This is a genomic window from Burkholderia sp. WP9 (genome assembly GCF_900104795.1).
Taxonomy (GTDB): Bacteria; Pseudomonadota; Gammaproteobacteria; order Burkholderiales; family Burkholderiaceae; genus Paraburkholderia.
The window spans coordinates 2,349,354-2,462,894 of sequence record NZ_FNTG01000002.1 but is presented as its reverse complement, the minus strand read 5'-3'; the positions used below and the strand labels follow the sequence as shown (position 1 = coordinate 2,462,894).

Genomic DNA, 113,541 nt, shown 5'->3' with positions numbered 1-113,541 from the left:
CCCTCGTACTCGTCCCACATTGAAGCCGTGTAGATGACGCCTTCGGGCGCGACCCACATGGAACGCGCGGTGTTACCCACGTGGGCGGCGAGGGTGCCATAGGTGTTCGCCAGCCAGTCCGTGGTGTTTTCCGACTGACAGGTCGGCGCAACCGAGGCGATCACTGCGGCGAGGATCACAGCATGAATCCGCCTTTGCTCGACCATGACCGATGCTCTCCAGAGGTAGTGATCATTCACGTGAATGGTCGGCCAGCGAGATTCCAGATTCGTGATCGGTGGCTTACGTATGAACATATGCAACTCTTTGCGCCTTTGCAAGCCATACCGGGACTTTGCATAGGGAGACGAATTGCTATCTTGAACGAAGCTGGGCTTCCTTCCTGTTGGCCGCTTGCTGTCTCATGCATGGGGCATTCATTCGTATTGCGCGTAAGGCCGCGATTGGCAGCAGGCGACCCACAGGGGCCGACCGTCCTATGTTGCTCCGGAGCGCGCATCCAGGTTCACAAACGGTCTTTCACGACCGCACTGATGACACGCTAACGAAGCCGCCGAGGGGTGCGTGTTGACCGCTAGCGTGATCCGCTTCCTGCGTCGTGCAACGACGAAGCTCCAGCCGCCCCGAACCGTGTCTCGGCGTAAGGTTCGATGCGCGCTGCCGATACCGGCTTGCCAATGAAATATCCCTGCACGGCATCGCAACCGAGCTCTTTGACGAGGGCGAATTGCGTTTCGGTCTCGATGCCTTCCGCGACCGTTCTCATGCCCAGCGCGCGCGCGAGCGCCACCATCGCTTCGACCATCGCGCGTGCCTGGTGACTGGTCTCCTTAACAGTGAGCTCTTGCACGAACGACTTGTCGATCTTGATGCGATCGACAGGCAGCCGTGTGAGGTATGCGAGGCTGGAGTAGCCGGTGCCAAAATCGTCGAGCGAGACAGTCACGCCGAGCCTTCGTACAGCTGAAAGCGCGCGCGAGGCGGCGGCGAAGTCGCTCATGACGACAGTCTCTGTCACCTCGATGTCGAGTGCGGAAGTGCATACACCGGCTGCCTTGGCCGCCTCCGAAACCAGTGCGGCGAGATCGCAGTTCTGGATCGTCGTGGCCGAGAGATTGACTGCGACCTTGAACGGCACGCGGTTCGCCGCCTGCCATTTTGCCGCCTGGCGGTACGCAAGGCGAATCAGCCAGTCGCCCGTCGCCTCGTAGGCCGGCGATTCAAGCAGCACGTCGAGGAAGTCGGCCGGCGTGAGCAGCCCCAGTTGCGGATGGTTCCATCGCAGAAGCGCCTCGGCTCCGTAGACGCGGCCAGTATGCAGGTCCAGTTGTGGCTGGTAGTGCAGTTCGAACTGACGCGTGGCGCTCGCGCTCTGCAGATCCGCGCGTAGCCGCCGGCGATGCGAGAGGCGCTGCGCATCCTCCTTGCCAAACGACCACACATGCGAACCGCCCGCGCGCTTCGCGTGATACATCGCGATGTCCGCATTACGCAGCAGCTCGCCCGCACTTGAGGCCGAGACGGGGTAGCGCGCCACGCCGATGCTCGCGCCCACCGAGGCCCGCACCCACGGCGTTTGAATTGGCTCGCGCATGCGTACTGTGACGTCGCGCGCGACGCGCGCGGCCTCGCCCTCGGGGGCGTCGACGAGGAAAATTACGAATTCGTCACCGCCGATGCGCGAGACATGGGCGCCATGGGTAAACATGTCGGAAAGACTCTCGCCGATGGCACGCAGCACTTCATCGCCCGCCGCGTGGCCAAACGAGTCGTTGATATCCTTGAAGCGGTCAAGGTCGATGAAGAGCAGATCGACGGAAGCGGCCGCGCCTTCGTCGACGAGCCTGTTCAGGCGCAGCAGCAGTTCCCGGCGGTTGATGAGGCCGGTCAGTTCATCATGCGTGGCCTGGCGCGACAAACGTTCGGAGATTGCGCGCGCTTCGGTGACATCGCGAACCAGCACGACGATACCTTCGTCGCATGGGAACGCCCGCACTTCAAACCAGGTACCTAGCGGCGCGTAGAAGTCGGTCGCGGTGCTGGGCATACCGGTCTCGGCCGCCTGCCGATAGGCTGCTTCGTAGCTCGACCCGATGAGGTCGGGGTATTCGGCCCAGATCTCGCGATCCAGCAGGTCCTCGGACCGACGCTTCAGCAGCCGCGCAGCGGTCCGGTTGATGTTCCGAAACTTCCACTCCCGGTCGAGCGCCATGACGCCGTCCGTGATGTGATCGAGTATCTGAAAACTTTCCACTTCCTTGCCCCTCCCTTGATCGACCGGTGCAATGATCCCGATATGTCTGCGATCACTAACAGTGCGTATCGTAGGAGGAAATTGGCATTTTTGGGAACCGAAAGATTTTCTGCACTGGCGCCCGCGGTAGCTGCTCGGCGCGGTCAGCTCCCGTGTGCCGTTCTGGGTAAGACCGCTTCCAGCAGGGGACCGGATGCGTCAATGTCCGAACTCCGGAGCCATCGAATGACGCTTGATGGCCGGCAACGAAAGATCGGGCAGCCCGAAGAAGCAGCGCACTGATAAAATCGTGCGGCAAAGCAACTTTGTATCCCAACATGCCTGATCCTACTATCACGCCAGCCGCCGGATCATCTGCTACCGATTCGCCCGCGATACGGCAGTACCTCCCCCGCGTCAGATAAGCATTCTCGCGACGGCCTGCGCCCATCAATTTCCTGTCCGCCCGCTGTCGACCCATTGTCGACGTTGGCCTGCTTGACCATTGTCTGGCGGATAACGAAGCAGACCTGCCGCTCGCGTGCGGGCTTCGTTGGATGAGCGAGCGGCAGCAACTGCCCGAGACGGAATGGACATGAAGCGATCAAGCGGTCGCAGCCGCTGAATTCACCGGAATTGCAGTTAGTCCAGCGGGTCTTAGCTTCGTCGATGTAGCGCGCATTAAGTCTGCGACTGTAGTCCACAAAAAGCAGCCAATTCCGTCCCGCCGAATCAATGATTTTTTCAACACGAGGCTCCCTACCTGTAACCGGCGCCGCCTACCGAACGAACTAGCTTTACCCGCCAACTAATGTTCGTCGATACTGCCTATGCCAACCCACTTTTCGTGCACCATGTGTGGCCGTTGCTGCCATGATCTGCGGCTGCCTCTCGCCGTCCACGAGGCGCTCGACTGGATTGCGCGCGGTGGTGAGGTGCAACTGTTCTGCGACGCGATCGTCTGGCCTCAGGAGCCGCAACAAACCGACCTGCTCGCCCAACACCGAAAACGCCGCTCATTTGCCGCGCATAGCGGAACGCTGCCAGTACGTGTATCGGTGACACTGGTGGCCGCGTTCGCCGGACCGTGCCCAAATCTCCGCCCAGATATGTCTTGCGGCGCCTACGATCGGCGCCCGCGTGTGTGCCGCATCTATCCTGCCGAGGTCAACCCGTTCGTGAAACTCGACCCGGCCGCGAAGGCCTGTCCTGCCGACGCCTGGTCTGTCGCGGGTCCCGTGCTCATGCACGCGGGTCAGATCGCAAGTGCTGACACGGCAGCCCTCATCGCGCAGTCGCATGAAGCCGACGAGCGCGACCGTGTCGCCAAGACGCATCTGTGTGCGCTGCTCGGGTACGATACCGCCGCTCTCGCAAACGAAGGTTTCGCGGTCTACGCGCCGTCACGCGATCGCCTCGGAGCGGCGCTGCGAGCGGCGCGAGATTCAGGTGCGCAGATCGAAGATCTCCAGCCGCGTTCGTCGCACCCCTGGCACATCATCACGAATCGCTCGACGTCACTCGCGACGTTGCAATCGATCGGCGCCAACGCTCGACAGGCTGAAAATCGATTTCGCGCGGCAGACGCACCGACATATCTGGGTTTCTTTAACGAGGACGTTAGCGATAGCGACTGACAGAATTCATCGCACTCGTCCGGCCCGCTCCAACACTAACCTGCTCGTGCTTGAGAGCGGATTACCATAACGGTCGCTTTCTGGAGTCAGAATATGCTGCCCCGCCTTCTCACTGCCATTATTGCGAGCGCTGCGGCGCTGCTCCCCTCGCATGCGCTCGCCGACGCACTGCGTCCGGTCGTCGTTGAACTATTCACCTCCGAGGGCTGCTCCTCCTGCCCACCGGCGGATCGGTTGCTTTCCGAGTTGAGCGACACGCGCACCGACGTTCTGCCTCTGGCGTTTCATGTCACATACTGGAATCGGCTCGGCTGGAAAGACCCGTTTTCATTCGACGGCGCCGATGCGCGCCAGGCCCGGTACGCCCAACGGTTTCGTGGCTTCGAGTACACGCCCGAAATGGTTGTCGATGGCAAAGCCGAGTTAGTCGGATCCGATCGCAGTGCAGCCGGCACGGCTATCGAGCACGCCAAGTCCGATGGGGTGACGGCCGCGACTGTCCGCGCCACACGTTCCAACGGTGGCGTTTCGGTATCCATTGGCCGTGGCCTCGGACGCGCGCATGTGCTGCTGATTGGCTACGACGCTCGTCACGTCACGGCGATCGGCCGCGGCGAGAACGCGGGCCGTACGCTCACTGAATCGAACGTCGTGCGCAGCATCGTGGACATAGGTCAGTGGTCCGGCGCGGCGGTAACGTTGCGTGCCGATGCCGTCGCCGGCGAACATCAGGTCGTACTCCTCGAGGCCGACGACGATGCGATTGTAGGCGCCGCGAGCGTTATAAATACAGGCGAAGCCCCCGCTCGATGAGTGGCGGGTGTTGTTTCGACAATCAATTCGCCGTGGCTTGCATCTTTTTTGATCAGCAGGCTGGAGAATGCGAACGGTTTGCGGATTCATGATGCGGGAGCGCGCAGGCACATCTGTTCTGGATCCGACTCTACGGCATTTCCAACTTACAGTAGAAGCCTCGCGCTTTGACCCAAGGTTTCGTTTGCGCTCGACAGATGGATGACAGCTTCTCGCTCTGCACGCTGTCAAATCCAATCCCATGTCGAACCGGGCACGCAAGCCACATCGATCGAATAGCGTCGGGCAGAAAGCGACCCACAAGGGACAGTGCCCGATCTCCAAAGCAGCCGTTCAAACAGGACGTCCCGGGTTCGCTAGCGAAACGCTAGCCGGATTCCCAAAGCAACAATGACACAACGCATGTGCGGTCGGTGGTCACGCTGGTCGTCTAACTAATCGATCGCGATCGCGGCGGTTCACACCACGGCGCGCGCCCGCTCGGAGAATTAGATAACCGTATTCGGCGCTTCTGTTGAGCGCGTTAGCTTAGCTTCCAGCGTTGCTTTCACGTCAGACCATTCGGTATCAATCATGCTAAACCGCACCGAATTCCGCTTGCGACCGTCAGGCATGATCCGCTCATAGCGAACGATACCTTCTTGCTTTGCGCCGATGCGCAATATCGCCGCTCTCGACTTCTCGTTGAGCTCATCGGTTGTGAACTGCACACGCACGCATTGCATTACCTCAAACGCATATTTCAATAAGAGGTATTTTGCCTCAGTGTTTGCCGCCGTTCGTTGGACAGACTTGCTCAGCCAAGTATGGCCGATTTCGAGCTTCCTATTGCCCCTGTCGATCTTCCAAAAGCGCGTGCTGCCAACGATGCGGCCGCTGTCACGAGCGATAATAACGAACGGGATGACGTGCCCTTCGTTAAGCCCCCGCAACGCTGTAGCGATGTATGAATCGATAGTCGACGGTCCCGGCACCACAGTCACTTTCAAATTCCATAACTCGCCGTCTGCCGCAGCGTCGATAAGCCGAGGCGCGTCTTGGAGTTGAAGGACGCGAAGATCAATGGTCTTACCAACGAAAGTCAGCCGAGGTGCGTTGTTCATAACCATGAGTGAAGTGAATTGACTATCCGCTGCAATCTGCTGCCTGCTCGACGATGTCAAAATGCAAGTTTGTGATGGAGCAGCGGCGAGAAACAAGATTGTCGGCGATCGGAAGCGTGCCGTCGAGCAGCCGTCGGTGGCCGACCTTTGCCTGACGCGGTGGGATCGACGTAAAAATCACGTGCTGAGTGATCCTGGAAGAGCATTTAGCATGTTCAAAGGGGAGGACGGTCTAACTCTATCCATCGTCGCACGGAAGGTCTCTCCCATTGATACGCTGCGTAGTCCACTAGTTTTGCCGGTACCTGATCGCCATTCAGGATGAGGCGATTTAGCATCAACGACAGATCGGTGTCGGCAATGCACCACTTTCCAAAGAGATTGGTCGCGTTTCCGGAGAGCAAGGTTTCGGCTGCAGAGAACAATTTCTGGACCGCTACCTGAGCCGAGGGCGTAAGCGGTGCGCCTAGCACCCCGTAGAAGACTACCTCCGTGGAACGTTCCCGCCTGATGGGCATCAGATCGCTACGAAGCCAGGCTTGTACCTGGCGCGCTCTCGCGCGCAGATATTTGTCTTGCGGGTATACAAATGTTTCGGGAAATGCTTCGTCAAGGTATTCGGTAATTGCCGACGACTCGGACAAGGTGAAGTCTTCGTGCACCAGCGTCGGCACGCGCTGCGTCAACGACTTTGCGGCATAGCTCGCGTCATGATTCGCTCCTCTTCCGAGATCCACAGTCGCAAGGTCGAACGGCAACCTCTTTTCGTGAAGAGCCACAAAAACGGACATGGCGTACGGGCTCGCATACTGAGTATCGGCGTAGAGCCGAAGATTTCCTTCAGGCAAAGTGCTCTCCCCGGGGGTTATGTTGGCCAACCTTGGTGATTGTTGACGATCTCCAGCACCTTGTCGACCGTCCGGCTGTGGCCGCGCCCTGCCTGACAGCGATCGGCGGCACGCGCCCCTGAAGGGACATTCGCGGTTTCCGATAGCAGCCATTCAGCACTGAGACTGCAACGAATTTTCAATCTACTTCCGTCATGGTAACGTGGATAAACGTCACCGTTTGCCCAAGGGAAGAGCACAATGATTTCGCATGTTTTTGTCGGCGTTAGCAACTTTGACCGTGCGTTTAAATTCTATTCGACCATCATGAATGAGCTGGGGCATAAACTGAAGTTTTGTGAGGCTGATAAAGCATGGGCCGGCTGGATGGCTGAAGGAATGCCTCGTCCGCTTTTCCTTATTGGCAGGCCATACGACGGCAACGCTGCAGGACGCGGAAATGGTCAAATGGTAGCGTTGCTCGCACCTGATCGCCGATCAGTCGACAACACATACGGTAGCGCGCTCGCGAACGAGGGTTCTTGCGAAGGCCGACCCGGATTGAGAGCTCACTACCACCCCGACTATTACGGCGCGTACTTCCGGGATCCAGAGGGAAATAAGATTTGCGTCTGCTGTCACGATCCCGCACCACAGTAAGTCCCGCGCGCTTCTTCAATACGGCCCTTATGGCGGTATGGCGACCGTCTCTTCCTGGCCGAGGCCGTGTAAAAACGTGCAGAACGCCCGGTTGGTGAAGTCCTGTCGGGATCACGATTGCGTTGGACCGAGACGCAAGCGGATGACGTGATCGAGCTTTGCTCAATGAACAACGTTGGCGCGCGAGTTCACGCGCCTGCCAGCTTCATTGCGCGCATCGTCTTTGCGAACCCGAGAATCCTGATGACTCGCTTGAGGTTGTATGCCAGCACATGCAAACTCATTTCGGCCGCGACATGGCCCAAACGGCGTGTCTGGAAGTGGGTCGAACCCATCCAGTGCTTGAGCGTGCCGAACACATGTTCGACCGTTCGGCGTCGTATCGTCATGGCGTCGAGCTGGCGATCCAGCCTTGACTGCATTTTCTCAAGTACCGCTTCGTGCTCCCATCGTCGGATACGCCGGTAATCAGCTGGTGTGCACTGGCTTTTCATCGGGCACTTCGGGCAAGCGCTACTCCAGTAGGTACGCAGGGTCATCGGATTTTCGCGCTCGACCGAACTGAATCGGTAAATCGCCCGTTGGCCCGCCGGACACAGGTACTGGTCGTCTCTGGCGATGTAGATGAAGTCGGCCCGGTCGAATCGTCCATCAGCCTTTGCACTGGAGGTTTGCATTTTCGGCACCAGCGCCGCGATACCGGCGTCATCGCACGCCTTGATCTCCGGGGCACTGAAGTACCCACGATCGGCTAGCGCCTTGATCGTCTTCTTGCCCATGGCATCGCGGGCGGCCTTGGCCATCGGGCTCAACTGCGTCCGGTCGTTACCGATGTTCGTCACTTCATGGGCCACGATGAGGTGATGCTTCGTGTCGACAGCCACCTGAACGTTGTAGCCGACCACACCTGTGCCCTTGGCTTGCGACATCATCGAGCGTGAGTCGGGATCAGTGAGCGAGACCTGCTTTCCCGGTAAATCATTCAACAGTTCTGCGGCATGATCCAGATCGCGCATCTGTTCGCGCAGCGTTTCAATCTTTTCCCGTAGCCGTTCGGTTTTTGCTTCTACCTCGGCCGGTTGTGTGCGGTCGGCGGTCTCCAGTGCATCCAGATAGCGCTGAATGCTTTGCTCGATTTGTTCCTGACGCTTCGCAATCTTGTTGGGTGTGAAGTTGTTATCGCGGCTGTTGACTGCCTTGAACTTGCTGCCGTCGATGGCCACGACTGCTTGCGTGAAGAGTTTCAGGTCACGGCATATCACCACGAAGCGCCGGCATACATTGCGAATCCCCGGACCATTGCTGCGCCTGAACTCGGCAATCGTCTTGAAGTCTGGCGCGAGGCGACCAGTCAGCCACATCAGTTCGACATTGCGTTGACACTCCCGCTCCAGACGTCGGCTCGATTGCACGCGATTGAGATAGCCGTAGATGTAGATTTTGAGCAGCACGGCCGGATGGTAAGACGGTCGGCCTGTGATCGCGGGCGTGGCCCCGTCAAATCCCAAGGAGGTCAGTTGGAGTTCGTCTACAAATGCGTCGACTATCCGGACGGGATTGTCTTCGGCGATGAAGTCTTCGAGACATTCCGGCAGCAGCGTTGCCTGATTGCGGTTCGCACCTTCGACGAATCGACCCATCTCCGCCTCTCGCGCTAAAAGGTTGATTCAGTGTAGGTGATTGGCCGGGTTTTGACACGGCCTCGGCCGAGGCCGGTTTGACATAGCCCACTCAATCGCGGATCGCAGCTGTTATTTGAAAGGCTTAACCCAACCATGACCGGTAATTCGACTTTCCTCGAGCAATCGTGTCGGTCGGCAATGATGCGGGCGCAATCTCACTCGAAAACGGCTTCCGTCCGATACAGGCACCCACTCATTTCGTTCACGATCATCAGTGCGAGATTCGATAAACGATGCTCGGTGCATCTCCCGGCACATCGTCAAGACTTCCGAATTGCGTTAACCCAGCCTTCTCCAAAACGTTCCGAGAAGCGACATGGTTGCTTCGGACCAGGGCGAAGATCTCCTGCAGACCCAAAGCTTGAAACCCGAAGTTTATTGCCGTAGTTGCCAGCTCAGTCGCAAGCCCCTGACCCCACGCTTCGACCGCAAGTCGATAGCCCAGATTCACTTTTTTTCCTGACCGAACGATCTATATGTAAGTCCGCCGAAGCCGACAACCTCGTTCGGGCAGTTCAATATGCTAATCGCCCACATACCGAAGCCGCTATCGAGCCAATGATTTAGCCAACGAGCCATTGTTGCCTCGGCGTCAGCACGCGAAGGTATCGGTCCAGCTGGATTGAACGCGTTTGTGCGCGGATCGCCATAGATGCGGTACAGCGCGTCTATATCAAGGCCGATTGGCCGACGCAGAATTATTCTCGGCGTACGGATGTTCTCCATTGCAAAGACCTCCGGCACGTGAGTCATACGTTGTTAAGCGCCGTGCCTAGCGTCAGACAACGTCGGGCGACGATAGTAGCAGAAGGAAAATTTGAATACTCGAGTCAACCAAAAAACGGATATCTCTCGATGTTCTTAGGCATAACGGATTGTCGCCAATCGAGCTTGCGACGTCCAATGTCCCTTCGTGGCCGAGGCCGTGTAAAAACGTGCAGAACGCCCGGTTGGTGAAGTCCTGTCGGGATCACGATTGCGTTGGACCGAGACGCAAGCGGATGACGTGATCGAGCTTTGCTCAATGAACAACGTTGGCGCGCGAGTTCACGCGCCTGCCAGCTTCATTGCGCGCATCGTCTTTGCGAACCCGAGAATCCTGATGACTCGCTTGAGGTTGTATGCCAGCACATGCAAACTCATTTCGGCCGCGACATGGCCCAAACGGCGTGTCTGGAAGTGGGTCGAACCCATCCAGTGCTTGAGCGTGCCGAACACATGTTCGACCGTTCGGCGTCGTATCGTCATGGCGTCGAGCTGGCGATCCAGCCTTGACTGCATTTTCTCAAGTACCGCTTCGTGCTCCCATCGTCGGATACGCCGGTAATCAGCTGGTGTGCACTGGCTTTTCATCGGGCACTTCGGGCAAGCGCTACTCCAGTAGGTACGCAGGGTCATCGGATTTTCGCGCTCGACCGAACTGAATCGGTAAATCGCCCGTTGGCCCGCCGGACACAGGTACTGGTCGTCTCTGGCGATGTAGATGAAGTCGGCCCGGTCGAATCGTCCATCAGCCTTTGCACTGGAGGTTTGCATTTTCGGCACCAGCGCCGCGATACCGGCGTCATCGCACGCCTTGATCTCCGGGGCACTGAAGTACCCACGATCGGCTAGCGCCTTGATCGTCTTCTTGCCCATGGCATCGCGGGCGGCCTTGGCCATCGGGCTCAACTGCGTCCGGTCGTTACCGATGTTCGTCACTTCATGGGCCACGATGAGGTGATGCTTCGTGTCGACAGCCACCTGAACGTTGTAGCCGACCACACCTGTGCCCTTGGCTTGCGACATCATCGAGCGTGAGTCGGGATCAGTGAGCGAGACCTGCTTTCCCGGTAAATCATTCAACAGTTCTGCGGCATGATCCAGATCGCGCATCTGTTCGCGCAGCGTTTCAATCTTTTCCCGTAGCCGTTCGGTTTTTGCTTCTACCTCGGCCGGTTGTGTGCGGTCGGCGGTCTCCAGTGCATCCAGATAGCGCTGAATGCTTTGCTCGATTTGTTCCTGACGCTTCGCAATCTTGTTGGGTGTGAAGTTGTTATCGCGGCTGTTGACTGCCTTGAACTTGCTGCCGTCGATGGCCACGACTGCTTGCGTGAAGAGTTTCAGGTCACGGCATATCACCACGAAGCGCCGGCATACATTGCGAATCCCCGGACCATTGCTGCGCCTGAACTCGGCAATCGTCTTGAAGTCTGGCGCGAGGCGACCAGTCAGCCACATCAGTTCGACATTGCGTTGACACTCCCGCTCCAGACGTCGGCTCGATTGCACGCGATTGAGATAGCCGTAGATGTAGATTTTGAGCAGCACGGCCGGATGGTAAGACGGTCGGCCTGTGATCGCGGGCGTGGCCCCGTCAAATCCCAAGGAGGTCAGTTGGAGTTCGTCTACAAATGCGTCGACTATCCGGACGGGATTGTCTTCGGCGATGAAGTCTTCGAGACATTCCGGCAGCAGCGTTGCCTGATTGCGGTTCGCACCTTCGACGAATCGACCCATCTCCGCCTCTCGCGCTAAAAGGTTGATTCAGTGTAGGTGATTGGCCGGGTTTTGACACGGCCTCGGCCGATCCCGGAAGCCTAGCTAATGTGCGATCCGTGCGCTGGTGATTGCATGCAGCCGGAAAGTTGTTTCAGTATGCCGGGGGTGGGATGGGCCTTGCTTTGATAAACTTTTTTCAAATCCTGGGTGAAACCATCCCAAGCAAATTACAGATTGAGAGCTTAGCAATGCCCATAAGCGTTTTACGGATGTATGCCGCCCGAGCGGCAATATGCCTTTCGGGTTTGGTAACAATGCAACCTACATTGGCCGATAGCGGCTCCTCATACGACGAGTGTTTGCTTGTCGGGTTGCGCGACGCCCGTAGTCAAGTTGCCTCGAACTACATTCAACGGTCATGCTACGCGCTGTATAGAAATAGCAAGATGCTGCTCCCGCGTGAGCGGGCATATCACGAATGCATCCTTCAAAATATGCCTGGAGCGAGAGAGCAGTTCGCGATTATGAGGATCAATGCGGTATGCACGCGGCGAGGGGGGCTTTAAGAAGGTTGGCCGACGGTGGAAGCCGGATCGCCAATTCCCGCGGCTAAGCGCAGCTCCGAAGATTGTCGACAATGGACGCGGTCTCGTCGAGTGTCCCTTCATGGCCGACAATCTCCGCGCGCGGTCGCCGCCACATCGATCCTCACTTCCGGAAAACAAGCCGCGTCCAGGAGACTCCCATGCTCCTGTTTGTTTGCTGGACTGAGTCACTGCAAACATTGAGCAGAAGTTGCAGGGTATGGGCTTCGGCAAGCCTGATCGTGTCCGCAGCGGAGACGTCAAACATGCGCCGCCCCGTAGAGACCGGCCCGTGGCGCAACGACATGATGACGAGGCCGCCTTCGTCCAACAGATCAGAGAGGGTGTCCATCCCTCGGCGACGCTGGGCTTCGTCGAGGTGCATCCATACTGCAGTAACCATGACAACAGTGAACGTGTGCGCCCGCTCCCGGACAAGGCGGAGTTCTGGAAGGCTGTCGTCGAGCCAGACGACGCTGGAAGCCGGATAGAAGTTGATCGCAGCAGCCCGCAGTTCGTCGACGGGCTCAACCGCTACCACCGAGTGCCCCATCGATGCCAATGCGGCAGCGTCGCGGCCCATGCCGGCCCCCACGTCGAGGATGCGCGAAGGTGCCGTCGGTATCAGGTGCAGAACCGGTTGGTGGAGGTCTCGGAACGAAATCTTGCGCCAATCGTTAGCCAAGGCCCCAGCATACTCGGCATAACCTTCGGTTCCCGGAACGTCGATCGACATCGATGAATATTGGATGGTCAGATCGGCCGATTGTCGACGATTCAGGCGGAGGTGTCGACTGACCGTTATTGGCGGCAGATTCAACCGGTCGACGACCGTTCTACAAATCGGACGTTGGATTCATATCGACTCAACTCAATTCCGATGCGAACGGTCCAGACCGAGCAGCGGCTTGCAACCTCGCACGGCAAACGCGACGTCTAATCTAACGTCTCGCCGATAACAGCTCGATGCGCTTGCGCTGCAGGAACCGGCGCACGGCCGGATCGCGCTCGAGTCCGATCGCGAGATCGTACGCGTCGAGCGCTTCGGCCGTCGCGCCGGCACGCGCGAGCAGATCCGCACGCGCGGCCCAGTACGGCTGGTAGTCGGCCAGCCGCGGATCGTCCGCATACGGGGCGAGCGCGTCGAGCGCCGCCTGCGGGCCGTCCCGTTCCGCCAGCGCGAGCGCGCGGTTCACCGCGACCACGGGCGACGGTGCAATCGCGAGCAGCGCATCGTAGAGCTGCACGATTTCGTCCCAGTTCGGGCGATGCGTCCGGCAGCGGTAGACGTGCGCCGACTGCAGAGCGGCCTCGAGTTGAAAGCGTCCGATCGCGTTGAATGCGCTCGCGCGCCGCAGCAGTGCGTTGGCTGCGTCGATCATCGGCGCATCCCATGTCGCCGGATCCTGGGCCGACAGTGGTACGTAGTCGCCGGCCGCATCGCGTCGCGCATCGCGCCGCGCCTGCGCATAAAGCATCAGCGAGAGCAGACCGAGTGTCTCTGGCTCCTCGGGCAGCAGTTCGACGAGCAGGTGTGCGAGAAACAGCGCCTCGCCGGCGAGGTCGCGCCGCTCGGTATCGACGCCGACGGGATCGGTCCACCCTTGCGCATACGCCGCATAGACCGCTTCGAGCACCGCAGCGACCCGGCCGGGCAACTCCTCGCGCTCGGGTACGCTGAACGGAATGCCCGCGTCGCGGATCTTGTTCTTCGCCCGCACGAGGCGCTTGCTCATCGCGGCGGGCGACATCAGGAACGCGGACGCAATCGTCTTTGCTTCGAGCCCCAGCACCACCTGCAACATTAGCGGCGTGCGAATCGCGGCCTCGAGCGCAGGGTGCGTGCACGCGAACAGCAGCGCAAGCCGCCGGTCGGGCAACATGCCTGCTTCACGCTCGTCGATCTCGTCGGCGAGGATCGCGAGCTGATTCACCACTTCGTCGCCGACACGGCGATGACGCGCGCCATCGAGCGCCCGGCGGCGCGCAACCGTCATCAACCACGCTTCGGGATTCGCTGGGCAGCCGCGCTCCGGCCAGCCCGCGAGCGCGGTCGCGAACGCGTCGGCCAGCGCGTCCTCGGCCGCCGCGACGTCGCGCGTGCGCATCGCCAACAGCGCGACCAGCTTGCCGTAACTGCGGCGGGCGACCGCCTCGGCAATCGCACGCGCGGCGGCGCCAGCATCAGGGCCGCCGCCGGACGGACTCATGCAGCAGATGGCGCGTCGTACGGGGCAGTCCAGACCGGGCGCACTTCCATGAGGCCGTGCGCCGCGCCGGGACAACGCGATGCCCACGCGATCGCCGCGTCCAGGTTGGGCACGTCGATCAGATAGTAGCCGGCGAGCTGCTCCTTCGAATCGGAATACGGTCCGTCAAGCACCTGCGGCTTGCCGTCGACGAACCGCACCGTGGTGGCCGTCCTCGTGTGCTGCAGCCGGTTGGCGCCCACCAGCACCTCCGCTTTTTTCAACGATTCGGTGTACGCCTGATAGGCGGCAACCCCTTGCTGCCGCTCGCTGTCGGTCATCTGGTTCCAGCGGTTTTCTTCCGAATAGATCATCAATAGGTATTGCATATGAGCCTCCGTCATGGGGTTAGGCGGATGAATTACATCGAGCCGCCATCACAATGACGCGCGGGCCGCATGCCGACGGACAGGCGGCATCGAAAAAATCACGGACAACGCGCCCGCCATCCCCTCCGCGCGGCTGTCGATTGCACCGCACCATTGCAGACCGCATTCGCGAGCGCTCAGGTACGTTTAGCCAGATAGGCATCGACTAACTCGACCAGTCGTTTTCGCCCAAAGCTCCCGTCGTGTCCAGCGTGGACCACTTGCACGGGCAATTCACGCAAGCGCTTCATCGTGCGCACGTAAGTCGGAATATCAGCGCCACCTATCTCATCCAGCAGCGGGCCATCGTAGATCGCATCGCCCGAGAACAGAGTGCCGGATGCCGCTTCCCATAGGCCGATACTGCCCGGTGAGTGACCGGGCAGATGAAGGACTTCAAAATGCCGGTTGCCGAGATCGACAATGCTCCCTTCCTTGACGATTTCCGTGACCGTTGCCGCCCGCACGCGATAATCGGACATCGAATAATCAGCGCTCGGAAGGGCCGTGATCAGATCACCGTCGAACGGATAACCTGCTTTGCGATACCGGCGAATTGCTTCGTCGCCCAATACCGATGCCAGAAGAGTGCCTGGCTCGCGCGGCGAGCGCAGGTTCTCTGCCTCCAATTCGTGAACCAGCGTGTGTTCAAACTCGTGATGCCCGCCGACATGATCCGAATGCGTATGCGTCGCAACGGCGGTTACGTCCTTCTGCAGCAGGTGCCTGGCGGCATCCTGCAGACTGACGATACCCATCCCTGTGTCGATCATCAGGTCCCGGTCGCGCCCGCGCACATGCCAGATATTGCAGCGCATCAGCGGCACGACGTGCGGTTCCCAAAGTAGCGTGATTTCGTCACTGACGCGCTTGAGTTCAAACCATCGATCGGCAATCGGTAATGTAGTCATGCGGGGTCGCTCACGAGTAAGAGTTGGTACTTTGACACACTTCGCATAGTGTTTCGAGAGCGTTGAGACTGGCATCGTCGGCTTGGTGCGCGGAGCATAACAACCGCTTGCCGGACACCGTGTCGTGGCCGGCCGTCATCGACCCCGAGCGTTCAATTGCTCCCACGCGACCTGTGTGGCCGCCTTTGAAGCTGGAGCGGTCGGTCCCACCTCAAAGTTGATTGATCAAAACCCGTCGACCAGATTCAAACGATCCATCCCGTTGCGTTAGACCATCTGTCCTCTAAGGCGTGAGCACTTCAACCATTGCTATATGCCTGCCAGGAATGACTGTTATCGACGGTGCCTGCCTTCTTCGAAAAAACGCTGACCTTCATCATTTGCTCACCGTCAACCAGCAGGAGCAAAACGATGAGCAACTTCCAAACCTACACGATCGATAACGCACCGGCCGCTTCGAAGGCCAGCCTCGAAGACACGAAGCGCGCCTTTGGCTTCGTCCCCAACCTTCAGGCGCATATGGCGGAAGCGCCCGCGCTGCTGGCCGGTTACTCGGCGCTGTGGGACCTGTTCTCGAAAAGCACGCTGACGCCGCACGAACAGCAGGTCGTCTACCTCACATCGAACTTCGAGAACAACTGCCACTACTGCATGGCCGGTCACAGCACGCTGGCGAAGATGATCAAGATGGACGCGGGCGTGATCGCAGCGCTGCGCGCCGGAACGCCGCTGCCGGATGCAAAGCTCGAAGCGCTGCATCGCTTCACGACGCTTGTAGTGCGTGAGCGCGGCTTCGTCCCTGACGCAGATGTCGACGCATTCCTGGCCGCCGGCTACACCCGTCAAAACGTCCTTGAAGTCATTCTCGGCGTGGCAACCAAAGTGATGAGCAACTACACGAACCACATCGTCCACACCGAACTCGACGGCTTCATGGCCGGTAACGAGTGGACCAAACCGGTCGCTGCCTAAGCCGTCTCGGGGAGCCCCTCGCGGCCCCCGTCTAGCGCCATACCGAAGTTCACCCAGGAGCAGCCATGTCCACGTTCGACCGCTATAAAGACGCTTACCCCAACGCCAAACTGACCCGTACGCCGGACGGCGTGCTCGAAGTGCGTTTCCATACCGACGGCGCGAAGCTCGTCTTCAATGGCCATACGCATGAACAGTTCACCGACATGTTCCACCAGGTCGGCGAAGACCCGGATAACCGCGTGGTCATCCTGACAGGTAGCGGCGACGCATTTATGGACGCGATCTCGCCGGAAGGTTTTGATTTCTTTACGCCGCGTGGCTATGACAAGATCTTCCGCGAAGGTCGCAAGATCCTGATGAATATCCTGGACATCGAAGTCCCGATGATCGCCGCGCTGAACGGCCCGGTCCTGCTGCATTCGGAATACGTCCTGTTGTGCGATATCGTGGTGGCGACACCCGAGACGGTGTTCCAGGACATGCCTCATGCCGCCTTTGGCATCGCTCCCAACGATGGTATCCATCTACTCTGGCCGGAAATGATCGGCAGCATTCGCGGCCGGTACTTCGTGCTCACGCAGCAAAAACTCGCTGCTGCGGAAGCGAAGTCGCTGGGCGTAGTCAACGAGATCGTGCCTGCGGATCAACTGCTGGATCGCGCGCATGCCATCGCCGCGACTATCGCAAAGCAGCCCCCGCTCACCACCAAATACACCCGCATCGGCCTGACCCAGCGGCTGCGTCGCGTGATCGACGAAGGCATCGGCTACGGCCTGGCGCTCGAAGGTATCACTGCGGCCGAAGTGGCGCGCATTGCGGCAGCGCAGAACGTAGCCTGAAGCCACCGGCTCGTTGGTTCCTCAATTCCTCTATTTCTCTCGACGGAGAACACTCATGTCACTGCAGGACAAACTCGACGCATTCAGGGCCGACTTCAAGGCGGGCAAGCCGCCGTTCAACGCACCGCCGGCGATTCATCCGGTGATGGAACGCGCCACGGCAGAACTGATTGCGAGCGGGCAGGCTGCCCGAGCCATTAAGGCCGGCGACCGCGCTCCGCATTTCAACCTGAAAGATCAGGATGGCAACGACGTGTCTTCCGCAGCGCTGCTCGTGAAGGGGCCACTGGTCGTGACGTTCTATCGCGGCGTCTGGTGCCCGTACTGCAATATCGAATTGCAGGCGATCAACGAAGTGCTGCCGCAGATTCAGACATATGGCGCGAACGTCGTGGCGATCTCACCGCAGACGCCGGTCAATAGCCGCAAGTCGGTGCGCACCAACGAACTGGGTTTTCCGGTGCTGAGCGACGTGAACGGTCAGACGGGAGCCGACTTCGGGCTGCGTTTCACGCTGCCCGACTATCTGGTCGAGCTTTACAGGAACCTGAAGAACGATCTGCCGACGTTCAACAACGATCCCAGTTGGACCTTGCCGATGCCGGCGCGCTATGTCATCGGACAGGACGGCATCGTGCTGTATTCCGAGGTCAATCCGAACTACACGCGTCGTCCCGACCCATCGCATATGTTCCCGGTTCTGGAAAAAGCAACCGCCAACGCCTGAGCCTTACCGCTCAGCGCTAAAGGCTAAACGGTCACTACGCCGCGCCGGAGAACCCGCCGCGGCTTTTCGATTCCTTCCTGTTCTTAAAGGACATTTGATGACACAGCGTACTTTTCTCATTACCGGCGCGACCAAAGGCATCGGTCTCGCGCTGACAGAGCGCCTGATTGGCGACGGCCACCGTGTCGTTGGTCTCGCGCGTGAAGCAAGCGATTTTCCGGGTGAACTGGTCCGTGTCGATCTCGCCGATCGTGACGCAACCGCCGCCGTGCTCCAGGATCTGGTGCGCCGGCATTCGTTTGACGGCGTGGTGAACAATGTTGCGCTGGTCAGGCCACAACGTCTGGGTGAAGTCGCGCTCGACGATCTCGACGACGTCCTCGCGCTGAACCTCCATCCGGCGGTCCAGACCGTTCAGGCGTTGCTTCCCGGTATGCGGGCCCGGGGCTGGGGACGGGTCGTGAACATTTCCAGCCTGACGATTCTCGGCATGACGCAGCGCACTGCCTATGCAGCGGCGAAAGCGGCGCTGGTGAGTTTTGCACGTTCCTGGGCGCTGGAACTAGCCGACACGGGCATTACGGTGAATGCCGTCGCGCCCGGTCCGACCGAGACCGAGCTGTTCCGCGCGAACAACCCACCGGGAAGCGAGGGCGAGCAGCGCTATCTGTCGGCAGTGCCCATGGGCCGCTTCGGCAAGCCCGGTGAAATTGCCGGGACGATCGCGTTTCTGCTCTCTGACGTAGCCGCCTTCATGACCGGTCAGACGCTGTACGTCGACGGCGGCGCGTCGATTGGCAAGCTAGGGTTCTGAGGGCGTACCGGCATTGCCGGCAGACGCGACGCCCAGTACCTCCTCCACGAAAGCGACGAAGGCGCGCGCCTTCGCACTCACCAGGCGTCCGGCAGGGAATACCGCCCAAAGGTCGATCAGGGGCAATTCCCAGTCGGTCAGCACCGCTTTGACCGTACCATCGGCAAGTTCCGGAGAAAACATCCATTCCGATGCGATTGCGAGACCCATGCCGCCGAGCACCGTCGTGCGGATGCCCTCGGCGGCGCTGACACTGACGCGTCCTGACACGACCACTGCTACTTCCTTGCCGTGCTGGCTGAACGCCCAGGATTCGCCCCCGCCGCGCAACGAATAAACCACGGCTTGGTGCTGGCTCAAATCCGCGGGCGATTTCGGCACGCCTGCTTCGGCGAAGTAGCCGGGCGTGCCGACGACCAGCCTCCGGCTCCGCCCAATGCGACGCGCGGTCATGGCCGAATCGTCGAGCGAGCCCATGCGCAATGCAACGTCCACGCCTTTTTCGAGCAGGTCGATGGTGCGGTCGTCCAGCACGATATCAATCTGCAGATTCGGGTGGCGGTTCATAAAGGTCTTGAGCGCCGGCAGGATGTGCAGGCGTGCAAAGGTCACCGCGGCGCTGATGCGTAGCACGCCCGACAGTCCGGTAGACGTGTCGCGCACCACCTGTTCAGCAAGATCCACTTCTTCGATTGCGCGCCGCGCGTGCTCGTAGAACCGCTGACCGGCATCGGTGGGTGTCAGGCCGCGTGTGGAGCGCAGCAGGAGTCGCACGCCGAGCCGCTCTTCGAGTTGCGCGATCGACTTGGAGACGGCCGGCTGCCCAAGCCTAAGCCGTTTTGCGGCCGCCGAGAATGAACCTGCCTCCACGACACTGACATAAGTTTCCATTGCTGCCATCCGGTCCATGTGGCTGCTTTTCCTTGAAGGATCGTGAAGTCCGTATAGTGGCTAAGATGTTTTCAGTCGGAAGTCTATCGCGCCAAACCCGGTCGATGAAATTGCCGTTGCCGATCGGTCTCTGTCAACGCAATCCGCAGGAACAACTCGGCCCCGCGGCAGGGCGATCCTGGGGCGGGGCCGGTTACGATGCTCGCTCCCGCCTTGGATAACCGGCGCTGCACTATGGAAGGAATAATCGGTGTAACCGCGCGCATCGCCGCCATAGAACGTCGAGCGGTCGTAATGGTTCAATGGCGCCCCGACGCGCAGTCGCTCCGGCAGATCCGGATTGGAGATAAACAGGCGCCCGAACGCGACGAGATCGGCGTCGCCTGCTTCAATGATGCGCTGCGCGCTATCCGCAGTAAAGCCACCCGCCGCGATGAGTGTGCCTTTGAAGACGCGACGCAAGTCTCTAGCCGAGGCCGACGCGGCGACGTCATCGTTACCGCGCACTCTCGGCTCGACCGCATGCGGATACGCGAGCCCATAGGCATCCAGACGACGCGCGACATAGCCGAACGTGGCATGCGGATCGCTATCGGACATCGTGCCGTACGAGCTTCCGGGCGAAAGACGCACCGCGATGTGGCCAGCGTCCCAAACCGAACCGATGGCATCGAGCACCTCGAACAGGAAGCCCGCGCGGTTTCGCAAGCGCCGCAATGCGACGCAATTCTTCGATCACGCCGGGAATTTCTTCGAGCGTGAGAGCGCGCGGAACGAACTTTGCGCGGCATTTGACATCCGGTGAAGTGCGGCCGGAGTGCTAACCGCTATTCCCGCAAGGAATGACCAATGACTCTCGACGACGCGTCCTTTCGACTAATCCGCCCAGGAGGCGTGTAGCCGGAATCGGCAGCATGTGCCGCGACGCCGAAAGCGAAATAGCCGATACAAAGGACCGATGCGATCGTCTTCTTCATTCCAGACTCCAATTGTGTTGACTGTTTCGCGGATTGAATTGCAACAGAGCAATTACCCGCGATTTAGCATAGAGAAGGTTGGCGCCGGGCTCTATACGATTTCCGATGAAACACTTTCAAGAGGCACTGATGCCTCGCTGAAAAAATCGTCAGTGTCGCCTCACTGACCGATACTTAGGTATAGGTTTGGCGAGCTGATCGATCATTGCTTTACCAATATCCCGGAGCGGCGCGTGCATGCGAAAGGATCTGGCGCATTTGGTACGCTGAAGATTACGCATGACATCTCCCGCTTCACGAAGGCAAACGTATTTCCACCACTCAGCGGCGCTCGTTTTCCATCTTGTCTCGACCGCACATGAATATCCCATAGGACTGCCGCCCGGCACTCATGGCCCGTTTCTGTTTTCGTTTTTGTCTTTGGTTTCGGTTCTCGATTGTTGACGATTTTGGTCGGAGGCTCGAACGGCCGAGATATGGTCGGTGACAGTCGCACACAACAACAAGGCTCATTCGCCTTAGCCCAAAAGTTCGACGATCATCACATCCGTATCGTCATGCGCTATCAGATCTAGCTTCGTCTCATCCCGGACGGCTGCGCCGTCGCGCGCAGCGAGCTGGATAGATCCCACATCGAGCCGCCCGTGATCCGCAACAAGATACGCTGAGCCGGGCATCGGCAACTCGTGCTTTATTGTCATGCCTTCGCGCAGCGTCGCCATACGCACGCGTGCGTCGGCATTGATGGGCAGCGCGCCCGCGCGGACATCATCCTCATTGCCGCTTGCCAGCGTGATAAAGCAGCCTTCACGACATTCGCGCGAACAGACGCGCGTCGCCCAACGCGGCGTACCGCCCGTCGTGCGCGGACGCAGCCAGATCTGGAGTAGCCGCGCGGACACATGTTCCTCATTGCGCTCGGCGTGATGGATCGCCGCGCCCGCGCTTATGACCTGCACAGAATCGGCGACCAGCCGGGCGCAATTGCCCGCGTCGTCTTCTTGCGTGATGGCGCCCGAGCGCACCCAGGTCACGATCTCGACGTCCCGGTGCACATGCAGGCCGAAACCCGAGCGCGGTGCGAATTCATCGTCGTTCCACAGGTAAAGCGGACCCAGTGGCGGATGATCGGCGCGCCCGCTCACGCCCACGCCGAAATGCAGCCGCGCGTCGAGCCAGTCGCGCCTGATCGCGCCGAGCGAATGAAAAGGACGATGTTCGATCATGATCAACCTCCGTTCGGGCGCATGGGGCGCGTAGAACCGCATCCATGCGCCGGGCCACGCTTAGATCTGCTGCTGACCGCCATCGACGAACAGTTCGATGCCGTTGACGAAGCTCGCGTCATCCGAGGCGAGGAACAGTGCGGCGCTTGCGATTTCGTTCGGTTCGCCCAGACGTCCCATCGGGATCTGCGCCGCCAGGTAATCGGCGAGACCCTGGCGCTGGGCGGCGTCGTCGCCGGCCAGGTCGAGCAGGCCCGGCGTGCGGGTCGCGCCCGGGCTGATCGTGTTCACGCGGATCTGGCGGTCCTTGAGGTCGAGGATCCAGTTGCGTGCGAACGAGCGCACCGCAGCCTTCGAAGCCGAGTACACGCTGAACGCCGCCGTGCCCGCGCTACCCGCCGTCGAACCCGTGAGAATCACCGACGCGCCCTTGGCCAGCAGCGGCAGCGCCTTTTGCACCGTGAACAGCACGCCCTTCACGTTGCGGTTGAAGGTGTCGTCGAAGTGTTCTTCGGTGATGTTGCCGAACGGCAGCATCGAGCCGCCACCGGCGTTGGCGAACAGCACGTCCAGTCGGCCCTGTTCTTCCTTGATCTGCGCGTACAGCGCGTCGAGTTCGTTCAGTTTCGTGGAGTCGACACGCACGCCGCTCGCCTGGCCGCCCGCTTCGCGGATGCTTTTCACGGCGGCGTCGAGTTCGGCCTGACGGCGGCCCGTGAGGTAGACGTGCGCGCCTTCGGCGGCGAAGCGCTGCGCGGTGGCGAGGCCGATGCCGCTGGTTGCGCCGGTGACGAGTGCGATCTTGTGGTCGAGTTTGCGTGCCATGGTCTTGCTCCTTTCGGTTCGTTCAGTGGAAGTGGGTGTTGGCTGGTTCGGTGTTGCGTGCTGCGACGTGAGGAGAATATCGACGGTCGGGTATTTTCGAAATAGAATTGATTGCAATCTAACGTTGCATAAATGCAAAGATGAGGGGAAATGGCGAGGCTGCCGGATTTCGAGGGACTCGCGATGTTCGCGAAGGTCGCTGAGGAGGGATCGTTCGCGGCTGCGGCCCGCGCGGTGGGGGTGTCGGTGGCGACGGTTTCGCGCGGCGTGGCCCGCCTCGAAGATCGTCTGGGCGCGCGGCTCTTTAACCGCACGTCGCGGCAGCTGTCGCTGACCGAGTTCGGCAGGACGATCTGCGAGAAGGCTGGCGATATCTATCGTCAGGCCGAGGAGGCGGAAAGCGCGGCGCGTGAGATGTCGGTGCAGCCGCGCGGGTTGGTGCGCCTGGCCGTGCCGATGTCGTTCGGGCTGCGCTGGGTCGCGCCGCTGCTGCCGGGCTTCTTCCGCGCGTACCCGGAAGTGTCGATCGACCTGCATCTATCGGATGCATCGGTCGATCTGGTCGCCGATGGCTTCGACGCCGCGTTGCGTATTGCCGCGTTGCCCGATTCGTCGCTGGTGGCGCGGCGGCTGTGCGCGGTGACGCAATACGTGGTGGCGTCGCCCGAATATCTGGCGCGCGAAGGACGGCCCGCGCATCCGCGCGAGCTGGTGGATCGGCCATGTCTCTCGTACGCGTATCGCGCGCGCAGCGATGTCTGGCGCTTCACGAACGACGCGGGCGAGGAGGAGCCGGTGATGCCCGTCGGCCCGCTGCGCGTGACGAATTCCGATGCGTTGTTGCCCACGCTGCTCGACGGCCTGGCGATTGCCGAACTGCCTGAATTCATCGCCGGCGAGTATCTGGCCGATGGCCGACTCGAAGCGATCCTCACCGACTGGTCGCTGACCAGAGGCGGCCTTTACTTCGTCACGCCGTCGGCGCGTGCGCGGCCCGCGAAGGTGGCGGCGCTGTCCGATTACTTTGCCGAGCATCTTTCCGATCCAACGTGGCGATGGCCTAAGCAATCAACTTGACGAATAAGCGACGACTTATCATTGCATTTGAACAACGGCGATCGCCCAAACTCCATCATCGCCGCCGCCCGTACCGGACACCATCTCAAAAACCGTACAGGTACTGTACCGGACACCATCGCTAGAATGCTCCCATCTCCTTTCGTCCGACAGCGGAGCATTTCATGTCTTATCTCAGTCTCAGTGCGCTGCCCGCCGGCATCCTGTTCGCGCTCGTCACCACGATCACGCCCGGTCCGAACAACACCATGTTGCTGGCCTCCGGAGTCAACTTCGGGTTTCGCCGCACGCTGCCGCATCTGTCCGGCATCAGCGCCGGCGTCGTGCTGTTGATGCTGTCGGTCGGCATCGGTCTGGGCGAAGCCTTCGTCCACTTTCCCGTGCTGTACACCGTGCTCGAAGTTGCGAGTGTCGCTTACCTGCTCTACCTCGCGTGGAAGATCGGCACCTCGGGTGAGTTGAAGGTGAAGAAAGGCGAGCGCCGGCCCATGAAGTTCTACGAAGCCATCGCCTTCCAGTGGGTCAATCCGAAGGCATGGATGATGGTGCTGACCGCCGCCACGACGATCCACCTCAGCGAGAGCTACAGCATGAACGCCATCGCCATGGCGGTGATCTTCTACGTGATCGGCTTTCCGTGCATCTGCCTGTGGGCAGGTTTCGGCACCGCCATGCGGCAGGTGCTATCGGACCCGAAGCGGCTGCGTATCTTCAATGTGGCCATGGCGCTGCTGCTGGTGCTGTCGCTGTATCCGATCGCGCTGAAGCTGCTCGGCCAGAGCGCGTGAACCCGACCGCTATAACGCGCCCTGCCCGACCCGCTCGATGAAGCGCCACAACGCGTCGTCAGTTGAATATGGCGCGTTGAAGCGGAACCAGGCGCTCGGGGCATCGTCGGGACGAAAGTAGGAGCCCGGCGCAAGCCAGATGCCGTGTGAAAGCGCGGCCGTCGCCACTTCGCCGGCCCGCTCCGCGTCGACCGGCAAGCGCGCCCACAGGAACAGCCCCGCGCGCGGCCGGTGAAACAGCTCCAGACCGAGCGAATCGAGCCGCTCCTCAACGGTCGCATGCGCGAGCTTGAGACGCTCGTTGACGGCTTCCACGTGACGCGCGTAGCGCCCCTCCAGCAACACCTTGTCGACGATCCGCTCGATCGCCTCCGACGACGTCAAACCCACCGCCATCTTCGTACGCGCCAGTTCACGCAGTACGGCGCGTTCGGCGACCACATAGCCGCAGCGCAGCCCCGGCGTCACGGTCTTCGAAAAGCCGCCAACGTACAGCACGCGCTGCAAGCCTTCCATGGCCGCGAAAAGCGGCGCGCCGGATGGCGCGAGTTCGCGGCTCACGTCGTCTTCGATCACCCACATGCGCTGACGCTCGGCAATCTGCAGCAAGCGGAACGCAGCCGACATGCCGAAGGTCGCGCCGGTCGGATTCTGCAGCGTGGTATTGACGAAGATCGCCTTCGGCTTGTGCTGCGCGACCAGCGCTTCGAGCACGTCCGTATCGACGCCCGCCGGCGTGCGCGGCACGCCATGCACTTCGAGGCCCGCCAGCTTGAGAATCTGCAGCAGATTGCAATAGCCGGGATCTTCGACGATCACGGCGTCGCCCGCGCGCAGCAAGGTGCGTACGATCAGATCCAGCGCCTGGGTCGCGCCTTGCGTAAGCAGGACATTGGCGACATCCACGGGCAAGCCGCGCCGGTCGAGTTGCTCGGCGATCCGTTCGCGCAACGGCGCGAATCCATACGGATGCCCGTAGTCGCCAAGGCGCGCCGCCGGCACCCGGCTCACCGCCCGCAGCGCGTGCTGCAAACCGGTTTCGTTGATCCACTCGTTCGGCAGCCAGCCGCCACCCGCCTTGATCGGCACGGAATGGTCGGCGAACACGTCGGACAGGAGCCAGGTTGCGGTGAGGCTCGGCGGCTGCCAGTCGGTGGCGGCAACCCGCGTGGATTGAGAGCGCGCCGCCACGCGATAGCCAGAACCGCGGCGCGCGACCACGAGCCCCATCGAAACGAGCCGGTTGTACGCCTCCGTGACCGTGAAGGTGCTCAGGTCGTGGCTTTGCGCCAGTTGGCGCACCGACGGCAGCAGCGCGCCGGCGCGCAGCGACTGCGCCTCGATGGCGCGCGCGAAGCCTTGCACCACCTGCTCGACGAGCGTGGGAGCGGCGCGCCGGTCGCGCTCGAGTTCTAGTTCGATCATGGTCAGGACGAAAAACGGGCCGCGGCGGGCGGCTGAACGGGCGAATGACGGAGCCCGACCCCCGGTCCGGCGCGCATCGACACAGTTAGTGCGAATCCACCAACACAGTTAGCGCCACACTGCGTCAACTGTTTATGCCGCCATTAAACCGCGAACGCTACAGTTTTGCTACGCCCCAAAGGAAGTCTCCCTGGGGATCCACTTTCGAGGAAACACACATGACTTCGCGCCCCGTCATCGACGATCTGTCGTCTTTCTGGATGCCCTTTACCGCCAACCGCCAGTTCAAGGCCGCGCCGCGCCTGCTGGAATCGGCCAAGGGCATGTATTACCGCAGCTCGGATGGGCGTGAAGTGCTCGACGGTTGCGCGGGTCTGTGGTGCGTGAATGCCGGCCACGGCCGCGAGGAAATCATCGCTGCGATTACCCAGCAGCTCTCCAAACTGGATTTCGCGCCGACTTTCCAGATGGGCCACCCGCTCGCCTTCGAAGCGGCCACGAAAGTTGCCGAACTGATGCCGGAAGGTCTGGATCGCATCTTCTTCACGAACTCGGGTTCGGAATCGGTCGACACCGCGCTGAAAATCGCGCTGGCTTACCACCGGTCGCGCGGCGAAGGCCAGCGTACCCGCCTGATCGGTCGCGAGCGCGGTTATCACGGCGTGGGCTTTGGCGGCATCTCGGTCGGCGGCATCGCCACGAACCGCAAGACCTTCTCGGGCGCGCTGCTGCCCGCAGTCGATCACCTGCCGCACACGCATAACCTCGAACAGAACGCGTTCTCGAAAGGCCAGCCGGCCTGGGGCGCGCATCTCGCCGAAGAACTGGAGCGCATCGTCACGCTGCACGATGCATCCACGATCGCCGCCGTGATCGTCGAACCGGTGGCCGGCTCGACGGGCGTGCTGATTCCCCCGCAAGGCTATCTGCAAAAGCTGCGCGAGATCTGCACGAAGCACGGCATCCTGCTGATTTTCGACGAAGTGATTACCGGTTTCGGCCGCGTCGGCAAGGCCACGGCGAGCGAATACTTCGGCGTCACGCCAGACCTGATCACGATGGCGAAGGCGATCAACAATGCTGCGATCCCGATGGGCGCGGTGGCCGCAAGCCGCACGATCCACGACACGATCGTGAACAGCGGCGCGCAAGGCGCGATCGAACTGTTCCACGGCTATACGTATTCGGCTCACCCGGCCGCCACGGCAGCCGCGATTGCCACGCTCGACCTGTATCGCAGCGAGAGTCTGTTCGAACGCGCCGCGACGCTCGCGCCGACGTTCGAAGCCGCCGCCCACTCGCTGCGCGGCGCGAAGCATGTGAAGGACGTGCGCAACCTCGGCCTGATCGCCGGCGTGGAACTCGAATCGCGCGACGGCGCACCGGGCGCGCGCGCTTACGAGGCGTTCGTCAAATGCTTCGAAGCGGGCGTGCTGGTGCGCTTTACGGGCGATATCCTCGCGTTCTCGCCGCCGCTCATCATCAACGAAGAGCAGATTGCGCACATCTTCAAGACCGTGGGCGACGTGCTGGCTACGGTGCAGTAATCCAGCACTCGATCAGGCGGCGCGCATCGTGTGCGCCGCCTGATCGGCAAATGCCTGGCAAACGCGCGCCAGATGCGCCCCGAATGCGCGCTATCAATGGTGCGCGCGCGAAGCCCTCGTATGGGCCGCCTTCTTGGCCGCCGCAGAGCGGCCCGCAGCACCCTTCGTCGCTGCGGCCTTCTTCGCCGCAGCGGAACGGCTGGCCGCCGGACGTTTGGCCGCGGCCGTCTTTGTCTGCTTCGACAGCGCCGTGCGCGATGCGCCGGCGCTTCCCTCACGCTTCAATGCATTGGTGGCGGCGCGCGAGCGTTTCGCCGTCGACTCCGCGCTCTTCTTCGTGGTGCTCTTGTGCTGACCCGCGGCTTTATCAGTCGCGGCTTTCTTGCGCGTGGACTCGCTCGCAGCGCCCTTCTTGGGCGACTTTACGGCGACGCCCGCGCGCCGCGCTTCCGAGAGCCCAATCGCAATCGCCTGCTTGGCCGACCTGACGCCGTGCTTGCCGGCACGCACCTTGTCGACCTGTTGCTTGACGAATTCGCCGGCCTGGGTGCTCGACGACTTGCCCGCGCGCTTGTCGGCGTGGGCACGCTTGAGGGTTTTCTGTTCGGGCATGACATTCTCCGGTTGGTTGTGGCCCATGTCATGCAGCAACGGGTGTGCCGCAGCGCGGCGCGCCGGGCAATCCCACCAAAGCGCCCTCATGCGATGAAGTCGGCGCCATCGCGCCCGGCGCAAGGAATTGCGAAGCGGAGCTCGAACGGTGGCAAAAATTCGAGGAATGCGCGGAATCGCGGCGAAACATCAAGAAACCGGCGGACAGAACTCGCGCCGGTCAGTTGGACAGCGTATGGTATTGGCAAGGGTTGGCGCGTGGTCCGGCCCGACGGGAGACGTCCATGAAAATCCCTACCGTTCGCGCAGGCGCGCATATTGAAGGCGTGCACTGGATCGCCGAATACGCCGAAGACGTCCATGAGATTCGCGTCTTTCGCGAAGGCCAGGAAGTGGACGTGCACAACGCGCCCTCCACCCTGTTCGGCGACGAAGAAAATGCGGGCTCCAAGAGCACCGCGGATCATCGCGCGGTCGAAGCCGCCGTGCTGGCTTATCTGAAGCGATTCGTGATCGAGCACGACGCGGAGGAGTAATCCTCCGATTCTCCGCTTGTCGCCGCGCGTTGCCTCTTGGGGGCCGCGTTGACGCGCGCGTGGGTGGCCGCATAGACCTGCGGTCGCCGGCCGCCTCGACCCGCAAGTGGCCGCGAGTTCGAACGTCGTGCATCGCGCTACCGCCTGCGGCGCCGCGCGCCGCAGGCGTCACGACCTCACTCGGCGGGCCGCAGCTTCTTGACCTCGGCATCCGACGGCTGAACGCTCGCGCCATCGATATACCGGTAGGACGTCATCACGCCCTTGCCGTCTTTCAACCCCGTCACGCCGACGTACGCGCCCATGGTGGACTGATTGTCCTGGGCCCGATAGGTGATCGGCCCGAAGGGCGTCTCCACGCCGAGGCCCTTGAACGCGGCGGCGAGCTTATCCGGATCGACCGACCCGGCCTTCTTGATCCCCGCGGCAATCGACATCAACGCCGAATACCCCACCACCGAGCCGAGCCGCGGATAGTCGTGGTACTTGGCCTGATAGGCGTCGACGAACTTCTTGTTGGCGGCCGTATCGATCGAATACCACGGGTAGCCCGTGACGATCCAGCCGGTCGGCGCTTCCGCGCCCAGCGGGTCGAGATAATCCGGCTCACCCGTCAGCAGCGACACTACGCTGCGATCCTTGAAGAGTCCGCGCGTATTGCCCTCACGCACGAACTTGCCGAGGTCCGCGCCGAACAGCACGTTGAAAATCGCGTCCGGCTTGGCATCGGCGATCGCCTGCGTCACCGCGCCCGCATCGACGTTGCCGAGCGGCGTGGCCTGTTCTGCGACGAACTGTACATCGGGCTGCGCCGCCGTCAGCAGTTTCTTGAAAGTCGCCACCGCCGACTGCCCGTACTCGTAGTTCGGATACACCAGCGCCCAGCGCTTCTTCTTCAGCTTGGCCGCTTCCGGCACGAGCATCGCCACCTGCATATACGTGGAAGGTCGCAGACGGTAGGTGTATTTGTTGCCGTCGGCCCACACGATCTTGTCGGTCAGCGGTTCAGCGGCAAGGAAGAAAATCTTCTTCTGCTTCGAGAAGTCGGCCAGTGCGAGGCCGGTGTTCGAGAGGAAGCCGCCGAACAGCAATTGCACCTGCTCGCGCGCGATCAGTTCCTGCGCGACGCGAATCGTGTCGCCGGGATTGCCGTTGTCGTCGCGCGATACCACTTCGAGTTGTTTGCCGAGTACGCCGCCTGCGGCATTCACCTGGTCGAGCGCGAGATTCCAGCCGTTCTTGTAAGGCCCGAGAAAGGCGGGCTGCGCCTTGTAACTATTGATCTCGCCGATCTTGATGGTCTGCTGTGCGCTCGCGCTCAAAGCGGCGAACGACAGTACGGTCGGCACCATGAGGCGAGAAATCCATCCTGCGCGCGTGGTCATGCGTTTCTCCGTTATCAAAAGGATTGCGGGAATGCTGGTCGTTGTTATCAGGTGTTCGAGCGGCTTGCGATTTATCTCGATCCATCTCGACCGAATCGGCTCATCGACTCAATCGACGCGCGCCGTCGCGCGAATCCGGGCGACGCTCGCCGTGACGTTCTGCCAGGCCGGCTTGCCACCGGCGAATTGCTGACGCAGGTACGACACGAGCTCGGCCACCTGGGTGTCGTTGAAACTGTCGCGGTAAGCCGGCATCGTACCGAGTTCGGGACGCGCAGGCGAGCCGATGCCGTCGAGAATCACGCGAATCAGGTTATCAGGCGTCGTGCTGTGCAGATTCGTGTTGAGCGCGAGCGATGGATGCGCGCCGAACAGTTGCGGCCCGCTCCCCGTGTGATGACAGGCGGCGCACGCGCCGTCGAAGAGTCGCGCGCCGAGGCCGGCCGGCGCGCCTGAGATCGCGCTCGCCTGTTCAACCTGGCGTGCGACCGCGATCGGATCGGCGTTCGGTTCCAACGGGCTGAGCGAACTGAGATAGGTGGCCATTGCGCGAATATCGCTGTCGGGCAGCGCCACCAGATCGCCGACCACGGGCGCCATCGGCCCCGCCGCGACGCCGTGCATCGGTGCGTGGCCGGAGCGCAAATAGCTGAACAGTTCGTCCTCGCTCCAGGGCACGGGCGCGTTCGAAAGCGTCGACAACGCGGGCGCTTCCCAGCCTTCGGCGACACCGCCGCCCATGAATGCCGCGCCGGCTTTCTCGGCGCCGAATGCATTGCGCGGCGTATGACACGCGCTGCAATGGCCGAGCCCATTCACCAGATACGCGCCGCGATTCCATTGCGCGCTTTGCGTCGCGCTGGCGGTGAAAGCCGTGCGTCCGAGAAAGAGTCCGTTCCATGCGGCCATGAGCGGTCGCACGCTGAACGGATACGCCAGCTTCGTTTCCGGCGGGCGCGAGCGCGCTGGCGTTTGCGCCATCAGGTAGGCGTAGAGCGCTTTCAGATCGTCGTCGGAAGTGTTCTGGAACGAGGTGTACGGGAAGACCGGATAGAGACGATGTCCATCGCGGCTGATGCCTTGCCGCATCGCCCGCATGAACGCTTCGAGCGACCAGTTGCCGATGCCGGTCAGGCCGTCCGGGGTGATGTTGGTGCTGTACACGGTGCCGAAGGGCGTATCGAGCGGTTTGCCGCCGGCGTTCGGCACGCCGTTGTGCGCGGTATGGCAGACCGCGCAATTGCCGAGCGACGCCAGCACTTTGCCGCGCGCCACGAGATCGGCCGGAAACGCACTCGCCAGCGGCGGCGTGATCGGTGCGATCGCGTGCGGCGCGAGCGAGAATGCGCCGAGCCATCCCACTGCGCCCGCCGCGAAAGTGCCTAAAAAACCCAATCGCCAGCGCTTCTTCCTGCGCGCCGCCTTGTCTTCGGCTTGCGCATCGGCAAGCGCGGCGCGGATCGTCTCCGGTGTGAAAGGCGGCCGGCGAAAACGCACGCCCGTGGCATCGAAGAGCGCATTGGCGATCGCAGCCGCGCCGGGCAGCGACGCGGATTCGCCCGCGCCCATCGGCGGCTCGCCGTGGCGCGGCATCATCACCACATCGATCACGGGCACTTCGCGGAAGGTCAGAATCGGATACGCGCCCCACTCCTGGCTCGTCACCGCATTCTCGCCGAACGTCACACGTTCTTTCAGCGCGCGGCTCGTCGCCTGAATCACGTTGCCGTGTATCTGATGACGCACGCCGTCGGGATTCACCATCGTGCCGGTATCCTGGCCGACCACCACGCGCGTCACCGCCAGCTCGCCGCTCTTGCGATTGACTTCGACATCGGCCACCCACGCAGACCACGCCGCGCCGAAGCCGGGAAATTTGCTATGCACGTAGCGGGCATAAGCGAAACCCCGCCCGCGTGCGATGTCGCCTTCATCCTCTTTGAGTTCGGCGCTATGCGGCTCCCACCCGGCTTTCTCCGCGACGGCTTTGACCAGCTCGATCGCGCGTGGATCGCGCAGGTGCTTCAGACGAAACTCGACCGGATCGACACCCGCCTGCGCCGCCAGTTCGTCGATGAACGACTCGTGCGCGAACGTGTTCGGCAACGCGGACACGCCGCGCAACCACGACGCGCGCACGATCGGCGGCGTGTCGTCGCAAACGATACGCATGGTGCGGTAATCGTACGGCGGCACGGCCGTGCGGTCGCCCATTTCGAACACCTGCGGCTGCGCGGCGATCGTGCCGGTCAGGAGCAGCGCCAGCGTCGGCGCATCGTTGGACGGATAGCGCGTCGCAAAGTCGTATGCGGCCAGTTCGCCCCCGGCATTCGACGCGCCGCGCACGTCCATCAATTGCGCGGCGCCTTTCGGCTCCCACGCATGCTCGTCCTCGCGCGAAAGTTGCACGCGCACCGGACTGCCGGCGGCGCGCGAGAGCAGCGCGGCGTCGGCGGCGACATCGTCCGCGCAATTGCGGCCGTAGCAGCCGGCCGCATCCATCCGCACGATCTCGATGTGCGCTTCGTCCATGCTCATCAGCAATGCGAGATCGGCGCGCAGCGAATGCGGATTCTGCGTGCCCGACCAGACCTTCAACGCGCCCTCGCGATAGTCGGCCACCGCGCACGAAGGTCCGATCGATGCGTGCATCTGAAACGGCCACACGTAAGTGCGTTCCAGCTTGCGATCGGACTCTTGCGCCAGCGCTGCATCGACGTCGCCCTCGATCACCAGATCGCGCCGTTTGGCCGGATTCGCGCGCAAGGCCGCTTCCACGTCCTCGCTGGTTTCGAGCGCTGGCAGGCCTTCAACCGCTTTCCATTGCACGCGCAGCCGCTTCACGGCCTGCTGCGCGATTTCCTCACGCTCTGCCACGATACCGACGAAGTCGCGAATCACGACGACCTTCACGATACCGGGCAAATCGCTAACGGAATCTTCATCCACGCGCAGCAGGCTGTTGCCCATGAAGTCGCCCTGCGCGACACCGGCATAGGGCGGACGCACCACTCGACCGTGCAACATGCCCGGCACGCGTACGTCATGCACGAAACTCAATTCGCCGGTGGCCTTCGCGGGAATATCGACGCGCGGCGCACTCTTGCCGACGATTCTGTAGGTGTCCGGCGACTTTAGCGGCGCGTTCGTATCGAGCTTCAGTTCGACACGCTTCCCGCTCACCAGATCGCCGTAGCTGATGCCTTTCGCGGCAGTATCGCCGTCGCGCTGAAAAACCACACCGTCACGTACGTCGAGTTGCTCGACGCTCACGCTGAACCGCGCCGCCGCCTCAGCCAGCAGAAATTGCCGCGCCTGCGCCGCGGCGTGTCTCAATGGCACCGCCGATATCTGGATCGTCGCGCTGGCGATCGTCGGCCCCTGATTCGGCGCTTCACGCGTATGGCCGAGCACGATCGACACGCGTGTCAACGGCACATCCAGTTCTTCCGCGACGATCTGCGCGAGCGCGGTGCCGATGCCGGTGCCGAGATCGACGTGACCGTTGAACGCGACCACGCTGCCGTCGTCGCGCACCACGAGGAACAGGTCCGCCTCGGTCGGCACGAACGACGAACGCGAACCCGGCTGACCGATTGCCGGCTTGACCGGCGCCTGCGGCGGCCGCGTGACGATCAGCACGCTCTGCGCGTCATAGAGCTGTTGTCGCGAAGGTGGCGCGGCGCGTCGATCGACGCTGAAGTCCGGGCCGGTCATGCACGCGCTCCTTCATGCACGGCGGGTTGCGCCGCCGCTTGCGCCGCGAGCAATTCAGCGGCGCGCTGCACCGCGCGCACGATCTCGACATGCGTGCCGCAACGGCACAGATTGCGCGACAACTCGCGCCGGATCGTCTCGACGCTCGGATGCGGATCGCGATCGAGCAGCGCCTTGGCCGTCATGATCATGCCGTTCAGGCAATAGCCGCACTGCGCGGCCTGCTCTTCGATAAACGCCTGCTGCACCGGATGCAGCGCGGCGCGCGTACCGAGTCCTTCGAGCGTGGTGATTTCGCGGCCCAACGCGACCTTTGCCGTGGTGACGCACGCGCGCGTCGGCATGCCGTCGAGCAGGACCGTGCACGCGCCGCATTCGCCGAGACCGCAGCCGAATTTCGGACCGTTCAGCGCGAGGTCGTTACGCAGCAGGTAGAGCAGCGGCGTATCGGCTGCGGCGCTGACGAGATGCGTCGCGCCGTTCACCTTCAGCGTAAGAGGCGCCGGGCGGTTCATGGGCGTGCCGGCCTGGCTGTGCGAGCCGTACGGTAGGCGCTCACAGCACCACCGGCACTTCGGTGGCCGGTGGCGTATTGCGGCTCCGCCGGCAGCGAATCAGCCCGTCGATCATCACCATGCCCACGCCCGGAATATCGCCGAGCTGCACGCTTTCGAGCAGCGTATCGGCGGCCGTGTGTTGCGCGCGGTCCATGAACACGAGGTCGGCGGGACGGCCCACTTCGATTAGCCCCTGGCGCAGATTACGTTGACGCGCGGTGTTGCCCGTCGCGAAGCAGAAGGCGATTTCCGCGGGCACGTCGGCGAGGCTCGCGATCAGCGCGATCATCCGCAAAATGCCGAGCGGTTGCACGCCGGAACCGGCGGGACTATCCGTGCCGAGAATGATCCGGTGTGGACACTTCAATTCGATCGCATGGCGCGCGGTCAGCAAGGCGATCCGTTCATTACCGTTGTGGACGATTTCCAGCGCGCGGCTCGACTGCTCGCAAAGATCGCAGACATGCCGGTAAGACAGCGACGTATGCCCGCCGTTGATGTGGCCGATCACGTCCGCGTCGGCGACGAGCACCACGTCGCGATCGATCAGGCCCGAGCCGGGAATCGACGGACCGCCCGTGTGAATCGTGCTCTGAATGCCGTACTTGCGCGCCCACGCCACCATCTGTGCGGCCTCTTCGCCGCCCTTCACACTGCCCAAGCCGACTTCGCCGAGCAGCTTGACGCCCGCTTCCGAAAGCTCCTTGAAGTCCTCCTCGACCATACCCCTCTCGATCACCGGAGCGCCCGCCATCACCTTGACGCCGCCGCCGACACCCGCGCCGCGCATGCCCTCGAACGAACGTTGCGCGGTAATGGCGAGCGCCTTCACGCCGAGCACGTCTTTCGGGCGGCCGGGCAAATGCACTTCGCCGGCGGAAATCATCGTGGTCACGCCGCCGTTCAGATTCGATTCGATCCAGCCCATCTGATTCTGGCGCGGTGTCCAGTCGCCGAAAACGGGATGCACATGCGAGTCGATCAGACCTGGCGCAACCGTCGTGCCTTTGCAATCGACCGTCGTACGCGCGCCTTCGAGATCGCAGTCCTTTTCGCGGCCGACCGCGACGATCACGCCGTCGTCGATCACCAGCGTGTTCGCGTCGAGAATCGGCTGATCGATATCGCCGGATAACAGCAGCCCGATGTTCGTTACCGCGACCTTGCCCGACAAGCCTGTCAACGTCTCTGCTGCCATCTACTTCTCCTTTCGCAACGACTGTTGGGCGCCCGCGAAGTGCGACCGCGAGTGATTCGCACGCGCCGATGGAATCACACGCTCAGATAAGCGCGCCTCACTGTTTCGTTCTGTGCGAGTTCGCCGATCGTGCCGCTAAAGCGGATCTGCCCTTTTTCGAGCACGTACGCACGGTCGCTGACGAGCTCGGCGAAGTGCAGGTTCTGTTCGGACAACAGGATCGACAGCCCTTCGCGCTTGAGTTCGAGAATCATGTTCGCCATCTGTTCGACGATCACCGGTGCCACGCCTTCGGACGGTTCGTCGAGCAGCACCAGATACGGATTGCCCATCAGGGTGCGCGACACGGTGAGCATCTGCTGCTCGCCGCCGCTCATCTGGCCGCCCGGACGTTGCGGCATTTCGCCGAGATTGGGAAAGAGGCGGAACAGTTTTTCCGGCGTCCATTGCGGTGCGCCTTCGCGCGGCGGCTGACGGCCGGTGTCGAGGTTCTCCATCACGGTCAGATCCGCGAACACGCGACGATCCTCGGGCACGAAGCCCATGCCCATGCGCGCGATCTTGTACGGCGGCAACGCCGTGATGTTCTGGCCGCGAAAACTGACTTCGCCGTGACGGCGCGGCAGCAGGCCCATCACGGCTTTCATCGTGGTCGATTTGCCCGCGCCGTTGCGGCCCATCAGCGCCACGACTTCGCCGCGGCCGACTTCGAGGCCGACGTCGAACAGAATATGTGCGCGGCCATAGAACGCGTTGAGGCCGGAGACTTTCAGCATCGGCTCGCTCATTGCAATGCTCCCTGGCCTTGATGGCCGCCGGCTGCGTCGTGCAGCGGTGCGTGCGGCTGGAAGGTCTTGCCAGTGCCGAAATAGACTTCCTGCACGCGCGGGTCGTTGCGGATCGTCTCGGCGTCGCCTTCGGCAATCAGCTTGCCGCGCGCGAGCACGATCATGCGATCGGCGTAGGCGAATACGACGTCCATGCTGTGCTCGGTGAACAGCACGCCGATCTGGTGTTCGGTGACCAGACGTTTGGTCAGCGCCATCAGCTCGTTGCGCTCCTTCGGCGCCATGCCGGCGGTGGGTTCATCCATTAGCAGCAGCTTGGGGCGATTGGCCAGCGCAATCGCGAGTTCCACACGCTTCACATCGCCATAAGCGAGCACGCCGCACGCGCGGTTCGCGTCCGCGGCCATGCCGACCTGGTCGAGCAGCGCGAGGGCTTCGTCGGCGTAGCGCGAACGGGCGGGCTTCCATAGCCCGAAGGTCTGGCGTTCGCGCGAGACCAGCGCCATCTGCACATTCTCGATCACCGTCATGGAGTTGAAGGTCGCGGCAATCTGAAACGTACGCCCCACGCCCAGCCGCCAGATGTCGCGCGGACGCATGCCGACCAGTTCATGACCGTCGAGACGAATCGACCCGGACGAAGGCGTCAACTGCCCGTTGACCATATTGAAACAGGTGGACTTGCCCGCACCGTTCGGCCCGAGCAGTGCCAGCAATTGACCCGCTTCGAGATCGAAGGAAACATTGTCGACCGCCTTGAGGCCGCCGAACGATTTGGAGAGACCGCTGACGCGCAGCAAGCTCATAGCCCCTCCTTGATCGCCGCGCGCTGAGCAGGCGGGACGGTGCTTTTCTCAGCCGGGTCGGCGGTATCGTCGCCGAAACGCTCACAAATGAAGCCCACGATCCCCTGCGGAAACGCGATCACCAACAGCAGGATCGCGAAGCCCAGCAGCGCCTGCCAATAGTCGGTTTGCCGCGCGACGGTGTCCTGCAGCCACGTGAACACGGCCGCGCCCACAATCGGCCCGGTGAGTGTCTGCAAGCCGCCGAGAAGCACCATCACGAGGCCGTCCACCGAACGGCTCACGCTGATCACTTCCGGCGAAATCGTGCCCTTCGAGAAGGCATAGAGCGATCCGGCGAGTCCGCAGAACAGCGACGCGATCACGAACGCGGCCCATTGCACGCGTTTCACGTCGATGCCGATCGCCTCGGCGCGCAGCACGGAGTCACGCGAGGCCCGCATGGCGTAACCCAGCGGCGAGAACAACATCTTGCGCAACAGCCACACGCCGACCACGGCGCAGGCGAGCGTCACGTAGTAAAAGGCCACCGGCGACGACAACCAGTTCGACGGCCACAAACCGAGAATGCCGTTGCTGCCGCCCGTCACGTCGTCCCACTGGAACACCACCGACCAGACGATCTGCGCGAACGCGAGCGTCAGCATCGCGAGATAGACGCCGGAGAGGCGCACGCAGAACCAGCCGAACACCAGCGCGCCGGCCACCGCCAATAGCGGGCCGAGCAGCAACGCGGCTTCCATCGGCAAATTCAACACTTTGAGGAATAGCGCGGCGCCGTATGCGCCCAGTCCGAAGTAGGCGGCGTGGCCGAACGAATGCATGCCGCCCGGTCCCATGATGAAATGCAGACTGGTCGCGAACAGCACGGCGATCAGGATCTCGACCAGCAATACGGGCATGTACGGAAATGCGTTGGCCGCGAGCGGCGCAAGCACGAGAACCAGCAACGCGATGGCGGCCAGCCATTTGAGCCGTTTGCCCGCCGGACGCAAAGGCGTTTCCGGCGCCGCCATGCCACGAACCGCGGCGCTCGCGCGGCCGAGCAGACCCCACGGACGCACCACCAGCACGACCGCCATCACGACGAATTCAGCCACCAGCGTGAAGCGGCTCAACGACAGACCGACGCCGAAGATCGTCACGTGGCCGATACCGATGCACAGCGCCTTGATCTCCGCGATGATCAGCGCGGCAATGAACGCCCCCGGAATCGAACCCATGCCGCCGACCACCACCACCACGAACGCGTTGCCGATCGTCTCCAGATCCAGTGACAGATTCGCCGACATGCGCGGCCCTTGCAGCGCACCGCCCAACCCGGCGAGAAACGCGCCGACGAAAAACACACCGGTAAACAGCCACGCCTGATTGATGCCGAGCGCGCCAAGCATCTCGCGATCCTGCGTGGCGGCGCGCACCAGCGTGCCCCAGCGCGTGCGTGTCAACGCGTACCAGAGCAGCAGCAACACCACGGGACCGATCACGATCAAGGCAATGTCGTAGGTAGGCAGCGGATGGCCGAGGAAATCGACCGCGCCCGCCAGATGCGGCGCACGTGGGCCGAACAGATCTTCCGGGCCCCACAGCCACAGCGCGGCATCGCGAAAGATCAGCACCAGCGCGAACGTGGCGAGCAGATGAAACAGCTCGGGCGCCTGGTAGATACGGCGCAGAACGATCATCTCAACCAGCGCGCCCAGCACCGCGACCACCAGCGCCGCAGCCAGCACCGACAGCCAGAAGCCGCCCGCCGTGTGCCCGAAACGGCTCGCGATGCTATACGCGACATAGATGCCGAACATATAGAACGAGCCGTGCGCGAAGTTAACGATACGTGTCACGCCGAAGATCAGCGACAAACCGGCGGCGACGAGAAACAGCGTCGACGCGTCGGCGAGTCCGTTGACCAGCTGTACCAGCAAATTCGAAAACATCGCGACCCTCGGCAGCTTGCTGAACGGCGAGTGCGCGGCCTCGCGCATTCGATACGATCAGCAGATCGTTGCAGCGCGTGCGGCACCATGCACGCACGCGTCAACGGCAGGACAGTAACAGCGAAATAAACGGATGCAAACTCAGCGCAGACCGTCTTCGCCTTTGATCTCGCTCACCTGCAACCCGCCGATGCGCGGCAGCGGCCGGCCTGACGCCGTTACCGCGACAGCGACGACAATTTCGTTCGCACGCGGCGCGTCCGACACGCGCGCTTCGATCGCATCGAAATGACTGCGCACGAAGGCGGCGTCTTTGTGGCCGAGCGGCACGTCGATCGCGGTGCCGAGCGTGCCCATCTTCTTTGCCGACGGCACCAGTGCCGCGCCTTTCTCCACCGCCGCGCGCAGCGGCGCGCCGAGCTTCGGATGCAGAATCGCGGCGGCATGCTCCAGTTCACCCGCCTCGCCGACGATAGCAGCCTTGCCATAGCTTTGCGCGTCGCCCGGCGCGATGCCGAGCGCTTCGACACACTTGTTGCCGAGCAACGCGCCCAACTCCTCGCCCGCTTCGATCAGCGCGTCGAGTTTGGCTTCGTAGCGGCCGGCATAAGGGTTATCGATCACCGCAATTGCAACGGCTCGACGCGCCGGCGGCTCGACGGCCTGGCCCATTTCAATGCGTGTTTCATCCACTTGCACGACCAGCTTGCGAAGCTTGATTGCCATTTCGCTCTCCGAGTTCCGATGCCTGCTCTGCGTTATTTTCCGTGCGCCAGCGAGGCGCGCTCAGCGCAAACCGTCCTTGCCCACGATCGCCTCTTTCGCGAGGCCGCCCACCCGCGCGTGCACGCGCTGCCCCGTGCTCATCACGAGGATATACACCAGCTCGTCCGCTGCGGGCGCGCCGGGCACGCGCACTTCGATCGCGTCGAAATGGCTGCGCACGTAGCTTGCATTGACATGCGTGAGCGGCACGTCGAGCGCGGTGGACGGCGCGCCGACCTTCTTGGTCGACGGCACGATGGCGTTGGTCGGCACGCCGTTCTTCTCCAGCAACTCACGCATCGCATAGCCTCCCGGCACATGCCACAACGCGCCGTGCTCCAGTTCGCCACGCGAGCCGACAATCGCGCCCTTGCCGTAACTTTCAATCGACGCATGCGGCACCGCCATCGCCGCCAGCAACCGTTGCGCCATATCGAAGCCGATCGGCTTGAGCGCTTCCATTGCGTGCTCGATTTTCGCTTCGTAGCGCCCGGCGAACGGGTTCGTCATCACCGCGGCGATCGCACCGCGTCTGAGCGGCTGCGCGGGCGCGGGGACGAACTCGTGGAAGATGTCTTCGACGTGCGTCAGCACGCGGCGTATTTCGAACACGGAGCCTCCGTTTTTATCTGTGCGCGCTGCGTGAGCAACCCGCCTGTGTCCTGAATGCCAACCACGCGCACCCGCCCTTGCAGGAATAGCGCGGCGCCTTCAATCAAGCCTTGTGCGAGCAAGTGCTGGGCGGCTTCGACGCCACGCGCCAGCGCGAAATCGATCAGCGGCTGCGGTAAGGACGGCACGTCGACTGTGACGAGCATGTCGCCGAGGTCGCTGTCGTCCTTCAACGACGAAGCCGGACGCCGCAAGATCCCCGCGTGATCCAGATCGACGGCATTGGCGATCATCGTCGCGGCGGCGTCCGCGGCGGCGGCGTTGCGCGCGAGCACGGTGACGCTGTCGGCAATGCCGAGGCTGAAGCTGCGGCCGCGCCAGCCGCTCGTCGCAATGCCGCGTACCGGCAGGTTCGCGTCGAGCGTCAGGTTGGCGTCGAGCGTCTGATCGCGTGACAGCCGCACGGGCGAGAACGATGCGAGGTCGGCGAACACGCCGACGCGGTATTGCTGTCCCTCGGTCAGATAAAGCGCAATGTCGCCGCCATTGTTGATGAATGCGCGCGAGATGTCTTCGCGCGCAAACGCCGTGATCAATTCATCGGCGACGCTGCCCGCCACCGCCGCCATCGGCGTGATGTAGCGCGCCCGGTGAGGATGACAGGCCGACCACATGCGACGGGCAACCGCGCCTTGCAACGCTGTGCCGTTCAACGTCGAGTCGGCCGGCACAGGCTGCCGAAGCCGCGGCAACTCGCCCACCAGCTCCGGCAACACGTCGACAAAACGCGCCCAGCACGCCTCATACGCGGCCTGCACCGCCGAAGGCGTGCCTTCCGCGCTGAGGATCAGATCGATCGGCCCATGCTGCCAGTGCCAGCGGGTCGCATCGAGTCGGGTGCGGGTTGGGTTCATCGTGTCCGTTACGTGCGTTGCGTCTTTTAGGTGCGTTGGGTTGTTTAGATCGGCGCGGGCGGCACCGTTAGCCGAGCATCGGCGGCATGGCGGGCGGCCACGGATTGTCAGGATTGCGCGCGAGGGTTCGGCGCGCGAGCGGCGCGCCTTCCGTATGCTCCGGCCCGTTGGCCAATATGCTCTCTAGTGAGCGCACCGCTTCGAGATGACCACCGAGATCGCGATACGCGTCATAGGTCATGGTGAATTCGATCGGCGCGACAATGGCGGGTGTCGGCACCGTGCCGAACGAACGGTCGGGCATGCGCGAGACATCCACCATCACCGTGATGCCGCCGCCCGGCCACACGTAAGCCGGTGCGCCGCCGCAGGTCACGTTGACCAGTTTCTGTTTGATCGCGCGCGTGAGCAGCACCGGGTTTTCCGTGGCACCCGCCCGCAGGCTGCCGCCCGCGCCGCCGAGAAACAGCACGGTGGCCAGCGACGGCTCGCAGTTCTCGCCGATCCGTTCGACCGTGCGGCGCACCGCCTCCGGCATCGCCGCGATGCGCGGCACGAGATCCTGATCGAGTTCGTACCACTGCGCGTGCTCGCCGGTGGTCGATACCATTAGCAAGCGCATACCCGGCCTGGCGACGGCAGGGTCGAAGCCTTCGACAATCGCGAGCGGGTCCTGAATGTCGGTGCCGCCCCAACCCGTGCCGGGATTGGCCACCTGAAAATAACGGCCCGGCGTCGACTTGCGTCCGCGAATCTTCAGACCTGAGCGCGTCATGCCGAGACAGCGACCCGCCTGATGCTCGGTCAGCACGCCGGTAATGTGATCGTCGACGACCACCACTTCGTCGGCATGACCGAACCATTGCTTCGCGAAGATGCCGATCGTGGCCGACCCGCAGCCCACGCGCATGCGCTGCTCCTCGACACCGTCGACAATCGGCGCAGCGCCCGCGCGAATCACCAGACTCGCGCCGCCGTCGATGCTCAGTTCCACCGCCTCCTTGTTGCCGAGCGCGAGCATCATGTCGCACGTCACGCGGCCTTCTTTCTTGCTGCCGCCGGTAAGATGATGCACGCCGCCGAGGCTCAGCATCTGCGAACCGTATTCGGCCGTCGTCACATGGCCGACGATCTCGCCCTGGCAACGCACGTTCGACTGCTCCGGCCCGAGGAAGCGGTCGGTGTCGATCTTCACCTTGAAGCTGCAATAGCTGAAAATGCCTTCGGTGACGACCGTGATCATGTCGACGTCGTCGAGTTTCGAAGCGACGATAAAGGGCGCCGGCTTGTAGTCGGGATACGTGGAGGATGCGCCGACGCCGGTCACGAACAACGCCTGTTCGGCCGCGGGGTCCCGCACTTCGGAAGCCGCACCAAATTCGATCGTGGCGTTCGCACTGCCTGCGCCCGCTTCGGCTGTTAAAGGCGCGCGCGACAGGAACACCACCGGATCGACACGAATGAGCCTGCCGTCGGCGTTCGCATAACGGTCGCATGCGCCGGTGCGTCCTGCTGATATTTGACACAGCACCGGGCACGCGTTGCATTCAATCTTGTTCGACGCCATCCGCTCGCTGCGCGGCGCCGCCTTCTCGAGCACGGTCGGACCCGGCGTCGAGGCGGTTTCACCGTCGACGCTCTCCGCTCCGAAATCGACCTTCGTATGTTCTGTCATGGTGGGGTTCCCATACGACGACATTACAATCGGTCCCGCTCCGGCTCACGAATAGTCCTTGTTTGAAGGCACTTTCGCGTGATCCGCTCATTTCCATGTTGCGGTCACTCACCGTTCGTGTAGTATCCGCTACACCAAACTCGTTAGAAATCTACTCGATCAATTTAGTCTGCGCAACGTATTTACTGGCATGCGCGTGATTGGTGCAACGCCACATCACCGTGTGAATGACGCTTCAATCTACGCCGAAGTGAATGATCGCGCAGCGCATCCCGCAACCGTCCATGCGGGCTGTATGATGAAGGCGCGCCCCTGCCTGGCCGGCTGCGGCGCGTGCCATTCAACCTACGCTAACAAGAGATCCGAGACCGCCATGAGTCCCACCGCCGCCCGCAAACCGGGCGCTACCGGCATCCGTGCGAAACAGGCGCAGGACACTCGCGCCAAGATTCTGAAAGCGGCCATCAAGGTCTTTGCCAAGCAGGGCTATGCGAGTGGCCGCGTGGAGAGTATTTCGAAGGCGGCACGCTCGCACGACCGCATGATTTATTACTACTTCGGCAGCAAGGAGCAGTTGTTCGTCGAGGTTCTGGAAACGATCTACACGCAGTTCAACGAGGCGGAAAGCAAGCTCGATCTCGATCTGGCCAACCCGGTGCATGGGCTCGAACAGATGGTCGAGTTCGTCTGGCAGTACTACCTCGATCATCCCGAGTTCGTCACGCTGCTCTCCAGCGAAAATCTGCATCAAGGCAAGCACGCGAAGAAATCCCTGAAGCTGAAGGAGATTTCCGGCTATGCAATTTCGGTGGTGCAGAAGTTATTGGACGCGGGTCAGGCGCAGCAGGTGTTCCGTGCCGATGTCAAAGCGCGCGATGTGTATTTGATGATCGCCTCGCTCGGGTATTTTTATAACGCCAATCAGTACACGTTGGGCGCGTTTCTGGGTGAGCCGCTCATGGAGAAGGCGGCGCTCGAGCATTGGTGCGAGGTGATCAAGGACACGGTGCTGCGCGCGGTGCGGTTGAGTTTGCCGGTGCCGCCGGATTCGGTGGCGCTCGCGGTCGCGGTGAACGAGGCAAGCCAGAATAGCGAGGCATAACCGCTCCGCCGCAAGACGGCGCTACACCTCAAAGTGATCTCTCAATACGCTTACGATTCGTCCGCACGCGTGGCCGTCACCATAAGGCGACACGCCTCGCGCCATACGCTTGTATTCGGCCGGGTCGTCGAGCAGCCGTTGCGTGTTCGAGACAATGTCGGCGTATTCGGTGCCCACGAGTTTGACGACCTCGTGCGCGACCGCCTCCGGGCGCTCTGTCTCGCGCCGCAGCACGAGCACCGGTTTGCCGAGCGCGGGCGCCTCCTCCTGCACGCCACCGGAGTCGGTCAGGATCAGATAGGCCCGCTTCATCGCCGCAACGAACGGTAGGTAATCCAGGGGTTCGCACAGCGTGATCCGTGGATGGTTGTCGAGATGGGCGTACGCCGTTTCACGCACGTTCGGATTGGGGTGAACCGGATAGAGCACATGAACGTTAGGATTGTTATCGGCGATCGATTTGATTGCTCGAAGAATGTTCTGAAACGCCTCGCCAAAATTCTCGCGACGGTGCGAGGTCACTAGAATCAGCCGGCTATCGCCCTTGAAAGGCGTTGCACCATCGCAGCGCGCGGCCACGTCCAGCAACGCGTCGATGACCGTGTTGCCGGTGACGAACACGCTCGCTGCATCGATGCCTTCTGTGAGGAGATTCTGTTTCGCGGTCTCCGTCGGTGCGAAATGCCAGCGCGCAAGCCGGCTTGCGACCACACGATTCATTTCTTCCGGAAACGGATTCGACAGATCACCGGTTCTCAGTCCGGCTTCGACATGCCCGACCGGCACGCGCCGGTAAAAGGATGCGAGCGCTGCCGTCAGAACAGTGGTCGTATCGCCCTGCGCGAGCAGCACGTCGGGCTGTTCGGCGGCAAGCACCTCATCGAGGCGAACCATGAGCCGTGAAGTCAGCATGGGTAGCGACTGATTGGGTTGCATGATATCGAGGTCGATATCGGCTTCGATCTCGAACAGACGCAACACCTGATCGAGCATGCCGCGATGCTGCGCCGTTGCCAGGACGCGGCAGTCCGCCCACTCTTCGCGCTGCAACCGCTTGACGAGCGGCGCCATTTTCACAGCTTCGGGACGCGTTCCGATAGTGACGATGATCTTACGTTTTTTCACGGCGTTTTCCGGTATGGGGACTTGATAAAGGATGGGGAGTCGCAGTCGATGGTGTGTTTTTGCACGGTCAGGCTCTACCGACCAACCGGCGGATCGCGCTTCTGAGCCGCCAGGTCTTCGAGCGCAGCATCGTGTTCAATTGCCTTTCGACTGCGTCCGCATGCGCTCGGACTTCGGTCAGCAACGCGGCGCAATGTTCGCCGTCAATCTTGTATTTTTCGATGCACGCATGCAGCGAAGCAATCTCCGCAGACAGAGCGCGGCGTTCCTGGCTCGCTTCGCCCATTGTCTGGTCGCGTTCGGTGATTGCTCGTGTTAGTTCGCGGACTGTCTGCTCCCGCTCGCTGAGCGCTTGCTTCAATTCGTCGAGTGCTTGATCCCGTTCGGAGAGCGTCTCTTGCAAGCGCTTCTGCTTCATCTTCTCCGCATCGAGTTCTGCGCATACTTGCTGCAGCTTGTTTTCTGTCGATTCGAGACGCGCGGTCGTCGCAGCACGCTCGCTATGAGTTTGAGCAAGCTGTGCCGCGAACTGCTCCCTCTCTAAGGCATGCATCTGTGCAATGCCTTCACTGCGCTTTCGCGCAAACGCCTCGTAAGTATCGTCGCCAACAAAGAAATTGCGCAGATCGGGCCGAGTGCCTCCGAGCGCCGAGAGCCGCGCGTAGACGAGCAATATCTGCTTCCCGTTCCAGTAGTTGATATTGATTTTCGACGTGTCGACGACGCGGCAGGCCACCGCGGCGAAACCGGGCACCGGACAGACGGGAATGTTGGCCAGGTCGAACGTGAAGAAATGCTCGGGGATCCGGTCATATTCCTGAAACGGCAGAAGCAGAACCAGAAAACGCCTGGTGTGCTCCGCAAGCCGTGCGACAACATCGAACGGGCGGTCGAAATGCTCAAGCGTATTCGACGAAAAAATGACGTCGTAGTCGTCTAGCTCGTCGAGAGACTGCGCTTTGAAACACCGATGGGGAAAGGAGGCCCGGGCCTTCTCGATCGCCACTTCCGAAATATCGACTCCGGTGATCGAGTTCACGCCAAGCCATTTGCTCAGTTCATCTACGCCCTGCCCCTCCGCACAACCCCAGTCGCAAATCTTCCATTGCTCGCGCAACATCAGGTCCTTGAACCAGTCCGGCATCAGCGTAGCCGCAATCGTCGCGAAAAATCGCGTTTGGCCATGTCCGCCGGCAGAGACCCAGTCCGTCGAAAAACGATGGTCCCAGTATTGCTTTGAGTTGATGTCTGTCATTACAAGGCCTGTTGGTCTGCTCATTCGTTTGAATGCGCGGACGTTCGCGATAGGGAGCAAAGATGCCTAGTCGACAGTCAGTGTGCTTTCGATGACTTCGCGCCAGCGCTTTTCCCATTCCTGCTTGGCAAACGCGGCCGAGGACTCGAGTCCGTGCGCCGCGAGTTTCGCGAGCCTCATTCGATCGTCGGCCAGTTCTTCGATAGCGGCCGCAAGCTCGATATAGTCCGCACGGATCAGCTTGCCGTTGTACCCGTCGACGATCAGGTTCGGCAGTCCGCCGACGTTGGTCGCTATGACCGCGTTATTGGTCGCCAGCGCCTCGATACAGGATAGGGAGGTTCCTTCCGAATACATGGTCGGCACCAGCACGATATGGCTGTCGACATAGGCTTTGTACATGTCCTCCATGTCGTATTCGATCCACGTCACCCTGTGCGGATGACGCGCCATGAACGCTTTCACCGCTTGCGCATCGTGGTCGATCGCCTGACCGCACAGGACCAGGCGGATATCCGGGCGCCGCGAAAACAAAAGATCGAACGCGTTGATGGTCAGATAGAGACCGCGCGCTTCATAAAGCCGGCGCGGCAGCAGAACGCATAACTCCTCTGTCTCGAAGTTCTTCGGATGGCTCCTGAAAGACTCGAGATCGACGTAGTTCGGGACGTACGTGAGTGTATTGGCGAGCGCCCAGTCATAGGTTCGCACCCAGTTGATAAAATTCGTATCGACACACACGCATTGGTCGCTGTTGCGCAGCGCGCGGAACAACGGTTCATAGCGTGCCCGGTCAAATGTGGCGAGGTTATTGGAGGCTCCGTCCCAATGAATGCCGTGGTTGATCGAGATAACGCGCTTGTTTTTCCCGAGCGACGCGGCAAGTTCAGTCGGTGACGCGATAATGAGATCGACATCCGCGCAGAATTGGGCGTATTTGCCAGACATCGCGTCGAAATCCAAGTTGTCGGCGGCATTGATCCCGACTACCTTGACGCCTCGAAAATCGCGCTCGAACGGCTCGCGGGCGTTCTGCAGCAGACGAACCTCGCAGCCCATGCCATGCAGCACGACTGCGAGGTCGTAGACGTAGCGTTCCGCCCCGCCCTTATAGACGGTTTCGCCGTTCCAGTCGTAGAAGTTGACGTTGATGATGTCCACCTTCACCGTGCGCCGCGCGCAAGCGGCCGTCAGCCTCGTCACGTTCCCGGCGTTGACCTGTCTGAGCAACGGCGCGTGAAGCACCGGCCAGGCGTGCGCGTTCGCAACCTCTGCGGACGCCTCCGTGTACGCGGAGGACCACTGGCCGCTCGCTACTGCGTCGACGAAGTCGATTCCCGAGGCGACGATAATGGCGTGTTCGTATTCCCTGATGGTCCGGGTCGGCGTGCCGATCACCGGTTTCCCGGCGGCCAGATACTCGAACAGCTTCAGCGGCGAAACGGGGTCGGTTTTCTCGCTCACAACGAACGGCACAATACCGACATCGATCCAGGCGAGATAGTGCTTCAGTTCGGCATACGGTTTCGGGCCGAGGTGAATGAAATTGTCGAACGTCTTCAGACGCGCCATGCGCTCCTGAACCTCGACGCTGTATTGCGGCTCGAAAGCGACGACAGGACCGACGAACAGCATCACCACCCCGTCGAGTCGCACGATTTCGTCGAGCAAATCAAAATCGAGCAACTCGGAAATTGCACCGTGGTAGCCGACAACCTTCCGGTTCGCCACCATCTCGTACAGCTTCGCCGGCACGTCGCATCGCTCGCGCTCGCCGCGAACGAAGTCTTCCGGATAAACGCCGTTTTCCAGCAGCAGCGCATTCGCGACCTTCGCGCGGTTCGCCTCGTACAGCCGATTCGACGAGAACAGGCACACATTCGCGATCTGCAGCAAGACCTCATGGTCGCAACGCATGACGTCGGAATAGTTCGCGAAAATGGTCAGGTCATCGAGAACATCGTAAATCGTCAATGCGGCACGGCAGATTTCGGCCACGTACTTGAAACCCGGCCAGTGAAGATAGAGCGTGACCGGCTCGTCCTGAAAATAGCCGAGGAAATCCTCGACCATGTTGGACACGTACAGGTTGTTTGACTTGGGCTGGATCACGGGATAAAGACCGCCGTACTCCAGCATCACGCAAAGATAGCCCGCCTTTGCGAACTCGGCCATGAGGTGGTCGGGACGCTGCTTGAGCGAAAGATCGTAGGCAACCGGGCACAGCACCACACCTTGGCGGTCCGGATGCGCCGTAAGCAGGCGGCTGATCTGGTGCCTTCTTTGTTTCGAGGGTTCCTTCGCGTAGTTCCCAAAGTATGTCGCCTGGGCGCGTGTATGGACTTCGTAGTCTCCGCCGGCTACGGGCAGGACGTCATGCATGGGTACAACGGCAACCGCCGGCGTCTGCGCCTTGCCGCGCGCCGCCAGCGCATAAACCGCGCTCGCAATCCGTCGCATTGGCGCGGTCAACTTCCACGAACTGCTTTCGAAAATTTCGCCAAGGGAGCCCTGCACACGCTCGCGCTCGCGAACCTCGCGCACAAGCTCGCTCGACACGTCGTTCAGCGAGCGCTTGAGACTATGGATTTCCGACAGCGCGTCCGACAACCGCTTCGCCAGTGTGTACCGGTCTCTGCGCGCGAGACGCTGCTCCTCTGCAATCTGCTCGTGTTGCGTGATGAGAGCATCCGCGTCGGAGATCGAAGTGCTCCGCTTCGTGACCGATGCGAGGGTGTGTCTCCGCGTTACGTTTGGCATTGCTTCTTGTCTGTCCATGGCCAACCTCTCGAGTCGCCGTTATTCCAATTGCTCTTTCTGATGCCGTCACCGCCTGTCTGAAGGCGTTTCTTCCATGCGTATTTCTTCTGTGATATCCGGCAGGAACAGCCCGTATCTATCGCTTTCAACATAGGAAGAGAAATAGCAGGCGCCCTCGATGTACTCGTAGTACTGCGGCACTGCGGCAGACCGGTCTTCGAGGGCCGCCACGAGCAGATACCGGCCTGTGTTGAGCTGGTTTCTCAGGCGAAACGCGATGCCGAACTCACTGCCTTCGAAATCGAAGTCGATGCCTTTCTCGTCGTGAGTGGTCCGGACGATCAGATCCGTGCCTTTCGTATCCTTGATGGAGAAAGCCACGCTCAGCGCGCGGCGATCGATGCCTCCAGGAATCTGGATCGCCAGGCGGACGATCATCGGCTCGAATGCCGTGAACACGCTTTGGTGCCGACCGGCCGAGTTCAGGACCTGGGCCGACACGATCGATCCGACATGTGTCCCCCAGTGGTTGATCGGTTCGTCACTGGCAGTTGAGGCGAGCCGCCCCACGCGTTCCGCGGTCTGATCGTTCTGCTTCGCTTCTTCCTCAACATCGGCCGCGCTGTCTGCCGACTGACCAGACACTCCGATCGCTTCGCTTTCGCCGAGTCCTTCGGACATGAACTGCGTGTATTGCGCGGTAACGGCGAACGCGTTGCCCGCCATCCGAACCCGCCCACCATCGAGCCAGACGGCACGCTCACACAAGGTTCGCACCGAGCCGACGTCATGCGACACGAAAAGAATCGTGACGCCTGATTCCTTGAGTTCCTTGATCTTGTTGAAGCATTTGGCCTGGAAGCGCGCGTCGCCCACGGCAAGGGCTTCGTCGATGATCAAGACCGCCGGGTCGACGTGAATGGCCACGGCAAACGCGAGGCGCACATACATGCCGCTCGAATAAGTTTTGACTGGCTGATCGATGAAATCGCCAATTTCCGCGAACTGCTCGATGCTGGCGAATTTCCGATCGATCTGGTCGGCAGTCATTCCCAGCATGGCGGCGTTCAGATAGACGTTTTCCCGACCGGAAAACTCCAGATTGAAACCGGCTCCCAATTCGAGCAGCGCCGCCACGCGACCGTTGATCGCGATGTCACCCTGGGTGGGGCGCAGTGTTCCGCAAATTATCTGCAAGAGCGTGGACTTGCCGGACCCGTTGCGCCCAATGATGCCGACCGTTTCGCCGCGTGTGACCGAGAGCGAAACGTCCCGAAGCGCCCAGAATTCCCGCGAATACCCGGTGCGTTTTGGGAAGACGATATGCTTGAGACGGTCGAGCGGCGTTTCGTATATGTCGAAACGCTTCGAGGCACCTGTCACCTGAATCGTGGTTTCAGGCTTGCCAACCTGATTCATTTCCATGAGCATCGGCCTTTACAGAACGTCCGCGAATCCTTCGCGTGTCTTCTGGAACCAGGCCAGACAGATCCACGCGAAAGCGATGCTGCATGGCAGATAGATCGCGATCCCCGCAAAGTCAGGCAACTCGCCCGCGATCATGACCGCTCGTGCCTGCTCGATGATGAAAGTTAGCGGATTGGCCAGAATGAGTGCCCTGAAAGCGGGCGTCAAAGTATCGAGCGCGTAGAAAACCGGCGACAGGAACATCAACAGGGATGAAAGCAGCGTGGTGACATAGGTCAGGTCACGCACGTAGACGCCGGTGGCGGCGAACAGCCAACCCACACCCACGCCGACAAACGCGAGCGGAATGAAGAGCGCCGGCAAAAAGACGATCGTCCATTGAAGCTTTCCGTATACGCACAGCGCAAAGACAACCCAGACGACAAGACTCGTCATGAAGTGAAATGCCGCCGAGGCGACGGTAATCCACGGCAGGATTTCAAGAGGAAAGACGACCTTCGTGACGTAGTTCGCGTTGGTCGTGATAACGGTCGGCGCTCTATTCAGGCACTCGGCGAAGAAATTGAACAGAATGAGGCCCACGAACAGAATCACCGCGAACTGAAAACTATTGTCGGTTCCTGGCCAGCGCGATTTCAACAGCGTGCCGAAAACAACCGTGTACATGGCGAGCATGATCAACGGCTGAACGATAGACCACGCCAGTCCCATTACCGATCCGCGATATCGGCTCAATATATCCCGCCTGGTTAGCGCGACGATAAGCTGGCGTTGCTGCCAGGGAACCAACACAAGATCGCGAAAATGAGCACGAGGATGAGATTCCTCGCGACCATCGTGTTTATAGGTAAAGCTCATATTGGCAGATCGCCTTGAACAGCGCCGGCTGATTTAACGGTCAACGAAGAGGCAAATCATGCGGCGACGAATGAACCTGCCGGGATTTCGCCAGTCGGTGCCTGCTCCATTGCTCTTGAATAACCCTACGGTCTTGCCAAACTCGCGCGAACGAATATCACTATCTTGAAGTAGTTAAATTCACATCTAAAATGTGCAAAAGATTAATAACCGAGAGTTCACCAGCATTCGTATTGTCAACGAATTGGGTCGGCTAAAACCTTAGAAAATGATGAGGCACAAAGAAGAAAGTCAGAAACGGTTGCGGGAATATTCGACTTCAGTGCAGGAATTTTCTGCAAAAATCGAGGGAAGTGGAATGCGACCGAATCCCGCAGTGCGCGGCGTTCATGTCGAACGCCCGCCGGATACCAGGTATCCGTATCACAGCCCGTTGCAGGCCGGATGAAATCGAACATCGTCGATGTTCAGAAGCAGCGTGCATTCGCACGCTGCCTGGCACGTCATCTCGATTGCATTGCTTACGGCTGCGCGGCCGCGGCATCATCCTCACGAAACAATTTGTCCGCCAGGTGAAACGCCGAATTCGCCGCCGGCACACCGCAATAGATCGCGGTTTGCAGCAGCACTTCCTTGATCTGCTCACGCGTCACACCGTTATTCTTCGCGGCCCGCAGATGCAGGGCGAGCTCTTCGCTGCGGTTGAGCGCGACCATCATCGCGATGGTCAGCAGGCTGCGCGTGTGGCGCGGCAAACCGTCGCGCGTCCAGATTTCGCCCCACGCATAGCGCGTGATGAAATTCTGAAACTCTTCCGTCAGTTCAGTACGGTTCGCAAGCGACCGGTCGACGTGCGCACTGCCAAGCACCGCACGGCGCACACCGAGCCCGGCTTCGTAACGGTCTTCGTCGTTCATTTCTGCTCCGTCAGGAAGTCGATCACGGTCTTCGTGAAAGCGTCGGCTTTCTCGATATTCGAAATATGCGAGGCGTCCAGTTCCACGTAACGCGCGCCCGCTATCGCCTGCGCCAGTTCGCGGCCTTGCGCCGGCGTGGCGGCCAGATCGTGCGTGCCGCTGATCACCAGCGCGGGCACCTTGATGCCGGGTGCCTCGGGGCGCAGATCGGCGGCGTCGATCGCGTCGCAATTCGACGCGTAGCCTTCCTTGTCGGTGTGCGTGAACACGTCGCGAATCATGGCCAGCACCACCGGCTCGCGCTCGATATAGTCCGCCGTGAACCAGCGCGGCAGAACGGCATCGGCCAGCGCGGCCATGCCTTCGTTGCGCGCTTTCGCGGCGCGCGGCACCCACACTTCCGGCGAACCGATGCGCGCGGCCGTATTGCACAGCACGACGCGCTCGATACGATCCGCGTGACGCGCCGCCAACGCAACGCCAGTCAGGCCGCCCATCGACAGTCCGCAGAAATTCGCGCGGGCGATCTTCAGCGTGTCCATCAGGCCGAGCACGTCGCCGGTGAGTTGCTCGATCGTATAGGGGCCTTTTGGCGCTTCCGAATGGCCGTGGCCGCGCGTGTCGTAGCGCAGCACGCGAAAGTGTTTCGACAGCGCCGCGACTTGCGGCGCCCACATGGACAGATCGGCGCCGAGCGAATTCGACAGGACGATCCACGGCGCGTTGCCGTGGCGGTCGCCGTCGATTCGATAATGAAGCTCGGTGCCGTTGACTGCGGCGTAAGGCATGCCGGTTACTCCCTGAAATGGTCGCGCTGCGAGCGCGTGGTGTGAAGTGCCAGCGCGGCGTCCACATAAGCGTGCGCCTGGCCGACATATTGAGCAGGATCGAGCAATTGCTTCAGACGCTCGAGCGGAAGATGTTCGGTCACGGCCGGGTCTGCGGCAAGCACGTCGAAAAGGGTTTGCCCGTCGCGGATCGCGGCTTTCGACGCGCGCTCCACCAGATGATGCGCGTCGAGCCGGCCGATGCTGTCGCCGAGCGCGAGCATGACCGCTTCGCCGAGAATCAGGCCATGCGTGATGTCGAGATTGGCGGCGAGCCGCGGCACGTTCACGTTCAGCCCCACGGCGATCTGTTCGATGTTGGCGAGTGCGCCGCCCGCGAGGCGCGCCAGATCCGGCAACGCATCCCACTCGGCTTGCCAGCCGCCGAGCGCGCGTTCGTGCTCCTGCACCATGCCCGCGAACACCGTGGCGACCAGCCCCGGCGCACGCGTGGCCGCCGTCAGCACCGCCGCGCAGCCGACCGGGTTGCGCTTGTGCGGCATGGTCGACGAACCGCCTTTGCCGGCCGCGGCCGGTTCGGCGAGTTCGTCGATTTCGGTTTGCATCTGCAGCGAGATGTCGCGCGCGATCTTGCCGAGCGTGCCGATCAGCATGCCGAACAGCGAGGCCGTTTCGGCAATGCGATCACGCTGCGTGTGCCACGGCAAGGTCGGCACGGCGAGGCCGAGTTCCTGTGCGAGCGATCGGGTCACTTGCGGCGCGGCATCGCGCAGACTCGCCAGCGTGCCCGCCGCGCCACCGAATTGCAGCACCAGCACGCGGGCGCGCAACGCATCGAGCCGCTCGCGATGACGCAGCAATGCGTCGAGCCATTGCGCGAATTTCAGGCCGAGCGTGATGGGCAGCGCCTGCTGCAACCAGGTGCGGCCGATCATCGGCGTGGCGCGATGGGTGGCCGCGAGTTTTGCCACGGCGTTACAGGTGGATTGCAGGCTGCTGTCGAGCAGATCGAAGGTGTCGCGCAATTGCAGCACCGTCGCCGTGTCGATGATGTCCTGGCTGGTGGCGCCCCAATGCACGTATTTCGACGCTTCGGCGTCGGCCGCCTTGACGCGCGCGGTGAGCTGCTTGACGAGCGGAATCGCGAGATTGCCGCCGAGCGCGGCGTCGCGCGCGAGCGCGTCGGCGTCGAGTTGATCGGCCTGGCAAGCGGCCTCGATGGCGCCCACCGCGGTATGGGGGATGACGTTATGCGCGGCTGACGCGCGCGCGAGCGCCGCTTCCACGTCGAGCATCCGTTGCAGCGTGGCACGCGGCGCCCAGATGTCGTTCATGGGCTGCGTGCCGCAAAGAAGGCCCGTCAGACGGGCGCTGGAGTCGAGCATGATGGCGTGAGTGGCCGAAGTATCGAAAGTAAAAGCGCCGCCGCGCGTCAGGCCGCGTTTGCGGCTTGCGTACCGTCGATCAGCGGCACGCCGGTCAGCTTGTGCAGTGCATCGAAATCGATATCCGAGAAGATCTCGCGCACCACCAGCCCCTGATCCGTGACATCGATCATCGCAAGGTCCGTATAGATGCGGTCGACGCAACCCACACCCGTTACCGGGTAGCTGCATTCGGCGGCGATCTTGCTCTCGCCCTGCTTGGTCAGGTGCTCCATCATGACATAGACCTGCTTCGCACCGATCGCGAGATCCATCGCGCCGCCCACGGCGGGAATCGCGTCGGGCGCGCCGGTGTGCCAGTTCGCCAGATCGCCCGTGGCCGACACCTGGAAGGCGCCGAGCACGCAGAAATCCAGATGGCCGCCGCGCATCATCGCGAACGAATCCGCATGGTGGAAATAGCAGCCGCCCGTGAGCAGCGTGACGTGCTGCTTGCCGGCGTTGATGAGTTCGTCGTCTTCCTCGCCTTTGGCCGGCGCCGGGCCCATGCCGAGCAAACCGTTTTCGCTGTGCAGGAAGATTTCCTTGTCGGCGGCGAGGTGGTTGGCCACCAGCGTCGGCACGCCGATGCCGAGGTTCACGTAGGCGCCTTCGGGAATATCCAGCGCAACGCGCTTGGCCATTTCATCGCGGGTCAGTTTTTTCATGTCGGTCTCCGGTTCAGGCGGCAGCGTCGTGAGGATTGGGCAGCGGGGCGTGCGCCGCTTGCGGCACTTCGATCACGCGTTGCACGAAAATGCCGGGCGTGACGATCACTTCGGGATCGAGCGCTCCGAGCGGCACGACTTGCGACACCTGCACGATCGCGGTTTTCGCCGCGCTGGCCATGATCGGTCCGAAATTGCGAGCCGTCTTGCGATACGTGAGATTACCCCAGCGATCGCCTTTGTACGCCTTGATCAGAGCGAAGTCGGCATGCAGCGGGGACTCCAGCACATAGTGCCGGCCGTCGATCAGGCGCGTTTCCTTGCCTTCGGCGAGCTTGGTGCCGTAACCGGTCGGCGTGAAGAAGCCGCCGATACCCGCGCCTGCCGCACGAATGCGCTCCGCGAGATTGCCCTGCGGCACCAGTTCCAGTTCGATCTCTCCGGCGCGATATAACGCGTCGAACACATACGAGTCGGTCTGGCGCGGGAACGAGCAGATGATTTTGCGCACGCGCTTGGCCTTGAGCAGCGCCGCGAGGCCGATATCGCCGTTACCGGCATTGTTGTTGACGATGGTGAGGTCGCGCGCGCCCTGTTCAATGAGCGCGTCGATCAATTCCGACGGCATGCCGGCCGTGCCGAAGCCGCCGATCATGACGGTCGCGCCGTCCTGGACATCGGCGACGGCCGACTGAAGTGACTCGAAAATCTTGTTGATCATGTCGAATTTCCTTTTGGGGCGCTGCGTGCCGCGAGGCTGGCTGCGTTTCAGGCAGAGCGTGGGCGGAACGGTCTCCGGGCCAATGCGGGCGGTGGCTCGCCAAGTGCGGATGCGGGCTGGCGCCGTCGGTTAGCTCGCTTCAAATTTGTTCGTTGTATGAACATGGATTCGTTTAGCGAACGTTTAGACGATTATGGTTGTCCTTCGGGCAGGTTGTCAAGGCAGGGAATTCCCCTTAATCATAGGTTTTGCCGCGCGTTGTGCAGGTTTTGTTGCGTGCTTCGCGTGTCGATAGCGGGCAAGCGGCACTATCCCGCGTCAGGATTGCCCGACTAACCTCCATCCTCATATCCAGTACGCCGCCCCGCCCGGCGCCGCGGGTCACGCAAACATGTCTGGAACGAGCCTGGATCTAAAACGGATCCCTTGCCTCGTCAACGTGGAGGACACACGCACCGCGCAATACGTGGCGGCGGACCATGCGGTCGTGCGCGCCGAAGGACGCAGCCAGGAAGTGCTCGAACACTACCTGGAGAAGAAGCGCATCAAGCGCTGCGCGGTGCTCGAAACGCCTCACTTCATGAGCCTGCCGTTCATCCGCGCGCACACCGACCTGCTGGCCACCGTGCCGCACGCGATCGGCTTCGCGTACGCGTCGGAGCACGCGTCGATCACGTTGGTCGAGCCGCCGCTGCCGTTGCCGCATTTCGATCTGCGACAGCATTGGCATCGCAAGTTTCATAACGATCCGCGCGCAGGCTGGCTGCGCAGCGTGGTCGCCGAACTGTTCAACGACGCGATGGACGGATGGCCGAAATGAGCGGCGGACTATCGGCGCACTGATAGCGGCAATGTTGCATGAGACGAGAAGGGACATCGCCACGGCGCGGTGAAAAACATGGAACAATGGCCGCACTCATTGAACCCGCGCGCTCCGTACAGCGTCGACGCGCGATCCCGGAGGAGCGACGGATGACCAGCAGCAAGGCAAAGAAGATCAAACCCACGGCCGCAGCAGAGCGCCCGAGCCGCGAGGAAGCCGAAGCAGCCGTTCGCGTGCTGCTGCGCTGGGCCGGCGACAATCCGGCGCGTGAAGGCCTGCTCGATACGCCCGCGCGCGTGGTGCGCTCATACGAGGAGTTTTACGCGGGCTACCAGGTCGACCCGCGCGAGATCCTTGCCCGCACCTTCTCCGAAGTGGACGGCTACGACGAAATGATCGTGCTGAAAGACATCCGTTTCGAGAGCTATTGCGAACATCACATGGTGCCGATCATCGGGCGCGCGCACGTGGCGTATTTACCGCAGCATCGCGTGGTCGGCATCTCGAAGCTGGCGCGCCTCGTCGATGCGTTCGCCAAGCGCCTGCAGATCCAGGAAAAGATGACGGTGCAAATCGCCGACACCTTGAACGACGTGCTGCAACCGGCGGGTGTCGGCGTGATTCTCGAAGCCGCGCATCAATGCATGTCGACTCGCGGCGTGCACAAGGCCGGCGTGACGATGGTCACCTCGCGCATGCTCGGCACGTTCCGCACGGATCCGTCCACGCGCCGCGAGTTTCTGTCGATCGTCGGCAATCCGGGCGTGGTGGCTGTCTCCAACACGTAGGCACAGCCCAGCTTCGACAACAGCGCCTCATGCCACGCCGGGCCTTCTGCGCATCTCCCCGAAGGTGGCCAGCAACACCGCGCCCAGCACGCACGCGACACCGGCCAGTTGCGCCGCGCTGACGCGTTCGCGCAGCAGCAGCGCGGCCAACGCCACCGCGCTCACCGGCACGAGCGCGGTCATCAGCCCCGCTTCCGCGCCGCTGATTCGCGCGGCGCCCGCGTACCACAGCACGAAGCCCGCCACGGTCGGCACCAGCGCGTAATAGAGCACGCCAACGAGTGCACTGGCATCGACCGGCAACGTCCACGGTCGTTCGAAGCAGGCCGGCACGATCGCGACCGCGAAGCCGATACCGCACATCAATGCCGACAGCGGCAACGGCGCAACCGCCGTGCGCAGCTTGCGATTGAGCAGGATGAACAACGCCTCGCAGACAATCGCAAGGAACACGAGCACGTTGCCCGCCAGCGAACTGGCTGCATGCGGCGCAGGGAACGCGTCGAGATGCACGGTGCAGACCAGCACGCCGGCCGTCGCCAGCAGGATCGCGCCGAGTAGCGCGGGCCCGGGGCGCTCACCGAGCGCGAGCATGGCGACACCGGCCGACACGGCGGGCAAGGTGCCGGCAATCACGCCGGCATCGGCAGCCGAGGCGAGCTTCATCCCGCAGATCAGCAACGCCGTGTAGCCGACGCTGCCCGCCCCTGCCTGGGCGATCACGAGCAAGGTATCGCGCCGGTCCAGACGCGGCCAGCGCACGCCGCGCCAGCGCATTACCAGCACGAACAGGGGAAAGGCAATCGCGAAACGCAGCGCGGTGGCGCTGAACGGGGGCAGCCCGGCCGCGATCGATTTACTGACCACCACCGTGCTGCCGACTCCGATCATGGCCAGCGCGCAAAACAGGTATCCGGCATGCCGCGAGTTCATGGTGCTGTCCTGTGTAGTTGGAACGAGCACGAAGATTAGGCGTACGTCGGCCAACGGTCTTGAATGAAATTGCAGCGAGAGAGTGAGTCAATGACTCGGGTTCGTGGAATCACGACATGCCGTCAATGCTGGCCCCGCGCCAAATCCATCGAGTATCCTGAGCGAGCGGCTACAACGGTCGGCGCGGAGCCAACAATCGGGCCCTTCGGGTACACACTTTGCATCCCGGTAGAAAAGCCGCATAGCACGCCGGTTCAAGCGCAAGAACAGGAGTTTCTCAATTGGTAGAATTTCCGTCTTCGGCGGTATCGACCTGGGGCGGCGCGGTCGTGTTCCTCAACGTCCTGTTGACGCGACTCGGCGTGCCGATTCCCGCGGTTCCCGTGCTGCTCTTCGCGGGCTCCGCGATCGCTGCCGGTACGCTGTCCTTCTGGCCGATCCTCGCCGCCGCCGTGCTCGGCGCGCTGATCGGCGACGGCGCATGGTTCGCGGCCGGCCGCCTGTATGGCCGCAAGCTGATCGCCGCATTAGGCCGCCTCTCGCCAGCCGTCTATCCGAAGGTCAATAAAGCGCGCGCGCTGTTCGAGCGTTTCGGCGTGCCGCTCGTGTCGATCTCGAAGTTCGTCCCTGGGCTCGCGCTCATCACCCCGCCGCTGATGGGCACGACCGCCGTCGATGCGCGCATCTATGCGGCCTGGGACCTTGCCGGCGTCCTCGCCTGGGCCAATTTCTGGTTGCTCGGCGGCGCTGCCGCGGAACGGCAACTGCACATGCTGCTCGAGTTTGTCAAAGCGCGCGGCGGCACTGTCATCGACATTCTGCTGGCCGCCGCCCTGATTTATCTCGTGTTTCGTTTGCAGCAACGGCGCCGCGAGCGCCGCCGTTTCGCGCAAGCCGCCGCGGATGCCGCAGCCCAAACCGCCGTTCCCGGCTGGCGCCACGTCGCGCCGCCCAAGGTGCTCGACGCCCGCCCGCAAGCCCTTTCGTTCGAAGCGCCGCGACTCATTCCGGGCGCGCTCGCGTTCGATCCGCACTCGCCGGAGCAGATCGACGGCGCCCTGCGGGCGCACGATACGGTGATCTACTGCATCTGCCCGGACAGCGCGACGGCTGTCGATATCACGCAACGCATGCGGGACAACGGTTATACGAGGATTCGCGCACTCAGGGGCGGCCTCGACGCCTGGCAGCGGCGTGGCTTTCCGGTCGAACCGCTGCCACCCGCCGACGAGCTGTTCACCGGCAGACGCGCGCCGCTGCCAGGCGGTGAGGCCCACGGGGCCATCACGCTGCGCGGCTTCGCTCCGCGCAGCAGTCAAAGCACTTGAGCCGCATGCGTCCCACTTATGCGGACGCGCGTCCCAGATCGTTATGCGGATGCCATCTGTGCCATTTCGTTCGCAGAAGCGCGCAACGATGGGCGCGCCATCATAATTTGCGCAGCAAACCCGCCGCCGCGCGCATCCTCCGTTTGCGTTCCTTCTTGAGCCACTGAAGCGCCGCGTCGGTATCGCCAGTGCCGGCGCCGTCGAACAGGGCCCTATTCTCGTGCAACAACATTTCGCTAGCGACCACGTCGTTCAGCGCACCGAATCGTTTCTGGATCTGCTTCAAGCGTTTGAGAGTACGTTTGCGCCCGCCGCTCAGGACCGGCCCGAAAAACTCGAGCAGATAGCGCAGCTTCTTCCCCGCCTTCCTGACATTGTGAAAGGCAGCGTAGTTGGATCGCTTCGCCCGACGCGCGCGCTTCATCCGTTTTTTCAAGGAATTCTCGGAAGTCGCCACGCGTTGAGTGGCGAACTTCCGCAGCGGCATGCGTTCATGCGAGGTGTTCAGTTCTTTGGAAGCACTCGACAAGGCTTCGCGCAACAGATGTTTGACGTCGGCATTCGAGAGCGTTTCGCGGCTCGTCGCCATTGCGCCGCCGCGAGCGCCCTGAAGTTTGGGCGCCAGGTCGGCGGCGGCGCCGAGTGCGCCGCGGTCGTCGCTCGTCAGCAATTCGATCAGAATGTCCCAATCGCGCGTTTTGCCGGCGGCCGTGGCCAGAAATTGGTAGAGCGCGCGCTGCCGCGTGCTCTCGCCTTTTTCGAGCAATGGTGCGAAGGCCCACCACAACGAACGCAAACGCCGCAGCGAGACGCGCAGTTTGTGCAGTGCTTCAGGTGATGCGTCTTCGCGCACTGCATTGGTGTGTTCGATCGCTTCATCGACGAGCGGCGCCGCGTACGAGGCGAAGGCCGCTTGCGCGGAAGGCGCAGCAGCGGGTGGATCGCTGTCGCTGGAGCGTGGGTCGGCTTTGTGGCTCTCGCGTTTCATTGAAGATCCCTGAATACACCGTTCTGACAGCCTAGCAAAAAAAGGGCCCAGTCGGTAAGCGCTTGGCCAGTACGCCGGAATAATGGCCGGTAGGCCCAGAAGCGCCTGCCTCAAACAGGCGCCACGATGCCTCGCGGCGAAAAGGCCTCGCGCTTCGCATTGGCGCAATCAGCAAACGAGTCAGTTTGAGCCGGTTCCATGCGAATTCACATTGTGGGCGCAACGGCTCTGCTCGGCGGCGAAGTGATCGGCCTCCCGGTCGTCCGCCCATCAAAGTCCTTTTCGGACAGCTGAGCATTCCGATCGGACAATTTTTCGCACCGTGCTCCGCAGCGGTGCGCGTCTAGCGGCTGCGCACCTCGGGCGTCACGCAACTGTCATCATTGCGACACACCGCCCCCGCAGCATCGGAAGTTCCGCGACAAACTTTGGGGCTCCCGTCATGCCGGAACTTTCGTATCCACAATCAGGCACCGCTAGCGGAAAGGGGCGCAGTATCGGCCTCATCATCTTTCTCGCCGTGATTCTGGTCGGCGCCGTGTATTGCGCCGTGCACTTAATGGATGATTTACAGCCTGTTCGCGAAAGCTCGGCTCTGCCTTATCTGCTGCTCGGTGTTGCGCTGCTGATCGCGCTCGGCTTCGAATTCGTCAACGGCTTTCACGATACGGCGAACGCGGTTGCGACTGTCATCTATACGCATTCGCTTGCGCCGAATATCGCCGTGGTGTGGTCGGGCGGATGGAATTTTCTCGGCGTGCTCACGTCGAGCGGTGCAGTCGCCTTCGGCATTCTGCAGTTGCTGCCGGTCGAGCTGATCTTGCAGGTCGGCAGCAGTGCCGGTTTTGCGATGGTCTTCGCGCTGCTGATCGCCGCGATCATCTGGAATCTCGGCACCTGGTATTTCGGACTGCCGTCGTCGAGTTCGCACACGCTGATCGGCTCGATTATCGGCGTCGGCTTGATGAATCAATTGATACACGGCAGCAACGGCACGAGCGGCGTGGACTGGAACCAGGCGCTCGGCGTCGGCAAGTCGCTGCTGTTCTCGCCGCTGGTGGGCTTTCTCGCAGCTGGCTTGCTGCTGCTGATCCTGAAGGCCGTCGTGCGCATTCCGGCGCTGTATGCCGAGCCGAAGGGCAAGGAGCCGCCGCCCTTCTGGATCCGCAGCCTGCTGATTCTGACCTGCACGGGCGTTTCGTTCGCGCATGGCTCGAACGACGGCCAGAAAGGCATGGGCCTCATCATGCTGATCCTGATCGGCACGGTGCCCACCGCCTACGCGCTGAACAAGGCTGTCACGCCAGCGGAAACGCAAACCTTCCTCGCCGTCGCGCATCAAACCTCCGCGACGCTCGCCAAGTACACCCAGGGCGCCGCGCCTTCCACCAATCCACGCGCCGATGTCGAGGCTTATGTCCGCACGCGCCAGCTGACGCCCGCCACGTTGCCGGCCTTGCAGCAACTGACCGAGATCATTGCCGGCCAGGTGGGCGCGTCGGGATCGATGGCCGCCGTGCCGCAAGGCCTCGTGGACAACGTGCGCAACAACATGTACGTGGCTTCCGAAGCGATCCGCCTGATGGACAAAGCCAGGCAACCGGCTTTCGCGCCCGACGACGCCAAAGCGATCGACAACTTCAAGGCGCAGACCGATCACGCCACCAAGTTCATTCCGACGTGGGTCAAGGTCGCGGTGGCGATTGCGCTCGGTCTGGGCACCATGGTGGGATGGAAGCGCATTGTCGTGACGGTCGGCGAAAAGATCGGCAAGCAGCATTTAACGTACGGACAGGGTGCATCGGCGGAATTGGTCGCGATGCTGACGATCGGCGCCGCCGACGCATACGGCCTGCCGGTTTCCACGACGCACGTGCTGTCCTCGGGCGTGGCCGGCACGATGGCGGCCAACGGTTCCGGCCTGCAATGGGGCACCGTGCGCAGTCTGGTTCTTGCCTGGGTGCTGACGTTGCCGGCTTCCATCGCGCTGGCTGCGGGCTTGTACTGGGTTTTTCGGGCGGTGTTCTGAACTCCGCGCGACGGCCGGTTCCGGAACCGGCCGCGGCGTAAAAAAGCGCGGCTCACATTTGGCCGCGCTTTTTTTCACCCCGCCGTATGCCGAAGAATCAATACACTTCGGGCACGATCATCGACGACGGCACCGGCTGGCGGCTGTATTCGTCGTGATAGACGCGCGCGGGCAATTCGACACGAGAGTGCTCGATCTCGTGATACGGCACCTGGCTCAGCAAGTGATGAATACAGTTCAAGCGCGCGCGCTTCTTGTCCACCGCCTGCACGACCCACCACGGTGCTTCGGGAATGTGCGAGCGTTGCAGCATCACTTCCTTGGCCTGCGTATAGGCCTCCCAGCGGCGGCGGCTTTCCAGGTCCATGGGACTCAGCTTCCACTGTTTCAGCGGGTCGTGAATGCGGTTCTGAAAGCGGATTTCCTGTTCCTCGTCGGTAATCGAAAACCAGTACTTGAGGATCTGCACGCCGCTTCGGGCCAGCATTTTTTCGAATTCCGGCACCGAACGGAAGAACTCTTCGTACTCTTCGTCGCTGCAAAAATTCATTACGCGTTCGACGCCCGCGCGGTTGTACCAGCTGCGATCGAACAGCACCATTTCGCCGCCGGCCGGCAAATGCGACACATATCGCTGGAAATACCATTGCGTGCGTTCGCGGTTGTTCGGCGCGGGCAGCGCCGCCACGCGGCACACACGCGGATTGAGCCGTTGCGTGATGCGTTTGATCGCGCCGCCCTTGCCGGCCGCATCGCGCCCCTCGAAAATGACGACGAGGCGGTGGCCGGTTTGCACGATCCAGTCCTGCAGCTTGACGAGTTCGCCTTGCAGCCGGAACAACTCGCGGAAGTACATCTTGCGCGCTTCGCGGTGCTCCGGTGTGAAACCCTCCGCGCCGTCGATGATGCGGTCGTCGACCTCCATCTCGAGTTCCTCGTCGTACGCATCGATCAGGTCTTCTTCGAAACGGCGCTGCCGCTCTGCCATCAATTCGGCTTCAGGTCTCGGGTCCTGCTCTTTCATTGCGGCTCTCCTGGCAACGGAAATGGTTAGGCGCGCGGCGGGAAGCGCGACGCGGACGCGCTCGATTATCGAAGCGGCAAGTGTCAGCCGTGTTACCGGTAGGGCCCGCGCCTTTTGACGTCCATGATAGCGAGTTTTGTGCGGCGATCCGGCGCTAGCGCAACGGTTTCGCGAAGCTGATTTCGTGGCCGTCCGGATCCGTGATGTGGAAATAGCGCTCGCCCCACGGCGCATCGGACGGCTCCAGCGACGGCTTGAGCCCCGCCGCCAGCGCTTTGCGATAAAGCGCGTCGACGTCGGAGACATAAATGATCACGCGGCCCCACCAGGCGACCGGCGCGCGCGCATCCACGATCAGGTTCAGATACGAACCGCCGAAGGCGAACGATGTAAATGCCTCCTGTGGACGGCCGAATTTCATGGGAAAGCCGAGCGCTTCGTAAAACAGCACTGCGCGCGGCATATCGTGGGTGGCGAGCGTGATCGCGCTGATGGATTCGATGCGCGGTTCAATGGGCCCGTTCGACGAGGGTGACGTGGCGGGTGAGTTCATGGCGGCTGTCTCCTGGGTATGGCGGGCTCGCGATGTGATCAGCATGGTGCATGCCGCGCCGGCGAACGTGGCGCTCGTGCCGAGCGGGCTGGATTGGGCTGGCCCGGCCGGACTGCTGGCTCGCGGCTCGCGGCTCGCGGCTCGCGGCTCGCGGCTCGCGGCTCGCGGCTCGCTCAGAAAGTGTCTCACAGGCCGCGCCTGCGCAACTCGCCCCAGCGCACTTGAAAACCTTCGCGACGCCCCGCATCTGCAATTCCGTTTATCCGGAGCATCGCCATGGGAAGCCGCCCACGCTTCATCGATGACCTGTCGCGCGCCGCATCCGACGCCCCCGGGCCCGAAACACTCAATCCTTTAGCCGACGACGCCCTGCTCGACGCCTACTCCCGCACCGTGATTGGCGCGCTGGAACGCGTGCAGCAGGCGGTCGCCTTCATTTCCGTCGAACGCCGGCTGCCCGGCGACCCGTCGAGTCGCGGACGCCGCGACACGCGTGGCGGCACAGGCTCGGGCTTTCTGTTCACACCGGACGGTTATCTGCTCACCAATAGCCACGTCGTACACGGCGCCACCCATATCGAGGTGACGCTTGCCGACGGCGCGAAATTCGACGCCGATCTGGTCGGCGACGATCCCGGCAGCGATCTGGCCGTCTTGCGGATCGGCTCTCCCGAGCCGTTGCCGCACGTCGAACTCGGCGAATCGTCGAAGTTGCGCGTCGGGCAGATCGCGATAGCGGTCGGCAATCCACTCGGCCTCGCGCAAACCGTCACGACCGGCGTGGTCTCGGCGCTCGGCCGCTCCCTGCGTTCGAACTCGGGTCGCATGATCTACGACGTGATCCAGACCGACGCAGCGCTCAATCCCGGCAATTCGGGCGGTCCGCTGATCAATTCGGCGGGTCAGGTGATCGGCGTGAATACCGCGATCATTCCCGGCGCACAGGCGATCTGCTTTGCCACGGCAATCGACACCGCCAAGTGGGTCATCATGCAGATATTCGCGCATGGCCGCGTGCGGCGGGCGTATATCGGCGTGGCCGGCACCACCACGCCGCTGTCGCGCCGTGTGCAGCGCTATTTCGGCCTGAACTCGGAAAGCGGCGTGCACGTCATGGAGATCGTCAAAGGCAGCCCGGCCGCGCTCGGCGGTTTGCGCACGGACGATACGATCATTGCGATCGATACGCAGACCGTGCAGGACGTGGACAGCCTGCAGCGCACACTCGACGCATCGCGTATCGACAGACCCGTCAACGTCACGGTATTGCGCGGCGCGCAGCGGCTCGAATTAACGCTGACACCGGTCGAGCAGGCTGGTTGATGCACTGGCACTGGGCGCACCCGCGAAGCGCAAAAAAGCCTCGCGTTCGATTGAACGCGAGGCTTTCCATTAGCGGCAATGCATCTTTGGAAATGCAGCGCCCGACTCCCTGCAACAACGCTTACTGAATAACACGCGTCACACCACGCCCGCGTGGATCGGCTGCGGCTTCCGGCGTATCGCCGTTGACCTTGATCGCCTGGATATCGCCGCTGAAGTCCTGCCCCTCCAGTTTGTAGCCCTTGGCTTCGATCTGCCTGGCCAGTTCACCATCGATCGGCTTGTACGGCTCCCAGAAGATCGTATTCGGCGGCAACAGTTGATGATGAAAGCGCATTGCGGCAACGGCCTGCTGCAGCGGCATGTTGTAGTCGTAGACGTTGTTGATCACCTGGAAGATCGACGTGAAGATGCGCGAGCCGCCCGGTGTGCCGATCACGAGCGAGACCTTGCCGTCCTTCGTGAGAATGGTCGGACTCATCGAGGAGAGCGGCCGCTTCTTCGGTTCGATCGAGTTCGCGTCGCTGCCCACTACGCCGAACATATTCGCGACGCCCGGTTTTGCGGAGAAGTCGTCCATCTCGTCGTTCAGCACGATGCCCGTGCGGTCCGCCACCACGCCCGAACCAAAATAGCCGTTGATGGTGTACGTATTCGACACGGCGTTACCCCACTTGTCGATCACCGAGAAGTGCGTGGTTTCCGCTTTCTCCGGCATCGACGTGCCGAGGCCGGGCTGCACGCTCTTCGTGTCCGAAGGCGCGTTCGGATTCACTTCGGCGGCGCGTTTGGCGATATACGCGTCGTCGGTCAGTTGAGCGACGGGCACTTTGTAGAAGTCAGGGTCGCCGAGATACTGCGCACGGTCGGCGAACACGCGCTTTTCGATCTCCGCGATCAGATGCACGTATTGCGCGGAATTCAGCGTGACATCCTTGAAGTCGGGCGCGATGTCGGCCTTCATCTTCAGCAATTGCACGAGACCGATGCCGCCCGAACTCGGAGGCGGCGCCGTGTAGACGCGATAGCCATTCCAGTCGGCCTGAATCGGTTCACGCCATACTGCTTTGTACTGCTGCAGATCGGCCTTGGTGATAAGACCGTGACCGCGCATGGACGCCGCGATCAGATCGGCCGTCTTGCCCTGATAGAAGTCTTTGGCGCCTTGATCGGAAATGCGCTGCAATACAGCGGCGAGATCCGGTTGCTTGAAGTTGACGCCCTGCTTCAGATTGCCGAAGTAAGTATCGAAGTTGGTCTTGCCGGCGAAGTCTTTCGCGGCATCGTCGCGGCGTTCCTGCAATTGCTGGCTGACCTCGAAACCATCGCGCGCGTAGTGGATGGCCGGCGCAAGCACCTGCTTCCACGTGAGCTTGCCGAAGCGGCGCTGCGCCTGCCACATGCCGTCGACGGTGCCCGGCACACCCACCGCGCGGTAGCCGAACAGGCTCATGCCTTTGATGACCTCGCCCTTGTCGTCGAGATACATGTTTTTGGTCGCGGCGAGCGGAGCACGCTCGCGATAGTCGAGAAAATACGGCTTGCCGTCGACGTAGAGCGTCATGAACCCGCCGCCGCCGATGTTGCCCGCTTCCGGATACGTCACGGCGAGCGTAAAGGCAATCGCGACCGCTGCGTCGACGGCATTGCCGCCTTCCTTGAAGATCTGCTCGGCAGCATCGGCGCTGAACTTGTCGGCCACCGCGATCGCAGAGGCGGTGAGTACGGCGGGCTGGGCTTTCGCAGGCGGCTTCGCGAGTGCGGGCGTGGCCTCCAGAAAACCGGTCGAGACAGAAACGAGCGTGACCAGCGCGAATCCGCTGACCGACGATTTAACATTGTGGAACAACCTCATTGCCAATCCCCCAAGACGACCTTCGACTAATGATTACAAACATTGCCTTGGGCTTTTACCATGTGAACCGCTCGCTTGCGAAGCCGCTAGTTATCGTAGGGTCGATATAGCGGCACGCAAAGAAGTCGGTTTGGTCGCGCGGAAAATCGCCGCTCGAAACGCCCTGGACAGGCGTGGTCAGCAAAACGCATGCCGCGGCAATGCGCAACATGCGTTCTGCTTATGCGCGGCCGCGACTGCCGCGCGTAATCTCGTCGCCGGCGCCATGCGGCAGCCGCGCAGTGATGGGAATCGACATGAGCGAGAACAGGCCGACCACGAGGAAAGCCGGCCAGAAATCGGAGAACATGATCGCGGAATGACCCTGCAAGTTATGTGAAATTTGCAGCACGATGCCCGCGATCGTCACACCGAGACCCAGTGAAATCTGCTGGATGACGCTCGCCACGCTCGTCGCGCGCCCCACGTCGCGACTGGGAATGTCCGCATAGGCCAAGGTATTGAGCGACGTGAATTGCAGAGAGGGAAAGAAGCCGCCGAACAGCACGACACCCCAGATCAGCCAGTGCGGCGTGCCGGGAAAAAACAGACCGTATACGGCAATGGCAAGACCCGCGCAAACCGCGTTGAACATTAGTACAGTGCGGAAGCCAAACCGCCCGAGAATGCGCGACGCCGCAGCTTTCATGAAAATCGAGCCGAACGCGGACGCGCACGTGATCGACCCCGACTTGAACGCGGTCATGCCCAAGCCTTCCTGCAAGGCGAGCGGCAGCAGAAACGGCACAGCCCCGAAACCGATGCGAAACAGCGAGCCGCCCACCACGCTCGCGTGAAAGCTCGGAATGCGCAACAGCCGCAGATCGAGCACGGGCAATTCGACACGGGTCGCGTACAGCACGTAGAGCAACAGCAACGCCACGCCGACCACGCACATGCCGACCGACACCGTGTTCGACACCAACTCGCCGCCCACCAGCGAAAGCCCGAGCATGAACAACGACGCGCCACTCGCGGATAAAGCGAAGCCGGTCCAGTCGAGGCGGCCGGGATGCGCCTCGCGCACGTTGGCGATATGTTTGTTCGCCAGCCAGATCCCCAGCAGTCCGATTGGAATGTTGATGAAAAAGATCAGACGCCAATGCAGATAGGTGGTGATGAAACCGCCCAGCGGCGGCCCGACCACGGGTCCGAGCAAAGCCGGCACGGTCAGATAATTGACCGCGCGAATGAAGTCGGATTTCGGCACCGAACGGAAAATGATGATGCGGCCCACCGGCACCATCATCGCGCCGCCAATGCCTTGCACGAAGCGCGCGACCACAAAGGTGCCGAGCGAGGTGGAGGCCGCGCACATCAGCGAGCCGGCCATGAAAATGCCAATGGCCGTGCGAAACACCGTGCGCGAACCGAAGCGGTCAGCCACCCAGCCGCAGATAGGAATGAAGACGCCGAGGCCGATGACATACGCGGTCACGGCCAGCTTGAGAGTAATGGGATCCTGGCCGAGATCGCGCGCCAGAACCGGCAGCGACGTCACGATGACCGTGCCGTCCACGTTTTCCATGAACATCGCACACGCGACGATCAGCGGAACAATGAAAGTGCCTAAAGCAAGAGGCATTGGCAGGACGACGGGTTGCAAGGCCGTCGGTGTAAAGCGTCGATTATGGCATCGCATCGGCAACAGATGTTGTTGCGCGAGGTCTTTTCATATGCGCGCGCGCGCGATGGTTGAGCGCGCAACGAAGCAGCGGGCGAGGCGAAACCGCGAGGGATAAGCGCAAAAAAGCTTGGGCCGGCATTCAGCCGGCCCAAGCTCGGATACTTCAATGTCGACGACAATGCGCCGGAAAACTTAGCGCGACGCGCTCACCAGCGGCTGCAATTGCGGCAGGATCTCGGTGCTCGCGCGAGCCACGTCGTTCGGGAAGTCGATTTCGATCCACGGCGCGCCGGTCACGTCGGCGGTATGGAACACCTGGCTGCGCTCCAGCAGCAGGTCGCGCACCGCCTCTTCGTGCGGCATGTTGGCCCGGCCGCTATCCACATAGCCGGCCACGATTTGCGCGAAGCGTTGCGCGGTTTCCTGACGGAAGCGGAAGAACCCGACCGACTCGCCGATGGTGTCGTACTCCAGATTCACGGCGAGCTGCTTGCGCAGTTCGACCGGCACGTCGTCTTTCAGGCACAGCTTGACCGGCTCGTCGCCGGCTTCGAAATCGCGGTCGATCAACAGGCGGTTCACCGTCTCGCCCGCTACCAGCGCGCTCAGAATACGCTCGTCGTAGAGCACGTCGGCGTCCATCAACAGCACGTCGCCGCCGCGCGTGAGCGCCTCGGCCACCGTGTGTACTGTCAGCACGCTGCCCAGGTCGTAACGCGTGTTCAGCACGGTCTCGACCTTATGCGGCCAGTTGATGCGCTCCAGTTCCGCCTGCACCGATTCCGGCTGAAAGCCGAGCGCCAGCACGACTTCGGTCACGCCGGCGTTTTCGAGCATTTGCAGATGCCGTTCGAGCAGGCTCACGCCGTCGAATTGCAGCAGGCACTTCGGGAACTGAGCTTGTGGCGGTTGCTGGAGACGCAGGCCGAGGCCCGCTGCGAGGATGATGGCACGCATGCGCGGTCCTTTGAAAAAATACGGAGATTAATCGACAGCGGGCACGTGCCCCAAGGCACGGCGCCGTTGCCAGCTTCTTTCGCTGAAGTGCAAAACCAGCAGACCCGGCAAGCCTAGCAGGATTTCGCGCGCGCGCTTGGCGAGCGACAGCGCCAACGCCGCGTCTGGCGGCAAACCAACCAGTGGCGCGAGCAGCAGGTAGCCACCCTCCTGCACGCCGAGCGAGCCGGGAATCATGAATGCGGCGCCGCGAATGGCTTGCCCCAGACTTTCGAGCAACAGTGCGTCGACCCAGTCGACCGGATGGCCGAGAAAGCGCAGCGCGAGCCACACTTCCACCGTGCCGACGATCCAGCCCACGAGACTCATGGCGAAGCTCGCCGCCACGCGGCCGCGTTCGCGGTACATGGCCTGTACGGCGGCGTCGACGGCTTCGGCCCGCGTCATCAACGACGACCAGTCGCGCTTGCCGAACACCTTCGAGACCACGCCGAGCAGCCGGCCGAACAGACCACGCCGCTGCGCATAGTAAAACCCGACGATCATCGCGCCCAGCACGCCGGTGGCGATCAGCGTGGCCGTTTGCAGGTCGTGCAGCGCGCCGTGCGCCGCATAAGCGCCGAACAGCAGCAGGCCGCCCAGCGCGAAGACGATTTGCGCGAGCGCCTGCGCGGTCGTGCTGACGGTGATCGCGGCGGCCGCGTCGCGCATGCGCATGCCACGCTGGGACAATTGCCGCACCATGACCACCGGCCCGCCGATCTGGCCGGCCGGCAACAGGCTATTCACCGATTCGCCGATCCAGCGCGCGAACATCGCGTCGCGCAACGACAGATCGTGATGCACGCCGTCGCGACGGCGTTGGAACAGCACCGAGATCGCGCCGGCGTCGAGAACGAGCGGTACGAGGTGAAAGGCCGCGACGAGCGCGAGCCCCCAGCCGGCGGTAAGCAGCGTCGAGGCGACCGAGCCGAAACCCTGCCACGCGAGCAAGCCGACAAACAACGCCGTCCCGATCGACAGCAGAATCAGGGCCGCGCGGCTCATGCGTGGTCCTTCCCGCGCTGGGTCATCTGACGAAAAACCTGGCGGAAACCGAAGTACGCAATCGCGTCCTTCATGTTCGAGATGAAGCGACGCCACGGCCGCATGTTGGGGTCCGTCACGTACTCGAACGTGAGCGACACGCGCATCTCGTTCGGGCCGGCGGGCGTGATGCGATGGCGCAGCTTGTCGCCGTCGAAAAACACGAGGCCGCCCGGCGGGATCTGCACCGAACCCGGTTGATCCGCGACATTGGGATTGCGCGTGTGCAGTTCGTAGTCGAGCCGGCACGACGATTCGTCGATCACGCCAAGCAGCAGCGTGTAGCGGCGGCCGTCATAGTACGAAGTATCGTAGTGCCAGCCGATGTGGTCGCCTGGCCGGGTGTAGTAGTACAGCGCGTAGGCATGCGGATCGTCGGCAGGCGAAACCTGCAGCTTGTCGCCGCTCAGTTGCTCGAGCCAGCCGATCAATTCCTTCGAACGGTACAGCTCGGCGATGAACGGCGCGAGGCGGTCGATCGTATGACGGCTGACGCTGCCGCCCTGCTTATGCCCCGGCAAATAGTTGCGGTTCACTTCGTCGAGCAGCGAACGGGCGCTGTGGACGAGCTGCGCCGTGACTTCGGGCGCGAGGAAGTCTTCCAGATAAAGAAACGCGTCCTGGTCGGCAAAATCCTTGCGCAGACGCGAGTTGTCGAACGTGCGCGTGCGGCTCGCGACCGCACGGTCTGCATTCGGTGCGGGCGACGCAGCTGGCGAACCTTCTACGGGCACAGGCGCAATCACGTCGTCTTCGGCGTGCATACTCATTCGCTGGCCCACATTTCACTGGTTTCGGAAGCGTCGGCTTTAACGGATGCCGGGCGGGCGGCACGGCGCGCCACACGCCAGTAGTCGACCACCACCCAGGCGGCGAAGAGCGGCGCGCCGATCGACGCCACCACGACGAACGGCATGACGACGCTCGTCAGCGTGACGATGGGCAGCAGATACAACACGTCTTCGGTTTCGAAACCGCCGACGAAGGCCTGCTTCGTGCCCGCCTTGCCGGCCATCTCCTCGATGCGCATGCGCAGGAAAAAGATCAGCGCGATCGCCACGCCGGCCACGGCGCCGAGCACGCCCGGGGCAACGTTCAGTGCGCCGATGCGCGTGGCGCCCGCCCCGACGCCCATGCCGACGAACAGCATGACGGTCACGAGGGCGTCGCAAGCGAGGTCGTAAAAATGACCGATCCGGCTCGACTTGCCGCCGATGCGCGCGAGTTCGCCATCCGTATGGTCAACGAAGTTCGACAGCACGATCAGCAAGGCGCCTGCGTTGACCCACGCAAACTCGCCGTGAGCGAGGCACAGCGCGCCTGCCAGCCCGATCAAGAGGCGCAGCGTGGTCAGATGATTGGGCGTGACCCACGTGTTCACAAGCGGAGTCACGAGCCGGCGAGCGAGCCGCGCGTCCCATGTTCTGGGCGGCGGAACGGTAGTTGGAGTTTGGGGTCGCGAATTCATAACCCGGAAATATATACGGGATCGAAAAAGATTGCTTTCTTCGTGTACGTTTCTCGACGCTTCAATCGTTGCCGACGGCTGCCAGCCGCGAAGCAAGATTTGCCGAATCGCGATAAAGTGCAAGGCAGTTGCGCCTGCCACGCGGGAACATTTCGATGCGCAAGCTCTCTCCGGGTCTCGATATCGCGCCCGCCCGTTGCGAACACACTACATCGAACCGGGCCGCCGCCCACGCTTATGAAACGCTTTCTTTCGTCTGTACTCCTTGCTCTGGGCGCCGCCGCGCTGCCACTCGTCAGCTACGCCACCGCGCTCGACGCACCGCTCTCCTGTAACGAAAGCGGTCATCAGTTCATTGCCGACCTCGCGCAGCAACAGATGATCGATCCGAAGCCAACGCGCGTGGAAAGCAATTCGATCAACGCTTTCTCGCCCGTGTCAGGCGCGGATCTGACCGCATACGGCTTTCACGTGTTCGCGGTGGTCGGATACGAAAAAGACGACCCGATGTTCCGCGTCGGCGACGGCGAGCCGGTCGCCCGATCGGCCTATGGGGTCGTGGTGGTCGGCAGCGAGGCCAAGGTGCAGAAAGCGGTGGCCGGCTCGGGCAGCACGGCGATCGTGCATCGCGTAGCGCCGCTCATTACCGCGATTTTCTGCAAGCGGAGTTGAGGCGGGGCGGCTAGGCCTGTCGGGTGGAATGGCCAATAGGCGCATAAAAAGCCGAAGCATTACCCGTTATACGATGGCAGATGGATTTTCCGGGGCCCGCCAGGGCGTCTATCTGCCTCCTGTCCAACAGGGTCCAGCCATGCTGGTTCACTGCATGAGCCAGCCAAGGAGAAACCGCAAATTATCGCGAGATTCCCCTTTGCTGACTCCTCAGCCAAATGGCCTAAGACAGGCCGTCCCGTCTCCCAACGTTACAACTTGATCGCCGCCGGGTCCGCCGTCAGATACCCCACCGTCGCGCCGAAGCGGTCCTTGTAGTTCGCCCGCACGAGCGGGTCGAGCGTCGACTTGACCTTGTCGTGCAACGGGCTTTCCCAGTCGCCGACGTGCTGGAAGTTGCTCATCACATAAGTCCAGCCGTTGATTTCGTCGACGGCGTGCAGGCCTGTCGACTCGGCGCCCGCCGGGCAAGACAGCACGCGCGCGAGCGTCTTTGTATCGACGTTGTACGCCCACAGGAAGTTGTTCACGTGCAGCCCGCTGTCCTCGCCGATAAAGAGCGTGCGCAACTTCTCCGAGAACTTGAGATTGTCCGGGTTCGCAATGCGCTCCGGATTCGCGGTGTTGCCGAGCGCATCGGGCGCTGACAGGTCCTCGCCGACCAGAGCCGCCGGTGCGGCCATATCCACCGGCACCCATTCGCTGTTGATCGCGCCGCCGCTGCGGTCACGCTGGCCGCCCTTCATATTCAGCGCGTAGACCGCGCCGGCGTTGATCGTCTTGTCGACGGCCACGTCGGTGGAAGCCGCATTGCCGCGCACCATCGACTTCTCGATACGCGACATCGCCGAATACAGCACCTTGTCCTTGATATTGACCGTCGTGCCCTCGAGCTTCGTGAAACCCATGCTGCCGCCGGCCAGCGCCGCATAGCGATGCGTTTCGAGAAAGGTCGCCGCCTGCGTCATGCCGGGCTTGATGCGCACCCAGTTGAAGGTGCCGTTGTAGTTGATCTTTGTGTAGGTCGGATCGAGCGGGTCTTTGGTCGCGACGTCCATGATGTCGCTCGCGCGCAGCCGGTTGGCAAGCGCCTCGATTTCGTCGCTGGTCGCATGACCCAGGTTGATCCACGACAGCGTCGCCGCGCCCGCACCGCTCGCGGACACCTGGGTCCACTTTGCGACGTACAGCGTACCCGCCGACAGATCGGCTTCGCGATCCGCGATGAACATGAACAGGCCGCCGTTGGTCGCGTCGTCGCCCATCAGGACGGTGCGCTTGTCCGGCATCACCTGAATCAGTTCGTGCGAGATACGGCCGAGGCAATAGTGCTTCCTGATCGTGCCGGTGCCATCCGGATTGACGGTCACTTCCGGCAGATGGCCATAGTGATAAGGGTTCGCGGTCGTTTCGTCGCCATAAAGACTGCGGCTGAAGCCCTTGAACTGGCTGTTCGTGGCAATCGTGGTGGCGTCCGGCTCGTATTCTTCGCTCGACAGATGCGTGTTCCACGGCGACAGGCTCGCCCCGCAGGTAATCCACAAACCATGTGCTTTCGACGTATCCACGTTCGAATAGCCTGCGAGCGTGAGCTTGCCGGTGGCCGGGTCCTGATCGAGCGTCAGCACGGCGATCGGCGAGGGCAATTGGCCGTACATCGACACCAGACTCTGATCGCGCGTCGTGTATTCGAACTGCACGACGGCGAATACCGCGTTGCCCTTGAGACCTTTCACCGTCGGATTGTCGAGACGGATCAGCGAACTGCCGTCCGGGCAATCCGAGTAGAACTGCCGCTCCTTGCCCGCAACCGACCTATCGATGATCGGTTGATTGTTGATGTCGAAATAGCCGCCCGCCAGGATCGTCCCACCCTTGATGTTCGGCACGCTGTCGCCGGTCACGAAGAACGGCTGGTACGCGAGCTTGAACGTGCGGCTGCTGCCGTCGCTCAGTTGCACCGTCAAGGTCGAGGCGACTGTGGTCTTCGCCATCGCGGCCGGATCGGCCAGGGTCGGCGCGGCCATGCTGGCGAACGCCGCGGAGACGAAGTTGGCGGCCGGTTTGACCGGCGTTGCCAGATCGTCGCTGCCCCCGCAAGCGGTCAGCATCGAGGCCGTGGCAAGCCCGCCGAGCGGCAGCATCGGCACGCCCGCGATGAGTTTCAGGGCCTTGCGGCGGGAAAGGTCGAACGGCTCTGCCATGTTGTCGTGATCCAGTGTTTGGGTAGCGTGGGTGAATGCACAGCCGGCACGCACTCAGACCCAAACCACATGGTTCACGCTCGCGCCGCTATGACGCGAGGATTCTATGAAGTGATTGTGAAAGTATATTGACAGGCTTTGGTAATGTTTTATTTAGCCTTCGGTCAGCCACCCGGCTCACCCAATCCGCTCTCACGCGCGACCGGTTTCTAACCCGGCCGGCGAAACTCGTTCTCGACCCACGCCGCGGCGCTCGCCTTGCTGAGCTTGAAATTGGGCGCGACCTGCACTTGCGCGAGCTGCTCGCCGAAGGTGTCGAGCGCGGTCAGCACGGCGTACGGTTCGTCTTCGTCGGGAACGATGTCGAGCGTGATGTCGAGTTCGTCGTTGCCATCCGCGCTCGCCACCCGCACTTCCTTATGCAGCTGCGCGCGCAGTTGCTGCTCATGACGGCGCAGCACTTCAGACGCCGTCTTGACCAGCGTGTTGAACGCGGACGTGTCCAGCGGCTTCGGATCTTTCTTGTTGCGGCCCATCGTCCACGGTCCGACGAGGGCGGGTTCCGCTTCGCCGTCCTTGATCATTTCGACGGCCCAGCCTTCGTCGTCTTCATTCTTGATGACGCGCGCGGTCCAACCGTCGTCGCGCCACAGGCGTGCTTCGTGCACGGTTTCGCCCAGTTCGGACGAGCCTTCCGTCGTGAAATCTTCAGGGGAGTCGGACGATGGAAGGGGTGTATCGGTCATTGCAGGTTCACTCACGTTCGCGGGGCGGAAACATTCTCAGGCACGCAATTCTACCCGCCTCACACGCGGCGAACGCCGCCCCCTGACGAACGGACAAGCCGGGACCGTGCAATCGCCAATGGCAATCGTCAATGCCGCTATTCGCGGAAGCTATAAGCCGATTATAAAAACCATAAAAAAACGCGGCCCTTGAGCCGCGTATTAAAAGATGAAAAAGACACCCTTGGTCAAGGGGTGAGCCGAATTGTATAACCCTAATTCACGAGGATAGAGCACATGAAATGGAAGAGTACGTTGCAGAAAACAGAATAAATCCCAATGTATCTCTAAATAAAGCCAACCCTTGCTGCTCATGGTCTGCGACGTGGCGTCGCAGTCTGACAACATCTTTGGTATTGACATGGGCAGAGTGCATTTCTCACCCGACATGTTTCTTCTTTATTTATCCGCACTTATCCAATTAACAGCCATCTATTACGAATTTCAAAACTAATTGTTGTGTCATTTGCAATTTAAGATAGGAATAACGGGACTACACTTCGCCCCGGATCGTCAGGCAGCCGGCGTAATCGGCGGTAAGCACTGGGATGCGATTCTCTACGCACTGTTTCGGAGCTATCTAACCATGAAAAAAACCCTCATCGCAGCAGGCCTCCTGGGCGCGGTTGCCATCACCGCCCACGCGCAGAGCAGCGTGACGTTGTACGGCACGCTGGACGCCGGTATCGTGTACTCGAACAACCAGGGCGGCCACAGCAACTGGCAACAAGGCAGCGGCGTGGCATCGGACACGTACTTCGGCCTGCGCGGCAATGAAGATCTGGGCGGCGGTCTGCACGCCATCTTCACGTTGGAAAGCGGCTTCAACCTGAACAACGGCAAGTACTCGGAAAACAACACGATGTTCAATCGCCAGGCCTTCGTCGGTCTGCAGAGCGATAAGTACGGCGCGCTGACGCTTGGCCGTCAATACGACTCCGTGGTCGACTACCTGGCACCGCTGTCCGCAGCCGGCGCGGGTTACGGCAACAACCTCGCGGCTCACCCGCTCGACAACGACAATCTGGACAACTCGTTCTCGATCAAGAACGCCGTGAAGTACACGAGCGCGAATTATGCGGGCCTCAAGTTCGGCGGCCTGTACGGCTTCAGCAACGCGTCCGGCGAGTTCTCGAACAACCGCGCATGGAGCGTGGGGGCTTCCTACGACAACGGTCCGCTGAGCTTTGCCGCGGCTTACCTGCAATTGAACAAGTCGGGCAGCTCGAACCTGAGCGGCGCCGTGTCGCAAGGCGACGGAACCGCAGCAGTCGCGGCCGATCTGCAACGCACGTACGGCGCGGGCATCAACTATACGTACGGCCCGGCAACGGTCGGCTTCGTCTACACGCACACGCAACTGGACGGCATCAGCGGCGTGGACGTCGGTGGCACGACCTTGCCTGGCGTCGCAGGCACCAACCTGCATATGGACAACTACGAAGTGAACGGCCGCTATGCACTGACGCCGGCACTGAGCCTTGCGGCGTCGTACACGTTCACCGACGGCAAGATGTCCGGCTCGAACGGCTCGGGCGATCCGAAGTGGCACACGGTGTCGCTGCAAGGCGACTACGCGCTGAGCAAGCGCACCGACGTGTACGTGGAAGGCGTGTACCAGCATGCCTCGGGCGAGCTCGGCAACTTCGGCTCGAACGTCGCGGCGATCAACACGCTGGCGCCCTCGTCGACCGGCAATCAGGTGGCGGCGGCAGTCGGCCTGCGTCACCGCTTCTAAGCCTTTTCAGTGGTCTGTGCGCAGCGAGTCTACCGATTCGCTGCGCAGTCAACCCGCGCGTGGCACGATCACGTCGCGGGTTTTTTCATGGCCTTACGTTTGGACACAATGCAGGCGGCTATGACTAGTGACGGCGCGCGCACCCGGTGGGTATACTGAGCCCGGCTGCCTTCCTTGCCGTCACACCTGCGTGTCGTTGCGGCTGAACGGTAGCTTCGTCGCGAAGCATCACGTCGCGTTCAATCGCACTGCGCTTCGCCCGCGCCCCAAGTTCCCGCATACGACCGGGGACGCCGACGACCGGACCATGAAAAGACTTCTCCTGCTTGTCCCCGCTGCTGCCACGCTTGCTGTTCTGGCCGGCTGCGGCTCATCCAGCGGCCCCGCCCGCGACGCGTCCCTGCCGATGATCTACGTGTCTTCATCACGCGCTCCTGCCGACATAGCCGATTGTCTTGAAAGCCGTTTGTCACGCATGCGTACGTCGCGCGTGGGCGGCACGACGGAGATCGCGGTCGGCTCGGATTCGAACAACTCGTATTTCGTCACGCTGACGCCATCGCACGCAGGATCCGTCATCAAGGTGATGCATCCGGCGAACGCTCCGGACGATCCACCAGAGCCTGAAATGCGCTTCGACATTGCACGCTGCGCGACCTGAGCTTCGGTCAAACGCGCACGTCTCGAACGCCACGCCGATACGCGATTTTTTTTACTCGCGTGTCGGCTATTTTTTTATCCGCGCATCTGCGAACATAGCCGCCCTTTGTCTTTTACGCGGCGCTGCGCCGCGAGTCTCGATGGCATCCAGCAAGGCACATCACGCTACCGGTTTTGCAGCCGGCGTCATCGCGGCGGCGATCGTCGCGCGCATCGGCGGCGGCGGTTCATTTCATCTTGGGGTGCTGCTGAGTTTCATCACCGGCGTGGCCGGGAGTACGGCGCCGGACTGGCTCGAAGTGGCGTGGTGGTCGCGCGCCCGGCGTTTGTGGATCACGCATCGCACGCTCACGCATTGGGGCGTGGGATGGCTCGCGTTGCTCGCCGTTTCGTACCACTGGCTCGGGCATTCGGTCTATGCCGCGCCGGCGTTCGGATTCGCCTGCGGCGGCCTGATGCATCTGTTTGCCGATTGGCCGAATCCGCTAGGCGTGCCCTGGGTCGCCGGCAGGCATTCGTTGAATCTTTGGAATAGCGGGCACTGCGATCTGATCGTGGTGGCGGCTTCGTGGGCGGCGGCGTGGTTTGTCGGGCAGCACGTCTGGTTGCACGGCGTACATGGCGTTTCTCTGCTGCAGCATTTGAGAATCGGATAAACGTCAGCGCAACGCTGCGGCGAAGTTCGCGGGCGTCACGCCGAGCAGGCGCACGAACGCTCGCGTCATGTGGCTCTGATCGGCAAAGCCCGCTGCGGCGGCTGCATCGGCAAGCGCCGCGCCCTGCGCGATGCAGTGCCTCGCGAGTGCCACGCGACGCTGCATTCGGTACGCGTGCGGCGGCAGCCCCGTCTCATGCGCGAAGCCTCGCAACAACTGGAATCGGCTCATGCCGGCATCGGCCGCGAGATCGGCCAGCGTGAGCGGAGAGGATGGATCGTCGTCGATGCGTGCTTTCGCGCGCGCAATCGGCCCCCATGCGTCAGTCGACCGTGCGCGTGCGGGCTGCGTGGCATGCACGCGAACCAGATGGCCGAACAGGTCGAGCAACGCCTCCTCGCGCATCAGCTCGTCCTGCACGGATCGCGCCTCCACCGCGACGGCGAAGAGCCGCTCGAACCAACGCTTCAGCAAGGGATCGTGCGCCACCGGCTGCGTGAGTTCGATTTCGCGCGCCGCCGTGCCCGTCAGTTCGGCCGCGGCGCCGATGAGCATGGCCGGTTCGAAATACAACATGCGCCATGCGCGCCCGCGCTCGTCGAGCGGACTGCCGTCGTGGACTTCGCCGGGGTTGACCATGATCGCGTCGTTGGCTCGCGCTTCGACGAGGCCGCGTCCGCTCGCCGACCGATGCCCGCCGCTGACGATCACGCCAACGCCGAAGCGGTCGTGCGAATGACGTGGAAACGCGTGCGCCGTTTCGGCGACCGTCGCTTCGACGCCCGCAATCGCGCAGCGAGGCATGTGAACGCGGCCGCGCGGCATGGTCACTTCTCAGCCGCTAACGTGAAGTTCGCGCGTCAGGGCACGCCAAGGCTCGCCAGCCGGGCCGCGTATCACTGCCGCCCCTCGTCGGTCCGCTCGCCTTCGCGAATCTTGCCTTGCGACACGCTGCTGCCCGGCGGCACGCTGTGCGTGAGCCACACGTTGCCGCCGATCACCGAGCCACGCCCGATCGTCACTCGCCCCAGAATCGTCGCGCCGGCATAAATCACCACGTCGTCCTCGACGATCGGATGCCGTGCATTGCCCTTGATCAACGTGCCGTCGAGGTCCGCGGCGAAACTCTTCGCACCTAGGGTCACGGCCTGATACACCCGTACGCGTTCGCCGATGATCGCGGTCTCGCCGATCACGACACCCGTGCCGTGGTCGATAAAGAAACTCGGCCCGATCGTCGCGCCCGGGTGAATGTCGATGCCGGTTGCCGAGTGCGCAATCTCGTTGATGAACCGCGCCAGCAACGGCACACCCAGGCGATGCAACGCATGGGCGAGCCGATGATGTGTCATCGCCCACACGCCCGGATAGCAGAGCAGAATTTCGGTGATGTGCTGTGCAGCCGGATCGCCGGTGAAAGCTGCCTGTATGTCGCTGACCAGCAGCGCGCGAATGCCTGGCAATTGCGTGCCGAATTCACGCGCCACGTCGAAAGCGCGCGCCTGCAGATCCGCATCCGGTGTTTCGCCGAACTCGGGCAAGAACCGCAAGGCGCGGCGAATCTGTTCCGCGAGCAGCCGCAACGTGCTTTCAAGCGTGTGGCCGACGTAGTAGTCGACGGTTTCGTCAGTCAGATCAGGCGCGCCGTAATGCGTGGGAAAGAGCGCGGCGCGCAGGCCGGCGACGATGTTGACGACCGCTTCGCGCGAAGGCAGTTCGCGAATGCCGAGCGGATGCCGCGTGCGATGCAATTCTTCACGCGACGCGCGCAGGTCCGCGACGATCTGTTCGAGGCCCCAGTTCTGGGAAGGCACGTTAGGCATAAAAGGACAGCGCCGTGCGATGAGCACGGTTCAAAGTGATTATGCCAAGAGATTACCGCGTTTTCCCGCGGCTCGCGCAGCGCCGCGCGAGCGCGAGCACGACACGCGGGTCATGAGATACGGCCCATGACGTGCAGGCGCAGGCGCTGCTCAGATGGTCACGCTGCTCGCATCGATCCAGCGCACTGCCCAATCGCGCGCATGGGCAATGGCGCCCGCTTCGTCAGGAAAGCGCAAGTCGGTGGGGAAGAAACGATTGGCGACCAGTTCGCCGTCGCTCGAACGGGAGATGACCACGTAAGGTTGCCAAGTACCATCTCCCGCGCGCGCAGGCGCGCAATTCAACAAATAGCCGCGATGTGTGAATGCAGCATCGAAGTGCATGTGTCACCCGCCCTGACGGCCCCGTAGAATGTTTTGAGTAGCGCGCAGACGGGCTGCCGACTGTGAAAAAACAGCCGTGCCCTGTGTCGTGAATTTAACCGCGCTTCGCTCGTCGGAGTAAGATCATACTCTGTAGAAAATACGCGTCCATTAAAAAAAACGAAAAGAATAGCGGTCGCAATCGCCAGCACAATACCTTGTCACGTCACTGCGGCAAAAGCGCGGTGCGTGCGCAAGTAAATCAGGGTTTGTGCGAGGCGGAACGGGTTTTGCTGCACGTCACACCATGTCCTCTTTAAAGGAGAATGCATGATGAACAGCGATATCAACAAGCCAGCAGATGCGACTCAACCCGCGGCCAGCAGCGGCACGAACTCGACGGAACTGCACAACGACCGCACGCATGACAGCACCGTCGACACCGACGGCAAGAATCTCGAAGCCGCGCGCATAGCAGGCCACAGCCCGATCTCGCCCGACGAGATCACCACCAGCAATGCCACCCTTTCGAACAGCGTGCCCGAGGCGCACGACGGCATGGCCGGCTTTGACAGCCGGGTTGGCGGCAATCATCTGTTGCTTGCGCTCGAGCCGGGCTATACGGTCATTGACAAAGGCATGGTCGAGCCCCAGGGCGCGTATTCGGCGGATCATCAATTCGACGATCCGCGCCCGGCCGGCAGCCGTCAGGAACGCGGCCGCATTCATTACGCCCTGAATCATCTGCGGCCTACCCGGCTGATCGAATTACATCGGGTGAAATAAAACATTCGCGTTGCGTCTCTATTTATCGTCGCCGTTTGAATTTCGACGGCGGCCCCGATTAATCCGTATATTGCGAAGCGCGCATCGTTTGATTCACGATGCGCGCTTTTTACTGTGATTAGAAACTCCGGGTTGCAGGACCTGCGCGCTGGCGAGTCTTTTTCCCTCTGACGAGTGCCGGCACAATCGACAGGACGTTAACCGTCAACGGAGCATGAGATGAAAAAAATCGTCGTGATCGGCGCCACGGGCACGTTGGGCCAGGCAGTCAGCGCAGAACTGAAGGCGCGCCATGAGGTGATCGAAGTCGGCGCGACGCGCGGCCAATATCAGGTCGACAGCACCGACCCGGCGAGCGTCGAGCGGCTCTTTTGCGAGATCGGCAAAGTGGACGGCGTCGTCACCACGACCGGCAAAGTGCATTTCGGTCCGCTGCCCGATATGAGCGTCGAACAGTTCTGGGTCGGGCTGCGCGACAAGCTGATGGGGCAGATCAACGTGGTGCTCGCCGCCCAGCAATATGTGAACGACGGCGGCTCGTTCACGCTGACGAGCGGCATCATCGGCGACGAGCCGATTCTGCAGGGCGCGAGCGCGACCACCGTGAATCTGGCACTCGAAGGTTTCGTGCGCGGCGCGGCGATCGAATTGCCGCGTGGCATTCGCATCAACGTGGTGAGCCCGACCGTGCTCACGGAAGCGATGGACGCTTATGCGCCCTACTTCCGCGGCTTCGAGCCGGTTACGGCGCAACGTGCGGCGATGGCCTATCTGCGCAGTGTGGAAGGCGCGCAAACCGGCCGCGTGTATCGCGTGGGATATTGACGCAAGGATTCGCGCGAGGCGGCCCGGCCGCATCGCGCGCCCCTCTCAGTGTTGTCGCCACTCTGCGGCGGCTACGTCACGCTCTCGACGGCCCTCGATAAACTCAGTGAATCTCCGGCTCGCCCGCGGCGTCCGGCTCCGGCGCTGCATGCGCGCCGCCGCGCTGCAGGAAGTCGAAGTCACAACCTTGATTCGCCTGCATCACGTGCGCCTGATGCAGTGCGCCGTAGCCGCGTGTAAAGCGCGGCGCCGGTTTGACCCACGCGGCCTTGCGGCGCGCCAGTTCCTCGTCCGTCACCAACAGGTTGAGTCTGCGTTGCGGAACGTCGAGTTCGATCATGTCGCCGCTCTCAATCAGGGCAAACGGCCCGCCGATGAATGACTCCGGCGCCACATGCAGCACGCACGCGCCGTAACTCGTCCCGCTCATCCGCGCATCCGAGATACGCACCATATCGCGCACGCCTTTTTGCAGCAACTTCCGCGGTATGGGCAATTGCCCCCATTCAGGCATGCCCGGCGCCCCGACCGGCCCGGCATGCTGAAGCACGATCACGCAGTTCTCGTCGATGTCGAGCATCTCGTCGTCGATGCGCGCGGCCATGTCGTTGTAATCCGCGAACACCACCGCGCGGCCGGTATGCACGAGCAGATGCGGCTCGGCGGCGCCGGGTTTGATCACGGCGCCGTCGGGCGCGATATTGCCGCGTAGCACCGCAAGGCTGCTGTTGGGCAGAAGCGGCTTGTCGCGGCGGCGAATCACCTCGTCGTTGAAAATCTGCGCGCCTTCGAGATTCTCGCCGAGCGTGCGGCCATTGACGGTTTGCTGCGATCGGTCGATCAGTTCACCCAGTTCCGCGAGCAAAGCGCGCAAACCGCCCGCATAGAAAAAGTCCTCCATCAGATACGCGCCGGTCGGACGAATGTTCGCCAGCACCGGCGTGCGGCGCGCAATGTCGTCGTAGCGATCGAGCGTCAACTCGATGCCCGCGCGGCGCGCCAGCGCGATCATATGCACGATCGCGTTGGTCGAACCGGAGAGCGCGAGGCACGTGGTCACCGCGTTATCGACGGAACCGGCAGTGAGGAAATCCGAAGGCTTGAGGTCTTCCCACACCATCTCGACGATGCGCATGCCGGTTTTCGCCGCCATCTGCGCATGACGGGAATCCGCGGCGGGGATCGACGCGAAACCGGGCAGCGTGAAGCCGAGCGCTTCGGCCGCGCTCGTCATGGTCGACGCGGTGCCCATCGTCATGCAGTGGCCCGGCGAACGAGCGATGCCGCCTTCGATGCCTTGCCAGTCATCCTGCGTGATCGTGCCCGCGCGCAGTTCGGCCCAATACTTCCACGAGTCGGAGCCGGAGCCGAGCGTCACGCCGTTCCAATTGCCGCGCAGCATCGGGCCGGCGGGAAGGAAGATGGCCGGCAGGTCCATCGAGATCGCGCCCATCAGCAACGCCGGGGTGGTCTTGTCGCAACCGCCCATCAGCACGACGCCATCGGCGGGATAGGAGCGCAGGGTCTCTTCGGCTTCCATGGCGAGGAAGTTGCGGTACAGCATCGTAGTCGGCTTCTGGAAGGGTTCGGAGAGCGTCTGCACCGGTAGTTCGACCGGAAAGCCGCCGGCCTGCCAGATGCCACGCTTCACTTCCTCGACACGCTGTTTGAAATGGGTGTGGCAAGGGTTGATCTCGCTCCACGTGTTGAGAATTGCTATGACCGGTTTGCCCGCGTATTCCTCGCGGTTGTAGCCCATCTGCGCGGTGCGCGACCGATGGCCGAACGAGCGCAGATCGTTCACGCCGTACCAGCGGTGACTGCGCAGATCCTCGGGTTGCTTTCTCTTCGTCAATGTCCACTCCACGTTTCTCTTTCGCCCGTTTTTCCGGGTCTGCTTCAGCGCTTCTGTTCCTTCACGCGCGACACGATTTGCGTCGGGCTCACGAATTGCAGGGCGATCAGCACCCAGATCAGCGTGATCGCCATGTAAATCATCGCCATCGCATCGATCGACTGCGGCGCGCGCACGCCGGTCGAAAATACAGCGTAGTACAGCGCGACCACGAGCGTTTGTGTCGCGGGTCCCGCGGTGAAAAATGTCAGCTCGAACATGCCGATGGTCCGCACGAGCACCAGCAAGCCGGCCGCCAGCATGCCGGGCACGAGCAGCGGCAGCAGCACGTAGCGAAAATAGCGGAACGTGTTGGCGCCGAAAATGCGCGCCGCCGCTTCGAGATTGGGATCGATCTGTTCGATGAACGGTGTCATCACGAGAATGACGAACGGCAATGCGGGCACGAGGTTCGCCAGGATCACGCCGCTCAGCGTGCCGGCAAGGCCGACCTTGTACATGACTGTCGCCATCGGAATGCCATACGTGACGGGCGGCACCATCAACGGCAACAGGAAGATCAGCATCGCGAGGCGCTTGCCGGGAAATTGCACGCGGGCAAGCGCATAGGCCGCCGGCATGCCGAGCAGAACCGACAACAGCACGACTGCGCCCACCACTTCTACTGTCACCCACAACACGCTCGCCAGTTGAAAATCGCTCCACGCCTGCGCATACCAATGCAACGTGAAGCCTTGCGGCAACAGGGTGCCGAACCAGCGCGTCGCCACCGAATTGACCGCCACGGTCGCGATGAGCAGCACCACGTTGAGGAGGAAGAACACCATCGCGCCCCATACGAGCACGCGCCAGACGCGGCCCGGCACGCTGGTGCGCTGCCGGCTGTGGCCGGTACGCTTATCCGGCTCGTGCGCGCCGTCGTCGTGATCTTTCGAAGCCGACGCCGGCCACGAACGCGGCGCCGCGCGATGCTCGGTCGTCATCAGCCTTTGCCTCCCGTCACCGGACCGCTGTAGAAGAAGCGGCGCGCGCCGAGCATCGCGGCAACCACCACGAGTTGCACGAAGCCCATCACCATCGCGATCGCGGAGGCCAGTGAATAATCGTAGCTTTCGAAGGCAGCCTCGGCGGCGGCGATCGACATGACTCGGGTCGGGCCGGCGGGCGCGCCGAGCAGCACCGCCGAAGGAAACACCGAAAACGCCTGCACGAACGACAGACACGCCGCCATCGTCAGCCCCGGCACGAGCAGCGGCAGATAGATGCGGCGAAACTGCTGCCACGGACTGGCGCCGAGCGTCGCCGCCGCGCTCGCGAGCGTCGGGTCGATGCCGGTCACGTACGAGAGCGTCAGCAGAAACGCGAACGGAAAACCCGACACGATCAGCGAGATCAGCACGCCCCAGAAGTTATGCGTGAGGCGCACTTCGCGCGTATAGAGATGCAGACCCTGCAGCGCCTGCGGAAACCAGCCGTTCGGGCCGAAGTACGTGAGCATGCCATCCGCGATCAACACCGTGCCCAGAGTCACGGGAATCACCAGCAGCGTCGTGACCAGCTTCTGATAGCGCGAGTAGCGCCGCAGTGCGAACGCCACCGGCACCGAGACGCCCACGTTGATGAGCGTGGCGGGCACCGCGAGCTTGAGCGTGACAAGAATGGTCGGCCACATCGACGTGTCGGTGAAGAACGCCAGATAGTTGGCCCAGAGGCCACCGCCGTTCATCGGCCGGAACGACAGCACCAGACCATACGCAAACGGATAGATGAACAACGCGACAATGAAGATCAACGCCGGCGTGACGAGCCACGCCTTGGCGTCGCGCGGCGCGAGCGGCGGCGACAGCGTGGGCGTATTCATGCCGCCTCTGCCTCGTAGACGAGCGTGCGCGAGGGCGGCACACGCAGGCTGATGCGCTCGCCCTCCGCGAATTCTCCGCCCACGCGCGCCCAGATATCGCCGAATGCGGTCTTCACCCGCAGCAACGAATCGCGGCCACCGTATTCGACGGTAGTCACCAGCGCGTCGAAAGCATTGTCCGCGCCGGGCGCGGCGCGTTCCATATCTTCGGGACGCAGCGCGACACTCACGCGTTTGCTGTTGAAACCGGCCATTGGCATGCCGATCAAACGTACACCGTTTGCACTCACCAGCACGCCTTCGCCCTGCATGCCTTCGCCCTGCATGCCTTCGAGTTCGAATTCGGCCACGTTGCGATAGCCCATGAAACGTGCGACATGCAGATTCTGAGGCCGCGTATAGACCTCTTTCGGCGTGGCCACCTGTTGCACCACACCCTCCTTCATCACGACAATGCGGTCGGCCATGGAAAGCGCTTCGTCCTGATCGTGGGTCACGTAGAGCGTCGCGCGTTCGAGCTGGCTATGAATGCGGCGAATCTCCGCGCGCATTTCGATCCGCAGTCTGGTATCGAGGTTCGATAGCGGTTCGTCCATCAGGATCAGCGGCGGCTCGATCACGATTGCGCGCGCAATCGCCACACGCTGCTGCTGGCCACCGGAAAGTTGTCCGGGCAGCTTGCGTTCATGTCCGACCAGTTGCACGAGCTGCAACGCTTCGCGCGCGCGGCGCATGGCGTCGCTCTTGCCGACGCCGCGCATTTTCAGCCCGAAGCCGACATTGTCCAGCACGCTCATATGCGGAAATAGCGCGTAGTTCTGAAACACCATGCCGAAGCCGCGCTTCTCCGGCGGCAGCACGTCGATACGTTTGTCGTCGAGCCAGATGCCGCCGCCGCTCAACGGCTGCAATCCGGCGATGCAATTCAGCGCCGTCGATTTGCCACACCCCGAAGGCCCAAGTAACGCGATGAACTCGCCGCGCCGGATCGTCAGGTCGAGTCCGCGCAGCGCCGCGACCGCGTGGCCTTCAGCATTCGTGAAACTGCGGCTCACCGAATCGAGCCGCAACTGCTCAAAGTGATGCTTCATGGCGGTTTCCTGATGCGCGTGGCGCGTCGTGTCACGCACCACGCGTGGATCGCAACGCCATGCATGCATGGCCACACGCGCAGACTATTTGGTCTTCTGCGCGCCGACCTCGGTGTCCCATTTCTTGAATGCTGCGACCATCGCGGCGGCATTGAGCGGCAATGCATGCGGACGCTCGGCGAGTAGCTTCGCGTATTCCGGCCGGCCGTATTTCTTCAGCACGTCCTGGCTGTGCGCGGGCGCCTGCTCGACGCTCACGCCCTTGATCGCGGGACCAGGATAGAAATAACCGTCGTCGTAGGTCATGGCCTGCTGCGCCGGCTCGAGCATGAAATTCATCAGCTTGTAGAGCACGTCGAGCTTTTCCTTCGGCACACCTTTCGGAATCACCATGTAATGCGCGTCGTTCACCCACGTCATGTTGTCGAACGCTTGCACGCGGAATTCGGCCGGCACGATGCCGAGCGCGCGCGGATTGATGTCCCAGCCTGTGACCGTCACGGTCATGTCGCGCGTGCCCTCGCCAAGTTCCTTCATCACTGCCGACGTGCCGCCCGGGTAGTAAGGAATGCAATCGTTCAGTTGCTTGAGGAAGGCCCACGTCTTGTCCCAGCCGTGAATCGGATCCTGCGGATCCTTGTCGCCGAGCACGTAGGGCAAGCCCATCAGAAACGTGCGGCCGGGACCGGAATTCGCCGGCCGTGCGTAGATCAGTTTGTCCGGATGCGCCTTGCACCATTGCAGCAATTGCTCAGGCGTTTTCGGCGGATCGCTGACTTTGGCGGGGTTGTACTCGAGCAGCGGACCGGCCGGCATATAGGCGACCTCGAGCCCGAAACCCTGCGCGAGATCCTGCATCTTGCGCGGGCCCGGCGCGTATTTGTCGAGCACGCCGGGGAACGCCGCTGCGTTGTCGGGCAGCAGCTTCATCCACAGAGACTGTTCGATGCCGGCGGCAAGCGCGTCGGTGCCGGTCAGCACGAGATCGATATCCGAGCGGCCCGCGGCCTGCATCGCCTTGATTTTGCCGGGCAGTTGTGGAGCGGGCGCGTTCGTGAAGGTGAGATTGGCGACGAGGTTCGGATACTTCGCCTTGAAGGCCTCGAAGCCCTTTTGCGTGAGTTGAAGGTCGCCGGCCACGTCGACGATATTGAGCGTGACCGGATCGGCCGCGTGCGCGGCGGATGCGAAGGCGGCGCTCGCCGCGAGACATACGGACACCAGCCTGAGCGCCAACCTGTCTGAAACAGTCATTGCGTCTCCTCGCTTCTTGGTATGTGAGTCCGCCGATCGGTTGCGCTGCGGACGGTGTCTTTCTACCAATGGAACATAGCGAAGCGGGACAGCTGATGTCAAGCAAATGCTCGCGGCAGCTTCCGGCTGCCGAAAATAACAGTTCTGGCGCTGAATCCTTGCCGTTCAATGATTTGCGCGCGGCATCCAAGGGCAAACCCGGAGCCGTTCATGAAATCTGACGACAACTTGCCAGACAACTAGCCGCCTTGCACACCTTGCGTATTCACATACAGCGAATAAAGCCCGTGGCTTGCCGCCATGAACAGACGGTTGCGATGTCGTCCGCCGAAACACACGTTCGCGCAACGTTCAGGCAACGCGATATGGCCGAGCGGCTCGCCTTGCGGTGTGAAGACGCGTACGCCGTCGAGTTCGTCCGTGCCCATGCCCCAGCCGCACCACAAATTGCCGTGAATATCGACGCGAAAGCCGTCCGGCGTACCCGGACCCGCGTCGATCAACACCCGGTTGTTCGTCAGCGTGGTGCCGGTGCCGGCGCCTTCCACGTCGAACGCGCGGATCTTGCGCGGCTCGCCGCGCGATTCGACGATGTACAGGACCGACTCGTCCGGCGAAAACGCGAGGCCATTGGGTCCCAACACGTCGTCGGCAACCACGGAGACTTCGCCGGTTTGGCCGTCGACCCGGTACACGCATGCCGGCAGTTCGGACTCCTGCCGCTCACCCTCGTAGAAACCGTCGATTCCGAAGGTCGGATCGCTGAACCAGATCGACCCGTCCGATTTCACGATCACGTCGTTCGGCGAATTGAAGCGCTTGCCGCGATAACGATCGGCGAGCACGGTGATCGAGCCGTCGTATTCCGTGCGCGTGACGCGGCGCGTCAGATGTTCGCAACTGACGAGGCGGCCCTGCCGGTCGCGCGTATGCCCATTGGCGTTGTTCGACGACTGGCGAAACGTCGAGACCGTGCCGCTCGGTTCGTCCCAACGCAGGATCCGGTCGTTCGGAATGTCGCTCCACAACAGATAACGTCCGTCGCCGAACCAGACCGGCCCCTCGGACCAGCGCGCGCCTTGATACAAACACTCGACGGAGGCGGAAGCGAGAATCAGCGGCTTGAAGCGCGGATCGAACTGACAGATGGAAGGATCGGGATAGCGTCGGCTGTTGTCGGTCATGCTGGCGGTTCAAGTAGGGGTTGGCTTGCGCGAATTCGTGCTCCAACGCGAGCCTCGCGAGTTGTCGGTATTGTCGGCGAAGATCGCAGATTACTCCGCCTCGCTTTTGTATGACAATAGAGCCGTGCGGTGCGCATGCTGCGGCAATCGGCTGGCAATGCCGGTCGATTTCGGCAATTAGTGCGATTATGACTGATATTTTGGCAAGGATCGCCAATTAGAATCGTTTCACAATAAAGTTGCCAACGATTGGCATCAAAACGCTGTTGCGAGACATTTAGCGCCATTAACAGCCGGCAAATGTTAATTAGCGCATAAAATCGCGGCAAAACAGGCAACTCACTGATCGCCAAAGTGCGGCCTTAACCTTTTTGTTAGAAATCATTCCGGCTTTGCAAATTAAATTTTAGTGATAGATTGTGCAGATAAAAAACCACCGGACGGAATGCCGACCGCAATTAACCGCAACGGGATGTTTGCGAGCCTGAGAGAGTAAAAATTGCCGCTACATTTTATCGAGGAGATGGCACCGCTACTGAACGCCGCCGACGAAGCGGAATGGTTCGGTGCAATCTCGGGTCTTGCGGAGACGTGGGGGTTCGACAAGCTGCTGATCGCCATGCTGCCGCGCCCGACGATCCGCCTCGAAGACGCCTATGTGCGTAGCACGTACGCGCCCGTATGGCGCCGTACATATGACGAGCAGGGACTGGTCCATATCGATCCGACCGTGTCGCATTGCGCGACACGCGCGGCGCCGCTGATCTGGTCACCGGATATTTTCACGACCGCGCCGCAGCTTTCCATGTACGAGGAAGCGCGTGCGCACGGACTGCGCGCCGGCGTGACATTGCCGATTCATGGACCGAACCAGGAAGCCGGCATGATTTGCTTCGTCAACGACAGCAATCCCAACGACGAATTCTGGCGTCATATCAACGTGGCATTGCCGAATCTGGTACTGCTGCGTGATCTCGTCATTGATACCAGCCAGCGGCATTTGAATACGCACGCCCAGACGTTATTGCCCAAATTGACGCCGCGTGAACGCGAATGCCTGAAATGGACCGCACGCGGCAAATCCACGTGGGAAATATCCCACATCCTGAACTGTTCGGAAGCCGTGGTGAACTTCCACATGAAGAACATCAGAACGAAGTTCGGTGTGAATTCGCGGCGCGCGGCGGCCGTAATCGCAGCCCAGCTCGGGCTTATTGACCCGGGTTGAGCAAGGCGGCATCACGGCTGTAAAGCACGCGCTCGGCGCGGCCCAGATCGGCGTCGGACACGGTTTTGGTGAAATACAGGCCGAGCAGGATGGCGACCGGCGCCGGGATTTCGGCACCCGACTCGAAACGGCTGCCACGCGACTGCGTCACACCGAATCGGGCCCAGAAACGGCGCTGACTCTCTTTTTTCTTTTTGCGGTAAGCAATGATCAGAACCCGGTCAACCGCCGTGGAAGGCTCTGCCGGGCGCGTTTGAAGGCCGGTTTGCGGCTGCCAATGATTTTCGAGAAGTTCCATTTTCGTGTCCTGTCGGTTGAGGGCAAGTGCTTGTCTCGAATTCTGCTTTACCCGATAAGCATGCACACCTATCCAGGTAGGTAGGTGGCGGAACGATTCAAAATGCATAAGTTTTCTTGCGTATTGGGTACCCCAACACGTTCAGGAGAACGTCATGCAAACAGCAATCCGGATTGGAATGCGTCAGGAATTCGATAACGAGGACATCAACGAGATGTACCGGCTGCGCGCCCGGGTTTTTCACGGGCGGCTCGGGTGGGATATCCCGACCATCGCCGGCATGGAAATCGACGGCTATGACGCGCTCGGGCCGCATTACATGCTGATCCAGGGCGACAACAGGCAGGTGCGCGGCTGTTGGCGCCTGATGCCGACCGAGGGGCCGAATATGCTGAAGGACACTTTCCCGCAATTGCTCCACGGCGCGGCGGCGCCGGTTGGGCGGCATATCTGGGAATTGAGCCGGTTCGCGATCGAAACCGGCGGCGAGGAGCAATCGTTTGGCTTTGCGGACGTCACCATGCAGGCGATTCACGAACTGGTGACATTCGCCGACCAGATGGGCATTACGCGTTATGTCACGGTCACCACCACGCCGATCGAGCGGTTGCTGCGCAAGACTGGCATCGAAATCAGCCGGCTTGGGTCGCCGTTGCAGATCGGCGTGGAGCGGGCCGTGGCGCTGGATATCGCGGTGAGTCCGAAGACCCGTACCGCGTTGTTCGGGCCGATCGCCGTCGCTGCCTAGCTGCTGCACCGCAGTTGCAGCGCCGCCATTTCGCCGCAACGGGTGGGGCGGCGCCAGCGCCGGGCCGGGCCTTGCCGGGCTCGCCTCGACCCGCCGGCGCCATGGCGCTTCGGCCCAACCGTTCGGCGTCGGCGCGCGGCAGACTCAGGAGCCGAACATTCGGTCGAGCGCGTTCTCGAGATGCGCTCGCATCGCATTTCCGGCGGCCAGCCCGTCCTTGCGGCGGATCGCTTCGAGCACCGCCTTATGCTCCGCCTGCACGAGTCGCTGCCGCTCTACCGTCTTCACCAGCGAAAGATTGCGCGACAGGTTCATGCTGAAGAGGATCTGCTCTTCGATGAACGACATGACCGTGATGAAAAACGGGTTCTTCGACGCACGCGCCACCGCGAGGTGGAACATGAAGTCGTCCTGGGCGCCGATACCCTGAGTTTCGATGATGCGCTCCAACTGGTCCCATGCATGCTGGATGGCAGCCATGTCGTCGGCATCGGCTTTGAGCGCCGCCTGCTCCGCCGCGCCCGCTTCGGTGACGATGCGGAATTCATAGCAGCGGCGTATGTCGGACAGCGTTTCGAGTGGGGCGAAGCGGCGCACGTCGGGGTCCGGGCGACGCGCGACCGTTGTCCCCGATCCGTGCCGCGTCGCGATGATGCCGTCGGCCCGCAAGCGCGCCAGCGCCTCGCGCACCGTTGGCCGTGATGTGGCAAAACGTTCGGCCAACGCATGCTCGGTTGGCAAGCGCTCCCCTTCCTTGTACTCGCCTTCGACAATGCGGTTGAGGATGTCGCCGTAGATTCTGTCGGGCAAACCCTTCGTTTTGCGCTCGTTCATCGGCGGGCTGCGGCAGCTTGTCTGAGTAGGTTCCAATTGTAAGGCAAACCCGGCGCTGGTCTGATCACGTCCCTGCGGTCCGAAGTGCGGCGAATGCCACAGGTGCCGGCCGCCCGGCGCTTATCCGGCAAGACACCTCCACGCAAAATTTGACAAGAGTTTGATTTACATCCAGGTTGAGTGCATGTTCTTCAGCGACCATTTAAGCTTTCGTTGGCAATGAAGTGCCAATCGACGTGGCAATCGCCCCAGCCAATCGAAACGGCAGCGGCATTCAGTTCCTCGAGACACGGAGTCGATATGTACACACGCATCCTTGTAGCGGTCGACGGCAGCAATACCTCGCGCCGTGCGTTCGAAGCAGCGCTTGCGCTCGCCAAATCCAACGGCGCAATCTTGCGGCCGTTCTATGTCGTAGAAAACACGCCGCTTTATTTCGAAGCGCCCGGCTACGATCCCTCCGTATTGCGTAACCGTCTCGTCGAAGAGGGCAAGGAACTCGGCGCTGAATTCGCCAAGACCATGATCGAACACGGCGTGAAGGGCGAGCTGGTGGTAGGCGAGGCGTCGTCGCTCGATGATGTGGCAACGGTAGTGCTCAAAGCCGCCGCCCATTTCAAGGCCGATCTGCTGGTGATGGGCACGCACGGACGGCGCGGCTTTCAACGCCTGATTCTCGGCAGTGTCGCCGAACGCTGCGTGCGCCAGGCGAGCTTGCCCGTGCTACTGGTTCCATCCGCCGCAGGCAAGACCGGCGACGCAGACTGAATGCAACGGCGCGCCATGCACGCGGCGTATTCGCTGCTCGTGCGCCCGAGCTTCAACGCACGACCTCGTGCAGGAGCGCGAGCAGGGCCTCACCGCTCATTGCTTATAGCAGTTCCATCAGAATCGCCGCCAGCGATATCGATCAAGATACCTAACTTCCTGAACGCGTCATTTTGTCGCGAAGCAGGCAGTGTGGCCGGTGGGACAATCCTTCTATACCTGACCATTGGCTGCAGAACATGCTCACTCCTACTGCTGTTACGCGCTCCGACGGAACTGCTGAATCCACCGCGTCCGCCGCTAGCGCATTGCCGACGCGCGGCAGCCGCCGTGCGGTGTCGTCAAGGGCAAGCACGCGCACCACTGCGCGCTGTTCGAGTTGCGCCATGCGGCAACTCTGTATGCCTCACGGCCTATCGCCCGACGAGCTCGCGAAACTCGAAACGCTCATATGCTCCGCGCGCTCCGTACCGCGAGGTGAGGCGCTGTATCGCAGCGGGGACCGTTTCGACAATATTTACGCGGTGCGTTCCGGTTCGATGAAAACCATCATGGCGCACCGCGGTGGCCGCGAACAGGTCACGGGTCTGCGGCTCGCCGGCGAAGCGCTCGGCCTCGACGGCATCAGCAACGACGTGCATGCCTGCAGCGCCGTCGCTCTCGAAGACAGCACCGTGTGCATCGTGCCCTACACCGCACTCAAGTCGCTATGCCGGGAAATCAGTTCGATGCAGGAACGCATGCACAAACTGCTCGGGGAGCAGATCGTGCGCGAAGCAGCGCAGATGATGGTGCTCGGCTCGCTCTCGGCGGACGAACGGGTCGCCGCATTCCTGCTCGACGTGTCAGAGCGCAATGCACAGCGGGGGTATTCGTCGGCGGAATTCAATCTGCGCATGACACGCGAAGACATGGGCAGCTACCTCGGCATGACGCTTGAAACCGTGAGCCGGACCCTGTCAAGATTTCAAAAGCGCGGCCTGATCGACACACAGGGCAAGCACATACGGATCGTCGATCTGGAAGGTCTGCGGCGGGTCTAGCCTGCCGCCAGGAGCCCAGCCGATGCTCCACGCCCACTTCTTTTAACGCGCTTTCGTCTTGGCATGGCTCCTGCGAGCGGGTACAGTCTTTAGTCCGTCCCCCGCAAGGAGACCCGGCGAAATGAATCGCGACCCCGCCCCGCATCACCCGCTCGTTCAGCGTCTGATCGAAGCGCGTCAAGTCACCGACGCACTGTTTTCCATCGTCAAACCCGAGTTTTTGTATGAACGCCCGATCCGTGAACGCCACCGGATCGTGTTTTACATCGGCCATCTGGAAGCTTTCGATCGTAATCTGCTCGATCAGCGCCTGTGCGATCTGCCCGCGTTCGATCCGCAGCTCGACCAGCTTTTTGCCTTCGGCATCGACCCTGTCGATGGCGGTTTTCCAACCGATCAGCCCAGCGACTGGCCGTCGCTCGACACCGTTCGCGGCTACGGCTTGCGCGCGCGCGAGCAGATCGACCGCGAGCTGGATGCGCTGACGCACGCCGCGCAACCCGGCCGCGACGACACACAAACCGCGACCGCCGGGCAATTGCTGAATGTCGCCATCGAGCACCGGTTGATGCACGCCGAGACGCTGGCGTACATGCTCCATCAGTTGCCGCTTGCGCAGAAGGTCACCGAACTGCGCGAGCCCGTCTTGACGCGCGGCGGAGCACGGGACGCGCTGTCGTCGATGGTGAGCGTGCCGGCCGGCGCGACTGTGCTGGGTATGGCGCGCGAAGGCGGCCGCTTCGGCTGGGACAACGAGTTCGGCGAAATACGTGTCGACGTGCCCGCCTTCGAGATCGATCGCTACATGGTGACGAACGGCGCGTTTCGCGAGTTCATCGAGGCAGGCGGCTATCGCGAGCCGAAGTGGTGGTCGCAGAAGGATTGGGCGTGGCGGGAGGCCGAGCAAATCGAGCATCCCGCCTGCTGGTCGCGGCGCGCTCACGGCGAAGATAGCGAAGGCGGCGCGTGGATGCTGCGCACCATGTTCGACGAAGTCCCATTGCCGCTCGACTGGCCCGCGTACGTGAGCCACGCCGAAGCCAGCGCTTACGCGCGCTGGGCTGGCAAAGCGCTCCCCACCGAGGCGCAATGGCAGCGTGCCGCACACGGTGCCCCGCACGCCGCGTCGGGCAATTTCGATTTTCGCAGTTGGAACCCGCAACCGGTGGACGCGTATCCGGATAACGTCAGCGCATTCGGTGTCGAAGGTCAATTCGGTAATGGCTGGGAGTGGACCTCGACGGTGTTCGACGCCCTGCCCGGCTTCGAAGCGTTTTCGTTTTATCCGGGTTATTCGGCCAACTTCTTCGACGGCCAGCATTTTGTGATCAAAGGCGGCTCGGCGCGCACCGCGCAGTGCATGTTGCGGCCGACTTTCCGCAACTGGTTTCAGCCGCATTATCAGTATGTGTATGCGGGGTTTCGGTGCGTGAGGTGATTTTTTGCGTCAACTTATGCTTTATCGTCACAGACGGCCCGGTCAAAGCGAGTCCGATCAAGGCCGGCTCGCGACGACACCAGGCATTCCAGTCCCACATCGAAGCGCGTGCCCGGATCGAGCGAAACGTCGCGGAAACAGTCCTGCAAATCACAGCGCAATTCTTCGTGGCCCGACTCCTGAACCGAACCTGTTTGCGTGACGGGTCAAGCAACGCTTCATAGCGAACCGGCGGCCTGAATGAACGGCCTCGCATCGTCGCAGTTGCGAGGCCCGACTAGAACGCACCGCTGCGCACGTCTGCACCCATACGATAGTCCCGGTTACTCTGCTCCGGATTCCGGTTCACGAGCGGTCGCGCATAGAGCGGATGCCGCAAACTACGAACCTCATGCTCGAGCCTGAAGCAATGCGCACCGCTCGCGACATTGATGAGGTCGGCGAAGCGATATTGATGCGGCTCTTCGCCATAGGCCAGCCCGCGCGCTGCGAGCCGTGCATACGGTTCGGAGAATTGGGCCACATAGATCTGGAGGTGGTGCCCGTCATAGTCCGGGCTCGCATCAGGTGTTTCCGCGTAGATAAGTTGCTGATGCGTGCCGACCGCGATCACCGCCTGCTGCGAACCATTGTGTTCGCGCACGTCGACGGACGCATCGAGCAACTCACGATAGAACCCCGCAATCGGCGCCGCGCAACCGATGGGCACATCGAGTCGCACATAAGCGATGCCGAGATCGATGCCCGACCACGGCGCGCCCGCTGGGTATGCGTCCGGATCAAGGAGTCGTACCGGTTTCCCCATGGGCAGGTGACCTCTATGCAGTCGGCCCGCTCGCTCCATCCGAAGCTAGTCCCTTCAAGCACTGACTGAACTGCGCGCAGTCGTTCGATCAACGACTGCCGCGTGCCCACGATTAAACCGACCCGCCCACGCAGGCGTTGTGCGGCGCCGTGCGGCAAGTGAATCTGGGAACGACCGACGTTGATCCACATATTGCTCACGCCGGTCATCAAGAAGGGATCGCGGGTGAGGCCAAGTCCGCTGACGTAGAAAGCAGTCGCGAGACGCTGGTCCGGTATCGTGAGGTTGACATGTTCGAGCAGGACCAGATTGCCCGTGTCTTCGCGTGCGTAATCGAAACGTTCCATCTGATTGCCTTCGAAGCTCCATGGTTTAGGATGCATCAATCCTTGACTAGGGGGCTCATGCGACGTTCTTTGTCGCACGACCGTCTTCGCGCAATTCAATGCGCCTGCGATCCCCAAGAATCAAAATATACGATGCCCCGCTCCGCAAAGCCACTGCGCTGATTCACACGAGCCCCAAATGAACCAACCGATCAGCGCAAGAACAAGCGGAGCCCAACCTATCGCCGCGAGCGGTAGAACGCGAACGTCTGTCGCAATCCGTCTTCCAGCGACGTAGCGGGCAAACCTGGAAGCAGACGGCCGAGCGCCGGATCGCTCGGGAATTCGGTGGCGATGGGCAATGGCGGCCCGGCACTATCGAGGCGGGCGCCGGGCGCCAACGCGGACAGCCGCTCGATCACGGTATCGACCGCTGCGATCTCCCCTGCGAGCGTGAACACGTGTGCTCCTTGCGCCGGCGCGAAGAGTGCGGCCTCGTACGCCGCGGCGACATCGTCGGCAAATACGAGGCCGGTCGATCCCGTGAATGGAATCGTGTACGCCTCGCCGCGAGCCGCCGCGCGGCACGCGAGACTCGGGCCCGCACTCGAGCCGGTTTCCCGTCCCGCGCCATACACAACGAGTGGCCGGAAGCCAATGCTGGCGAGGCCGCAGTCGTTCCAATACGCTCGCGCCGAGCCTTCGCAGGCCAGCTTGAACGCGCCGTAGTGCGTTTCGGGATGGGGCAACGCGCCGTCGTCGGGGCCGAAAACGCCTGCGCTGCTGGCATAAAGCACGCTGCGCACACCCACCGCGCGCGCGGCGTTGAAAACGTTCAGCGTACCGATCAGATTGATTTGCGCGCCGCGTACGGGGTCGCTCGCGCAACTGGGCGTGAGCACACCTGCCAGATGAATGACACCATCGCAACCCTCCAGCGCGTGGGTCACGTCGCCCGCGACAGCAATGTCGCCCGTCATCCATTCGACTTCACCTGCCTGATCGGGCGCGAGCTCGCCCAGCAAACGCGCGTCGCGGCGCAGGTCGAACGCCCGCACGTCAACACCGCGCGCCAGTAGACGGCGCATGATCCATGCAGCAAGAAACCCGCTCCCGCCCGTCACCAATATCCGCATCGCTCGCTTCTCCTCTGCAGGGAAATATTTGATTTTCATCTTTTTTGGAATACTATTCCATTAACAAAACTTGTTCTACACATTTCTGCACAAAGCAGACGGAGACACACGAGGCATGAACGAAGCAAGGCAAACACAATGGGACGAGGAAGTTGACCTGCTGGTCTTCGGTGCCGGCGCAGGCGGCATGACCGCCGCGCTGGTCGCGCATCACGAAGGCATCAAGGTTCTCGTGTGTGAAAAGACAGACGCCGTCGGCGGAATCACGTCCACCTCGGGCGGCACGACTTGGGTGCCAGGCACGCAATTGAGCGCGAGCGCGGGCGTGCCCGACAGCGTCGACGACGCGCGGCGTTTTCTCGCGTCGGTGGTCGGCGATCGCGGCGGCGACGAAGCGCGTGAGGCGTTTCTGGAAAGCGGGCCGATAGCGATCGACGAACTCCAGCGCATCAGCGAGGTGAAATTCGTCGCCGCGACCGCGCACCCGGATTACGTGACGGGGCCCGGCGCGGCCTTCGGTGGGCGCGCGCTCGCGCCGGTCGCGTTCGACGGACGCCTGCTCGGCGACGAATTCGTCCGTGTGAGACCGCCACGCAAAGAGTTCATGGGTCTCGGCGGCATGATGGTGGCGCGCACCGATCTCGACGCGCTGCTCGCGCCGTTCGCCTCCAGGAAGAACTTCTCGCGCACGCTGGCGGTGGTGGGCCGCTACGTGATGGACAGGCTGCGCTATCCACGCGGCACTCAGCTTGTCATGGGCAATGCGCTGGCCGCACGGCTCTTCTACAGCTTGCGCAAACAGAAAGTGGAAGTCCGCTTCGAAACACCGTTGATCGAACTGGTGATCGAGCAAGGCGAAGTCACCGGCGCCGTGGTCGAACAGAAAGGCGCTGGTCGCAAGCGTATTCGCGTGCGTCACGGCGTGGTGCTTGCTACCGGCGGCATTACCCGCCATCCGGTTCTGCGCAAGCAACTGTTCCCCGCCGGCGCCCAACCCTTATCGCTTTCGCCCGACACGCATACCGGCGACGGCGTAGGCAGTGCGCTCAAGATCAACGCGCAGCTCAATGATGGGCACGACAGTCCCGGCCTCTGGATGCCCTGCTCGATTTTGCACTCACGCAACGGACAGAAAAGTATCTGGCCGCACATCATTCTCGATCGGGCGAAGCCAGGACTAATCGCGGTGAACAACCTCGGCGAACGTTTCGTCAACGAGTCGGACTCGTATCACGACTTCGTCATGGGTATGTTGCGCAGCGCGGGCAACGCTCAGAGCGTGCCTGCCCACCTGGTCGTGGATGCCGCCTTCATTCGCGACTACGGTCTCGGACTGCTCATGCGCGAGCGAAGCCACCACCGTATCGCCAGTTTTGAAAAGGCGGGCTATCTGATCAAGGGCGGCACGCTGGCCGAACTCGCCGGAAAGCTAGGCGTCGACGCGGCGGGACTCGAGCGCACCGTTAGCATCTACAACCGCGACGCGGCGCAGGGCCTGGATCCCGCGTTTCAACGCGGCTCGAGCCCGATGAACCGTTTCAATGGAGATGCCGCCCAACAGCCGAATCCGTGCATTCGCCCGATCGGCCCGGGGCCGTACTACGCGGTGACGGTCTGGCCTGCCGATCTGGCCTGCAGCGCGGGTCTGGCCGGCAACGCCAACGGCCAGGTACTCGACAACGACGGCCATATCATTCCTGGCCTCTACGCATGCGGCAACGACCTCGCCTCGATATTTCGCGGCACCTACCCCGGCCCTGGGACCACGCTCGGACCCGCCATCGTATTTGGCTGGCGAGTCGCAAAGCATGCGGCACGCGCCGCGTCGGGTTCGGTTGCGCTGAAGCAGTCCGATGCCATCGCGCCGCCGCGCGCGACTGTGTGAAACCGTTGGTGAATCTGGCAACAGGAAGACTTTTGCTGAGCGCCCTCGTGACTCACCGACATGAACATACCGCGAGCCGGGCGCCCCGCCCGGCTCCGCGCACGGTCACGCCGCCCGAGGCCGTCCTTTGCGCTTGGCCACGACGGGCCGCACATCGCTCGCCGCAGCAACGGGCACCACTTTCAGGCTGCGCTTGAAATACGGCGAACTGAGCGTGGCCGCTCCCATATCCGATGCTGCTTCGAGCAACGCAGGCGCAAGTTCCTTCAGCCGCGCATCCGGCAACCGGCTCGTCGGTCCGGCCAGACTCACCACGCCGACGACGAGGCCCGTCACTGGATGACGGATCACCGCTGCCATCGAGGTCATGCCGACTTCATACGTGTCGCTCGCCACGCCATAGCCGCGTTTGCGCGCGCCGGCCAGATCCTGAAGAAACTGCTGGATCGACTTCGGCGCTCTCGGCCCGGTCTGCCCCGCCTTGCCAATTCCTCCCTGGCGCGAAACCAGCTCGAGCGCCTCTTCGTCGCTCATGCTCGACAGCCACGCCTGCCCGCTCGCAGTGCAGTGAAGGGGCGGCTGACTGCCCATGTCCGGGTCATAGCGAAGACCGGAGCGAGCGCCCTGCGCCTTGCCGACAAACGTAATGTGATCGTCCTCGACCACACCGAGCCGCGCGAGTTCGCCCGAGGCCGACGCCAGCCGGTCGAGCACGGGCTGCGAAATATCGAGCACACCCTCGGTGGACAGCCACATCAATGCAAGCGAGACCAGCTTGAGCGCCAGCACATACTCGCCGTGCTCGTCCTGCCGCACATACCCTTCTTCGGTGAGCTCGGCCAGCAAGCGATGAGTGCCGCTGCGCGGGATATTCAGCGTGTCGGCGATCGCGGCCAGTTGCAAACTGCCGCCCTGTTTCGCGAGCAGTTCGATGATGGCCAATGCCCGCTCAAGATTCCCAGCCATAGATTGCACTCTCAATTCGACTTAGATACCGAATGAGAACACGATTCCACACCGGAACTCAAGCGGATGCAAATCGCGCTGCGGTTCGTGTCGACTGCCTAGTGGCTTGCGCTGCCTTCAACCCGCAGTACTGAGCCGCGATGGCGGGCGCCTTTGAGAAGCACCGCCGCGGCACCTACCGTTGCGGGAACCGCAAGCGCCGTGAGCACTTCACCGAAGCCCCAATTCGCGTGCAGCATGCTGGCGCCGAGCATCGCCCCTGCAATGCCGCCAAAGCGCCCAATGCCGAGCATCCAGCTAGTGCCGGTGGCGCGCATGCGGGTCGGATAGGAACCGGCGGCCAACGCGCAAAAGCCGGTGTTGGAGCCGTTCATGCAGTAGCCCATGCCGAACGCAAGCATGCCGATACCCGTGATTCCATGCCCCGGCAAACCCATGTACCACGCAAAGCCCCCCCCCACGAACACTGTTGCGCCCAACACGCGGTGGGGATTGAGGCGGTCCATCAGCCAGCCGATTGCGAGCGAGCCGATCGTGCCGCCCGCCTGAAACAGCGCGCCGACGATCGCCGCCTGCCCGAGCGTGAACCCGGCGCCCCGAATCAATGTCGGCAGCCAGCTGCCCAACAGATAAACAGTCAGCAAGCCCGCGAAATAGCAGATCCACAACATCACCGTGCCGAATACGTAGTCGCGCGACAGGATCAGGCGCACCGGGCTGCGCTCGCGCTGCTGGGTGTCCTGTGCGACGAAACGCGTTGCTTCGTCCGCCATGTCCGGCTGGATGCGGTTCAGCACGCCCACGAGCCGCGCACGGCGCGCCTCCTTGAGCGACAGATAGCGCGCCGATTCGGGCAACCACTTGATCATCAGCGGAACATAGAGAATCGGCAGTACGCCTCCGAGTATCAACACCGAGTGCCAGCCGTAGGCCGCAATCAGCCAGGCGCTCACGAAGCCGCCGCCCGCGGCACCGAGCGTGAAGCCGCAAAACACAGTCGTCACCATCAGTGCGCGGCAGCGCTGCGGCGCGTACTCGGCCATCAATGTCGCCGCATTAGGCATGGAGGCACCGAGCCCGAGACCGGTCAGAAAGCGCAGCACGGTCAACTCGGTCACGTTGCTCGCGAACGCCGAACCGAGGCTCCACACGCCGAAGAACAGCACAGCGATCGTCATGACCGTCTTGCGGCCGAAGCGGTCGGCAAGAGGTCCCGCGCACAGCGCGCCGAAAGCGAGTCCGAGCAGGCCGCCGCTCATGACGGGACCCAGCGCATCGCGTGGAATGGCCCACGCGCCCGATAGCGCCGGCGCGATGAAACCGATCATCACGGTATCGAGGCCATCGAGCGTGACGATGACCATGCACATCATCAGGACGAGAATCTGGAACCGTCCGACTGGCTGTTCGTCGAGAAGCTTTTGTACGTCGATGACAGCCGACGCCCGTGTGTTCGGCCGGTTGGCCTGGAGTGAAGCATTCATAGGTTGTCTCCGGATGGTTATTTGTTGTTGTCGATAATGGATGCCAGTCCGTGCAGCATCTTGGGCGCGCTTCAACGGACTGCGTTTTACCCTGTCACGCGCATCAGTCCACTGCGTAAGCCCGGGCGAGCACGTCGAGCGTCGCCTCGCGCAGCTTGCGCGCACGTTCGAGCGCAGGCGCGGTTTTCGCCCATTGCTCCGTCGGCACTTCGATGCTGAGCGGCAAATGATCGGGAAGCGCGCGCAGGATGCCTACGAGATCGATCCCGCCTTCGCCCGGAATCATCCGCTCGCAGCGGGCCTGGAACAGCAGTGTCTCGAGGTCGGTCGGACGCTCTGCGGGCCCATCGCAAAACTGCACGTAACCAAAGTACTCGCGCGGCAGTGCAGCGAGTTCCGCAGTCGACGAACCGGCACGATCGAAGTGAAGCGGGTCGATGATGAGACCAGTATTGCTGCGGCCCGCTGCCTTGACGATGCGAGCGCCCTGCATGATGTCCTTCGCATTCGTCCACGGCATCGGTTCGAGCGAGGGGGACAGTCCGAGCGGTTTCGCGAGATCGCAGAGTTGCGCGAGACGCTCCGCCGTGCGTGCTTCGTCGGGATCGTTACCCGCCACAAGCACGTAGCGTGCGCCCAGTTCCGCCGCGGTCTCGAGCATGGGCGCGTAGTCCGTCACATCGGTCTCCGGCTTCAGGCGGAGAATCTCCACGTCGAGCACCTTGATGCCCGTGTCTCGCAAGCGCGCCAGCGTTTCACGTTTCAACGGCGTATCGCCGACGATCTCGTGCCGCACTTCCTGATCGGTGGCGGGCAACAGACGCAGCCCGACGTAGTCATAGCCCGCCTGCGCCGCGCATTCCACCATTTGCGGCGGCGTCAGCTCAAGCACGGTCAGCGCCGAGAGAGAAAGCGCGCGAGCGTTGTGCTGTGTCATGTCATTTCCTTCGGTTCGATTAGTCATTTCATTTGCAGAGCGTGTTCAGCGCAGCGGTGAAAACGGTGCCGGCACATAGATCGTCGATTCCATCGTAGTCAGATGCGCAGGACCGCCCTTGGGCGGCCAGACGCCGTCTTTCACCGCTTCGGCGCGAATCCGCGAACGTTCGTCGACGCCCGCATATGCCCAGATGTTCAGGAAGCGCGGCACCGTGCCATCGAGCGAATACATCGCACCGATTAGCGGCGAGCGCTGCGTGCGTTCAGGCAACGCCTTTTCCCACGCGTCGATGGTGTGCTGCAGGCTCGCGAGCTTCGTGCCGTAGACGCGCATCTCGTAGATGCCGCCGTGCACGGCAGGTTCGATCGGCGGCAGGAAGGGGAACAGCGCGTAGCTGTCGATCTTCACGTCGGTGACAAACTCGCCGCAACCGAACGGGTTGCCTTCGAGCAGCATGCGCTTGCGCTCGGTGATCAATGCGGCTTCCGATTCGAAGCCGCGCAACACCATCACTTGCCCCAGCGCGCCGATGTCCGAATACCAGCAGCCGAACAGTGTCGAGCCGGGCTGCTTGCCGCTTGACCTGATGCTTTCGAAAACCTGCGGATTCGAGCCTATTTTCACGGTGAGCGTCACTACGTCATAGAGAGTCATTGCATTTGTCCTTGCGCATGATGTGAGGATTCTTCAACCGACTCCGTCTGATTCAGACCGGAGAGAGAAAGGCCCGCGAGATAACCGAAGGTCATCGCGGGGCCGAGCGTAATGCCGCCAGCCGGGTAACAGCCGCCCATCACACTCGCGCTGTCATTGCCGACGGCGTAGAGTCCGGCCACCGGCCGGTTCTCTTTGTCCAGAACGCGAGCGGCAGCATCGGTCGCGAGGCCGGCGAATGTGCCGAGGCTGCCGGGAAGCAGTTTGATCGCGTAGAACGGGCCGTTTTCGAGCGGCGCGACGCACGGATTCGGCTTGTGCCGTGCATCGCCCTGCACGCGGTTGTAGGGTGTGGTGCCGCGATGAAACTGCGGATCGGCGCCGTCCTTTGCATGCGTGTTGTAGGCCGCCACGGTGCTCGCGAGACCCTGTGGATCGATGCCACACTGTATTGCCAGCTCGGCGAGACTGCTCGCCCGCTTGAGATACCCCGTACGACGGTACGGGCGAGTCGGAAACGGAAACGGCTTCGACACGCCCAGACCGTAACGGCGCTGGAAACGATGGTCACACACCAGCCACGCGCACACTTCTTCGCCTGCCGGAGTGGCATCGAAGAGCGCGCTCATCAGGTCGTAATAGGACGACGCTTCATTGGCGAACCGCTTGCCTGCGCGCGTCACCGCGATCACACCCGGTTTGGCTCGTTCGATCAGATGCGGGAATGCAACGGCAGGCCGGCCATTTCGCTGCGGCACGAGCGACACAGGCGCCCACGCCGCCGGCGCTTCAAGCGCGGCATCGAAATGGCCGCCAATCGCCTCGCCCATGCGAATGCCGTCGCCCGTATTCGAGCGTGGCGCGGCCGACCAATGCTCACGTCCCGACGGCGTGTAAGCGAAGGTTTGCGCGCGCCGCGCAGCGTCATGCGGATAGCCGCCGCAGGCCAGGACGACGCCGCGCAAAGCTCGCACCTCGTTGGCGACACCGTCGATCTCGACGCGTGCGCCCACCACGCGACCCGCCTCGCGAAGCAACCCTACGGCTTTCGCGTTCACGCGCAGATCGACGCCATGGTCCGCGGCCGACTTCAGCAGCCGCGCAACCAGCGCGTGCCCGTTGACCAGATGCATCGAGCGACCATAGCGAAGCTTATGCACGGCAAATGTCGCTAATCGCCGGGTGACATGCAGTGCGGAACGCAGAGAGCGTGTCGCGTTGAAGAAATGAGCGAGGTCAACACCCGAGGCGATCGCCATCCCCTTGAGCGTCGTGACGCCGAGCGGCGGTCGTAGCTTGTGGATCAACGGTCCCAGTTCGCGGCCATCGAACGGCATCGCGCAGACCGAGCGGCCTCCGGTCCCGGCGCCCGGCGTGGTGTGGAAGTCTGGAATGCGGTTGCCGTCGACAAAACGCATCGACGTATGCTGTTCGAAGAACTCGACCATTCGCGGACCGTGCTCCAGCAGCGCGCCAATTCTGGCCGCATCGAAATGAGAACCGAGTTCGTTGCGCAGATAGGTGCGCGGCGCTTGCGCCGCCTCGGTGATCCCTGCGCGCACGGCGAGCGGGTTGCGTGGTATCCACATCCATCCACCGGACCACGCCGTCGTGCCTCCGAAAACCGCCTCCTTTTCCGCAACGATCACACGCAGTCCGCGCACAGCGGCGGTGACCGCAACGGCCAGGCCACCCGCGCCTGAGCCCAACACCAGCACATCACATTCGAGCATCGGTTCACGCTTCATTGCCAATCCGTTTCGTCTCAGAAGGGATACCTCATTTATGTTGAATACTATTCCACTTTACTATTTTATTCAAACAGGACTTATCCCTACCCTGTCGCGACTCGTCCGGCTCCCGCTCGTCTGCTCCACGTTGACCTGTACGCTGCGGCGCATCCAGCCCGACAGGCATCGGCCACACATCGAATCAACTTTAATTGTTGAATACTATTCCACTAAAGATTAAAGTTCATCGAAACTGAGCAGCGACGACGATCGCGGCGCCTTGATGGAAGCGGGCCGTGGTACTCGTTGCGCATGGGACACATAGACACAACAGGAGGTCGAACACAGCATGAGCCAGCAGAACCCATCTTCGTTTTCCCCGTCGCTCGATGAAGGCCTTAGCGGCGCGACGCGTATCTATTTCATTGTCGGCGACCCGATCGCCCAGGTCCGCTCGCCAGCCGGCGTCACGGGCGCATTGCGGGCAGCGGGGCGCGACGCGCTGGTGGTACCCGCCCACGTGGCGCCGGCCGATCTGCCCGCGTTCTTCGCGGGCGTCACGCCGATGCGCAACGTCGACGGCGTGATCATTACCGTGCCCCACAAGTTCAACGCGGCCGGGTACTGCGCGACGCTTTCCGACGAAGCGAGTTTCCTCGGCGCGGTCAATACGCTGCGCCGCACGCCCGATGGCGACTGGCACGGCGCCATGTTCGACGGCACAGGATTCGTGGCAGCGCTAACGGATGCGGGTTGTGATCTGACCGGCAAGCGCGCGTTACTCGTGGGCGCAGGCGGGGCGGGATCGGCGATCGGTCACGCGCTAGTGAGTGCGGGACTGACGTCGCTCGACATACGTGATAACGACGCGGGCCGTACGACATCTCTGGTCGACCGGCTCAATGCGCTGCAACGCGGCAGGGTGCGTAGCGTCGCCTCCGATGTGCAAGCGCACACCTTCGATATCGTGGTCAACGCGTCGCCGCTCGGCATGCGTGCGGACGACCCATTGCCGATCGATGTGTCACGCCTTCGAGCCGGGACCTTCGTGGGCGACGTCGTGACCAAACCGCCGCTGACACCCTTGATCGAAGCAGCGCGCGCACGGGGATGCCAGACAGTGACAGGCACGCAGATGTTCGGCCGCGTCTGCGACCGTATGGTGGAGTTTTTGCTGGACGTGCCGCAATAAGTAAAACGCGCTGTGCAACGCGAAACCGCGTGTGCGCAGCGCGCTAGAAGAAGTGCTGCCCTCAGTGGGTGGGAAGCGGCATCCGGTTCGACACCTTTGATGCGCCGGTGGTGGCGAGCGCCTCGTTGTCATGAGGTTCGTAGTCCATGGCATTGGCCGCATGGCGGCCGGCGACATAACCGAACGTCATTGCAGGACCGAGGTTGATGCCGCCCGACGGATAGAAACCGCCCATCACACTGGCCATGTCCGTTCCCACCGCATACAGGCCGGCAACAGGTTGGCCATTCTCGTCGAGCACCTGAGCGGAGCCGTTGGTCTTCAGGCCTGCGAACGTGCCGAAGCTGCCCGGGAATACTTTGACCGCGTAGAAGGGTCCGTGCTCGATCGGCGCGACGCAAGGATTCGGGCCTTTGTGCAAAGGGTCGCCCCCCTTTCGGTTATACGGCGTGGAGCCGCGTCCAAACAGAGAGTCCTCACCACGGCGCGCATGCTCGTTGTAGAAGCTGACCGTGGCCGCCAGCGCATCAGGATCGATACCGCAACGCCTAGCCAGCTCTTCGATCGTTGAACCTCGTTGCAGATAACCGCTGCGGATCAAAGATCCGACCGGCACAGGGAAAGGCCGTGCGTAACCCAGACCATACCGGCGCAGAAACCGGTGATCGCAGACAAGCCACGACGCTACTTCCTGCCCCTCCGGCGCCGCCGCGACCATGGCGGAGGTGTAGTCGTAGTAACCGTCCGCCTCGTTCACGAAGCGCTTGCCGTTGGAGAGCACGCCGACGACACCGGGCTTGGCGCGGTCGATAATGTGCGGGAAGTGGCCAATGCTGCCGTCAGCGTGCTTAACTTTCGACACGGGCGCCCAGGCGGCAGCCGAGGCGACATCCGTGACAAGGCAGCCACCCGCCGATTCGCCCAGACTCACGCCGTCGCCAGAGCAACTCTCGGGCGGCAAGGCGAGGTGTTCGCGGCCGGTGGGTGTGCGTGGAAAAAGCGCCTTGCGCCGTGTTACATCATTGGGGAACCCGCCGGCGGCCAATACAACGCCCTTCGCCGCGCGAATCGTTATTTCGCCCCGGGCCGTCGAGACGACTGCCCCTCGAACCGCCTTACCCTCGAACACCAACCTCGTTGCAGGTGCGGACTCCATCAAGGTCACACCCAGGTCCTGCGCCGATCTGGCAAGGCGCGCGACCAGTGCGACACCGTTCACCAGTTGCATGGCGCGGCCGTACAGCGCCAGATCGAGCAGATGCCGCGTGAAACGCCTTGTGACGTGCGTGAAGGACTTGAGAGAGCGCGTCACGCTCAGAAAAGCCATCAGGTCCGCGCCGGCCATGATCGGCATGCCCATGAACGAGGTTTCGCGCATTGTCTTGCGCAGACGTTTGATCAGCGGGCCGACCTGCCGCCCATCGTAGGGTGCGGCAATGACCTGATGACCCTGAGTTGCTGCACCTTCGACGTTGCCATGTACATCAGGAATGCCGTTGCCGTCTACAAACTGCAGCGACGTATGCTCTTCGAAGAAGGACACCATGTGCGCGCAGTTGTCGAGAAATGCATCGATACGCTCCGGGTCGTAGCGGCGGCCGAGTTCGTTCCTGAGGTAGGTGCGGGGCTGTTGCGGGTCTTCATTGATACCCGCGCGCCTCGCCAGCGGATTGCCTGGAACCCACATCCAGCCGCCCGACCATGCCGTTGCACCACCGAATACGGCGTCTTTTTCCACTACGACGACCTTGAGACCATGCCATGCCGCAGTGACCGCGGCGGCCAGCCCCGAGGCGCCAGAGCCGATCACGAGCAGGTCGCAGTCCATCTGGGTTGAAGTGTTCATTTCCACAGTTACTACGAAATGAGCCCTGGTGGGGCGCTGAATCTGCCATGGCCGGGCTCATCGACGACCGAGCCCCCAGTCAACGTCTGAAGATACGAATGACGTTATTTGTTGAATACTATTCCAGATTAGAAGATTTGTGTCAATGTCGTCCGCTTGCATTCATGGACCACGCGGGGCGTCGGAACGACGAGTCTCAAACGAAGATTCTATTTTTGCGCGAGGTCGACATTGCGTCACGCTCATCGCTTCGCGCACGCCGGCGTCGTCGGCAGCCATGTTGGGGTCGCGCAGAATCGCGACGGCGCTCGTCATCTGTCCGGTTGGACAGTAGCCGCATTGATATGCGTCGTACTCCCAGTACGTTTGCTGAACAGGATGGAGCTCACCGTTTCTCTTCAGCCCTTCGATCGTGGTGATGTGATCGCCTTCGTGCCGGACCGCCACTGAGAGACGAGTACGGCATCAGGCCCGCGTTGTTGAGCATGACATCGACCCGCCCGTATTGCTCGACCGCCGAGTCGACGAGATGTTTGACCTGTGCCGCATCGGTGACATCGGTCGCGACGGCCAGCGCCACGCCGCCATCCGCGACGATTGTCTCGGCCAGCGCATTGATCCGGTCGAGCCGCCGCGCGCCCAGCACGACAATCGCGCCCTGCGACGTGCGCGCAATTCACAAATCGTCTTTAAGCACGCAACACTAGCAGGGAGTTTCAACCCAACGCGCGGGAAAGACTCTCCAAATTGAAATCGACAAGCTCTACGAAACACCCGACCAAGCGCGCGGCGTGCTGCCCGAAGCCGGCAATCAACGCACACCGGCGGTGTTGGCCCAATCCCGCACCGCCTGTGCGAATAGCCGTAGCGCAGTGGGAGGATGGCGGTTAGCGGGGTAATAAAGGCTCAAGCCCGGAAACGAAGGGCTCCATTCCGCCAGCACCTGAATGAGCCGCCCCGCTGCGAGGTGTTCGGCAACCAGATAGTCAGGCACCCAGGCAATGCCGATGCCCACCAGCGCCGCCTCGACCATCAGGTTCGTGTTGCCCAGCGTCATGGGGCCGTCGACATCAATACTCGCGCTTTTGCCGTGATATTCGAGATCCCATCGATAGAGCGTGCCGCTCTCGAAGCGGAACCGGATGCAGCGGTGTTTCGCCAGATCGTGCGGTGCCTTCGGCGCCTCATGGCGCGCAAAGTAATCAGGCGACGCCACCGCGGCAAAGCGCAGGTCGGGGCCGAACCTCACGGCGATCATGTCGCGTGGCACATCCTCGTGAACGCGGATGCCCGCATCGAAACCGTCGGCCACGATGTCGACGAGCCGCGTGTCCACGACGAATTCCACGTGGATATCCGGGTAAGTCGCCAGAAAATCGGGCAGCACGTGCTGGACGATCGACTTCGCGGCTGATTCGGAGGCGCTGATACGGATCGAACCCGACGGGCGGTCGCGTGCGAAAGCCACCTCGTTCACGGCGTCTTCGAGGTCGGCAATGGCGGGCCCGACTCGTCGCAACAATTGCTCGCCCGCCTCGGTCAGCGCGACCGAGCGGGTGGTCCGGTTGAAGAGGCGCACGTCGAGTCTTGCTTCGAGTCCCCGCATGGCGTGACTCAACGCGGACGGCGACACCCCCAAGGTCCGCGCCGCCGCACTGAAGCTTCGCTGATGAGCGATCGCGACGAATGCGGTCAGTTCAGATAAGCCGGCTCGCAACATAAGTGAATTTTCCTCATAACCTTTTGCAATTCTAGCCATATTGTTGAGCTACGCACAACAGCCTAAGCTTGAGGCTGTTGAACGTCGCGTGGCGCCCGTGCGAACAGGCCGCCTTCCACGCTCGTCACTTTTCGAAAGGAGAATGCAGATGCAAAAGCGCAAACTTGGAAACAGCGGTCTCGAAGTCTCGGCACTAGGCCTCGGCTGCATGGGTTTGAGCTACGGCTACGGACCGGCCACCGAGAAGACGGCAGGCATCAAGCTGATTCAGTCGGCTTTCGAAAAAGGCGTCACGTTTTTCGATACCGCCGAAGCCTATGGTCCGTTCTTCAACGAAGAACTGGTCGGAGAAGCCGTTGCGCCGTTTCGCGATCAGGTGGTGATCGCAACCAAGTTCGGCTTCACGGAAGGCGACGTGACCAAAGGCGTCGACAGCCGGCCCGAACGCATCCATGCGGTCGCCGAGGCATCGCTCAAGCGGCTGAAAACCGATCGTATCGACCTCTTCTACCAGCATCGCGTCGATCCGAATGTGCCTCTCGAAGACGTGGCCGGCGCCGTCAAGGATCTGATCGCACAAGGCAAGGTCAAGCACTTCGGCATGTCCGAAGCCGGCGCGCAGTCGATCCGCCGCGCCCACGCCGTACAGCCGGTGGCAGCGTTGCAGAGCGAGTATTCGTTGTGGTGGCGCGAGCCGGAAGAGACGGTGCTACCCACGCTGAAAGAACTGGGCATCGGTTTCGTGCCGTTCAGCCCGCTCGGCAAGGGCTTCCTGACCGGCGCGATCGATGCGACCACGTCGTTCGACAAGACCGATTTTCGCAATGTCGTGCCGCGTTTCTCCGAAGAGAACCGTAAGGCCAACGCCGGCCTCGTCGAGGTACTCGGCAAGATTGCCGATGGCAAGGGTGCGACGCGCGCGCAGATCGCGCTTGCGTGGCTGCTGGCGCAACAGCCGTGGATCGTGCCGATTCCGGGCACGACGAAGATCCATCGGCTGGAAGAAAACATTGGCGCGGCTGCGGTCGAATTGTCGGCGGCCGATCTCGCCGCTATCGAAGCGGCGTTGAAGCAGATCAAGGTCGTGGGTGATCGTTATCCGGCCCATTTGCAGCAGCGTGTCGACCGCTAGTCCAACGTTTCGCCCCACCCGTTTGCTCCTGCGTCGTCGCAAGGTTGCGGCAACGCAGGTGCGCTATTGGCTTAAAAGAAATGCCAGATCATGTCGTTGAATAATCGCTCACCCGCTCCAGCGGCATTATTGCCCGGCACTGCAGCGGAAAGCGTGACACCCGCAGCCGACCAGCACGGTCTGCGGATCCTCGCCATATTGAGCCTCCTGATGGCGTTCGCGTCGATCTCGACGGACCTGTATCTGCCTGCCCTGCCCGCGATGGCGCTCTCGCTGCACGCCGACACCGGTGCGATCGAGCTGACGATCTCCAGCTATCTGATCGGGTTCAGTGTGGGCCAACTGCTGTGGGGTCCTATCGGCGACCGTTACGGCCGCCGTATGCCGATCGCCATCGGACTCGTGCTGTTCATTATCGGATCGGCCGGCTGTGCGCTGTCGGCCAGCAGCGGCGCGCTGGTCGGCTGGCGAATCGCGCAGGCCGCGGGCGCGTGCGCGAGTGTTGTGCTCGCTCGCGCGATGGTGCGCGATCTCTACACGGGCCATCGCGCGGCTCAGATGATGTCGACACTGATGACGATCA

107 protein-coding genes and 2 pseudogenes (2 of these 109 running past the window's edge) are annotated in these 113,541 nt (G+C 62.1%); 34 read left to right on the top strand and 75 right to left on the bottom strand.

Annotated features, from left to right (window positions below):
- Together BLW71_RS32170 and BLW71_RS32165 are read right to left on the bottom strand one after the other, a co-directional pair.
- A protein-coding gene (locus BLW71_RS32170) for an SMP-30/gluconolactonase/LRE family protein (protein ID WP_091806835.1) crosses the window boundary here: on the bottom strand, nt 1-206 show its 5' end (the start). 1,726 nt of this gene lie to the left of the window's left edge; 206 of the gene's 1,932 nt are visible here — the first part of the coding sequence; it begins with the start codon at nt 204-206; the stop codon falls past the left edge of the window.
- A 368-nt stretch (nt 207-574) separates the two neighbouring features.
- Nucleotides 575-2,254, bottom strand: a complete 1,680-nt coding sequence (locus BLW71_RS32165; protein ID WP_091806832.1) for a putative bifunctional diguanylate cyclase/phosphodiesterase — start codon at nt 2,252-2,254, stop codon at nt 575-577.
- 809 nt (nt 2,255-3,063) lie between these two features.
- On the opposite strand from BLW71_RS32165, the gene BLW71_RS32160 reads away from it, so the two are divergent.
- Nucleotides 3,064-3,870 carry a YkgJ family cysteine cluster protein gene (locus BLW71_RS32160; RefSeq protein WP_091806830.1) on the top strand — a complete coding sequence of 269 codons (807 nt, stop codon included), beginning with the start codon at nt 3,064-3,066 and terminating at the stop codon, nt 3,868-3,870.
- Between the two features lie 93 nt (nt 3,871-3,963).
- The gene (locus BLW71_RS32155; RefSeq protein WP_091806827.1) at nt 3,964-4,683 is read left to right on the top strand and encodes a DUF1223 domain-containing protein; all 720 of its coding nucleotides are present in this window, start codon (nt 3,964-3,966) and stop codon (nt 4,681-4,683) included.
- A 488-nt stretch (nt 4,684-5,171) separates the two neighbouring features.
- On the opposite strand, the gene BLW71_RS32150 is transcribed toward BLW71_RS32155, so the two are convergent.
- On the bottom strand, nt 5,172-5,792 hold the full coding sequence (locus tag BLW71_RS32150; protein WP_091806824.1) for a GNAT family N-acetyltransferase: 621 nt from the start codon (nt 5,790-5,792) through the stop codon (nt 5,172-5,174).
- A 209-nt stretch (nt 5,793-6,001) separates the two neighbouring features.
- Nucleotides 6,002-6,634, bottom strand: coding sequence for a glutathione transferase (gene yfcF / locus BLW71_RS32145; protein WP_091809122.1), 633 nt, complete (start codon nt 6,632-6,634; stop codon nt 6,002-6,004).
- A gap of 240 nt (nt 6,635-6,874) precedes the next feature.
- Here yfcF and BLW71_RS32140 point away from each other — a divergent pair, with 240 nt between their 5' ends.
- Entirely contained in the window at nt 6,875-7,273 is a 399-nt protein-coding gene (locus BLW71_RS32140; protein ID WP_091806822.1) for a VOC family protein, read from the top strand.
- A gap of 188 nt (nt 7,274-7,461) precedes the next feature.
- Here the strand turns inward: BLW71_RS32140 and BLW71_RS32135 are convergent, their stop codons facing one another.
- The 4 genes from BLW71_RS32135 to BLW71_RS32125 form a co-directional block, all read right to left on the bottom strand.
- Entirely contained in the window at nt 7,462-8,913 is a 1,452-nt protein-coding gene (locus BLW71_RS32135; protein WP_091806819.1) for an IS1182 family transposase, read from the bottom strand.
- A gap of 253 nt (nt 8,914-9,166) precedes the next feature.
- The gene (locus BLW71_RS42045) at nt 9,167-9,406 is read right to left on the bottom strand and encodes a GNAT family N-acetyltransferase (RefSeq protein ID WP_218157138.1); all 240 of its coding nucleotides are present in this window, start codon (nt 9,404-9,406) and stop codon (nt 9,167-9,169) included.
- Nucleotides 9,403-9,681 carry a GNAT family N-acetyltransferase gene (locus BLW71_RS42040; RefSeq protein WP_218157137.1) on the bottom strand — a complete coding sequence of 93 codons (279 nt, stop codon included), beginning with the start codon at nt 9,679-9,681 and terminating at the stop codon, nt 9,403-9,405. The genes BLW71_RS42045 and BLW71_RS42040 overlap by 4 nt, the downstream gene beginning before the upstream one ends.
- A 321-nt stretch (nt 9,682-10,002) precedes the next feature.
- Nucleotides 10,003-11,454 carry an IS1182 family transposase gene (locus tag BLW71_RS32125; RefSeq protein ID WP_091806819.1) on the bottom strand — a complete coding sequence of 484 codons (1,452 nt, stop codon included), beginning with the start codon at nt 11,452-11,454 and terminating at the stop codon, nt 10,003-10,005.
- 152 nt (nt 11,455-11,606) lie between these two features.
- On the opposite strand from BLW71_RS32125, the gene BLW71_RS42805 reads away from it, so the two are divergent.
- On the top strand, nt 11,607-12,002 hold the full coding sequence (locus BLW71_RS42805) for a VF_A0006 family four-cysteine protein (protein WP_353615905.1): 396 nt from the start codon (nt 11,607-11,609) through the stop codon (nt 12,000-12,002).
- A 142-nt stretch (nt 12,003-12,144) separates the two neighbouring features.
- On the opposite strand, the gene BLW71_RS32115 is transcribed toward BLW71_RS42805, so the two are convergent.
- The 4 genes from BLW71_RS32115 to BLW71_RS32095 form a co-directional block, all read right to left on the bottom strand.
- Nucleotides 12,145-12,756 carry a class I SAM-dependent methyltransferase gene (locus tag BLW71_RS32115; protein WP_091806817.1) on the bottom strand — a complete coding sequence of 204 codons (612 nt, stop codon included), beginning with the start codon at nt 12,754-12,756 and terminating at the stop codon, nt 12,145-12,147.
- A gap of 205 nt (nt 12,757-12,961) precedes the next feature.
- The gene (locus tag BLW71_RS32105; RefSeq protein ID WP_091806813.1) at nt 12,962-14,230 is read right to left on the bottom strand and encodes an RNA polymerase sigma factor; all 1,269 of its coding nucleotides are present in this window, start codon (nt 14,228-14,230) and stop codon (nt 12,962-12,964) included.
- Nucleotides 14,227-14,598 (bottom strand): YciI family protein, encoded by a 372-nt coding sequence (locus BLW71_RS32100; RefSeq protein WP_091806811.1) that lies wholly within the window; start codon nt 14,596-14,598, stop codon nt 14,227-14,229. Before BLW71_RS32100 ends, BLW71_RS32105 begins: the two co-directional genes overlap by 4 nt.
- Nucleotides 14,599-14,774: 176 nt before the next feature.
- Nucleotides 14,775-15,548: an MBL fold metallo-hydrolase gene (locus tag BLW71_RS32095; protein WP_091806809.1), complete on the bottom strand. Its 774-nt coding sequence runs from the start codon at nt 15,546-15,548 to the stop codon at nt 14,775-14,777.
- A 411-nt stretch (nt 15,549-15,959) separates the two neighbouring features.
- Here BLW71_RS32095 and BLW71_RS32090 point away from each other — a divergent pair, with 411 nt between their 5' ends.
- The 4 genes from BLW71_RS32090 (at nt 15,960) to BLW71_RS32075 (ending at nt 18,903) form a co-directional block, all read left to right on the top strand.
- Nucleotides 15,960-16,520: a carboxymuconolactone decarboxylase family protein gene (locus tag BLW71_RS32090; protein WP_091806807.1), complete on the top strand. Its 561-nt coding sequence runs from the start codon at nt 15,960-15,962 to the stop codon at nt 16,518-16,520.
- 65 nt (nt 16,521-16,585) lie between these two features.
- A complete protein-coding gene (locus tag BLW71_RS32085; RefSeq protein WP_091806804.1) occupies nt 16,586-17,362 on the top strand; it encodes an enoyl-CoA hydratase/isomerase family protein in 777 nt (258 codons plus the stop codon).
- 55 nt (nt 17,363-17,417) lie between these two features.
- The gene (locus tag BLW71_RS32080; protein ID WP_091806803.1) at nt 17,418-18,089 is read left to right on the top strand and encodes a peroxiredoxin-like family protein; all 672 of its coding nucleotides are present in this window, start codon (nt 17,418-17,420) and stop codon (nt 18,087-18,089) included.
- 97 nt (nt 18,090-18,186) lie between these two features.
- Nucleotides 18,187-18,903 (top strand): SDR family oxidoreductase, encoded by a 717-nt coding sequence (locus tag BLW71_RS32075; protein WP_091806802.1) that lies wholly within the window; start codon nt 18,187-18,189, stop codon nt 18,901-18,903.
- Here BLW71_RS32075 and BLW71_RS32070 read toward each other — a convergent pair.
- The 3 genes from BLW71_RS32070 to BLW71_RS41805 all read right to left on the bottom strand — a co-directional run bounded on the left by BLW71_RS32070 (nt 18,892) and on the right by BLW71_RS41805 (nt 20,771).
- The gene (locus BLW71_RS32070) at nt 18,892-19,812 is read right to left on the bottom strand and encodes a LysR family transcriptional regulator (RefSeq protein ID WP_091806801.1); all 921 of its coding nucleotides are present in this window, start codon (nt 19,810-19,812) and stop codon (nt 18,892-18,894) included. The genes BLW71_RS32075 and BLW71_RS32070 overlap by 12 nt on opposite strands.
- A 42-nt stretch (nt 19,813-19,854) precedes the next feature.
- Nucleotides 19,855-20,502: an oxidoreductase gene (locus BLW71_RS32065; RefSeq protein ID WP_286162169.1), complete on the bottom strand. Its 648-nt coding sequence runs from the start codon at nt 20,500-20,502 to the stop codon at nt 19,855-19,857.
- Between the two features lie 119 nt (nt 20,503-20,621).
- On the bottom strand, nt 20,622-20,771 hold the full coding sequence (locus tag BLW71_RS41805; RefSeq protein ID WP_177205148.1) for a hypothetical protein: 150 nt from the start codon (nt 20,769-20,771) through the stop codon (nt 20,622-20,624).
- A gap of 218 nt (nt 20,772-20,989) precedes the next feature.
- On the opposite strand from BLW71_RS41805, the pseudogene BLW71_RS32060 reads away from it, so the two are divergent.
- Nucleotides 20,990-21,085 (top strand): annotated as a pseudogene (locus BLW71_RS32060) (catalase); the annotation flags it as partial.
- A gap of 204 nt (nt 21,086-21,289) precedes the next feature.
- On the opposite strand, the gene BLW71_RS32055 reads toward BLW71_RS32060, so the two are convergent.
- Complete coding sequence (locus BLW71_RS32055; RefSeq protein ID WP_091806800.1) at nt 21,290-21,997, bottom strand: pirin family protein; 708 nt, start codon at nt 21,995-21,997, stop codon at nt 21,290-21,292.
- 60 nt (nt 21,998-22,057) lie between these two features.
- Nucleotides 22,058-22,822 carry an SDR family NAD(P)-dependent oxidoreductase gene (locus BLW71_RS32050; protein WP_091806799.1) on the bottom strand — a complete coding sequence of 255 codons (765 nt, stop codon included), beginning with the start codon at nt 22,820-22,822 and terminating at the stop codon, nt 22,058-22,060.
- Nucleotides 22,823-22,972: 150 nt separating this feature from the next.
- On the opposite strand from BLW71_RS32050, the gene BLW71_RS32045 reads away from it, so the two are divergent.
- Both BLW71_RS32045 and BLW71_RS32040 read left to right on the top strand, forming a co-directional pair.
- The gene (locus tag BLW71_RS32045; protein ID WP_091806797.1) at nt 22,973-23,899 is read left to right on the top strand and encodes a LysR family transcriptional regulator; all 927 of its coding nucleotides are present in this window, start codon (nt 22,973-22,975) and stop codon (nt 23,897-23,899) included.
- Nucleotides 23,900-24,063: 164 nt separating this feature from the next.
- Nucleotides 24,064-24,687, top strand: a complete 624-nt coding sequence (locus BLW71_RS32040; RefSeq protein WP_091806795.1) for a LysE family translocator — start codon at nt 24,064-24,066, stop codon at nt 24,685-24,687.
- Between the two features lie 9 nt (nt 24,688-24,696).
- Here the strand turns inward: BLW71_RS32040 and BLW71_RS32035 are convergent, their stop codons facing one another.
- On the bottom strand, nt 24,697-26,112 hold the full coding sequence (locus BLW71_RS32035) for an aminotransferase-like domain-containing protein (protein ID WP_091806794.1): 1,416 nt from the start codon (nt 26,110-26,112) through the stop codon (nt 24,697-24,699).
- A 218-nt stretch (nt 26,113-26,330) separates the two neighbouring features.
- On the opposite strand from BLW71_RS32035, the gene aptA reads away from it, so the two are divergent.
- Nucleotides 26,331-27,659 (top strand): omega-aminotransferase AptA, encoded by a 1,329-nt coding sequence (gene aptA / locus BLW71_RS32030; protein ID WP_091806792.1) that lies wholly within the window; start codon nt 26,331-26,333, stop codon nt 27,657-27,659.
- Between the two features lie 93 nt (nt 27,660-27,752).
- On the opposite strand, the gene BLW71_RS32025 is transcribed toward aptA, so the two are convergent.
- Nucleotides 27,753-28,271, bottom strand: a complete 519-nt coding sequence (locus BLW71_RS32025; protein WP_091806790.1) for a DUF6496 domain-containing protein — start codon at nt 28,269-28,271, stop codon at nt 27,753-27,755.
- 284 nt (nt 28,272-28,555) lie between these two features.
- Here BLW71_RS32025 and BLW71_RS32020 point away from each other — a divergent pair, with 284 nt between their 5' ends.
- The gene (locus tag BLW71_RS32020) at nt 28,556-28,807 is read left to right on the top strand and encodes a hypothetical protein (RefSeq protein WP_007178046.1); all 252 of its coding nucleotides are present in this window, start codon (nt 28,556-28,558) and stop codon (nt 28,805-28,807) included.
- 176 nt (nt 28,808-28,983) lie between these two features.
- Here BLW71_RS32020 and BLW71_RS32015 read toward each other — a convergent pair whose 3' ends face one another.
- From BLW71_RS32015 to BLW71_RS31965, 11 genes are all read right to left on the bottom strand, one after another.
- Nucleotides 28,984-30,192, bottom strand: a complete 1,209-nt coding sequence (locus BLW71_RS32015) for an ABC transporter substrate-binding protein (RefSeq protein WP_091806787.1) — start codon at nt 30,190-30,192, stop codon at nt 28,984-28,986.
- 108 nt (nt 30,193-30,300) lie between these two features.
- Entirely contained in the window at nt 30,301-33,909 is a 3,609-nt protein-coding gene (locus BLW71_RS32010) for a molybdopterin cofactor-binding domain-containing protein (protein ID WP_091806783.1), read from the bottom strand.
- Nucleotides 33,906-34,424, bottom strand: coding sequence for a (2Fe-2S)-binding protein (locus BLW71_RS32005; RefSeq protein WP_091806781.1), 519 nt, complete (start codon nt 34,422-34,424; stop codon nt 33,906-33,908). The genes BLW71_RS32010 and BLW71_RS32005 overlap by 4 nt, the downstream gene beginning before the upstream one ends.
- A 40-nt stretch (nt 34,425-34,464) precedes the next feature.
- The gene (locus BLW71_RS32000) at nt 34,465-35,664 is read right to left on the bottom strand and encodes an amidohydrolase family protein (RefSeq protein ID WP_091806778.1); all 1,200 of its coding nucleotides are present in this window, start codon (nt 35,662-35,664) and stop codon (nt 34,465-34,467) included.
- A 74-nt stretch (nt 35,665-35,738) separates the two neighbouring features.
- Nucleotides 35,739-36,452, bottom strand: a complete 714-nt coding sequence (locus BLW71_RS31995; RefSeq protein ID WP_091806776.1) for an ABC transporter ATP-binding protein — start codon at nt 36,450-36,452, stop codon at nt 35,739-35,741.
- Nucleotides 36,449-37,258, bottom strand: a complete 810-nt coding sequence (locus BLW71_RS31990) for an ABC transporter ATP-binding protein (RefSeq protein WP_091806773.1) — start codon at nt 37,256-37,258, stop codon at nt 36,449-36,451. Before BLW71_RS31990 ends, BLW71_RS31995 begins: the two co-directional genes overlap by 4 nt.
- A complete protein-coding gene (locus tag BLW71_RS31985; protein WP_091809117.1) occupies nt 37,255-39,195 on the bottom strand; it encodes an ABC transporter permease in 1,941 nt (646 codons plus the stop codon). Before BLW71_RS31985 ends, BLW71_RS31990 begins: the two co-directional genes overlap by 4 nt.
- A gap of 141 nt (nt 39,196-39,336) precedes the next feature.
- Nucleotides 39,337-39,921: an amino acid synthesis family protein gene (locus BLW71_RS31980; RefSeq protein ID WP_091806770.1), complete on the bottom strand. Its 585-nt coding sequence runs from the start codon at nt 39,919-39,921 to the stop codon at nt 39,337-39,339.
- 60 nt (nt 39,922-39,981) lie between these two features.
- On the bottom strand, nt 39,982-40,572 hold the full coding sequence (locus BLW71_RS31975; protein WP_091806766.1) for an amino acid synthesis family protein: 591 nt from the start codon (nt 40,570-40,572) through the stop codon (nt 39,982-39,984).
- Nucleotides 40,548-41,486 (bottom strand): UPF0280 family protein, encoded by a 939-nt coding sequence (locus BLW71_RS31970; RefSeq protein ID WP_091806763.1) that lies wholly within the window; start codon nt 41,484-41,486, stop codon nt 40,548-40,550. Before BLW71_RS31970 ends, BLW71_RS31975 begins: the two co-directional genes overlap by 25 nt.
- Nucleotides 41,487-41,553: 67 nt before the next feature.
- Entirely contained in the window at nt 41,554-43,161 is a 1,608-nt protein-coding gene (locus BLW71_RS31965) for a 6-hydroxynicotinate reductase (RefSeq protein WP_091806759.1), read from the bottom strand.
- Between the two features lie 373 nt (nt 43,162-43,534).
- Here BLW71_RS31965 and BLW71_RS31960 point away from each other — a divergent pair, with 373 nt between their 5' ends.
- Complete coding sequence (locus BLW71_RS31960) at nt 43,535-44,263, top strand: TetR/AcrR family transcriptional regulator (RefSeq protein ID WP_091809115.1); 729 nt, start codon at nt 43,535-43,537, stop codon at nt 44,261-44,263.
- Nucleotides 44,264-44,284: 21 nt separating this feature from the next.
- On the opposite strand, the gene wecB is transcribed toward BLW71_RS31960, so the two are convergent.
- From wecB to BLW71_RS31910, 11 genes are all read right to left on the bottom strand, one after another.
- Complete coding sequence (gene wecB / locus BLW71_RS31955; RefSeq protein ID WP_091806755.1) at nt 44,285-45,388, bottom strand: non-hydrolyzing UDP-N-acetylglucosamine 2-epimerase; 1,104 nt, start codon at nt 45,386-45,388, stop codon at nt 44,285-44,287.
- 67 nt (nt 45,389-45,455) lie between these two features.
- Complete coding sequence (locus tag BLW71_RS31950) at nt 45,456-46,532, bottom strand: class I SAM-dependent methyltransferase (RefSeq protein ID WP_286162168.1); 1,077 nt, start codon at nt 46,530-46,532, stop codon at nt 45,456-45,458.
- Between the two features lie 177 nt (nt 46,533-46,709).
- The gene (locus BLW71_RS31945) at nt 46,710-49,403 is read right to left on the bottom strand and encodes a glycosyltransferase (protein ID WP_286162167.1); all 2,694 of its coding nucleotides are present in this window, start codon (nt 49,401-49,403) and stop codon (nt 46,710-46,712) included.
- Between the two features lie 66 nt (nt 49,404-49,469).
- Nucleotides 49,470-50,822, bottom strand: a complete 1,353-nt coding sequence (locus tag BLW71_RS31940; RefSeq protein WP_502686862.1) for an ABC transporter ATP-binding protein — start codon at nt 50,820-50,822, stop codon at nt 49,470-49,472.
- An 18-nt stretch (nt 50,823-50,840) separates the two neighbouring features.
- Nucleotides 50,841-51,689, bottom strand: coding sequence for an ABC transporter permease (locus BLW71_RS31935; protein ID WP_091806738.1), 849 nt, complete (start codon nt 51,687-51,689; stop codon nt 50,841-50,843).
- 236 nt (nt 51,690-51,925) lie between these two features.
- On the bottom strand, nt 51,926-52,147 hold the full coding sequence (locus BLW71_RS41210; protein WP_143048408.1) for a hypothetical protein: 222 nt from the start codon (nt 52,145-52,147) through the stop codon (nt 51,926-51,928).
- A gap of 63 nt (nt 52,148-52,210) precedes the next feature.
- Nucleotides 52,211-52,606, bottom strand: coding sequence for a 4-carboxymuconolactone decarboxylase (pcaC, locus tag BLW71_RS31930; RefSeq protein ID WP_091806734.1), 396 nt, complete (start codon nt 52,604-52,606; stop codon nt 52,211-52,213).
- The gene (gene pcaD / locus BLW71_RS31925; RefSeq protein ID WP_091806731.1) at nt 52,603-53,394 is read right to left on the bottom strand and encodes a 3-oxoadipate enol-lactonase; all 792 of its coding nucleotides are present in this window, start codon (nt 53,392-53,394) and stop codon (nt 52,603-52,605) included. The genes pcaC and pcaD overlap by 4 nt, the downstream gene beginning before the upstream one ends.
- Before the next feature lie 5 nt (nt 53,395-53,399).
- The gene (locus tag BLW71_RS31920) at nt 53,400-54,779 is read right to left on the bottom strand and encodes a 3-carboxy-cis,cis-muconate cycloisomerase (RefSeq protein ID WP_091806728.1); all 1,380 of its coding nucleotides are present in this window, start codon (nt 54,777-54,779) and stop codon (nt 53,400-53,402) included.
- A 47-nt stretch (nt 54,780-54,826) separates the two neighbouring features.
- A complete protein-coding gene (locus BLW71_RS31915) occupies nt 54,827-55,486 on the bottom strand; it encodes a 3-oxoacid CoA-transferase subunit B (RefSeq protein WP_091806724.1) in 660 nt (219 codons plus the stop codon).
- A gap of 13 nt (nt 55,487-55,499) precedes the next feature.
- On the bottom strand, nt 55,500-56,207 hold the full coding sequence (locus tag BLW71_RS31910) for a 3-oxoacid CoA-transferase subunit A (RefSeq protein ID WP_091806720.1): 708 nt from the start codon (nt 56,205-56,207) through the stop codon (nt 55,500-55,502).
- A gap of 469 nt (nt 56,208-56,676) precedes the next feature.
- Here BLW71_RS31910 and BLW71_RS31905 point away from each other — a divergent pair.
- Nucleotides 56,677-57,027 (top strand): annotated as a pseudogene (locus BLW71_RS31905) (type 2 periplasmic-binding domain-containing protein); the annotation flags it as partial.
- 152 nt (nt 57,028-57,179) lie between these two features.
- A complete protein-coding gene (gene folE, locus BLW71_RS31900) occupies nt 57,180-57,818 on the top strand; it encodes a GTP cyclohydrolase I FolE (protein WP_091806717.1) in 639 nt (212 codons plus the stop codon).
- Nucleotides 57,819-57,845: 27 nt separating this feature from the next.
- On the opposite strand, the gene BLW71_RS31895 is transcribed toward folE, so the two are convergent.
- The gene (locus BLW71_RS31895; RefSeq protein WP_091806714.1) at nt 57,846-58,751 is read right to left on the bottom strand and encodes a DMT family transporter; all 906 of its coding nucleotides are present in this window, start codon (nt 58,749-58,751) and stop codon (nt 57,846-57,848) included.
- Nucleotides 58,752-59,032: 281 nt separating this feature from the next.
- Between BLW71_RS31895 and BLW71_RS31890 the strand changes: the two genes are divergently transcribed.
- Nucleotides 59,033-60,079 (top strand): VTT domain-containing protein, encoded by a 1,047-nt coding sequence (locus BLW71_RS31890; RefSeq protein ID WP_091806710.1) that lies wholly within the window; start codon nt 59,033-59,035, stop codon nt 60,077-60,079.
- Between the two features lie 100 nt (nt 60,080-60,179).
- Here BLW71_RS31890 and BLW71_RS31885 read toward each other — a convergent pair whose 3' ends face one another.
- A complete protein-coding gene (locus tag BLW71_RS31885) occupies nt 60,180-61,067 on the bottom strand; it encodes a CHAD domain-containing protein (RefSeq protein WP_091806707.1) in 888 nt (295 codons plus the stop codon).
- Between the two features lie 442 nt (nt 61,068-61,509).
- Between BLW71_RS31885 and BLW71_RS31880 the strand changes: the two genes are divergently transcribed.
- Entirely contained in the window at nt 61,510-63,096 is a 1,587-nt protein-coding gene (locus tag BLW71_RS31880; protein WP_091806704.1) for an inorganic phosphate transporter, read from the top strand.
- A 97-nt stretch (nt 63,097-63,193) separates the two neighbouring features.
- On the opposite strand, the gene ppk2 is transcribed toward BLW71_RS31880, so the two are convergent.
- Nucleotides 63,194-64,120 (bottom strand): polyphosphate kinase 2, encoded by a 927-nt coding sequence (ppk2, locus tag BLW71_RS31875; protein WP_091806702.1) that lies wholly within the window; start codon nt 64,118-64,120, stop codon nt 63,194-63,196.
- A gap of 154 nt (nt 64,121-64,274) precedes the next feature.
- Nucleotides 64,275-64,673: a VOC family protein gene (locus BLW71_RS31870; RefSeq protein ID WP_091806699.1), complete on the bottom strand. Its 399-nt coding sequence runs from the start codon at nt 64,671-64,673 to the stop codon at nt 64,275-64,277.
- A gap of 276 nt (nt 64,674-64,949) precedes the next feature.
- Here BLW71_RS31870 and BLW71_RS31865 point away from each other — a divergent pair, with 276 nt between their 5' ends.
- Nucleotides 64,950-65,996: a S1C family serine protease gene (locus BLW71_RS31865; RefSeq protein WP_091806696.1), complete on the top strand. Its 1,047-nt coding sequence runs from the start codon at nt 64,950-64,952 to the stop codon at nt 65,994-65,996.
- A gap of 121 nt (nt 65,997-66,117) precedes the next feature.
- On the opposite strand, the gene ggt is transcribed toward BLW71_RS31865, so the two are convergent.
- The 6 genes from ggt to BLW71_RS31835 form a co-directional block, all read right to left on the bottom strand.
- Nucleotides 66,118-67,851, bottom strand: coding sequence for a gamma-glutamyltransferase (gene ggt, locus BLW71_RS31860; protein ID WP_091806693.1), 1,734 nt, complete (start codon nt 67,849-67,851; stop codon nt 66,118-66,120).
- A gap of 220 nt (nt 67,852-68,071) precedes the next feature.
- On the bottom strand, nt 68,072-69,475 hold the full coding sequence (locus tag BLW71_RS31855; RefSeq protein WP_091806690.1) for an MFS transporter: 1,404 nt from the start codon (nt 69,473-69,475) through the stop codon (nt 68,072-68,074).
- Between the two features lie 234 nt (nt 69,476-69,709).
- A complete protein-coding gene (locus BLW71_RS31850; RefSeq protein WP_091806687.1) occupies nt 69,710-70,474 on the bottom strand; it encodes a phosphocholine cytidylyltransferase family protein in 765 nt (254 codons plus the stop codon).
- A 27-nt stretch (nt 70,475-70,501) separates the two neighbouring features.
- A complete protein-coding gene (locus tag BLW71_RS31845; RefSeq protein ID WP_091806684.1) occupies nt 70,502-71,521 on the bottom strand; it encodes a flippase-like domain-containing protein in 1,020 nt (339 codons plus the stop codon).
- Nucleotides 71,518-72,330, bottom strand: a complete 813-nt coding sequence (locus tag BLW71_RS31840) for a HalD/BesD family halogenase (protein ID WP_091806681.1) — start codon at nt 72,328-72,330, stop codon at nt 71,518-71,520. The genes BLW71_RS31845 and BLW71_RS31840 overlap by 4 nt, the downstream gene beginning before the upstream one ends.
- A complete protein-coding gene (locus tag BLW71_RS31835; protein WP_091806678.1) occupies nt 72,327-73,028 on the bottom strand; it encodes a CDP-alcohol phosphatidyltransferase family protein in 702 nt (233 codons plus the stop codon). The genes BLW71_RS31840 and BLW71_RS31835 overlap by 4 nt, the downstream gene beginning before the upstream one ends.
- A 237-nt stretch (nt 73,029-73,265) precedes the next feature.
- On the opposite strand from BLW71_RS31835, the gene BLW71_RS31830 reads away from it, so the two are divergent.
- Nucleotides 73,266-73,700: a hypothetical protein gene (locus BLW71_RS31830; protein ID WP_091806675.1), complete on the top strand. Its 435-nt coding sequence runs from the start codon at nt 73,266-73,268 to the stop codon at nt 73,698-73,700.
- Between the two features lie 251 nt (nt 73,701-73,951).
- Here the strand turns inward: BLW71_RS31830 and BLW71_RS31825 are convergent, their stop codons facing one another.
- Nucleotides 73,952-75,904, bottom strand: a complete 1,953-nt coding sequence (locus BLW71_RS31825; protein WP_091806673.1) for a PhoX family protein — start codon at nt 75,902-75,904, stop codon at nt 73,952-73,954.
- Between the two features lie 209 nt (nt 75,905-76,113).
- On the bottom strand, nt 76,114-76,650 hold the full coding sequence (locus tag BLW71_RS31820; RefSeq protein WP_091806669.1) for a hypothetical protein: 537 nt from the start codon (nt 76,648-76,650) through the stop codon (nt 76,114-76,116).
- Nucleotides 76,651-77,275: 625 nt separating this feature from the next.
- Here BLW71_RS31820 and BLW71_RS31815 point away from each other — a divergent pair.
- The 3 genes from BLW71_RS31815 (at nt 77,276) to BLW71_RS31805 (ending at nt 79,743) form a co-directional block, all read left to right on the top strand.
- Nucleotides 77,276-78,427 (top strand): porin, encoded by a 1,152-nt coding sequence (locus BLW71_RS31815; protein ID WP_091806666.1) that lies wholly within the window; start codon nt 77,276-77,278, stop codon nt 78,425-78,427.
- Nucleotides 78,428-78,617: 190 nt separating this feature from the next.
- The gene (locus BLW71_RS31810) at nt 78,618-79,088 is read left to right on the top strand and encodes a hypothetical protein (RefSeq protein WP_091806663.1); all 471 of its coding nucleotides are present in this window, start codon (nt 78,618-78,620) and stop codon (nt 79,086-79,088) included.
- Between the two features lie 139 nt (nt 79,089-79,227).
- Nucleotides 79,228-79,743: a metal-dependent hydrolase gene (locus BLW71_RS31805; RefSeq protein ID WP_091806661.1), complete on the top strand. Its 516-nt coding sequence runs from the start codon at nt 79,228-79,230 to the stop codon at nt 79,741-79,743.
- Nucleotides 79,744-79,746: 3 nt separating this feature from the next.
- Here BLW71_RS31805 and BLW71_RS31800 read toward each other — a convergent pair whose 3' ends face one another.
- The 3 genes from BLW71_RS31800 to BLW71_RS31790 all read right to left on the bottom strand — a co-directional run bounded on the left by BLW71_RS31800 (nt 79,747) and on the right by BLW71_RS31790 (nt 81,950).
- Nucleotides 79,747-80,568, bottom strand: a complete 822-nt coding sequence (locus BLW71_RS31800; RefSeq protein ID WP_091806659.1) for an AraC family transcriptional regulator — start codon at nt 80,566-80,568, stop codon at nt 79,747-79,749.
- A 71-nt stretch (nt 80,569-80,639) separates the two neighbouring features.
- Nucleotides 80,640-81,566 carry a serine O-acetyltransferase EpsC gene (epsC, locus tag BLW71_RS31795; RefSeq protein WP_091806657.1) on the bottom strand — a complete coding sequence of 309 codons (927 nt, stop codon included), beginning with the start codon at nt 81,564-81,566 and terminating at the stop codon, nt 80,640-80,642.
- 150 nt (nt 81,567-81,716) lie between these two features.
- Nucleotides 81,717-81,950 carry a hypothetical protein gene (locus BLW71_RS31790; protein WP_091806656.1) on the bottom strand — a complete coding sequence of 78 codons (234 nt, stop codon included), beginning with the start codon at nt 81,948-81,950 and terminating at the stop codon, nt 81,717-81,719.
- Between the two features lie 312 nt (nt 81,951-82,262).
- Here BLW71_RS31790 and BLW71_RS31785 point away from each other — a divergent pair, with 312 nt between their 5' ends.
- Both BLW71_RS31785 and BLW71_RS31780 read left to right on the top strand, forming a co-directional pair.
- A complete protein-coding gene (locus BLW71_RS31785) occupies nt 82,263-82,715 on the top strand; it encodes a DUF3005 domain-containing protein (protein ID WP_091809113.1) in 453 nt (150 codons plus the stop codon).
- Nucleotides 82,716-82,934: 219 nt separating this feature from the next.
- Nucleotides 82,935-83,540, top strand: coding sequence for a short chain dehydrogenase (locus tag BLW71_RS31780; protein WP_091806652.1), 606 nt, complete (start codon nt 82,935-82,937; stop codon nt 83,538-83,540).
- A gap of 103 nt (nt 83,541-83,643) precedes the next feature.
- Here the strand turns inward: BLW71_RS31780 and araD are convergent, their stop codons facing one another.
- From araD to BLW71_RS31750, 6 genes are all read right to left on the bottom strand, one after another.
- The gene (gene araD, locus BLW71_RS31775; protein ID WP_091806650.1) at nt 83,644-85,395 is read right to left on the bottom strand and encodes an L-arabinonate dehydratase; all 1,752 of its coding nucleotides are present in this window, start codon (nt 85,393-85,395) and stop codon (nt 83,644-83,646) included.
- Between the two features lie 44 nt (nt 85,396-85,439).
- On the bottom strand, nt 85,440-86,378 hold the full coding sequence (locus tag BLW71_RS31770; protein ID WP_091806647.1) for an ABC transporter permease: 939 nt from the start codon (nt 86,376-86,378) through the stop codon (nt 85,440-85,442).
- On the bottom strand, nt 86,378-87,256 hold the full coding sequence (locus BLW71_RS31765) for an ABC transporter permease (RefSeq protein ID WP_091806644.1): 879 nt from the start codon (nt 87,254-87,256) through the stop codon (nt 86,378-86,380). The genes BLW71_RS31770 and BLW71_RS31765 overlap by 1 nt, the downstream gene beginning before the upstream one ends.
- Nucleotides 87,253-88,347: an ABC transporter ATP-binding protein gene (locus BLW71_RS31760; RefSeq protein WP_091809110.1), complete on the bottom strand. Its 1,095-nt coding sequence runs from the start codon at nt 88,345-88,347 to the stop codon at nt 87,253-87,255. The genes BLW71_RS31765 and BLW71_RS31760 overlap by 4 nt, the downstream gene beginning before the upstream one ends.
- Before the next feature lie 84 nt (nt 88,348-88,431).
- Entirely contained in the window at nt 88,432-89,601 is a 1,170-nt protein-coding gene (locus tag BLW71_RS31755) for an extracellular solute-binding protein (RefSeq protein WP_091806641.1), read from the bottom strand.
- 239 nt (nt 89,602-89,840) lie between these two features.
- Entirely contained in the window at nt 89,841-90,785 is a 945-nt protein-coding gene (locus tag BLW71_RS31750) for an SMP-30/gluconolactonase/LRE family protein (RefSeq protein ID WP_091806638.1), read from the bottom strand.
- Nucleotides 90,786-91,308: 523 nt separating this feature from the next.
- Between BLW71_RS31750 and BLW71_RS31740 the strand changes: the two genes are divergently transcribed.
- Nucleotides 91,309-92,013 (top strand): helix-turn-helix transcriptional regulator, encoded by a 705-nt coding sequence (locus BLW71_RS31740; RefSeq protein ID WP_091806633.1) that lies wholly within the window; start codon nt 91,309-91,311, stop codon nt 92,011-92,013.
- On the opposite strand, the gene BLW71_RS31735 is transcribed toward BLW71_RS31740, so the two are convergent.
- On the bottom strand, nt 91,997-92,311 hold the full coding sequence (locus BLW71_RS31735) for a helix-turn-helix domain-containing protein (RefSeq protein ID WP_091806631.1): 315 nt from the start codon (nt 92,309-92,311) through the stop codon (nt 91,997-91,999). The genes BLW71_RS31740 and BLW71_RS31735 overlap by 17 nt on opposite strands.
- A gap of 154 nt (nt 92,312-92,465) precedes the next feature.
- On the opposite strand from BLW71_RS31735, the gene BLW71_RS31730 reads away from it, so the two are divergent.
- Nucleotides 92,466-93,059 (top strand): acyl-homoserine-lactone synthase, encoded by a 594-nt coding sequence (locus BLW71_RS31730; protein WP_091806628.1) that lies wholly within the window; start codon nt 92,466-92,468, stop codon nt 93,057-93,059.
- 144 nt (nt 93,060-93,203) lie between these two features.
- On the opposite strand, the gene BLW71_RS31725 is transcribed toward BLW71_RS31730, so the two are convergent.
- Nucleotides 93,204-93,893 carry a FadR/GntR family transcriptional regulator gene (locus BLW71_RS31725; protein WP_091806624.1) on the bottom strand — a complete coding sequence of 230 codons (690 nt, stop codon included), beginning with the start codon at nt 93,891-93,893 and terminating at the stop codon, nt 93,204-93,206.
- Between the two features lie 300 nt (nt 93,894-94,193).
- Here BLW71_RS31725 and BLW71_RS31720 point away from each other — a divergent pair, with 300 nt between their 5' ends.
- The 3 genes from BLW71_RS31720 (at nt 94,194) to BLW71_RS31710 (ending at nt 97,142) form a co-directional block, all read left to right on the top strand.
- Nucleotides 94,194-94,661, top strand: a complete 468-nt coding sequence (locus tag BLW71_RS31720; protein WP_091806619.1) for a universal stress protein — start codon at nt 94,194-94,196, stop codon at nt 94,659-94,661.
- A gap of 239 nt (nt 94,662-94,900) precedes the next feature.
- Complete coding sequence (locus BLW71_RS31715) at nt 94,901-95,704, top strand: helix-turn-helix domain-containing protein (RefSeq protein WP_408184324.1); 804 nt, start codon at nt 94,901-94,903, stop codon at nt 95,702-95,704.
- Between the two features lie 121 nt (nt 95,705-95,825).
- Nucleotides 95,826-97,142, top strand: a complete 1,317-nt coding sequence (locus BLW71_RS31710; protein ID WP_091806613.1) for an SUMF1/EgtB/PvdO family nonheme iron enzyme — start codon at nt 95,826-95,828, stop codon at nt 97,140-97,142.
- Between the two features lie 277 nt (nt 97,143-97,419).
- Here the strand turns inward: BLW71_RS31710 and BLW71_RS42415 are convergent, their stop codons facing one another.
- Nucleotides 97,420-97,947 carry a VOC family protein gene (locus BLW71_RS42415; protein ID WP_286162165.1) on the bottom strand — a complete coding sequence of 176 codons (528 nt, stop codon included), beginning with the start codon at nt 97,945-97,947 and terminating at the stop codon, nt 97,420-97,422.
- Between the two features lie 565 nt (nt 97,948-98,512).
- The gene (locus BLW71_RS31700; protein WP_091806608.1) at nt 98,513-99,409 is read right to left on the bottom strand and encodes an NAD-dependent epimerase/dehydratase family protein; all 897 of its coding nucleotides are present in this window, start codon (nt 99,407-99,409) and stop codon (nt 98,513-98,515) included.
- Between the two features lie 115 nt (nt 99,410-99,524).
- Here BLW71_RS31700 and BLW71_RS31695 point away from each other — a divergent pair, with 115 nt between their 5' ends.
- Nucleotides 99,525-101,294 (top strand): FAD-dependent oxidoreductase, encoded by a 1,770-nt coding sequence (locus BLW71_RS31695; protein ID WP_091806605.1) that lies wholly within the window; start codon nt 99,525-99,527, stop codon nt 101,292-101,294.
- Nucleotides 101,295-101,399: 105 nt separating this feature from the next.
- Here the strand turns inward: BLW71_RS31695 and BLW71_RS31690 are convergent, their stop codons facing one another.
- From BLW71_RS31690 to BLW71_RS31670, 5 genes are all read right to left on the bottom strand, one after another.
- Nucleotides 101,400-102,260 carry an IclR family transcriptional regulator gene (locus BLW71_RS31690; protein ID WP_091806602.1) on the bottom strand — a complete coding sequence of 287 codons (861 nt, stop codon included), beginning with the start codon at nt 102,258-102,260 and terminating at the stop codon, nt 101,400-101,402.
- 98 nt (nt 102,261-102,358) lie between these two features.
- Nucleotides 102,359-103,744, bottom strand: coding sequence for an MFS transporter (locus tag BLW71_RS31685; RefSeq protein ID WP_091806599.1), 1,386 nt, complete (start codon nt 103,742-103,744; stop codon nt 102,359-102,361).
- A 103-nt stretch (nt 103,745-103,847) separates the two neighbouring features.
- A complete protein-coding gene (locus tag BLW71_RS31680; RefSeq protein ID WP_091806596.1) occupies nt 103,848-104,681 on the bottom strand; it encodes a sugar phosphate isomerase/epimerase family protein in 834 nt (277 codons plus the stop codon).
- A gap of 45 nt (nt 104,682-104,726) precedes the next feature.
- Entirely contained in the window at nt 104,727-105,338 is a 612-nt protein-coding gene (locus BLW71_RS31675) for an NIPSNAP family protein (protein WP_091806593.1), read from the bottom strand.
- Nucleotides 105,335-107,086, bottom strand: a complete 1,752-nt coding sequence (locus tag BLW71_RS31670; RefSeq protein WP_091806590.1) for an FAD-dependent oxidoreductase — start codon at nt 107,084-107,086, stop codon at nt 105,335-105,337. The genes BLW71_RS31675 and BLW71_RS31670 overlap by 4 nt, the downstream gene beginning before the upstream one ends.
- Nucleotides 107,087-107,417: 331 nt before the next feature.
- Here BLW71_RS31670 and BLW71_RS31665 point away from each other — a divergent pair, with 331 nt between their 5' ends.
- Nucleotides 107,418-108,260, top strand: coding sequence for a shikimate dehydrogenase family protein (locus BLW71_RS31665; protein ID WP_091806588.1), 843 nt, complete (start codon nt 107,418-107,420; stop codon nt 108,258-108,260).
- A 61-nt stretch (nt 108,261-108,321) separates the two neighbouring features.
- On the opposite strand, the gene BLW71_RS31660 is transcribed toward BLW71_RS31665, so the two are convergent.
- From BLW71_RS31660 to BLW71_RS31645, 4 genes are all read right to left on the bottom strand, one after another.
- Nucleotides 108,322-110,106 carry an FAD-dependent oxidoreductase gene (locus tag BLW71_RS31660; protein WP_091806584.1) on the bottom strand — a complete coding sequence of 595 codons (1,785 nt, stop codon included), beginning with the start codon at nt 110,104-110,106 and terminating at the stop codon, nt 108,322-108,324.
- Between the two features lie 162 nt (nt 110,107-110,268).
- The gene (locus BLW71_RS31655; RefSeq protein WP_091809108.1) at nt 110,269-110,553 is read right to left on the bottom strand and encodes a (2Fe-2S)-binding protein; all 285 of its coding nucleotides are present in this window, start codon (nt 110,551-110,553) and stop codon (nt 110,269-110,271) included.
- On the bottom strand, nt 110,492-110,758 hold the full coding sequence (locus BLW71_RS31650) for an SDR family NAD(P)-dependent oxidoreductase (RefSeq protein ID WP_286162225.1): 267 nt from the start codon (nt 110,756-110,758) through the stop codon (nt 110,492-110,494). The genes BLW71_RS31655 and BLW71_RS31650 overlap by 62 nt, the downstream gene beginning before the upstream one ends.
- A 159-nt stretch (nt 110,759-110,917) precedes the next feature.
- On the bottom strand, nt 110,918-111,826 hold the full coding sequence (locus BLW71_RS31645) for a LysR family transcriptional regulator (protein WP_035483067.1): 909 nt from the start codon (nt 111,824-111,826) through the stop codon (nt 110,918-110,920).
- Nucleotides 111,827-111,974: 148 nt separating this feature from the next.
- Here BLW71_RS31645 and BLW71_RS31640 point away from each other — a divergent pair, with 148 nt between their 5' ends.
- Both BLW71_RS31640 and BLW71_RS31635 read left to right on the top strand, forming a co-directional pair.
- The gene (locus BLW71_RS31640; RefSeq protein WP_091806578.1) at nt 111,975-112,958 is read left to right on the top strand and encodes an aldo/keto reductase; all 984 of its coding nucleotides are present in this window, start codon (nt 111,975-111,977) and stop codon (nt 112,956-112,958) included.
- 90 nt (nt 112,959-113,048) lie between these two features.
- On the top strand, nt 113,049-113,541 hold the start of the coding sequence (locus tag BLW71_RS31635; protein ID WP_091806575.1) for a multidrug effflux MFS transporter. It continues 791 nt past the right edge of the window; the window shows 493 of its 1,284 coding nt (coding positions 1-493); it begins with the start codon at nt 113,049-113,051; the stop codon falls past the right edge of the window.

Excerpts from the sequence above, each read along its gene's own strand:
- BLW71_RS32160 (WP_091806830.1), top strand. The coding sequence starts at position 3,064 with ATGCCAACCCACTTTTCGTGCACCATGTGTGGCCGTTGCTGCCATGAT.
- BLW71_RS32155 (WP_091806827.1), top strand. The coding sequence starts at position 3,964 with ATGCTGCCCCGCCTTCTCACTGCCATTATTGCGAGCGCTGCGGCGCTG.
- BLW71_RS32150 (WP_091806824.1), bottom strand. The coding sequence starts at position 5,792 with ATGGTTATGAACAACGCACCTCGGCTGACTTTCGTTGGTAAGACCATT.
- BLW71_RS32140 (WP_091806822.1), top strand. The coding sequence starts at position 6,875 with ATGATTTCGCATGTTTTTGTCGGCGTTAGCAACTTTGACCGTGCGTTT.
- BLW71_RS32135 (WP_091806819.1), bottom strand. The coding sequence starts at position 8,913 with ATGGGTCGATTCGTCGAAGGTGCGAACCGCAATCAGGCAACGCTGCTG.
- BLW71_RS42040 (WP_218157137.1), bottom strand. The coding sequence starts at position 9,681 with ATGGAGAACATCCGTACGCCGAGAATAATTCTGCGTCGGCCAATCGGC.
- BLW71_RS32125 (WP_091806819.1), bottom strand. The coding sequence starts at position 11,454 with ATGGGTCGATTCGTCGAAGGTGCGAACCGCAATCAGGCAACGCTGCTG.
- BLW71_RS42805 (WP_353615905.1), top strand. The coding sequence starts at position 11,607 with ATGGGCCTTGCTTTGATAAACTTTTTTCAAATCCTGGGTGAAACCATC.
- BLW71_RS32115 (WP_091806817.1), bottom strand. The coding sequence starts at position 12,756 with ATGTCGATCGACGTTCCGGGAACCGAAGGTTATGCCGAGTATGCTGGG.
- BLW71_RS32105 (WP_091806813.1), bottom strand. The coding sequence starts at position 14,230 with ATGAGTCCGTCCGGCGGCGGCCCTGATGCTGGCGCCGCCGCGCGTGCG.
- BLW71_RS32100 (WP_091806811.1), bottom strand. The coding sequence starts at position 14,598 with ATGCAATACCTATTGATGATCTATTCGGAAGAAAACCGCTGGAACCAG.
- BLW71_RS32095 (WP_091806809.1), bottom strand. The coding sequence starts at position 15,548 with ATGACTACATTACCGATTGCCGATCGATGGTTTGAACTCAAGCGCGTC.
- BLW71_RS32090 (WP_091806807.1), top strand. The coding sequence starts at position 15,960 with ATGAGCAACTTCCAAACCTACACGATCGATAACGCACCGGCCGCTTCG.
- BLW71_RS32085 (WP_091806804.1), top strand. The coding sequence starts at position 16,586 with ATGTCCACGTTCGACCGCTATAAAGACGCTTACCCCAACGCCAAACTG.
- BLW71_RS32080 (WP_091806803.1), top strand. The coding sequence starts at position 17,418 with ATGTCACTGCAGGACAAACTCGACGCATTCAGGGCCGACTTCAAGGCG.
- BLW71_RS32075 (WP_091806802.1), top strand. The coding sequence starts at position 18,187 with ATGACACAGCGTACTTTTCTCATTACCGGCGCGACCAAAGGCATCGGT.
- BLW71_RS32070 (WP_091806801.1), bottom strand. The coding sequence starts at position 19,812 with ATGGACCGGATGGCAGCAATGGAAACTTATGTCAGTGTCGTGGAGGCA.
- BLW71_RS41805 (WP_177205148.1), bottom strand. The coding sequence starts at position 20,771 with ATGAAGAAGACGATCGCATCGGTCCTTTGTATCGGCTATTTCGCTTTC.
- BLW71_RS32055 (WP_091806800.1), bottom strand. The coding sequence starts at position 21,997 with ATGATCGAACATCGTCCTTTTCATTCGCTCGGCGCGATCAGGCGCGAC.
- BLW71_RS32050 (WP_091806799.1), bottom strand. The coding sequence starts at position 22,822 with ATGGCACGCAAACTCGACCACAAGATCGCACTCGTCACCGGCGCAACC.
- BLW71_RS32045 (WP_091806797.1), top strand. The coding sequence starts at position 22,973 with ATGGCGAGGCTGCCGGATTTCGAGGGACTCGCGATGTTCGCGAAGGTC.
- BLW71_RS32040 (WP_091806795.1), top strand. The coding sequence starts at position 24,064 with ATGTCTTATCTCAGTCTCAGTGCGCTGCCCGCCGGCATCCTGTTCGCG.
- BLW71_RS32035 (WP_091806794.1), bottom strand. The coding sequence starts at position 26,112 with ATGATCGAACTAGAACTCGAGCGCGACCGGCGCGCCGCTCCCACGCTC.
- aptA (WP_091806792.1), top strand. The coding sequence starts at position 26,331 with ATGACTTCGCGCCCCGTCATCGACGATCTGTCGTCTTTCTGGATGCCC.
- BLW71_RS32025 (WP_091806790.1), bottom strand. The coding sequence starts at position 28,271 with ATGCCCGAACAGAAAACCCTCAAGCGTGCCCACGCCGACAAGCGCGCG.
- BLW71_RS32020 (WP_007178046.1), top strand. The coding sequence starts at position 28,556 with ATGAAAATCCCTACCGTTCGCGCAGGCGCGCATATTGAAGGCGTGCAC.
- BLW71_RS32015 (WP_091806787.1), bottom strand. The coding sequence starts at position 30,192 with ATGACCACGCGCGCAGGATGGATTTCTCGCCTCATGGTGCCGACCGTA.
- BLW71_RS32010 (WP_091806783.1), bottom strand. The coding sequence starts at position 33,909 with ATGACCGGCCCGGACTTCAGCGTCGATCGACGCGCCGCGCCACCTTCG.
- BLW71_RS32005 (WP_091806781.1), bottom strand. The coding sequence starts at position 34,424 with ATGAACCGCCCGGCGCCTCTTACGCTGAAGGTGAACGGCGCGACGCAT.
- BLW71_RS32000 (WP_091806778.1), bottom strand. The coding sequence starts at position 35,664 with ATGGCAGCAGAGACGTTGACAGGCTTGTCGGGCAAGGTCGCGGTAACG.
- BLW71_RS31995 (WP_091806776.1), bottom strand. The coding sequence starts at position 36,452 with ATGAGCGAGCCGATGCTGAAAGTCTCCGGCCTCAACGCGTTCTATGGC.
- BLW71_RS31990 (WP_091806773.1), bottom strand. The coding sequence starts at position 37,258 with ATGAGCTTGCTGCGCGTCAGCGGTCTCTCCAAATCGTTCGGCGGCCTC.
- BLW71_RS31985 (WP_091809117.1), bottom strand. The coding sequence starts at position 39,195 with ATGTTTTCGAATTTGCTGGTACAGCTGGTCAACGGACTCGCCGACGCG.
- BLW71_RS31980 (WP_091806770.1), bottom strand. The coding sequence starts at position 39,921 with ATGGCAATCAAGCTTCGCAAGCTGGTCGTGCAAGTGGATGAAACACGC.
- BLW71_RS31970 (WP_091806763.1), bottom strand. The coding sequence starts at position 41,486 with ATGAACCCAACCCGCACCCGACTCGATGCGACCCGCTGGCACTGGCAG.
- BLW71_RS31965 (WP_091806759.1), bottom strand. The coding sequence starts at position 43,161 with ATGACAGAACATACGAAGGTCGATTTCGGAGCGGAGAGCGTCGACGGT.
- BLW71_RS31960 (WP_091809115.1), top strand. The coding sequence starts at position 43,535 with ATGAGTCCCACCGCCGCCCGCAAACCGGGCGCTACCGGCATCCGTGCG.
- BLW71_RS31950 (WP_286162168.1), bottom strand. The coding sequence starts at position 46,532 with ATGCCGGACTGGTTCAAGGACCTGATGTTGCGCGAGCAATGGAAGATT.
- BLW71_RS31945 (WP_286162167.1), bottom strand. The coding sequence starts at position 49,403 with ATGCCAAACGTAACGCGGAGACACACCCTCGCATCGGTCACGAAGCGG.
- BLW71_RS31940 (WP_502686862.1), bottom strand. The coding sequence starts at position 50,822 with ATGAATCAGGTTGGCAAGCCTGAAACCACGATTCAGGTGACAGGTGCC.
- BLW71_RS31935 (WP_091806738.1), bottom strand. The coding sequence starts at position 51,689 with ATGAGCTTTACCTATAAACACGATGGTCGCGAGGAATCTCATCCTCGT.
- BLW71_RS41210 (WP_143048408.1), bottom strand. The coding sequence starts at position 52,147 with ATGTTCGATTTCATCCGGCCTGCAACGGGCTGTGATACGGATACCTGG.
- pcaC (WP_091806734.1), bottom strand. The coding sequence starts at position 52,606 with ATGAACGACGAAGACCGTTACGAAGCCGGGCTCGGTGTGCGCCGTGCG.
- pcaD (WP_091806731.1), bottom strand. The coding sequence starts at position 53,394 with ATGCCTTACGCCGCAGTCAACGGCACCGAGCTTCATTATCGAATCGAC.
- BLW71_RS31920 (WP_091806728.1), bottom strand. The coding sequence starts at position 54,779 with ATGCTCGACTCCAGCGCCCGTCTGACGGGCCTTCTTTGCGGCACGCAG.
- BLW71_RS31915 (WP_091806724.1), bottom strand. The coding sequence starts at position 55,486 with ATGAAAAAACTGACCCGCGATGAAATGGCCAAGCGCGTTGCGCTGGAT.
- BLW71_RS31910 (WP_091806720.1), bottom strand. The coding sequence starts at position 56,207 with ATGATCAACAAGATTTTCGAGTCACTTCAGTCGGCCGTCGCCGATGTC.
- folE (WP_091806717.1), top strand. The coding sequence starts at position 57,180 with ATGACCAGCAGCAAGGCAAAGAAGATCAAACCCACGGCCGCAGCAGAG.
- BLW71_RS31895 (WP_091806714.1), bottom strand. The coding sequence starts at position 58,751 with ATGAACTCGCGGCATGCCGGATACCTGTTTTGCGCGCTGGCCATGATC.
- BLW71_RS31885 (WP_091806707.1), bottom strand. The coding sequence starts at position 61,067 with ATGAAACGCGAGAGCCACAAAGCCGACCCACGCTCCAGCGACAGCGAT.
- BLW71_RS31880 (WP_091806704.1), top strand. The coding sequence starts at position 61,510 with ATGCCGGAACTTTCGTATCCACAATCAGGCACCGCTAGCGGAAAGGGG.
- ppk2 (WP_091806702.1), bottom strand. The coding sequence starts at position 64,120 with ATGAAAGAGCAGGACCCGAGACCTGAAGCCGAATTGATGGCAGAGCGG.
- BLW71_RS31870 (WP_091806699.1), bottom strand. The coding sequence starts at position 64,673 with ATGAACTCACCCGCCACGTCACCCTCGTCGAACGGGCCCATTGAACCG.
- BLW71_RS31865 (WP_091806696.1), top strand. The coding sequence starts at position 64,950 with ATGGGAAGCCGCCCACGCTTCATCGATGACCTGTCGCGCGCCGCATCC.
- ggt (WP_091806693.1), bottom strand. The coding sequence starts at position 67,851 with ATGAGGTTGTTCCACAATGTTAAATCGTCGGTCAGCGGATTCGCGCTG.
- BLW71_RS31855 (WP_091806690.1), bottom strand. The coding sequence starts at position 69,475 with ATGCCTCTTGCTTTAGGCACTTTCATTGTTCCGCTGATCGTCGCGTGT.
- BLW71_RS31850 (WP_091806687.1), bottom strand. The coding sequence starts at position 70,474 with ATGCGTGCCATCATCCTCGCAGCGGGCCTCGGCCTGCGTCTCCAGCAA.
- BLW71_RS31845 (WP_091806684.1), bottom strand. The coding sequence starts at position 71,521 with ATGAGCCGCGCGGCCCTGATTCTGCTGTCGATCGGGACGGCGTTGTTT.
- BLW71_RS31840 (WP_091806681.1), bottom strand. The coding sequence starts at position 72,330 with ATGAGTATGCACGCCGAAGACGACGTGATTGCGCCTGTGCCCGTAGAA.
- BLW71_RS31835 (WP_091806678.1), bottom strand. The coding sequence starts at position 73,028 with ATGAATTCGCGACCCCAAACTCCAACTACCGTTCCGCCGCCCAGAACA.
- BLW71_RS31830 (WP_091806675.1), top strand. The coding sequence starts at position 73,266 with ATGAAACGCTTTCTTTCGTCTGTACTCCTTGCTCTGGGCGCCGCCGCG.
- BLW71_RS31825 (WP_091806673.1), bottom strand. The coding sequence starts at position 75,904 with ATGGCAGAGCCGTTCGACCTTTCCCGCCGCAAGGCCCTGAAACTCATC.
- BLW71_RS31820 (WP_091806669.1), bottom strand. The coding sequence starts at position 76,650 with ATGACCGATACACCCCTTCCATCGTCCGACTCCCCTGAAGATTTCACG.
- BLW71_RS31815 (WP_091806666.1), top strand. The coding sequence starts at position 77,276 with ATGAAAAAAACCCTCATCGCAGCAGGCCTCCTGGGCGCGGTTGCCATC.
- BLW71_RS31805 (WP_091806661.1), top strand. The coding sequence starts at position 79,228 with ATGGCATCCAGCAAGGCACATCACGCTACCGGTTTTGCAGCCGGCGTC.
- BLW71_RS31800 (WP_091806659.1), bottom strand. The coding sequence starts at position 80,568 with ATGCCGCGCGGCCGCGTTCACATGCCTCGCTGCGCGATTGCGGGCGTC.
- epsC (WP_091806657.1), bottom strand. The coding sequence starts at position 81,566 with ATGCCTAACGTGCCTTCCCAGAACTGGGGCCTCGAACAGATCGTCGCG.
- BLW71_RS31790 (WP_091806656.1), bottom strand. The coding sequence starts at position 81,950 with ATGCACTTCGATGCTGCATTCACACATCGCGGCTATTTGTTGAATTGC.
- BLW71_RS31785 (WP_091809113.1), top strand. The coding sequence starts at position 82,263 with ATGAACAGCGATATCAACAAGCCAGCAGATGCGACTCAACCCGCGGCC.
- BLW71_RS31780 (WP_091806652.1), top strand. The coding sequence starts at position 82,935 with ATGAAAAAAATCGTCGTGATCGGCGCCACGGGCACGTTGGGCCAGGCA.
- BLW71_RS31770 (WP_091806647.1), bottom strand. The coding sequence starts at position 86,378 with ATGACGACCGAGCATCGCGCGGCGCCGCGTTCGTGGCCGGCGTCGGCT.
- BLW71_RS31765 (WP_091806644.1), bottom strand. The coding sequence starts at position 87,256 with ATGAATACGCCCACGCTGTCGCCGCCGCTCGCGCCGCGCGACGCCAAG.
- BLW71_RS31760 (WP_091809110.1), bottom strand. The coding sequence starts at position 88,347 with ATGAAGCATCACTTTGAGCAGTTGCGGCTCGATTCGGTGAGCCGCAGT.
- BLW71_RS31755 (WP_091806641.1), bottom strand. The coding sequence starts at position 89,601 with ATGACTGTTTCAGACAGGTTGGCGCTCAGGCTGGTGTCCGTATGTCTC.
- BLW71_RS31750 (WP_091806638.1), bottom strand. The coding sequence starts at position 90,785 with ATGACCGACAACAGCCGACGCTATCCCGATCCTTCCATCTGTCAGTTC.
- BLW71_RS31740 (WP_091806633.1), top strand. The coding sequence starts at position 91,309 with ATGGCACCGCTACTGAACGCCGCCGACGAAGCGGAATGGTTCGGTGCA.
- BLW71_RS31735 (WP_091806631.1), bottom strand. The coding sequence starts at position 92,311 with ATGGAACTTCTCGAAAATCATTGGCAGCCGCAAACCGGCCTTCAAACG.
- BLW71_RS31730 (WP_091806628.1), top strand. The coding sequence starts at position 92,466 with ATGCAAACAGCAATCCGGATTGGAATGCGTCAGGAATTCGATAACGAG.
- BLW71_RS31725 (WP_091806624.1), bottom strand. The coding sequence starts at position 93,893 with ATGAACGAGCGCAAAACGAAGGGTTTGCCCGACAGAATCTACGGCGAC.
- BLW71_RS31720 (WP_091806619.1), top strand. The coding sequence starts at position 94,194 with ATGTACACACGCATCCTTGTAGCGGTCGACGGCAGCAATACCTCGCGC.
- BLW71_RS31715 (WP_408184324.1), top strand. The coding sequence starts at position 94,901 with ATGCTCACTCCTACTGCTGTTACGCGCTCCGACGGAACTGCTGAATCC.
- BLW71_RS31710 (WP_091806613.1), top strand. The coding sequence starts at position 95,826 with ATGAATCGCGACCCCGCCCCGCATCACCCGCTCGTTCAGCGTCTGATC.
- BLW71_RS42415 (WP_286162165.1), bottom strand. The coding sequence starts at position 97,947 with ATGGGGAAACCGGTACGACTCCTTGATCCGGACGCATACCCAGCGGGC.
- BLW71_RS31700 (WP_091806608.1), bottom strand. The coding sequence starts at position 99,409 with ATGCGGATATTGGTGACGGGCGGGAGCGGGTTTCTTGCTGCATGGATC.
- BLW71_RS31695 (WP_091806605.1), top strand. The coding sequence starts at position 99,525 with ATGAACGAAGCAAGGCAAACACAATGGGACGAGGAAGTTGACCTGCTG.
- BLW71_RS31690 (WP_091806602.1), bottom strand. The coding sequence starts at position 102,260 with ATGGCTGGGAATCTTGAGCGGGCATTGGCCATCATCGAACTGCTCGCG.
- BLW71_RS31685 (WP_091806599.1), bottom strand. The coding sequence starts at position 103,744 with ATGAATGCTTCACTCCAGGCCAACCGGCCGAACACACGGGCGTCGGCT.
- BLW71_RS31680 (WP_091806596.1), bottom strand. The coding sequence starts at position 104,681 with ATGACACAGCACAACGCTCGCGCGCTTTCTCTCTCGGCGCTGACCGTG.
- BLW71_RS31675 (WP_091806593.1), bottom strand. The coding sequence starts at position 105,338 with ATGACTCTCTATGACGTAGTGACGCTCACCGTGAAAATAGGCTCGAAT.
- BLW71_RS31670 (WP_091806590.1), bottom strand. The coding sequence starts at position 107,086 with ATGAAGCGTGAACCGATGCTCGAATGTGATGTGCTGGTGTTGGGCTCA.
- BLW71_RS31665 (WP_091806588.1), top strand. The coding sequence starts at position 107,418 with ATGAGCCAGCAGAACCCATCTTCGTTTTCCCCGTCGCTCGATGAAGGC.
- BLW71_RS31660 (WP_091806584.1), bottom strand. The coding sequence starts at position 110,106 with ATGAACACTTCAACCCAGATGGACTGCGACCTGCTCGTGATCGGCTCT.
- BLW71_RS31645 (WP_035483067.1), bottom strand. The coding sequence starts at position 111,826 with ATGTTGCGAGCCGGCTTATCTGAACTGACCGCATTCGTCGCGATCGCT.
- BLW71_RS31640 (WP_091806578.1), top strand. The coding sequence starts at position 111,975 with ATGCAAAAGCGCAAACTTGGAAACAGCGGTCTCGAAGTCTCGGCACTA.